The sequence below is a fragment of the Shigella sonnei genome (assembly GCF_002950395.1).
Taxonomy (GTDB): Bacteria; Pseudomonadota; Gammaproteobacteria; order Enterobacterales; family Enterobacteriaceae; genus ECMA0423.
The window spans coordinates 634386-749728 of record NZ_CP026802.1; the positions used below are offsets into that span (position 1 = coordinate 634386).

Consider the following 115343-nt stretch of genomic DNA (forward strand, 5'->3'; position numbering starts at 1 on the left):
GACAAAGGCATTATCGATTTCCTGAATCAGTATGAAGAAGCGGTCAAAGTCGATCCGCGCTCGCCGCAAGAGATGATTGATGAAGCGGTGCAGACGGCGAAACAATCTGATGTGGTGGTGGCTGTGGTCGGTGAAGCACAGGGGATGGCGCACGAGGCCTCCAGCCGTACCGATATCACTATTCCGCAAAGCCAACGTGACTTGATTGCGGCGCTGAAAGCCACCGGTAAACCGCTGGTGCTGGTGCTGATGAACGGGCGTCCGCTGGCGCTGGTGAAAGAAGATCAGCAGGCTGATGCGATTCTGGAAACCTGGTTTGCGGGGACTGAAGGCGGTAATGCAATTGCCGATGTATTGTTTGGCGATTACAACCCGTCCGGCAAGCTGCCAATGTCCTTCCCGCGTTCTGTCGGGCAGATCCCGGTGTACTACAGCCATCTGAATACCGGTCGTCCGTATAATGCCGACAAGCCGAACAAATACACTTCGCGTTATTTTGATGAAGCTAACGGGGCGCTTTATCCGTTCGGCTATGGTCTGAGCTATACCACTTTCACCGTCTCTGATGTGAAACTTTCTGCGCCGACCATGAAGCGTGACGGCAAAGTGACCGCCAGCGTGCAGGTGACGAACACCGGTAAACGCGAAGGGGCCACGGTAGTACAGATGTACTTGCAGGATGTGACGGCTTCCATGAGCCGTCCAGTGAAGCAGCTGAAAGGCTTTGAGAAAATCACCCTGAAACCGGGCGAAACTCAGACTGTCAGCTTCCCGATTGATATCGAGGCGCTGAAGTTCTGGAATCAACAGATGAAATATGACGCCGAACCTGGCAAGTTCAATGTCTTTATCGGCACTGATTCCGCACGCGTTAAGAAAGGCGAGTTTGAGTTGCTGTAATGCTTTAGTAAGGGCGCGACGTTTGCGCCCTTTGCCTGATGTTCATATCTTAACTTGCTGAATTTTCGACCTTTGTAGGCCGGATAAGGCGTTTACGCCGCATCCGGCAAGAAACGCCGGGCAAAATATGCCCTTTAAGTATTTATCTGATTCTGCAACTGAATCCTTCCGCTCAGGCTAACTCTGTCATTATCAACTATGCTTTTCTCTTAATTCGCTGAAAACAACAGTAAAAGAATGAGGAAAGCATCATGCCACTCTCAAAGGTCTGGGCAGGTTCACTGGTTATGTTGGCAGCCGTGAGCCTGCCGCTACAGGCGGCTTCCCCCGTTAAAGTCGGTTCAAAAATCGATACCGAAGGCGCGCTACTCGGCAACATCATCTTGCAGGTGCTGGAAAGCCACGGCGTACCGACGGTGAATAAAGTGCAACTCGGAACGACTCCTGTGGTGCGCGGGGCGATTACTTCCGGTGAACTGGATATCTATCCGGAATATACCGGTAATGGCGCTTTCTTCTTTAAAGATGAAAACGATGCGGCATGGAAAAACGCGCAGCAAGGTTACGAGAAAGTCAAAAAACTCGATGCAGAGCAAAACAAGTTAATCTGGCTGACGCCCGCACCAGCGAATAACACCTGGACCATCGCCGTGCGTCAGGATGTGGCAGAGAAAAACAAACTCACTTCGCTTGCCGACCTGAGTCGTTATCTGAAAGAGGGCGGCACCTTCAAACTGGCAGCCTCGGCAGAGTTTATCGAACGCGCCGATGCGTTACCCGCGTTTGAAAAAGCCTACGACTTTAAACTCGATCAGGATCAGTTACTGTCACTGGCTGGCGGCGACACGGCGGTAACGATTAAAGCCGCTGCCCAGCAAACTTCTGGCGTTAATGCCGCAATGGCTTACGGCACTGACGGTCCGGTCGCGGCGCTGGGGCTGCAAACCTTAAGCGATCCGAAAGGCGTGCAACCTATCTACGCGCCTGCACCAGTGGTGCGTGAGTCGGTGCTGAAAGAGTATCCGCAAATGGCACAGTGGCTACAGCCAGTCTTCGCCAGCCTCGATGCAAAAACATTGCAGCAACTGAATGCCAGCATTGCAGTGGAAGGACTGGATGCCAAAAAAGTGGCTGCCGACTACCTGAAACAAAAAGGGTGGACGAAGTAATTTCCCGTGACTTATCTACGTATTAATCCTGTTCTGGCGCTGCTGCTGTTGCTGACGGCAATCGCAGCGGCGCTGCCGTTTATCAGTTACGCGCCTAATCGTTTAGTCTCGGGTGAAGGGCGTCATCTCTGGCAACTGTGGCCGCAAACGATCTGGATGCTGGTGGGCGTTGGTTGCGCCTGGCTGACAGCCTGTTTTATTCCCGCTAAAAAAGGCAGCATTTTTGCACTCATTCTGGCGCAATTCGTCTTCGTATTGCTGGTGTGGGGAGCAGGAAAGGCGGCGACCCAACTGGCGCAAAATGGCAGTGCGCTGGCGCGTACCAGCCTCGGCAGTGGTTTCTGGCTGGCCGCGGCGCTGGCATTGCTGGCCTGTAGTGATGCCATCCGCCGAATCTCCACGCATCCGCTGTGGCGCTGGTTGTTGCATATGCAGATTGCCATTATTCCGCTGTGGTTGCTGTACTCCGGCACGCTTAACGATCTCTCACTAATGAAAGAATACGCCAACCGTCAGGATGTGTTTGACGACGCGCTGGCACAACATCTGACGTTGCTGTTTGGTGCGGTGCTGCCTGCGTTAGTGATTGGTGTGCCGTTGGGCATCTGGTGCTACTTTTCCACTGCTCGGCAGGGGGCAATTTTTTCTCTGCTCAATGTCATTCAGACCGTGCCTTCGGTGGCGCTCTTTGGCCTGTTGATTGCGCCGCTTGCCGCGCTGGTTACGGCCTTTCCGTGGCTGGGGACGCTCGGCATAGCAGGAACCGGAATGACACCCGCACTGATTGCGCTGGTGCTCTATGCCTTGCTGCCGCTGGTGCGCGGCGTGGTAGTCGGTTTGAACCAGATCCCGCGCGATGTGCTGGAGAGCGCCAGAGCGATGGGCATGAGCGGGGCGCAGCGATTCCTGCATGTTCAGTTACCACTGGCGTTACCGGTATTTCTGCGCAGCCTGCGGGTGGTGATGGTGCAAACTGTAGGTATGGCGGTGATTGCGGCGTTAATCGGCGCAGGCGGTTTTGGTGCGCTGGTTTTCCAGGGGCTGCTAAGCAGCGCCATTGATTTAGTGTTGCTGGGGGTGATCCCGGTAATTGTTCTGGCGGTGCTTACCGACGCGCTGTTCGATTTGCTTATCGCACTGCTGAAGGTGAAACGTAATGATTGAATTTGGCCATGTCAGCAAACTGTTCGGCGCACAAAAAGCCGTTAACGATCTCAATCTCAATTTTCAGGAAGGGAGTTTTTCGGTGCTGATTGGCACATCTGGCTCCGGCAAATCCACCACCCTGAAAATGATTAACCGCCTGGTGGAGCATGACAGCGGAGTGATCCGCTTTGCCGGAGAAGAAATTCGCTCGCTGCCAGTACTGGAGTTGCGCCGCCGGATGGGCTATGCCATTCAATCTATTGGCCTGTTCCCCCACTGGAGCGTGGCGCAAAACATCGCTACCGTGCCGCAATTACAAAAATGGTCGCGGGCGAGGATTGACGATCGTATCGACGAATTAATGGCGCTACTGGGGCTGGAGTCAAATTTACGTGAGCGTTATCCGCATCAGCTTTCCGGTGGTCAGCAGCAACGTGTGGGAGTGGCGCGCGCACTGGCTGCCGATCCGCAAGTCTTACTGATGGATGAACCTTTTGGCGCACTGGACCCGGTAACGCGCGGCGCGTTGCAACAAGAGATGACGCGCATTCACCGTTTGCTGGGGCGTACCATTGTGCTGGTCACTCATGATATTGATGAGGCGCTACGGCTGGCAGAACATCTGGTATTGATGGATCACGGTGAAGTGGTGCAGCAGGGCAATCCGCTGACGATGCTGACTCGTCCGGCAAACGATTTTGTCCGCCAGTTTTTTGGGCGCAGCGAACTGGGTGTGCGCCTGCTTTCGTTACGTAGTGTGGCGGATTACGTGCGTCGCGAAGAACGGGCAGAAGGTGAGGCACTGGCAGAAGAGATGACGCTACGCGATGCGCTCTCCCTGTTTGTCGCGCGGGGATGCGAGGTGCTGCCGGTGGTGAACACGCAGGGCCAGCCTTGCGGCACGCTGCATTTTCAGGATCTGCTGGAGGAGGCGTAAGCGTATGAAGATGTTGCGCGATCCGCTGTTCTGGCTCATTGCTTTGTTTGTGGCACTGATTTTCTGGCTGCCTTACAGCCAGCCGCTGTTTGCTGCCTTGTTCCCACAACTGCCACGACCCGTTTATCAGCAAGAAAGTTTTGCAGCTCTGGCACTGGCTCATTTCTGGCTGGTGGGAATTTCGAGTTTGTTTGCGGTGATCATTGGCACTGGTGCCGGAATTGCTGTCACTCGCCCGTGGGGCGCGGAATTTCGCCCACTGGTGGAAACTATTGCCGCCGTTGGACAGACTTTTCCGCCTGTCGCAGTGCTGGCGATTGCCGTTCCGGTGATCGGCTTTGGTCTGCAACCAGCGATTATCGCCTTGATCCTTTACGGTGTGCTGCCCGTCCTGCAGGCGACACTTGCCGGGCTGGGAGCGATTGATGCCAGCGTGACAGAAGTTGCGAAAGGTATGGGAATGAGTCGTGGTCAGCGACTGCGTAAGGTCGAGCTACCGCTGGCGGCTCCGGTGATTCTGGCGGGCGTGCGAACTTCGGTGATTATCAACATTGGTACGGCGACGATCGCCTCAACGGTAGGGGCCAGCACGCTGGGTACGCCCATCATCATCGGGCTTAGCGGATTTAATACCGCGTATGTGATCCAGGGGGCGTTACTGGTGGCACTGGCGGCGATCATCGCAGACCGCCTGTTTGAAAGGCTGGTGCAGGCGCTTAGCCAGCACGCAAAATAAAGGTATAACCTGCGAGCATGACGCCACCAATTCCGCCTAACGCCATAAACAGGAACAGGGCGATGACCCCAATTTTAGCTATGCGCATATTGCACTCCTTATGTTAACGAAAGGATTGTACAGTAAAGCGCATTTGTTAACGAATCATTAAATGCCGAGTGGGAAAATATCATGGCCTTGTTCTTGCCAACTGGTGAGTTGCTGCTGTTGGGCGGAGGTTCGATTTTCACCGCACCACACCAGCAATGTACGGCCTTCGAATAGTTCAGGGCGTAGTTGATTGAGCGAGTGGGCGAGGACATCAATGCGCCATCCTTGTTGACTGGCAATCCAGCCCTCCAGCCACAGACGGGTGGTATCCTGAATATTCCAGCCAACCACCAGCGCATCTTTACCCTGTTTTTTACGTGCCGAAGCCAGACAAATGGCGATGTAGTTGATCAGTACGCCGTCGAGGATCGCCAGCAGCGCCTGGAGAGTCGGTTGTTGGCACTGAAGCCGTCGGCGCAGAGGAATAAACAGATGTGTGGTGAGTGTCTGGGCGGGGTAATCCTGACCGCGCTCTTTGATCCACGTTCGCAGGCTATGCAGATTGCCGCTTTGCAGGTAGGTCAGTAATGTTTCTTGCTGATCGCGCCAGCCGTTCTGCACATCAACATTTTCATTACTGAGCAGCATTTTAACTTTGCTGACCTGCACGCCGTTGTCGATCCAGCGTTTGATCTCGCGGATCCGGTCAATATCGGCATCGTTGAACAGTCGATGACCGCCGTCTGTCCGTTGCGGTTTCAGCAACCCGTAACGCCTCTGCCACGCGCGTAACGTGACAGGGATTAAGGGTAAACTAACTGATTTTACAAGTTTTTATTTTACCCCACTTTCTTATGGGGCATACATGGGACACTTTCAGATAGTCTTTTGTTAAGGAGTTCTATCTGTTCGTGATTGTTGTCTTTCATCCATGCTCCGTAAACATTGAATACCATTTGTGCGTTTGTGTGGCCCATCTGGCTTGCGATAAAACTAGGATTAGCTCCAGCGGCAAGTGACCAGCATGCATAAGTATGCCTGGATTGGTACGATTTTCTGTGTCTCAGACCTGCGCGTTTTAAGATACTTGTCCATGACTCCCTGATGGAGTCAACCTTATAGTGCGGTCCGGAAAACTGCCGCTGTTTTATTACCTGAGGACTAAAAACAAAAGTGCATTTATGCACAGTACTTCTCCCATATTCCCTCTGCTTTACCTCTACAGAATGCTGTTTTCCAAGCATGGTCATTTCCGCTTGGCTTTTAAGAGCATCAATAGCTGGTTGAACTAGATGAATCGTTCTTCCGGTACCAGCATCAGTTTTTGGTGGAGTGAATTCGCCTAGTTTTGTATAATTCCGGCGGATGGTTATAGTCCTCGCTTTAAGGTCTATATCTTCCCAGGCCAGTGATACCAGCTCCCCGTGACGAATACCCGTGTATACAGCGATAATCCACAGGTTTTTTGTTTGTTGATGACGGCAAGCCTCAATAAAACGAATAAATTCGTCACGGGTGAGGGGATCTGGTTCTATCTTGGACTTTTTTAATGGTGTCAGACCGTTAAATGGATTTCCTGATGTATAACCATTATCTGTTGCAAATTGAAACATTCCAGCTATGGTTGTCATATAGTAGTTTACTGTGACCACTGAGCGTCCTTTTATGGAAGAAATTTTTCCGTTAGAAAGCTTTTGATAACCGGTCAACAGATCTCTCCTTACGAAAAGCAAATCCTCTTTTGTTACAGATGAAACCAGTCTTTTTTCACCTAACATTGGCAACTGAGGTGTACTGGCAATAGCGGACACTACCATTTGTTCTTTTTTTAAGCAGCCATCTGATGATATTTTTCCCCTGAAGGCTGCCGGGGAGATATTCCCCAGACGAGAGTGACGACGCTGACGATTGTAGAAAATCTCAATGTATTCCCGTATTACTGAGATGGCTTCATCCCGGTTATTAAAACGATAGTGGCTCAGGCTCTCATTTTTCAGCGTTCCCCAGAAGCTTTCCATCGGAGCGTTGTCGTAACAGTTACCTTTACGCGACATTGATGTTTTCAGACCAGACTGCTCCTGTATGACCCGGTAATCGTATGCGCAGTACTGTGAACCTCGATCAGAGTGGTGGATTAGCCCGGCAGGTGGGCGCTGGCTCCTGAGCGCCATAAACAGGGCTTTACCTGTCAGCTCTTTTGTCATGCGCTCTCCCATGGCGTAGCCGACAATTTCGCACGTATAAACATCTTTGATGCCAGCGAGGTACAACCATCCCTCCTGTGTGGCAACATACGTCAGGTCCGCCACCCAGACCTGATTTGGTGCTGTAGGAGCGAACGTCTGGTTCAGCAGATTTGGCGCAACTGGCAGATTGTGGTTCGAGTTCGTAGTCGCTCTGAACTTGCGTTTCTGCTTACAGCGTAGCCTTAGCTCCTTACGAAGACGTGCCAGTCGGTCACGACCAACGATGATGCCATTCTCTGCCAGCTCCGTCTGGAGCCGCCGGGTTCCATATGTTTCGCGAGTGCGGATATGTGCCACCTTAATCTCCAGTTTTAGCCGCTCATCACTTTGTTTTCTGTCTGAGGGTTCATGCTGTACCCAGTTGTAATAACCGCTCCTGGATACACCAAATACCTGACACATCGCTTCAATGGGAAATTGTTGTCGCCATTGTTCGATTAACGCGTATTTTTCAGCGACTCCTGTGCAAAATACGCTGTTGCTTTTTTTAATATATCTCGCTCAAGGCGAGCTTCATTTAACGCCTTACGCAGTTGCAGAATTTCAGATTCCAGTTCAGCCACCGTGCGGGAACCAGGAGTACCGAGCCCTTTTCTGGCGGCGGTAACCCATTGTCCTAAAGTGCCTTCAGGAAGAGATAATCGGGAAGCGCCTTCACTGATCGAAAGTTGATTTTCAAGAACCGTTCTGACAGCTTCGGCTTTGAACTCTTTAGAGTAACGTTGGGTTTTTCTGCTCATTATTAGCTCCTTCTGATGCCATTCTATTTCAGGAAGGAGTGTCCGTTAAACTCAGGCTACCTCACAGAGCGACATTTACGACCGGACAAAAGGCCGTCTGGCGATACCCGGCGCATTCGGCTTTGGGTGTGCTTTTCTGCCTGAAGATGTTATCCGTTTTGACACTAAGAGTGATTTCCTGGCCTGGGTAAGGAATGCGCTGCCAGGTGAATATTCCGTTGCTGGCCCCTACGACATCATCATACCCGACACACGGTTTGAAGGGGTGCTCAGCATCCGGTGGACTGATGCACGCCCTGAGACAACAGAACCGAGGTACAGAGCCAAATCCCTTACTTTTTACGGCATTAACGGCCCCATTTATCACACCCGCTACTGCTTGCAAAATGGCATCTGAATCGATCGCAGTTTGGCATTCGAATCGATCATGATTTGGCATCCATCTCCGATCACAGTTTGGCATCACAATCGATCACGATTTGGCATACTTCCGATCATTGATTGGAATTCGCCAGTCACTCCGGGAATTAACTCTTTTCACCACAGTCTCCATTGCCGTGTTTAAACCAGTGGAGACGTCAATGTCCAAAAAGAGAAAATCCAGGAGCACTATGGAAACTTGTTTTAAGATCCTTCAGCTCAAGTTCGATAAGAAGCTGACTAACCGTTGTATCGGACTGACGTTACACATCAGCGCCTCAACCGTTTTTGAGGTTCTTGCCCGCTTCAAAGCCTCTTCTCTGTCATGGCCATTACCTGCGGATATATCCCATGACACGCTGGAGAAACTCATTTTCCCGCCCAAAGACACCTCTGCGTCAGAGCTTGTTATGCCTGACATGCTGTACTTCGATACGGAAATGAGAAAACCTGGCGTGACGCGCCAACTGTTGTGGATGGAATACAAGGCACAGGCGGGTGACAAAGCGATGGGATACTCACACTTCTGCCGTTGCTACCGGAAGTGGAAAAAAACGCGACGCCTCTCCATGCGACAGGAGCATCGTGCTGGCGAAAAGCTCTTTATCGACTTCTGTGGTCCTACGGTCCCTGTTATTAATCCGGACACCGGAGAGATACGCCGCGTGGCAATCTTCGTGGCTGTAATGGGGGCGTCCAACTATACCTATGTTGAAGCGTGCGAAGGTCAGGACATGATGTCATGGTTAAATGCCCACAGCCGTTGCCTGACCTTCCTGGGCGGCGTACCGAAGCTGCTCATCCCCGATAACCTCAGAAGCGCAGTGAAAAAAGCCGATCGCTATGAGCCTGTCATCAACGACAGTTATCAGGCGCTGGCTGAGCACTATGGCACGGTTATTATCCCGGCCCGCCCGCGCAAACCTAAAGATAAACCAAAAGCAGAAAACGGCGTCCTCATCGTCGAGCGATGGCTTCTTGCCCGCATCCGTAATGAAACCTTCCACACGCTCAGGGCGCTGAATGCACGCCTTCGGGAGTTGCTGACGGACATGAATAACCGACCAATGAAGGGATACGGTAATCAAACCCGCGCAGAACGCTTCCGCATGCTGGATGCACCAGCACTCTCTCCGCTGCCTCTGGAGCCTTATGAATACACGGAATACAAAGCCGTGAAGGTTGGCCCTGACTACCACGTTGAATATGCCCGTCACTGGTACTCCGTTCCACACGAACTGGTCGGTCAGCGTCTGTCACTGAAGGTGGGGCAGTCGGTGGTACAGCTCTGGCACAAGGGGCAGTGTGTGGCGCAACATCCGCGCAGCACACATGAATATAAACACACAACCAATCCGCTTCACATGCCAGAACGCCACCGGCGGCATGGGACATGGACACCGGAACGCCTTATCGAGCAGGGAAACCGTACAGGTCCGTCCACAGGCCGGGTGGTTGAATCCATGCTGAAAGCCAAACCCCATCCGGAGCTGGCTTACCGTGCAGTCCTGGGTCTGCTGGCACTTCAGAAAAAATACGGCCCGGAACGGCTGGAAAAGGCCTGTTACGTTGCCCTGCACTATAACGCCCCGGACAGACGCTTTATCGACAATCTGCTGCGTCATCATCGGGATAACGTTGAGCTTCCGTTATCCCGCCAGGGCGAACAACATCCGGCATATGCTTCAGAGCATGAAAACCTGCGTGGTCCTGGCTACTACCACTGACAGAAGGAACAACCGTATGAGTGATAATCTGTTAAACAAACTGACCCAACTGAAACTCCCGGCGATGGCCGGGAGCCTGATACGGCAACGGGAAACGCCTCAGACTTACGACGAACTGTCGTTCGAGGAAAGGCTGACACTGCTGGTTGATGACGAGCTTCTGAGCAGAGAAAACAGTCGTGTGGCACGGTTGAGAAAAAATGCCTGCCTGAAATATCAGGCAACACCGGAAGGGCTGCGTTATCCGGCCTCAAGAGGTCTGCGGGCTGAACAGATGAGGGAACTGCTGAACGGCCACTACATAATCCACAGGAAAAACCTACTGATAACCGGTCCGACAGGATGCGGTAAGAGCTGGATAGCCAATGCGCTGGGCGAACAGGCATGTCGACAGAAATACAGCGTCCGGTACTGTAGAACCGGGCGATTACTGGAACAGTTGGCTCAGGGACGTGTTGATGGCAGTTGGCTGAAATATCTGAAACAGTTGCAAAAAATACAGGTTCTAATCCTGGACGATCTGGGGCTGGAACAGTTAAGTAACGCCCAGTGTAATGACCTTCTGGAGATCACAGAGGATCGTTACGGACAAAGCAGCACGATAGTGGTAAGCCAGTTCCCGGTAGATAAATGGCATGGTCTGATGGAGAACCCAACAACAGCAGATGCCATCCTGGACAGACTGGTACATAACTCACACAGAGTGGTCCTTCAGGGAGAGTCCCTGAGGAAAAATCCCCCTACAGTGGAAAGCAGCGAAAAAACGAGTTAAAAAGCGGTAGAAAAAGTTAAGTTCCCGGTTGATCGAATGGATGCGAATCGCTGATCGAACTTCGATGCCAATCCGTGATCGAATAGAGCGGAATACGCAACTGCTACTGGCCCATATCCAGACTGACTGGCTGGGTGAAAATAAATATAACCACAGAAGATATTATTTACAGAATCGTGGCGAGCTCTGTCTGCAACAGATGGGGAGACCCTGACATTGGCGGGCTGATTATTGCTGCGTACCAGGGAGAAGCTGACGGTGATAAAGTCATCAGACTTGTCAGGGGGCAGTCATACAGAGGCTCACGACTGGGACCGGTGGGGATTTCAGTGCCCAGTACTCCCACCGGAACGTATATAGCATCCCCACAATTTTTCATTACGGGATGTTCAGAGCATTCATTACCGGGGTCATATAGCGCCCTGTCCGGGGTGCCGGATGCTCATGTCTCTGGCGCAATGCCCGGGCTTTTTATTCGCACATCGTGAGGAATGCACCGTGGAAATTAAAAAAATCATTAATCCCCGTTATACCGAAAGTGGCGCAGTAGACTGTGACGTTTTTTTTGACGACAGGGACCAGGCAGTCCCCTACACAGCCACCGCTGATGATGTCGCACCGACGGGTCAGCGAATCTGGCAGGAACTGCAAAGTGGCAAATGGGGTGAGATAGCCCCATTCACTGTGACACCAGAAATGCTGGAAGCGGCCAGAGAGGCCAGACGTCAGGAAATTGAAGCATGGCGCACAGAACAGGAGGCGAAGCCGTTCACGTTTGAATGGAACGGTCGTATCTGGAATGCTGGCCCCAACTCACTGGGCCGCCTGTCCCCGGTAGTCATGCTGGCAAAATCTGTCACAGCACAAACGCATATGGCGTGGGGTGATGCCGATAATCAGTAGGTGAAACTGTCGATGCCGGAACTGGAAGAACTGGCGGCAGCAATGGTGCAGGCTGTTGTTGAACGCAATGACGAGATTTATCGCCGTCAGCGTGAAATGAAAGAGGAGCTGAGCAGTCTGGATGATTTGGCTTCAATTCGGGCGTTTGACGTTAAGTAATGAATAAGCCGCAACTGGCGGAATCACAGAAGACCGCTTTGCTTACCGAGGCGGAGTCTGTCATCCGGCCGCCGGGGTGTGCGGTCAGGCTGAACAGAGAAACGGATGAATCCGGGGAGGCCCGGGGCGGGCCTCTGTTTTTCCGGAGTCAGTCCGGTCTGTGGTTTATGCGATGTGATTATGAATGGTGCAGTTGTGAGCCGTTTTCAGACAATCGCAGGGCCAGTACCTCGTCAGTCAGCTGACGGTAAATCTGCTGTTCAGTCTCACGCATCACCTGTGCACCGGCTTCCCTCTCCGCATCCGCATCACCGCTCAGACCTGATGCTTTCAGCCGGTCAGCCACCCTCTGAGGGTACTCATTCTCCAGCATCTCATATTTCTGCTCTTCTGCCAGCGCCCAGCGGTCAGCTTCCGTACGCTTCAGTACAGCATGCCATGGTCCCCAGAGGGAGAACCAGTCCGTAAATTCATTCTCTTCACGGCTTCTGACCATGGCTTCGGCAGTGCGGAGGTCATTTGCTGTCACTCCCGACACGCCATAGAAACGCATTTCCTTCACGGCAGTGGAGAGCTGAAGTTTCTCTGCGAGCATGGTCTGGAAGGCCAGGTAGACTTCTATCTCATCCACAAAATGGAGAGTTCTGACTTTATCCCGGGCAATGTCCTCCAGAATTTCGAGGCGGAACATTTCCCTGCCCAGGGAGAGCAGAGCGCCGGTATCATTATCGAAAAGGCCTTCAGATGCCTGATGGACCAGGAGGGTTTTCCGGAGATTGTTCCATGTGAGCGCGACACGGTCCTCACAGCTCTCAGTGGCATCAGCAGCAACAGCGAAAGACTGCTGTCGAAGCTCCGCAGAGGCACTGAGTTTTTCCAGCCATGCAGCGACCTGTTCACGGAATCCGGAGGTATTGCGTGCAGAGACGGTATCGGAAAGGCGGTCAAGGAACGCGGAAAAGGTGTTGGCGTGCTCTTCATGTTCAAAAGCATGCCATATCTGTGATACATCAGATTGTTTGTTTTCCGGGAACCATGCTGTCACGGCATCAGCCAGGGGGCGATGGAGTGTATTCTGTTGTCCGTCACTCATGGAGAAGTAAATCCGTGGGCCGTGGTAGTCCGGTTGGGCGGTTTGTTGTAACAAAGTTTGCATTATTCTGGGAGATAGTTGATTTTCTCTAAGATTGACAACGCTATCAGAACTGAGGCCAAGTATGCTTTCCGGAATTGCCGTGATCCGGTTCTGATTAAGCCAGAATATTCTTATAATATGATCATCTCTTTCTGGAAAATCTGGTATTACTTCCAAAGCATTTCTGGCTGCATCAAGTAATTCCAATGACATTGGTAACCTCGGAAGTACAGACAGGTGATTGTCACTTACATTAATATATTCTAGTGACGCAGGTAATTCAGGAAGTGCGAACAAATGGTTATCACTCACATTTATATATTCCAGCGACACTGGTAATTCAGGAAGTGCAGATAATTGATTACTGCTTGCATTCAGCTCTTTCAATGCCCTTGGTAGCTCGGGGAGCATTGATAGTTGGTTATTGCTTACATTAATTTCATCAAGATTGTCAGGCAATCGTGGTAGAGATCTGAGACCTAAACAAGATAAGTCCAACGATGTTTCACTGTTCTCCAGACATAATTGGAGCCGGGTAAAAGCAGTTTCCCTGTTTTCTCCGGAAATGCTGTTTTTAGTCCATTCAACCCATTCGGAGAGATAATTATTGTGAACATTGTCGATTGATGTAGTTCTGTAAAAAGAGACGTTTCCAGTGGATAGGGGGGGATTATTTACAGGAAGCATAATAACCTCGCAGAAGGATATTCTGATAAAATGTGATACTGGGAAATAATAAGCTGAAATAAAATGTTTCAGGATTGAAATTTATTGTTTTCATTTTAAGGAAGAGATGTTGATTTAACTGTAAAAAAACGATACTATTTTCTTAGATGGTAAATGTCTCGCCTGTGCTATATTTTGTTTTTCGGTTAGTTAAATATCGTACGTTCATATTTGAACGTTCTGCCGGAATGCATTATCAATAGAGGTAAAGTCGCAACCCCAAATCGTAAAGGAAACCGTAGCACGTCTTAAGCAAGAACGTGCTGCGGTTGGATGCTATTTTTTCCCTGAAGCGGAAAACATTACTACAGTACCTTGAACCTTGGTTTTAACATTCTCGAAATGCTCTGAGAGTATATGTGTTAAGCCTTCTTCGGAATCTTTTGTGTTTGAAAAGATGCCTTTCTGATTGTAAATGCGCATCAGTTTTTGACCGAAGCTATTGTGCACAACTCCATCGCCAAGAATTGTGGCTCCGTATAGAGTTCCATCATCAGTTAAGGCCTGCGCCGCATTGCGTATTACACAGCTTTTTGTAGATATATTTCCAGGCAGGCAGTGAAGAAGGTAAAACATGGAAATGGAATCAAATTGACCATGTAACGCCGCGGGATAAGGTTCAAAAACATCATGGCTAATTTTATGTTTAATTTTTGATTCCCCAGCCCTTGTAGATGCCGCGTTCAGGCTAGCTTCGTTCAAATCCATTAAAGATATCAGACTACTCTCAGGTACGTGAGTAAGGTAAAACCCAGTTCCAACACCAATATCCAGATGGTTGTTACCTAAATGTTCCAGAAAGTGTGGAAGAAGGTGTTCCTTTGTAGGACATCCCCATGCAAGCCGATTTGATACTCCCAAAACCCACCAGTCATAAAGCTTTAGGGTAAGTGGTGTGTAAATTTTAGCCCCATCATCTGTGTTTTTTTTCATTAATTTCACCATATTATAGTTTTATTTGTGAATTAAATCAATTATGGCGATGAATTACAAGGGGTTAAATGCTGCCGCAGCATAGCGATATTGAAATAGCCTGGTATGCTTCGATACAGCAGGAGCCGAATGGCTGGAAGACCGTCACCACACAGTTCTACATCCAGGAATTCAGTGAGCATATTGCGCCACTTCAGGATGCTGTAGATCTGGAGATCGCAACGGAGGAAGAAAACTCGTTGCTGGAAGCCTGGAAGAAGTATCGGGTGTTGCTGAACCGTGTTGATACATCAACTGCACCTGATATTGAGTGGCCGGAAGAACCAGACACAATGTAAGGCAGTATGACTTTCCGTGAGACAGATGCTGGCCAACGTGGGATATTTAACGCGGGTTAACATCGTTGTCAGAGCCGCATGGGTGAGCTGTTGCTACACCCCGGTATTTCCACCACGGAGGCCAGCATGAACAACAATAACACATTGTACGTCGGGTTAGATGTTCACAAAGAATCGATTACTGTCGCTTATGCTATCAATTCAGAACCTGTTGAACTGATGGGTAAAATTGGCACATCACCTACTGATATTCAGAATCTTTGTAAACGTCTCAGGTCAAAGTCATCGCAGGTCAGTATCGTTTATGAAGCGGGGCCCTGTGGTTATGGACTTTATCGTCGGCTGGTGAAATCCGGTTTTGACTGCATGGTCTGCGCCCCCTCACTTATCCCGAAAAAACCGGGGGAGCGGGTTAAAACCGATCGCCGTGATGCCATCAGACTTGTGCGTTCACTGCGTGCAGGAGATCTTTCTGCTGTCTACGTACCCGGCATTGAAGATGAGGCATTCCGGGATTTGGCCCGGGCATGGGCATCTGCCCGCGATGATTTACGGCATGCAAGGCAACGTCTGAAATCGTTTCTTCTGGTTCATGGGGTCCATTATGTCGGGCGAGCAGATTGGGGCCCTGCACACCGACGCTGGCTCAGCAAATACTCATTCGAAAGTCCCTGGCGACAATTAGCTTTTGACGAACACCGTCGTACAATAGAAGATCGGCAGGCACAATGTGAACGGCTGGAATCCGCCCTGAAGGAGGCCGTTACCGAATGGAGGCTGTATCCGGTAGTAGAGGCGCTGCAAGCCATGCGAGGGATTCAGTTTATTACTGCGGTTGGATTAATTTCTGAACTGGGTGATCTGACCCGTTTTGAACATCCACGACAACTGATGTCATGGTTTGGTATCACGCCATCAGAATATTCATCGGGTGGAAGCAGACATCAGGGCAGCATTACCAAAGCCGGAAACAGCTATGCCAGAAAGCTATTGGTCGAGGCAGCGTGGAGTTACCGTCATCCGGCACGCATCAGTCCGGCAATACAAAAAAGGCAGGAAAATTTACCCCGCCCGTCATTGACAGAGCATGGGATGCTCAACTCAGGCTTTGTAAGAGGTATCGAAAACTTCAGGCCAAAGGAAAGAATGTCAATATTACAATTGTTGCTGTTGCACGTGAGCTGGCGGGTTTTATCTGGGATATGGGCCGAATAGCAATGTCTGTCGCACAACAACCACAATGTCACAAATAAAAAATGAGAATAACCAGTTCCCTGAAGGCGACGTAGCCCGGTACAAGAGTAACGCACGTTAGCGCTTGGCGACGGCGGAACAAAGCTGATTCGCGACGTAAGAAAGTGGCAGGCTCATATGACGGACCTCTGTAATGCGGTATCCAACCCGCGAATATCAGCGTGATTCACCGTCGGATTTACTGCTACGTCGCCCTCAGGGAATTAAACCTAAAAAGAAAATCGTCAAAATTAGAGATTCCGGTTTGACACGGAAAGTCATATCAGCGAAAAAGAAAAACCGCAGACACGACGTATGCAGGACGTGCTGCGGTTGGCTGGTAAACTTTCGATAGTGCGAGTATTGAATGATTTCCAGCCGTTACCGATTTTACGTGTTTATTAGTGAACAAACGGTGATGCTGCCAACTTACTGATTTAGTGTATGATGGTGTTTTTGAGGTGCTCCAGTGGCTTCTGTTTCTATCAGCTGTCCCTCCTGTTCAGCTACTGACGGGGTGGTGCGTAACGGCAAAAGCACTGCCGGACATCAGCGCTATCTCTGCTCTCACTGCCGTAAAACATGGCAACTGCAGTTCACTTACACCGCTTCTCAACCCGGTACGCACCAGAAAATCATTGATATGGCCATGAATGGCGTTGGATGCCGGGCAACTGCACGCATTATGGGCGTTGGCCTCAACACGATTTTACGTCACTTAAAAAACTCAGGCCGCAGTCGGTAACCTCGCGCATACAGCCGGGCAGTGACGTCATCGTCTGCGCGGAAATGGACGAACAGTGGGGCTATGTCGGGGCTAAATCGCGCCAGCGCTGGCTGTTTTACGCGTATGACAGTCTCCGGAAGACGGTTGTTGCGCACGTATTCGGTGAACGCACTATGGCGACGCTGGGGCGTCTTATGAGCCTGCTGTCACCCTTTGACGTGGTGATATGGATGACGGATGGCTGGCCGCTGTATGAATCCCGCCTGAAGGGAAAGCTGCACGTAATCAGCAAGCGATATACGCAGCGAATTGAGCGGCATAACCTGAATCTGAGGCAGCACCTGGCACGGCTGGGACGGAAGTCGCTGTCGTTCTCAAAATCGGTGGAGCTGCATGACAAAGTCATCGGGCATTATCTGAACATAAAACACTATCAATAAGTTGGAGTCATTACCGAACAAACCACTCGTCAGCAGACTCCCAGGTATCTTTCAGAGTCTCCTGAACAAATGTTTTTGCAGAATCCTTATCTGCGGTGCGTGTAACAGAAAGGCCATCGTTGCTGGTGGCTTTTACGATCACCTCTACATCGTCATAACGTTTACTGATGCGTCGGGTTAATTCTTCCTTTAACGCATCCACAGCACCGTTTGGCATTTTAGTGATTTTTTCTTTAGCGATACAGATCTCAACACGCATAACACCCTCCTGTAACTGTGGTTATGTACAGGTGTTATTTTTATCTGTATGGATAACCAGTGTCAATTCCTGATATTGTTTATGGGGCATCAATGGGGCATGTATGGGACACTTTTTATCGGCGAAATTCGTCGAAGTTCGTCGACATGGTAAACGAATCATCTATCCAACCCTTGAAAAACGGCGCTCCTGGACGATCTTCGTCGATTTTTAAAAATGTTGCGTCACGCGCGTAACGTGACAGGGTTAATATCACAAAGCAACGCCACTTCACCAATTGTGTAAAGCGCCATCGTCTCACCCTTGCTCGCGAGGTCCCGGTTTAACTTTAGACGCAGTTTTGCGAACCAGGTAGTTTTGCCCGTTTTTTGTGCATCTATAGGGTGATTTTATTTTTGCCAGGCGATTTTGAGTGATCGTACTCACGAATTCTCATTTTTCTGCAAGAGTTCAAAGAAAGTTAAACGCAGGCAATGTATGTTACGCGTTTTAAAGGGAAGTGTGGTTTGCGGGTATGTACGATTTTAATCTGGTGTTGCTGCTGCTTCAGCAGATGTGCGTTTTTTTAGTCATTGCGTGGTTAATGAGTAAAACGCCATTATTCATACCGTTAATGCAGGTCACGGTTCGTCTGCCGCATAAATTTCTCTGCTACATCGTCTTTTCCATCTTCTGCATCATGGGCACCTGGTTTGGGTTGCACATTGACGATTCTATTGCCAATACCCGTGCGATAGGCGCGGTAATGGGCGGCTTACTCGGCGGTCCGGTCGTCGGTGGGCTGGTTGGTCTGACCGGCGGCTTACATCGATATTCGATGGGGGGCATGACCGCGCTAAGTTGCATGATCTCAACCATCGTTGAAGGATTGCTCGGCGGCCTGGTACACAGCATCCTGATCCGTCGCGGGCGCACTGATAAAGTCTTTAACCCCATTACCGCCGGTGCCGTCACGTTCGTCGCTGAAATGGTGCAAATGCTGATCATCCTGGCGATCGCCCGACCTTATGAAGATGCGGTGCGTCTGGTGAGTAATATTGCTGCGCCAATGATGGTCACCAATACCGTCGGCGCGGCGCTGTTTATGCGTATATTGCTCGATAAACGCGCGATGTTTGAAAAATACACTTCGGCTTTTTCTGCCACTGCGCTGAAAGTGGCAGCCTCGACGGAAGGCATTTTGCGACAGGGGTTTAACGAAGTGAACAGCATGAAAGTGGCTCAGGTGCTGTATCAGGAGCTGGATATTGGTGCAGTCGCGATTACCGATCGAGAGAAATTGCTGGCCTTTACCGGAATTGGTGACGACCACCATTTACCTGGCAAACCGATTTCTTCGCCTTACACCTTAAAAGCGATTGAAACCGGTGAAGTGGTCTACGCTGATGGCAACGAAGTACCTTATCGTTGCTCTTTGCATCCGCAATGCAAACTGGGGTCGACGCTGGTAATTCCGTTGCGTGGCGAAAATCAGCGCGTGATGGGCACCATCAAATTGTATGAAGCCAAAAACCGTTTATTCAGTTCAATAAACCGCACGCTGGGCGAGGGGATTGCGCAACTGCTTTCGGCGCAGATTCTTGCCGGGCAATATGAGCGGCAAAAAGCGATGCTCACCCAGTCAGAAATCAAACTGCTTCACGCCCAGGTGAATCCTCATTTTTTGTTTAATGCGCTTAACACCATTAAAGCGGTGATCCGCCGCGACAGCGAACAGGCCAGCCAGCTGGTGCAGTATCTTTCCACTTTTTTCCGCAAAAACTTAAAGCGGCCTTCGGAGTTTGTTACTCTCGCCGACGAAATTGAACATGTGAACGCTTATCTGCAAATTGAAAAGGCGCGCTTCCAGTCGCGGTTGCAGGTCAACATTGCTATTCCGCAAGAATTATCCCAGCAGCAATTGCCCGCGTTTACCCTGCAACCGATAGTGGAAAACGCCATTAAACATGGGACATCACAACTGCTGGATACAGGGCGAGTGGCAATCAGCGCCCGACGTGAGGGGCAACATTTGATGCTGGAGATCGAAGACAATGCCGGTTTGTATCAACCGGTAACCAATGCCAGTGGGCTGGGGATGAATCTGGTGGATAAGCGTTTACGTGAACGGTTTGGCGATGACTATGGAATAAGCGTCGCCTGTGAGCCTGATAGTTACACCCGAATAACGTTACGACTACCATGGAGGGACGAGGCATGATTAAAGTCTTAATTGTCGATGATGAACCGTTAGCACGGGAGAACCTGCGTGTATTTTTGCAGGAGCAGAGCGATATTGAAATCGTTGGAGAGTGTTCAAACGCCGTGGAAGGGATCGGCGCGGTGCATAAACTGCGCCCGGATGTGCTGTTTCTCGATATCCAGATGCCGCGCATCAGTGGTCTGGAAATGGTGGGGATGCTTGACCCGGAACATCGCCCGTATATTGTTTTTCTCACTGCGTTTGACGAATACGCTATTAAAGCCTTTGAAGAACATGCCTTTGATTATCTGCTGAAGCCAATTGATGAAGCGCGACTGGAGAAAACGCTGGCGCGATTGCGTCAGGAGCGCAGCAAGCAGGATGTTTCGCTGTTACCGGAAAATCAACAGGCGCTGAAATTTATCCCTTGTACGGGGCATAGTCGGATTTATTTGCTGCAAATGAAAGATGTGGCATTTGTCAGCAGTCGGATGAGCGGTGTCTACGTTACCAGCCACGAAGGGAAAGAGGGCTTTACCGAATTGACATTACGTACCCTGGAAAGTCGTACACCACTACTGCGCTGCCATCGTCAGTATCTGGTTAACCTCGCGCATTTACAGGAGATTCGTCTGGAAGATAACGGCCAGGCCGAGTTGATTTTGCGTAATGGCTTAACCGTGCCGGTCAGCCGCCGTTATCTGAAAAGCTTAAAAGAGGCGATTGGCCTGTAAAAGACTGCTAAAATGGCTTTTTGCCTCATCAACACCTGAAGGCCTCATGCTAAGTAACGATATTCTGCGCAGCGTGCGCTACATTTTGAAAGCCAATAATAATGACCTGGTGCGTATTCTGGCGCTGGGTAATGTCGAAGCCACCGCGGAACAGATCGCCGTCTGGCTACGTAAAGAAGACGAAGAGGGTTTTCAGCGTTGTCCGGACATTGTTTTGTCGTCATTCCTCAATGGCCTGATTTATGAAAAACGCGGCAAGGATGAGTCTGCTCCGGCACTGGAGCCGGAACGTCGCATTAATAACAACATCGTGCTGAAAAAATTACGCATCGCGTTTTCGCTGAAAACCGATGACATTCTGGCGATCCTCACCGAACAGCAGTTCCGCGTTTCGATGCCGGAAATTACAGCGATGATGCGCGCACCGGATCATAAAAACTTCCGCGAATGCGGCGATCAATTTTTACGTTATTTTCTGCGTGGACTGGCAGCGCGCCAGCATGTGAAGAAAAGCTAAGACGGGTATGGCGGCCATGCGAAACATGGCCGCCGACAGATTATTTCACTTCTTTAAAACCAGCGGCTTTCATCACCAGTTCCATTTGCGCCATAGTGATACCTTTTTTGGCATCTTCAGCAGAAACGTTGATTCCTGAAATACCCTGCAGGGCTTTAAAATCCACTTTTTCCATATCGATAGTCACGTTTTCCTGCGCGTAGGTATCGGTATAGGTTAATTTTTCTTCAACACCCGCGATGTTTTTGTATTTGGCGCTTAACGGCTCAAGTGTCTTGGCAGCATCTTCTTTGGTGGTTGCACCAATGGAGGCAAATTGAATTTTGGTTTCAGAAGATTGCTTAAGCACCTTGTCACCTTTGTAGACATAGGTAATGGCAATTTCAGTGCCGTTCAGATTGGCGCTGAATTTCTTCGATTCTTCTTTGTCACCGCAGCCAGCAAGAGAGAAAACCAGAACAGATGCAACAACGAGGGAAAACAGCTTATTGAAAGCCTTCATGTAAAACTCCATTTTATTTAATCAAGGAACTGGTGACTCTCACCAGGGGCTATATAGGATATGCCTAATACCGTGGCGTGAGCAGTCCGGAACTGGAGTAGAACTCTTAGTAAAAAGCACTATTTCATCCTTGTTGCTGAAGCATGGGGAATAATTGTTCGCAAAGTAAAACACCGTTATTCATTGCTTCTACCCGTGCCTCGCTTTCTGTATTACGAAATTGTCCCAACACATGTGCCAGCCGATAAAAACCGACCGCGGAGAGGTCATTCGCCAGCAACTCTGCCTGACTAATAGCGCTCTGTTCCTGATAGCGCCAGCCGTTATGGAGCAGTTGAATAAGTAACGCCTGGCAGCGCATCAGCAACTGATGAGCGGTAGACGGCACAGGCAAAACGCTGGCAGAAGGTAGCGGTGCCACAGGCGCAGTTTCTGCGTCCAGCGCCCAGGCGCGGGTTTTTGTCATCATCACCCGTGGTTCCAGTGTCAATTGCCCCTCTACAAAGCTGACAAAGCCAGAAACCAGACTCACGGGGTCGTCTGTTTGTTGCAAAAGCGCCGCCATGCGTTCAACGGCAAAAGGAGAACAGGCAGATGCCGGAAGGGATAACGTCAGGAGATTATCTTCACCTTCGCCGCTGATTACCTGCGCATCCAGCGTCTGGCGGCTGCTATCCCAACCGAGCGAAATACACTCAGCGACCGGCAGAATAAATAAGTTATCGACCTGATTAAGAGGCCGTATGCAGGCGGGGGGACGCTGGCGTAAATATTCCCGCAAAGCCACAATGCCCGGCTGGCGTAACGGCGCGCTCAACATTTGCCAGGCATCAGGCGACAGCGGCACAACGCTGCTTAAGCGGTTGCGGGTAGCTAACAGCAGCTCGCCATCGGCACTGCGTTTTGCTGCTTGTGAAACAATTTGCCCGCCCGCTAGTGCGCCAGCCTGAAAACTAAACAGCCGACGCGTAGCTGCCGGTGAGTTTTCCTGTTCACTTCGCGGCCAACTGCGCGAAAGGTGCAAAATACTGCCGGTGTCGGGATCGGTAAACCAGATGCGTAAACCATAATGCTCAATATCCTGCCAGCAACGCATACCTAAAGACACCAGCCGCAGATGATCAAGCTTTGCTTCTCCGGCAATGCCAGAGCCAACGACCGTGCGCCACGGCACAGGAGGAACTTCACCAATACTGTCGCGCCGGGCCATCTCTTGTGCGCAATTTAATCGACTGTTTAATGCCGCAAGCTGACGTAAGCATTCTCCGGCATGATAGTGGCTGGCGCGGGCGTGGAAGGCATCAACGCTGGCGCGCAGTTGCCGTAGCGATTCACTCACCCATCGCCAGCTGCAGCGTTCCGCTGCTTGCTGCGCGCGGCTGAAAGCGGCCTCGTAGTGAATAAGCGGCTGGCTGATGCCGCTCAGCCATAATGCCTGGCTTAGTTGTTGAACATATTGACGACACGTTTTGCCTTCTTCGCTGGCAAACGGATCGTCAGATGATGTGACGTGTTCGCTGCGCATCTGCCAGATTAAATGAGTCAATTCCGCTTGCTGCGCTTTTGCCTGGACAAAGGCCTGTACTGCCAGTACGACATGTTCGCAAAGTGTGCTTTCAATACAATCACAACGGGCGAAACGAATACTGCTGCGGGAATAAAAACGCATATCGCTCATCGGTAAGCGGGCAGAGGGAATTTCACCCGGCGCACAGAACAACTCAATGGTGATGCCTTTAGCGACCAGCGCCTGTGCGCGTTTGCGGGTAGCATCGGGAAGGGTAGCCAGTTCTTCCAGCCAGATTGCCGGATCCCACTCTTCTTCTTTTTCCGTAGACTGAGTGGTGGCACAAAGTCGTTGATAACTTAACACCAGCATCACGCGATGACGGCACATACCGTTGGCCCCGCAACTGCACTGAGCCTCTTTCAGTGCCTGGCCGTTCGCCAGCTGGGTACGGACACCGTCACTGAAGGTGGCGATTAAAGCGTCGTTCTCATGGCTGATCTCCGGGACGTTGCCATTTTCCAGTTCCTTAAGACTGCGCTTAACAAAACCGGCATTGCTTAACGCCGTCAGGGCCTGCGGTGTCAGTTCTAATAATTCCGGACGTAGTGAATTCATGACTGAAGATTCTCCGCAAGCCATGATGCCAGCTCGCCCGGCGTCATGGCGGCTATTTGTGCGCCGACATTAACCAGCGCCTGGGCCGTATCGCGGTCATAGCAAGGTGTTGCGGTGCTATCGAGCGCAGCCAGTCCCAGCACTTTGATGCCGCTCTGGACACACTTTTTCACCTGATGCGTCAGCAATGATGATGAACCCCCTTCGTAAAAATCGCTCACGAGGATAATGACGCTTTTTGCTGGTTGTTCAATAAGTTGCCGACCATACTCCACGGCACTGGCGATATTGGTCCCGCCGCCCAACTGTACTTTCATTAATAACTCTACCGGATCGGCAACGTCTGCCGTGAGATCAACCACGCTTGTGTCAAACGCCACCAGATGGGTACGAATGCCGGGTAACTGCCACAAACAGGCCGCCATCACCGCAGAGTGGATCACCGAGTCCACCATCGATCCGCTTTGATCAACCAGTAAGACCAGTTGCCATTGTTCGCTTTGGCGTTTAATGCGGCTGTTAAAGCGGGGGGATTCGATATACAACTTGCCGTGTTGCGGGTGCCAGTGTTGCAGGTTAGCGCGCAGAGTACTTTTGAAATCAAAGTTTCGCGCCAGTGGAATAAATGAGCGGCGACGGCGATCGCGGACACCAGAAAAAGCCTGACGAACTTCCTTTGCCAGTCGAGCCATAATTTCTTCAACAACCTGGCGCACTATCCGGCGGGCGGCAGCCAGTACTTCGGGATTCATCAGATGTTTGGTGTGCAAAACGGCGCGTAGCAGGCTTTCAGAAGGCTGCATACGTTCCAGCATGTCGAGATTCGTCACCACATCTTCAATGCCGTAGCGCAGTACGGCATCGCTTTCCAGCCGCTCAATCACCTGTTGCGGAAACAGCGTGTGAATACTGTTGATCCACTCAGGAGTGGTGAGATTTGAGCCACCTAATCCACCGGAGCGTTCACCACGCTGGAGCCGTTCAGGATCGCGCCCATACAGCCATTCCAGCGCGTGGTCTATCTGCCGGGCGTTGTCATCCAGCCCACAAAGCGTCGTTTCTGCCGCTTCGCCAAGAATTAATCGCCAGCGTTGTAGCTCACGGGTGGTCAGAAGATCGTTCAGTTCAGACATGGAAAACTCCCCAGTTTTGCAGCGATGCCAGTGCCTGCTGTTCGAGTTGTTGATGATGTGCAATGGCTTGCGGAGGACAATGCAACGGCATTTGCAGCGCTGAAACAGGAAGCTGCGCAAGCTGGTAATGCTCAAGCACCTGATGCGCCAGTGTCCCGCGTTCTCGTGGCGGTAGCCAGGCCATCGCCGCGCGCAAATCGGGCAGGGCGTTAATAAAATCGTCGTCACTCAGTTGATTTAAATGACTACTGAAACCGGCGATAAATGCTGGTTGGCAGGCCAGTTGATGACGGGCGAGCGCCAGCAAACCGTGCAGCGCCTCGCCGGATTGTGCCGGGGATAACTGCGCCAGCATCGTCAGCGCCGCTTCGGCACTGGCGTTGGGATGTTCCAGACGCATCAGTGCGCCAAGAGCCGCGCCGCGATCCAGCGCCGGGACATGAATCGCCTGACTGCGGCGCTCCAGTAAGGCTACCGCCGCAGAAAGAAAAACGCCGGGTAAATTAACGCCGCTATGTAGATCGCGCAGGATATGGCAAAGCGCCTGCCAGCTATGCAGGTGAGCGTGAAACTCCTTTTCATCTGGTCTGCCGTTAGATTCACACAGCCACAGCGTGCGATCGATAGCCGCGCATAACGTCGTTTGTAATATCTGCGCGCCTTGCATACCGCTAATTTCATCCAGCCGCCATAAGGCATATAGCACTTCCAGCGCCTGGCCCATTTCGGCAAATTGATTTTCCTGGGCGATTAATAATGTGAGTTGCTCCAGTAATTGTTGACTGAAGGACGCCAGACCCGCTAACGCCGCCTGGCTAAGACATGTGGTGATACTGCCGATTCCACCCGCGTCCAGCATATCGGCTTCTAATTTATGGCGTGCGGCTTCCTGGAGTGTGGCACCAAAGCAGGCGGCCTCAATCAATGCCGCATGCTGGCTAAGCGGGCGGGTTAATTTCCAGCGTTCTTCACCGTTGCCTGCAAGTGTCAGTGTGCTTCCCTGCTGGCGTACAATCCCTGGGATCTCCAGTATTGCCAGCCGATGTAACACCTGACTTTGCGCTAGCCCATTGGGGTTAAAGCGATTTAAGGTAAGCTCCGCCGGAAGAGAGATTGCGGTACGTTCCAGTTCGCAGGTGACATCTTTTGGCAGAGGCGGTTGTGGCGTAGAAGGGGCAAGTTTACCGAATCCGTCACCCGCTAATGTGTCTATCAACGTTAGCAGAATCGGATCGGTGTCGGGATGAATAACTCCGCGATAGCTCCACGGCAACGGCGCGTTCAGGGCTTCTTTAATCAGCGAGCCTGCTATGGCATCCAGCCAGTCAGTGCGTAACGGTAGTTTATGTCCGCGCAACTGTGCCAGCGCCATCGCATGCAGATGAGCGGCAGCCATATCCGCGGTCGAAGCAGGCAATTTGTGCTGGCGCAAACGGGTAAGAACCGTTTTTAGCAGTTGTTCTCCCGCCTGCTGTAAGCCCCACTGCCAGTACCAGCTTTGCCAGACCGGGGCAGGCATACCGGAAAGGTATCCTGCCAGCACATCAAGGCGCTTTTCACTGTAGGGGGTGAGATAACAACCTGTAACGGCATCTGCCAGCGAGGGCAATTCCGGCGTGTTAATGTCCTGCGGGCATTCGCGTCACATTTTTGCCAGTGCAGGAGCGTGCCAGCCACCGCAGACGACTAACACGTCGCCATTGTTTTGCTGCATCGCCCATCCAATCCAGCGGGCCATAAAGGCTTCGCGCTGACGATTGAGTGCATCGCCGGGGGAATCGCCCCGCAGTTGGGCAAAATAGTGCGCCAGTGCAGAGGGTAATGCAGTTTGCTGGCTTTCATCTTCGAACAAGTGATCCCACAGGGTGTCGCTGTTATCCATGCGGGTGGCACGCAGCAGCAAGGCCTGGCTTTCCTCTTGCGTATCAGGCGAATCGTCCACTTCTTCACTCTGCGCCCAGCAAGGCAAATCGATGAAGTAAGTTTGTGCCTGAATACGACGTGCGGCTTGTAGCGCCTGCCACTCCGGCGAAAATTCAGCAAATGGCGTCCAGGCACCACGCCCGGGGGCTGCACCGTCCTGATACTGGCAATAACTGTAAATAGCTACCGGAAGCTGGTGGGCTAAAAACAGTTCGTCTACCCGGTCATTAAAATCAGCCGGGCCTTCAATCAATACGTATCGTGGCCGCTGGCGGTGATGCTGCCAACTTACTGATTTAGTGTATGATGGTGTTTTTGAGGTGCTCCAGTGGCTTCTGTTTCTATCAGCTGTCCCTCCTGTTCAGCTACTGACGGGGTGGTGCGTAACGGCAAAAGCACTGCCGGACATCAGCGCTATCTCTGCTCTCACTGCCGTAAAACATGGCAACTGCAGTTCACTTACACCGCTTCTCAACCCGGTACGCACCAGAAAATCATTGATATGGCCATGAATGGCGTTGGATGCCGGGCAACTGCACGCATTATGGGCGTTGGCCTCAACACGATTTTACGTCACTTAAAAAACTCAGGCCGCAGTCGGTAACCTCGCGCATACAGCCGGGCAGTGACGTCATCGTCTGCGCGGAAATGGACGAACAGTGGGGCTATGTCGGGGCTAAATCGCGCCAGCGCTGGCTGTTTTACGCGTATGACAGTCTCCGGAAGACGGTTGTTGCGCACGTATTCGGTGAACGCACTATGGCGACGCTGGGGCGTCTTATGAGCCTGCTGTCACCCTTTGACGTGGTGATATGGATGACGGATGGCTGGCCGCTGTATGAATCCCGCCTGAAGGGAAAGCTGCACGTAATCAGCAAGCGATATACGCAGCGAATTGAGCGGCATAACCTGAATCTGAGGCAGCACCTGGCACGGCTGGGACGGAAGTCGCTGTCGTTCTCAAAATCGGTGGAGCTGCATGACAAAGTCATCGGGCATTATCTGAACATAAAACACTATCAATAAGTTGGAGTCATTACCTTCAATATCAATCTGTTGAAGGTGTATTATTACATCAGTAGCATATTCCAGACCGCCTTCCTGGACGATCTGATCCATAACATCCTCACGCACTTTATATCTTGTGCATTTCATTTCAAGTGCCGTGAGTACAGCCATTACTGGTGATGGTAACTGTGTTGTTTTCAGGCCGTCGATCTGACTGATCGCCTGGGCGACGGTGTTTTGCCATTCTAAAGAACAGGCGCTGAAGTCAAATGTGGCTGTTTTATTATCCCGTTGCGACACACTACAGGCTAAGCGACGTAATTGGGTCAATTTGTCTGCTTGCTGAACAGGAACTCCGGGAAAGCGGCGATGACTTAACGTGGTGTGTACAACTTCGGGCGGAAAAACGACAGCAATATCTTTCGCCAGCCACGGTAAAACAGCATCTGTATTTTTGTCAGGCGCACGGGTTTCTGCTACGAAAGAGGGTTGTTCCTGAATAATGGTGGATAAGTCCGCTACCTTGAGAGAGCCCGTTACCGTTTGGGAAGGTTGCAAAGAATTATCCTTCGCTTGCTCCACATACCCCTTCTTCACCTTCTCCGCAATCAGCTTAAGCTCCGCTTTTGCCGCTGCCGCAGCATCTGAAAAACTTTTTATCTGGCTTTGCCCTTTGGTGCCAACTTTTCCCCAACTGATATGCAACTCGTTTCCCTGTTGCTCAACTGCCCAGAATTTATGTGATTTTTCGTCCTGATAGATAAAGTGTCTCATTCTGCATCCCTGTAATTTTATCCAGTTGAATGCAGATGCTACCAGTATTTATGCGGGTTAGAGAGAGACAAAATCGCAAGAAAACAACTTTAGGAATTTATAAAGAAAAGGCGCTGTCGATGCAGCGCCTTGAAGGGGGATTATTTCACCTGATGGCCTGGTTTAGCACCAGCATCCGGGCTTAACAGGAAGATATCTTTCCCGCCAGGACCAGCAGCCATTACCATGCCTTCGGAGATACCAAAGCGCATTTTACGCGGTGCCAGGTTGGCCACCATAATGGTGTGACGCCCGATCAGTGCCTGCGGATCCGGGTAGGCAGAACGAATACCGGAGAAGACATTGCGTTTTTCACCGCCGAGATCCAGTGTCAGGCGCAGCAGTTTGTCAGAACCTTCAACAAACTCTGCGTTTTCGATCAGCGCCACGCGCAGGTCAACTTTTGCGAAGTCGTCAAAGGTGATGGTTTCCTGAATCGGATCATCTGCCAGTGGGCCAGTAACTGGCGCGGCAGCTGCTTTCACTTCTTCTTTAGACGCTTCCACCAGTGCTTCAACCTGCTTCATATCGATGCGGTTATACAGCGCTTTGAACGGATTCACTTTGTGGCCCAGCAGCGGTTGCTGGATACCATCCCAGGTCAGTTCTGTATTGAGGAATGCTTCTGCGCGCTCGGTCAGTTTCGGCAGTACCGGCTTCAGGTAAGTCATCAGCACGCGGAACAGGTTTATGCCCATTGAGCAAATTGCCTGCAGGTCGGCATCGCGGCCTTCCTGTTTTGCCACCACCCACGGAGCCTGCTCGTCGACATAGCGGTTAGCCAGATCAGCCAGCGCCATGATTTCGCGCACTGCTTTACCAAATTCGCGGCTTTCCCACGCTTCACCAATCACTTCAGCGGCATCAGTGAAGGTTTTGTACAACTGCGGGTCAGCCAGTTCGCTTGCCAGCACGCCGTCAAAACGCTTGTTGATAAAGCCCGCATTACGAGAGGCCAGGTTAACCACTTTGTTCACGATATCGGCATTCACACGCTGAACGAAATCCTCCAGGTTGAGATCGATATCATCAATGCGCGAAGAGAGTTTCGCAGTGTAGTAGTAACGCAGGCTGTCAGCGTCAAAATGATTCAGCCAGGTGCTGGCTTTAATAAAGGTGCCGCGAGACTTGGACATCTTTGCGCCGTTCACCGTCACATAGCCATGAACAAACAGGTTGGTCGGCTTGCGGAAGTTGCTGCCTTCCAGCATGGCAGGCCAGAACAGGCTGTGGAAGTAAACAATATCTTTACCGATGAAGTGGTACAGCTCGGCGGTGGAGTCTTTCTTCCAGTATTCATCGAAGCTTACGCTGTCGCTGCGCTTGTCGCACAGATTCTTGAAAGAACCCATGTAGCCAATCGGTGCGTCCAGCCAGACGTAGAAATATTTGCCCGGCGCGTTCGGAATTTCAAAACCAAAGTATGGCGCGTCGCGGGAGATATCCCACTGTTGCAGGCCGGATTCAAACCACTCCTGCATTTTATTTGCCACCTGCTCCTGCAACGCACCGCTGCGGGTCCATGCCTGCAACATTTCGCTGAAAGAGGGCAGATCAAAGAAGAAGTGTTCAGAATCACGCATTACCGGCGTAGCGCCAGAAACCACCGATTTCGGCTCGATCAATTCAGTCGGGCTGTAGGTCGCGCCGCAGACTTCGCAGTTATCGCCGTATTGATCCGGGGATTTACATTTCGGGCAGGTGCCTTTCACAAAACGGTCCGGCAGGAACATGCCTTTTTCCGGATCGTACAGCTGAGAGATGGTGCGGTTTTTAATAAAACCGTTCTCTTTCAGGCGAGAGTAGATAAGTTCTGACAACTGGCGGTTCTCTTCGCTGTGCGTCGAGTGATAGTTGTCATAGCTGATGTTAAAGCCTGCGAAATCAGTCTGATGCTCCTGACTCATTTCGCCAATCATCTGCTCCGGGGTGATACCAAGCTGCTGAGCTTTCAGCATGATCGGTGTACCGTGGGCATCGTCGGCGCAGATGAAGTTGACCTCGTGGCCGCGCATTCGCTGGTAACGGACCCAGACATCAGCCTGGATGTGCTCCAGCATATGGCCGAGGTGGATTGAGCCGTTAGCGTACGGCAGTGCGCACGTCACCAGAATTTTCTTCGCGACTTGAGTCATAGTAGGCATTACTTCTTAATAGTGAAAAGGGGTTAGATAGTACCAAATGGGAAAATGTTAAGTAAGTACTTCTCTATATTCTTCAGGTAAACTATCAGCTGATGGTTTATCTATACAAAAAAGGAGTCGGGATGAACGAACAATCCCAGGCCAAATCACCAGAAGCCTTGCGCGCAATGGTCGCCGGGACACTGGCCAATTTTCAGCACCCAACCCTGAAGCATAACCTCACCACGCTGAACGCGTTGCACCATGTCGCCTGGATGGACGACACGTTGCATGTGGAACTGGTTATGCCATTCGTCTGGCATAGCGCGTTTGAAGAGTTAAAAGAGCAATGTAGCGCCGAACTGCTGCGTATCACCGGGGCGAAAGCTATCGACTGGAAACTGTCGCACAATATCGCCACCTTAAAACGCGTGAAGAATCAGCCGGGTATTAATGGTGTGAAGAACATCATTGCGGTCAGTTCCGGTAAAGGCGGCGTGGGTAAATCCTCCACGGCGGTAAACCTGGCGCTGGCACTGGCGGCGGAAGGGGCGAAAGTCGGCATTCTGGACGCCGATATCTACGGCCCATCAATTCCCACCATGCTGGGCGCAGAAAATCAGCGTCCAACTTCGCCGGACGGTACCCATATGGCACCGATTATGTCTCATGGCCTGGCAACCAATTCAATTGGTTATCTGGTCACTGACGACAATGCGATGGTGTGGCGTGGACCGATGGCGAGCAAGGCGTTAATGCAGATGTTGCAGGAAACCTTGTGGCCGGATCTCGACTATCTGGTGCTTGATATGCCGCCAGGCACCGGTGACATTCAATTGACGCTGGCGCAAAACATTCCAGTAACTGGTGCAGTCGTGGTCACCACCCCGCAGGACATCGCTTTGATCGATGCGAAAAAAGGCATTGTGATGTTCGAGAAAGTCGAGGTTCCGGTGCTTGGTATTGTCGAGAACATGAGTGTGCATATTTGCAGTAACTGTGGTCACCATGAACCGATTTTCGGTACCGGTGGTGCAGAGAAACTGGCTGAAAAATACCACACACAGCTGCTGGGGCAGATGCCGTTACACATCTCCTTACGTGAGGATCTCGATAAAGGCACGCCAACGGTTATCAGCCGTCCGGAGAGCGAATTTACCGCTATCTACCGCCAGCTGGCTGACCGCGTTGCAGCTCAGCTCTACTGGCAGGGTGAAGTCATTCCAGGCGAGATTTCCTTCCGCGCGGTCTAACGCCTATTAACCATTCTGGTTATTCTTCATACACCGCAGAGATGTTACATTGATGCGGTGTATTAGTTTTTGCCGCATTAATGAACACTTATTTAATACTGCGAATATTCTGCGGACCTTCGTCCGAAACTCTACAAAGTCGATTGATCATACAGGCAATGCTTCATTATCATCCTTCGTGGCTGTGTAGTGGATGTACAGCTATAGTTTGTTATGCACTCATTCTATCCAGGCATAACCTTCAATGAATAAGTATTGGCTGTCAGGAATTATTTTTCTTGCCTATGGATTGGCTTCTCCCGCATTCTCTTCAGAGACTGCCACATTAGCGATTAATGGCAGGATCAGTCCCCCAACATGCAGTATGGCTATGGTTAATGGTCAACCTCAACCGCATTGTGGTCAGTTAACGTATAATGTTGACACCCGTCATCTGTTTTCTTCGCCCGTCAAAGGTGTAACGACAGAAGTGGTTGTTGCAGGTAGCGATAGCAAACGTCGAATCGTGTTAAATCGCTACGATTAATTTGGCAACCTGATTTTAATTGCATTTAGAAAGCCGAAATCATTTATATAAATGATTTCGGCTTTTTTATTGATATCAACAATACCATTTACATAAATCTACATTAATTGATAGATGCGATAAATAGTTAATACTCTTAAATATTTGTTGTATTTATATTGCAATGGTTAATTTGTTTCAAATAAATAAAACAATGTGTTTACATTGCGGTAACTTTTTTGATGTGAGAAATTTGTTTCCAAGAGATACAGACTCTTAACAACCAAAAAAAATTTTATTAAGGAACATATTATGAAACGTTCAATTATTGCTGCCGCTGTCTTTTCTTCTTTTTTTATGAGCGCTGGAGTATTTGCTGCAGACGTTGATACCGGAACATTAACTATTAAGGGGAATATTGCAGAATCTCCGTGTAAATTCGAAGCGGGTGGTGATTCAGTAAGTATTAATATGCCGACTGTACCAACCACTGTCTTTGAAGGTAAAGCTAAATATTCTACCTATGATGATGCAGTCGGTGTAACCAGCAGCATGTTAAAAATTAGCTGCCCGAAAGAAGTTGCTGGTGTAAAACTCTCGTTGATTACCAACGATAAAATAACCGGTAACGATAAGGCGATAGCCAGTAGCAACGATACCGTGGGTTACTATCTCTATTTAGGTGATAACAGCGATGTCCTGGATGTTTCTGCACCTTTTAACATTGAGAGTTATAAAACAGCGGAAGGTCAATATGCTATTCCGTTTAAAGCAAAATACCTGAAACTGACAGATAACTCAGTGCAATCAGGTGATGTGTTATCTTCTCTGGTTATGCGTGTGGCGCAGGATTAATAAATAAAATTGTAAGTTTCTCCAGGTAATAAACATGGCCGCTATCCCATGGCGGCCTTTTAATTTAAGAGGCATTAAAATGAAAGGATTATTATCTTTACTCATTTTTTCTATGGTCCTTCCTGCACATGCCGGAATTGTTATCTACGGGACGCGCATTATTTACCCGGCAGAAAATAAAGAAGTGATGGTGCAGTTGATGAACCAGGGAAACCGTTCTTCGCTGCTGCAGGCGTGGATTGATGATGGCGATACGTCATTACCACCAGAAAAAATTCAGGTTCCTTTCATGTTAACGCCACCAGTGGCAAAAATAGGGGCAAATTCCGGGCAGCAAGTAAAAATCAAAATTATGCCGAATAAACTGCCCACTAATAAAGAAAGCATTTTTTATCTGAATGTTCTGGATATTCCACCAAATAGTCCAGAGCAAGAAGGTAAGAATGCACTGAAGTTTGCGATGCAAAACAGAATTAAGTTGTTTTACCGACCAGCGGGTATTGCTCCGGTAAATAAAGCGACATTTAAAAAATTGCTGGTAAATCGCAGTGGCAATGGTTTGGTGATAAAAAATGACTCAGCTAATTGGGTGACGATTTCGGATGTCAAAGCTAATAATGTCAAAGTCAATTATGAAACTATTATGATTGCCCCCTTAGAAAGTCAGAGTGTTAATGTCAAAAGTAATAATGCAAATAACTGGCATCTGACCATTATCGATGACCATGGCAACTATATTAGTGACAAAATTTAATTGCAGGAGCTGCCTATGTTGAGAATGACCCCACTTGCATCAGCAATCGTAGCGTTATTGCTCGGCATTGAAGCTTATGCAGCTGAAGAAACCTTTGATACCCATTTTATGATAGGTGGAATGAAAGACCAGCAGGTTGCAAATATTCGTCTTGATGATAATCAACCCTTACCGGGGCAGTATGACATCGATATTTATGTCAATAAGCAATGGCGCGGGAAATATGAGATTATTGTTAAAGACAACCCGCAAGAAACATGTTTATCAAGAGAAGTTATCAAGCGGTTAGGCATTAATAGCGATAACTTCGCCAGCGGTAAGCAATGTTTAACATTTGAGCAACTTGTTCAGGGTGGGAGCTATACCTGGGATATCGGGGTTTTTCGTCTCGATTTCAGTGTCCCGCAGGCCTGGGTGGAAGAACTGGAAAGTGGCGGTGATGCTGCCAACTTACTGATTTAGTGTATGATGGTGTTTTTGAGGTGCTCCAGTGGCTTCTGTTTCTATCAGCTGTCCCTCCTGTTCAGCTACTGACGGGGTGGTGCGTAACGGCAAAAGCACTGCCGGACATCAGCGCTATCTCTGCTCTCACTGCCGTAAAACATGGCAACTGCAGTTCACTTACACCGCTTCTCAACCCGGTACGCACCAGAAAATCATTGATATGGCCATGAATGGCGTTGGATGCCGGGCAACTGCACGCATTATGGGCGTTGGCCTCAACACGATTTTACGTCACTTAAAAAACTCAGGCCGCAGTCGGTAACCTCGCGCATACAGCCGGGCAGTGACGTCATCGTCTGCGCGGAAATGGACGAACAGTGGGGCTATGTCGGGGCTAAATCGCGCCAGCGCTGGCTATTTTACGCGTATGACAGTCTCCGGAAGACGGTTGTTGCGCACGTATTCGGTGAACGCACTATGGCGACGCTGGGGCGTCTTATGAGCCTGCTGTCACCCTTTGACGTGGTGATATGGATGACGGATGGCTGGCCGCTGTATGAATCCCGCCTGAAGGGAAAGCTGCACGTAATCAGCAAGCGATATACGCAGCGAATTGAGCGGCATAACCTGAATCTGAGGCAGCACCTGGCACGGCTGGGACGGAAGTCGCTGTCGTTCTCAAAATCGGTGGAGCTGCATGACAAAGTCATCGGGCATTATCTGAACATAAAACACTATCAATAAGTTGGAGTCATTACCGAAAGTGGCTATGTTCCACCGGAAAACTGGGAGCGGGGTATTAATGCGTTTTATACCTCTTATTATGTGAGTCAGTATTACAGTGACTATAAAGCGTCGGGTAATAGTAAGAGTACATATGTACGTTTTAACAGCGGGTTAAATTTACTGGGGTGGCAACTGCATTCTGATGCCAGTTTCAGTAAAACAAATAACAATCCAGGGGTGTGGAAAAGCAATACCCTGTATCTGGAACGTGGATTTGCCCAACTTCTCGGCACGCTTCGCGTGGGTGATATGTACACATCAAGCGATATTTTTGATTCTGTTCGCTTCAGAGGTGTGCGGTTGTTTCGTGATATGCAGATGTTGCCTAACTCGAAACAAAATTTTACGCCACGGGTGCAGGGGATTGCTCAGAGTAACGCGCTGGTAACTATTGAACAGAATGGTTTTGTGGTTTATCAGAAAGAGGTTCCTCCTGGCCCGTTTGCGATTACAGATTTGCAGTTGGCCGGTGGTGGAGCAGATCTTGATGTCAGCGTGAAAGAGGCGGACGGTTCGGTAACCACCTATCTGGTGCCTTATGCAGCGGTGCCAAATATGCTGCAACCCGGCGTGTCGAAATATGATTTTGCGGCGGGTCGTAGCCATATTGAAGGGGCGAGCAAACATAGTGATTTTGTCCAGGCGGGTTATCAGTATGGTTTTAATAACTTATTGACGTTGTATGGTGGCTCGATGGTTGCGAATAATTATTACGCGTTCACTTTGGGGACTGGCTGGAATACACGCATTGGTGCCATTTCCGTCGATGCCACGAAGTCGCATAGTAAACAAGACAACGGCGATGTGTTTGACGGGCAAAGTTATCAAATTGCCTACAACAAATTTGTGAGCCAAACGTCGACGCGTTTTGGTCTGGCGGCCTGGCGTTATTCGTCGCGTGATTACCGGACATTTAACGATCACGTTTGGGCAAACAATAAAGATAATTATCGCCGTGATGAAAACGATGTCTATGACATTGCCGATTATTACCAGAATGATTTTGGTCGCAAAAATAGCTTTTCCGCCAATATGAGCCAGTCATTGCCAGAAGGTTGGGGGTCTGTGTCATTAAGTACGTTATGGCGAGATTACTGGGGGCGTAGCGGCAGTAGTAAGGATTATCAGTTGAGTTATTCCAACAACCTGCGACGGATAAGCTATACCCTCGCGGCAAGCCAGGCTTATGACGAGAATCATCATGAAGAGAAACGTTTTAATATTTTTATATCGATTCCCTTTGATTGGGGTGATGACGTTTCGACGCCTCGTCGGCAAATATATATGTCTAACTCAACGACGTTTGATGATCAGGGGTTTGCCTCAAATAATACGGGATTATCAGGAACAGTAGGGAGTCGGGATCAGTTCAATTATGGTGTCAACCTGAGTCATCAACATCAGGGAAATGAAACGACAGCTGGAGCGAATTTAACCTGGAACGCGCCGGTGGCAACAGTGAATGGCAGTTATAGTCAGTCGAGTACTTATCGACAGGCTGGAGCCAGTGTTTCAGGGGGCATTGTCGCCTGGTCGGGTGGCGTTAATCTGGCGAACCGTCTTTCCGAAACGTTTGCTGTGATGAATGCGCCAGGAATTAAAGATGCTTATGTCAATGGGCAAAAATATCGCACAACAAACCGTAATGGAGTGGTGGTATACGACGGAATGACACCTTATCGGGAAAATCACCTGATGCTGGATGTGTCGCAAAGCGATAGCGAAGCAGAATTACGTGGCAACCGGAAAATTGCCGCACCTTATCGCGGCGCGGTTGTACTGGTTAATTTTGATACCGATCAGCGCAAGCCCTGGTTTATAAAAGCGTTAAGAGCGGATGGGCAACCATTAACGTTTGGTTATGAAGTCAATGATATCCACGGTCATAATATTGGCGTTGTCGGCCAGGGAAGCCAGTTATTTATTCGCACCAATGAAATACCGCCATCGGTTAATGTAGCAATTGATAAGCAACAAGGACTTTCATGCACAATCACCTTCGGTAAAGAGATTGATGAAAGTAGAAATTATATTTGCCAGTAATAGTCAGGTGGTTCTATGGAAATTCGCATAATGCTATTTATATTAATGATGATGGTTATGCCTGTGAGCTATGCGGCATGTTATAGTGAGTTATCTGTTCAGCACAATTTGGTTGTTCAGGGGGATTTTGCACTTACTCAAACACAAATAGCGACATATGAGCATAATTTTAATGATTCGTCATGCGTGAGTACAAATACTATCACCCCTATGAGTTCGTCGGATATTATTGTTGGGCTTTATAACGATACCATAAAATTAAATTTACATTTTGAATGGACCAATAAAAACAACATCACGTTGTCAAATAATCAGACCAGTTTCACCAGTGGTTATTCAGTTACGGTGACACCTGCGGCCAGTAATGCAAAAGTGAATGTTTCTGCGGGGGGCGGCGGTTCAGTGATGATTAATGGTGTTGCGACATTATCCAGTGCTTCATCATCGACACGCGGGAGTGCCGCAGTACAATTTCTACTGTGTTTATTAGGTGGCAAGTCATGGGATGCATGTGTAAATAGCTACAGAAATGCATTGGCACAAAATGCTAATCTGACATTGTCATACAACCCGATAACCACAACCTGCAAACCGGACGATTTATTAATTACTTTAGACAGTATTCCCGTTTCACAATTACCAGCCACAGGTAACAAAGCAACAATAAATAGTAAACAAGGGGATATTATTCTGCGTTGTAAAAATTTATTAGGTCAACAAAATCAAACATCACGGAAAATGCAGGTGTATTTATCAAGTTCTGATTTGTTAGCCGGCAGTAACACGATCCTGAAAGGTGCAGAAAATAATGGAGTCGGATTTATGCTTGAAAGCAATGGTTCTCCAGTCACATTTTTAAATATCACTGATAACAGCAAAGGATACACAAATTTAAAAGAAATTGCGGCAAAGTCAAAACTTACAGATACAACGGTTTCAATTCCGATAACTGCCAGTTACTACGTCTACGATACAAACAAAGTTAAATCTGGCGCACTGGAGGCAACCGCATTAATCAACGTGAAATACGACTAATAACAAGCAAGACGAGCAAGTGGCTAATAATAAAAAATAACAAGGTGTCTGCATTTCCCCCTCATGATGAGGGGGCTTTTTTTAGCGATGATAAAAAATCTCACCGTCGTAGGCTTTAATGATTTTACCGTCGGTGTCGCTGATCAACACGTACGCGCCACCCATATAGGTCCAGTGCGTCCCGGCATCAGGCGCGGGCAGGTTACGTAACTGCCACTGCTTAATGTTGTACTCATCGGTGCGGTACATCTCTGGGACGGTATCACCTGGTTTGAAATGCTTAAAGTCAGCAATGAAACTACTTAACTCATACTTAGAAATTCCCGAGGTATTGGTCGAACCCGCGGTGGCTGGTGCGGCCCAGGCGGCACTGGTAACCAGCAAAAGCACACCCAGCAACATCTTATTTTTAATGGTCATAAACTCTCCACTTTGGGGATCTGTAATATCAGTCGCATATCTTTCCTGCCATACAATATAACTGACAAGCGATATTTTGTTAGTGATCCCATGATTTCGTAAAAAGTGTAAATGAAAGGATGCCCTAAAAGCATCCTTAGCGAGCAGAGAGTCAGCGGAAATAGCTGATTTAAGAATCATCCTGGGCTGAAGATAACATGCAAGCCTAAAGGATTGAGTTATCGCATTATGCCCATGAAGCCATGTACGCCCATATACACACCGACTAAGCCAATCAACAGACTGGAAAAATAGGGGGCGCGTTTAGCGAGAGTGTTAAATCCGCTCCAGCGTTTTGCGACCTGCTGAACGCTGATTGCTGCGCCAACGCCTACGGTGACAAGCGTTAACGCCAGGCCAATGCTGAAACTGACGACCAGTGTTGCGCCCAGTGTCAGGGCTTTCAACTGAATGCATATCAACAGCACGGTAATTGCTGCCGGGCAGGGGATAAGGCCACCGGTTAAGCCAAATAGCAAAATTTGCCAGTTGGTGACCTCTCTACCATCAAAGCGTCGTTTAATGTCATTGGCATGGGCTCGTGCATGGGCATCCTGATACTCGCCATGTTCGTGATGGTGATGATGTCCATGGTCGTGGTGATCTTCGTGATCGTGATGATGATGCTCATAATCATACTCGTGCATATTCTCCAGCCAGTTGCGTTCGCCGCGCCAGGTACGCCAGAACATCCAGAACGCGGTGCCAATAATGATCACTGCGGAAATCAGCTGGAGCCACGGTTCTGCTGATTGAGCAGTAAAGCGCTTGCTGATCACCATCCCGCCAAAGGCAATTAACCAGACCACTGCGGTATGCGAAATAGTTGCTGCCAGTCCGAGCATCACCGCTTGTTTAATGGTGCCTTTGATGGCGATGATAAACGCCGCCATCATCGTTTTTGAGTGCCCTGGTTCTAGGCCATGAAGCGCACCAAGTAAGATGGCGCTGGGGATGAAGAACCAGGCGTTTCCTTGCTGAAGAAGAGTTGTAAATTCGGTCATGATAATAATTCTTAGTATTAATTCGGCAATCTGATTCTACTCCCCCCAGTACCTGATACTACCCCCCAGTAGATTAATAGTGCTATGATATTTTCATATTCTTGTTAACCAGGTGTTGCCATGTCTCATACAATCCGTGATAAACAGAAACTGAAAGCGCGTGCCAGTAAGATTCAGGGCCAGGTCGTGGCGCTCAAGAAAATGCTCGACGAGCCGCATGAATGCGCTGCAGTTTTACAACAGATTGCTGCTATCCGTGGCGCGGTAAACGGTCTGATGCGGGAAGTGATTAAAGGTCATCTGACGGAACACATCGTTCACCAGGGGGATGAGCTAAAACGTGAAGAAGATCTGGATGTCGTTCTGAAGGTGCTGGATTCATATATCAAATAATTTATTAACGCGATTGTAAAACTGCCGTTTTTCCTCGTTTACAACGCGTGCGCTGGACATTACCATCCTCCTCTGCGATTTATCATCGCAACCAAACGACTCGGGGTGCCCTTCTGCGTGAAGGCTGAGAAATACCCGTATCACCTGATCTGGATAATGCCAGCGTAGGGAAGTCACGGACCACCAGGTCATTGCTTCTTCACGTTATGGCAGGAGCAAACTATGCAAGTCGACCTGCTGGGTTCAGCGCAATCTGCGCACGCGTTACACCTTTTTCACCAACATTCCCCTCTTGTGCACTGCATGACCAATGATGTGGTGCAAACCTTTACCGCTAATACCTTGCTGGCGCTCGGTGCATCGCCAGCGATGGTTATCGAAACCGAAGAGGCCAGTCAGTTTGCGGCTATCGCCAGTGCCTTGTTGATTAACGTTGGCACACTGACGCAGCCACGCGCTCAGGCGATGCGTGCTGCCGTTGAGCAAGCAAAAAGCTCTCAAACACCCTGGACGCTTGATCCAGTAGCGGTTGGTGCGCTCGATTATCGCCGCCATTTTTGTCATGAACTTTTATCTTTTAAACCGGCAGCGATACGTGGTAATGCTTCGGAAATCATGGCATTAGCTGGCATTGCTAATGGTGGACGGGGAGTGGATACCACTGACGCCGCAGCTAACGCGATACCCGCTGCACAAACACTGGCACGGGAAACTGGCGCAATCGTCGTGGTCACTGGCGAGGTGGATTATGTTACCGATGGCCATCGCGCCGTTGGCATTCACGGTGGCGATCCGTTAATGACCAAAGTGGTAGGAACTGGCTGTGCATTATCGGCGGTTGTCGCTGCCTGCTGTGCGTTACCAGGCGATACGCTGGAAAATGTCGCATCTGCCTGTCACTGGATGAAACAAGCCGGAGAGCGCGCAGTCGCCAGAAGCGAGGGGCTAGGCAGTTTTGTTCCACATTTCCTTGATGCGCTCTGGCAATTGACGCAGGAGGTGCAGGCATGAAACGAATTAACGCTCTGACGATTGCCGGTACTGATCCGAGTGGTGGTGCGGGGATTCAGGCCGATCTTAAAACCTTCTCGGCACTTGGCGCTTATGGTTGCTCAGTTATTACTGCACTGGTGGCGCAAAATACCCGTGGCGTACAGTCGGTGTATCGCATTGAGCCTGATTTTGTCGCCGCCCAGCTCGATTCGGTGTTCAGCGATGTGCGAATCGATACCACTAAAATCGGTATGTTGGCGGAAACCGATATTGTTGAAGCGGTGGCAGAACGGTTGCAACGTTATCAGATCCAAAACGTGGTACTCGACACCGTTATGCTGGCAAAAAGCGGCGACCCACTGCTTTCACCTTCGGCAGTTGCCACGCTACGCAGTCGATTATTGCCACAGGTTTCATTAATAACGCCAAACTTGCCCGAAGCAGCCGCCTTGCTCGACGCGCCACACGCGCGCACCGAACAGGAAATGCTGGAACAAGGGCGATCGCTGTTGGCGATGGGCTGTGGCGCAGTGCTAATGAAAGGTGGTCATCTGGATGATGAGCAAAGCCCGGACTGGCTGTTTACCCGCGAGGGTGAACAACGGTTTACCGCACCGCGCATTATGACCAAAAACACCCACGGTACTGGTTGTACACTCTCTGCGGCGTTGGCTGCACTACGCCCGCGCCATACAAACTGGGCTGACACCGTACAGGAGGCAAAAAGCTGGCTTTCATCGGCGTTAGCCCAGGCCGACACGCTGGAAGTTGGTCACGGTATTGGTCCGGTTCACCACTTCCACGCCTGGTGGTGAGCACCGTACTATAGCTGCTTTGGTTATTGTCAGCCTTTGGCACTGACATTCAGGGATGAAACCAATGCAGCTAAGAATTACCAGTCGAAAAAAACTCACCGCTCTATTATGCGCTCTTGGGCTAATTTCCATCGTTGCAATTTATCCGCGTCAGACGGTGAATTTTTTCTATTCGACAGCAGTTCAGATTACAGACTACATCCACTTCTACGGTTATCGCCCGGTTAAATCTTTCGCTATTCGTATTCCTGCCAGTTACACCATTCACGGAATAGATGTTTCGCGCTGGCAGGAGCGGATCGACTGGCAGCGTGTGGCAAAAATGCGCGATAACGGTATTCGCTTACAATTTGCCTTTATTAAGGCGACGGAAGGCGAAAAGCTGGTGGACCCCTATTTTTCGCGTAACTGGCAACTAAGCCGCGAAAATGGCTTGCTGCGCGGGGCATATCATTATTTCTCCCCGTCGGTAGCAGCACCGGTTCAGGTGCGATTATTTCTGCAAACGGTAGATTTCTCACAAGGCGATTTCCCTGCGGTACTGGACGTAGAAGAGCGAGGAAAATTATCGGCAAAAGAATTACGCAAGAGGGTAAGTCAGTGGCTAAAAATGGTCGAAAAAAGTACGGGGAAAAAGCCGATTATTTACTCAGGAGCCGTTTTTTATCACACGAATCTGGCGGGCTATTTCAATGAATATCCGTGGTGGGTGGCTCACTACTATCAACGTCGTCCGGACAATGACGGCATGGCCTGGCGCTTCTGGCAGCATTCCGACCGTGGACAGGTAGATGGCATCAATGGTCCGGTGGATTTTAATGTGTTTAATGGCACGGTGGAGGAGTTGCAGGGATTCGTTGATGGGATTAAAGAAACGCCTTAAATAAGAAGCAGTGATATACTCCCACCAGACTCCCTGGCAGGAAAAAGACAAATGGAACAAGCGCATACCCAGCTGATTGCCCAACTGAACGAACGTATTTTAGCGGCGGATAACACGCCGCTTTATATTAAGTTTGCCGAAACGGTAAAAAATGCCGTGCGCAGCGGGGTGCTGGAGCATGGCAATATTTTGCCCGGTGAGCGTGATTTAAGTCAGTTAACCGGCGTTTCGCGCATTACGGTGCGCAAGGCGATGCAGGCGCTGGAAGAAGAGGGCGTGGTGACGCGTTCGCGCGGTTACGGCACGCAGATCAACAACATCTTCGAATACTCGTTGAAAGAAGCGCGAGGTTTTTCTCAGCAGGTGGTGTTGCGCGGGAAAAAGCCCGATACGCTATGGGTTAACAAGCGTGTCGTGAAATGTCCCGAAGAAGTCGCGCAGCAGCTGGCGGTCGAAGCAGGAAGTGATGTCTTTTTGCTTAAGCGTATTCGCTATGTCGATGAAGAAGCGGTATCGATTGAGGAATCGTGGGTTCCGGCGCATTTAATTCATGATGTTGATGCCATCGGGATTTCACTTTATGACTATTTCCGCAGCCAGCACATTTACCCACAACGTACGCGTTCCCGCGTTAGCGCCCGGATGCCGGATGCCGAGTTTCAGTCACATATTCAGTTAGATAGCAAAATACCGGTGCTGGTGATCAAGCAAGTGGCGCTTGACCAACAGCAACGGCCTATTGAGTACAGCATTAGCCACTGTCGCAGCGATCTATACGTTTTTGTGTGCGAGGAGTAGTTCCTCGCGCGTTGGCGCACAATCACCGCCCCGATGCCCGACAACCCACGACGCCACTGCATTGCCCAGTAATACGGCATCCGCCAGTGGCAGACCAGAGGCCAGCCCGGCAAGTACGCCACCTGCATGACTGTCGCCCGCCCCAATGGTGTCTACAACTTGCGTTGGAAATGCCGGAATGCAGCCAGAAGCGTCGTTGCTGAAATACCATGCGCCTTCTTTATCGAGACGAACGATCAACGGCGCGGCAAATTTCTCCTGCCATTGCTCGCCAAGTGTTGTTATCTCTGCGGATAAAGCAAAACGTTCGGCGGCAATCTCAGCCTCTTGACGATTGAGCGACACTAAAGGTCGACAGGCCATGATCCGCGCCAGTAATGCATCCGGGATATCGCCAATACGTGGGCCAAAATCGATAAACGGCGTCACGTCTTGCAGCTCTTCCAGCCATTCCACTAACAATTCGCCGCAGGGCGAGGCCAGTTGATAACCGGAAAAATAGAGCAGGCTGCCAGGCGCAACGGTTAATCGCGCCAGCCACTGGCGATTCCACTGATTTTCCACACCGCTGAATGACATAAAAGTGCGTTCGCCATCCGGCTCAACCAGCGCCAGACACCAGCCGTTATCACCTTCGGCGTTATCGATCAGGCTGATTAAGCCCTCTTTTGCCATCCGGTTGCGAATAATCTCCGCCCACACGCCCTGACCGAGCGGCAAGGCATTACCCGCTTCGATGCCGAGGCGCTTTAACGCCACGGCAATATTCAGTGCGCAGCCGCCAACGTTAACGCTCTGCTGTTTCAGTTCGATATCGCACCCACGCCAGGGGAGGGCATAAGCGTCGGCGATCACGTCAATGACCGCCGCGCCGACGACCATCACCGGCTGACGCGTGGTTAATTCAGGCAGCAGCGTGTGTAATCGAGCGCCGCTCATACCGCCTCCCGTTGTTGACGATATTTCGCCAGCGCTGTGGCATAGCGGTTGAAATCAAGCTGATTTACCGCATCCAGTTCCGCCTTTAACGCAGGATCGATAGCGTTAACGCCATGCAACGCGCCGCAAATTGCCGTCGCCATAGCACCGATGGTGTCTGTGTCGCCGCCAAGGTTAGCGCACAGGACGGCGCAGCGATTCGGGTCGGTTTGTGCTAGTTCAACCAGCGCAATGGCGCACGGAACGGACTCAATAGTGCTGGTACCTGCGCCAACGACCTGGTAAAGCTGTTCGCTGGCGGATTCGGTGCCGTCGGCATTGCGCACAATTTTCAGCGCAATCTCCAGCCGCGCCGCCAGTGAGGCGCTGAACGTAGTGATGCGTTTTTGCTGTGCATGTCGCGCAATTGAAGGCAGGGAATCAACAATCGCTGACCAGCTTTCTCCGTCAATGGCACGAGAAATCGCCCATGCGATGACTACCGCGCCTGCAACCGCCAGATCGGATTTATGGGTCGGGCTGGACGCCAGCGCTACATCATCAATAAAGGAATCAACATCACGCGCCGGAAGCAAACAACCTAATGGCGAGACGCGCATCGCTGCGCCGTTGGTCACGCCGTTGTTTTCCAGTTCAGCAACGGGTTTACCGTCGCGAATGGCGTTAAGCGCAATCTTCGAGGTCGGACCTAGTACGTTTTTGTTAAAGGCGTCGAAACGCAGCGCCCAGTCGAGAATATTACGCCCAATCAGATCCGGATCGATCTTGCCTTCACGTTCCAGTAACGCATCCGCCAGACACAGCGCCATCGAGGTATCGTCGGTGAATTCGGCGCGGTTAAAATAACAGGCCGCGTTATTCTCCTTTGGTCCAGGAAGAAAACGGTCAATCCAGCCAAAGTGTGCTTTAACGCGGCTGCGTGGCCAAAGCTCGGAGGGCATCCCCATCGCATCCCCTAACGCCTGCCCATAAAGAGCACCGAGAATACGTTCTGTTTTCATTTAACTTCCCCTTGTGTCAACGCAATATCGCGATCATCGACCTTGATAGCCGTAATTTCGTTGTCGGATTCGCGGAAAAAAATCATGAACAGCACGGCGATAATGGCAATCATCACCGCGCCGAAAGTCCACATCCCGGACCAGTTGAAAGTCAGTCCGTTTACCGGTTCCTGATAAGCGAACATCTTTTCCATCATCACACCGCCAAGACGATAGCCGAGCAAACTGCCGAAGCCCTGGCAGCAGAGCGTGATCAGCCCCTGCGCAGCGGTACGCATATGCACGGGGGCTTTTTTATCGACATAGATGTAAGCGGTAACGTAGTAAAAATCGTAACTTACGCCGTGAAGCAAAATACCGAGGAACAGTAACGCGTAGGTGAAATATTCATCCGTACTACCGTAAATAAAGAAGCCATAGCGGATCGCAGCGGTGACCAGACCAAGCAATAATACCTTTTTGATACCAAAGCGTTTAGTGAAAAACGGCAATGCCAGCATAAAGAAGATTTCAGAGAACTGGCCGAGCGTCATCCAGCCGGTGGCGTTTTTCATGCCAACTTCGGTCAGATAACCGTTGGCAAAGATGTAATAGAACGCCAGTGGCATCGCAAACAGGAATGAACAGAAGAAAAAGACGAGGAAGTTTTTATCGCGCAGCAGGATCAGCGCATCCAGGCCGAGCATGACTTTAATATCCATTTTGCCGGTGCTTTTTGGTGGCGTGTCGGGCAGGAAAAACGCAAACACACCGAGCAGAGCAGAACTTCCGGCGGTAATCAGCAGCGGGATGTTAGTCGGTGAGATATCGGCATACCCCAGTATTTGCGGCAAGAAACCACATGCCAGACCGGAGGCAATCCAGCCGATAGTGCCCATCACACGAATGCGCGGGAAATCACGCTCCACATCCGGCACGTTGGCAAAAGCGATGCTGTTAGTCAGCGCAATGGTCGGCATATAGGTTAGAGAGTAAGCCAGCAGTAACGGAAAGAACCCGGCAAAAGTGGTCTGTTGCGCAGCGAAATACATCAGCAGCGCGCCTGCGAACATCAATACCGCCAGCACTTTTTGCGCCGAGAAAAAGCGGTCAGTGATGGAGCCAACCAGAATTGGCGACAGGATCGCCGCAATGGCGGTACAGGCATACGACCAGCCAATTTCTCCGGCACTAAAACCGCTTTTACTTAACCACAACCACAATGGCACAAACCACGCGCCCCAGATAAACCATTCAACAAACATCATGAACGACAGCTTTGCTGTTGTTTTCATCTTTTAATTCCTTCATGACAGGTAATGTAAGGTACGCGATGACAATACCACTTAACAATACCTTTTAAATACCTTTGCGGTGAAAACTTGACCGCGCTAACATTTTTTCTGATGAATCGAGCCAACAGAAAACGCTGAAAAAACATCCAAAAGATGGAAAAACTCGCCCGTAACGACCAGGATTATGATTGCCCGCAAAAGGCGGGCCAGGACAATCCATAGCCGATATCCAATCGGAATTTACGGGAGCATAGTAATGACAGATATTGCGCAGTTGCTTGGCAAAGACGCCGACAACCTTTTACAGCACCGTTGTATGACAATTCCTTCTGACCAGCTTTATCTCCCCGGACATGACTACGTAGACCGCGTAATGATTGACAATAATCGCCCGCCAGCGGTGTTACGTAATATGCAGACGTTGTACAACACCGGGCGTCTGGCTGGCACAGGATATCTTTCTATTCTGCCGGTTGACCAGGGCGTTGAGCACTCTGCCGGAGCTTCATTTGCTGCTAACCCGCTCTACTTTGACCCGAAAAACATTGTTGAACTGGCGATCGAAGCGGGCTGTAACTGTGTGGCGTCAACTTACGGCGTGTTGGCGTCGGTATCGCGGCGCTATGCGCATCGCATTCCATTTCTCGTCAAACTTAATCACAACGAGACGCTAAGTTACCCGAATACCTACGATCAAACGCTGTATGCCAGCGTGGAGCAGGCCTTCAACATGGGCGCGGTGGCGGTTGGTACGACTATCTATTTTGGCTCGGAAGAGTCACGTCGCCAGATTGAAGAAATTTCTGCGGCCTTTGAACGCGCGCACGAGCTGGGCATGGTGACCGTGCTGTGGGCCTATTTGCGAAACTCCGCCTTTAAGAAAGATGGCGTTGATTACCATGTTTCCGCCGACCTGACCGGTCAGGCAAACCATCTGGCGGCAACCATCGGTGCAGATATCGTCAAACAAAAAATGGCGGAAAATAACGGCGGCTATAAAGCAATTAATTACGGTTACACCGACGATCGTGTTTATAGCAAATTGACCAGCGAAAACCCGATTGATCTGGTGCGTTATCAGTTAGCTAACTGCTATATGGGCCGGGCTGGGTTGATAAACTCCGGCGGTGCTGCGGGCGGTGAAACTGACCTCAGTGATGCAGTGCGTACTGCGGTTATCAACAAACGCGCTGGCGGAATGGGGCTGATTCTTGGACGTAAAGCGTTCAAGAAATCGATGGCTGACGGCGTGAAACTGATTAACGCCGTGCAGGACGTTTATCTCGATAGCAAAATTACTATTGCCTGATACGCCTCATACGAACAGCACCACCCCGTAGGACGGATAAGGCGTTTACACTGCATCCGGCAACCTATGCCTGATGCGACGCGGAAGCGTCTTATCATGCCTACATAGCACTGCCACGTATGTCGGAAAAGGCGTTTACACCGCATCCGGCATAAAAACACGCGCACTTTGCTACGGCTTCCCTATCGGGAGGCCGTTTTTTTGCCTTTCACTCCTCGAACAGTTTTCATATTGTCGTTTTGTGATCGTTATCTCGACATTTAAAAACAAATCATTTCATTATATTTTGAAATCGAAAACAAGCGACAGGATATGAAAATGTACGTGGTATCGACAAAGCAGATGCTGAACAACGCACAGCGCGGCGGTTATGCGGTTCCGGCATTCAATATTCACAATCTCGAAACGATGCAAGTGGTGGTGGAAACCGCTGCCAACCTGCATGCGCCGGTCATCATCGCCGGAACGCCTGGCACATTCACTTATGCTGGTACAGAAAATCTGTTGGCGCTGGTCAGCGCGATGGCGAAGCAATATCACCATCCACTGGCAATTCATCTCGACCATCACACGAAATTTGACGATATCGCTCAGAAGGTTCGTTCTGGCGTGCGCTCAGTCATGATTGACGCCTCGCATTTGCCTTTTGCGCAAAATATTTCACGGGTCAAAGAGGTGGTGGATTTTTGCCATCGCTTTGATGTCAGCGTCGAAGCGGAGCTGGGGCAACTTGGCGGCCAGGAAGATGATGTGCAAGTCAATGAAGCCGATGTTTTTTATACCAACCCCGCTCAGGCGCGTGAATTTGCCGAGGCAACCGGAATTGATTCCCTGGCGGTCGCCATCGGCACGGCTCATGGGATGTATGCCAGCGCACCGGCGCTTGATTTTTCTCGACTGGAGAACATTCGCCAGTGGGTGAACTTACCGCTGGTGCTGCATGGCGCGTCAGGGTTATCGACTAAGGATATTCAGCAAACCATCAAACTGGGGATATGCAAAATCAACGTTGCAACGGAGCTGAAAAATGCCTTCTCGCAGGCGTTAAAAAATTACCTGACCGAGCACCCTGAAGCGACCGATCCCCGGGATTATTTGCAGTCGGCTAAATCCGCAATGCGCGATGTGGTGAGCAAAGTGATTGCCGATTGTGGCTGCGAGGGCAGGGCATAACGCACCTGCCATTTAACAAGGAAAAAACATGAAAACGTTAATTGCCCGGCATAAAGCTGGTGAACATATCGGCATATGTTCAGTCTGTTCTGCCCATCCGTTGGTTATCGAAGCGGCGCTGGCATTTGATCGCAACAGCACGCGCAAAGTGCTGATTGAAGCAACGTCAAACCAGGTCAATCAATTTGGCGGTTATACCGGAATGACACCGGCAGACTTTCGCGAATTTGTTTTTACGATTGCCGATAAAGTCGGATTTGCACGCGAACGCATTATTCTCGGCGGCGATCATCTGGGGCCAAACTGCTGGCAGCAAGAAAATGCGGATGCGGCGATGGAAAAATCCGTCGAGCTGGTAAAAGCATATGTTCGTGCTGGCTTCAGTAAAATTCATCTTGATGCGTCAATGTCCTGCGCGGGGGATCCCATACCGTTAGCACCAGAAACGGTTGCGGAACGAGCTGCTTTGCTTTGCTGCGGAAAGTGTGGCGACAGATTGCCAGCGTGAGCAACTGAGCTATGTCATTGGCACTGAAGTTCCGGTTCCGGGCGGTGAGGCCAGCGCCATTCAGTCAGTACACATCACCCATGTTGAAGATGCCGCCAATACTTTACGTACGCATCAAAAGGCCTTTATTGCCCGTGGGCTGACAGAGGCGTTAACACGCGTGATTGCCATCGTGGTGCAGCCGGGCGTGGAATTTGATCACAGCAATATTATCCATTATCAGCCGCAGGAAGCGCAGCCGCTGGCGCAATGGATAGAAAACACCCGAATGGTTTATGAAGCACATTCTACCGATTACCAGACCCGGACGGCTTATTGGGAATTAGTCCGCGATCACTTTGCAATATTGAAAGTCGGTCCCGCATTAACCTTTGCTTTACGCGAGGCGATATTTGCACTGGCACAAATTGAGCAGGAACTTATCGCCCCTGAAAATCGCAGCGGTTGCCTGGCGGTAATTGAAGAAGTGATGCTCGACGAACCGCAATACTGGAAAAAAATATTATCGTACGGGTTTTAACGATTCATTACTGGATATTCGTTACAGCCTGTCGGATCGTATTCGTTATTACTGGCCGCATAGTCGGATTAAAAATAGCGTCGAAACGATGATGGTGAATCTTGAAGGCGTGGACATCCCACTGGGCATGATTAGTCAGTATCTTCCCAAACAATTTGAACGCATTCAGTCCGGGGAATTATCAGCAATACCGCATCAGCTGATTATGGATAAAATTTATGATGTTTTGCGCGCCTATCGCTACGGCTGTGCGGAATAAGGACGGTATATGACTAACCTGTTTGTTCGTAGCGGAATTTCTTTTGTCGATCGTAGCGAAGTTTTAACCCATATCGGTAATGAGATGCTCGCCAAAGGTGTGGTTCATGATACCTGGCCACAGGCATTAATTGCCAGAGAAGCAGAATTCCCTACCGGGATAATGCTTGAGCAGCACGCCATTGCAATACCGCATTGTGAGGCGATTCATGCTAAGTCGTCAGCCATTTATCTGTTAAGGCCAACAAATAAAGTTCATTTTCAGCAAGCGGATGATGATAACGACGTGGAGGTATCGTTGGTTATTGCGTTGATTGTGGAGAATCCGCAGCAGCAATTGAAACTTTTACGCTGTTTATTTGGCAAGTTACAACAGCCCGATATCGTCGAGACACTAATCACTCTTCCTGAAACCCAGTTAAAGGAATACTTCACAAAGTATGTTTTAGATTCAGACGAATAAATCCCTCTGTAACAATAAAAAGGACTATTTATGAAACGCAAGATTATTGTCGCTTGCGGAGGCGCGGTTGCGACCTCTACGATGGCGGCGGAAGAAATTAAAGAGTTGTGTCAGAATCATAGTATTCCTGTTGAATTAATCCAGTGTCGGGTTAATGAAATAGAAACCTATATGGATGGTGTGCATTTGATATGCACCACTGCCAAAGTGGATCGTAGTTTTGGCGATATTCCGTTAGTTCACGGCATGCCTTTTATTTCTGGTGTCGGTATCGAAGCATTACAAAATAAAATTCTGACTATCTTACAGGGGTGACCTATGTTTTCAGAAGTCATGCGTTATATTCTCGACCTCGGCCCTACGGTGATGCTTCCGATTGTCATCATTATTTTTTCTAAAATATTAGGCATGAAGGCAGGCGATTGCTTTAAAGCGGGTCTGCATATCGGGATTGGCTTTGTTGGCATTGGCCTTGTGATTGGCTTAATGCTGGATTCCATTGGTCCGGCGGCGAAAGCGATGGCGGAAAATTTCGACCTGAATCTGCATGTGGTCGATGTCGGCTGGCCGGGCTCTTCACCAATGACCTGGGCGTCGCAAATTGCGCTGGTGGCGATTCCGATTGCGATTCTGGTTAACGTGGCGATGTTACTGACCCGTATGACGCGGGTGGTAAATGTTGATATCTGGAATATCTGGCATATGACCTTCACCGGCGCGTTGCTGCATCTGGCAACCGGTTCATGGATGATAGGGATGGCAGGTGTGGTAATTCACGCGGCGTTTGTTTATAAGCTCGGCGACTGGTTTGCCCGCGATACCCGAAATTTCTTTGAGCTGGAAGGTATTGCTATTCCGCACGGTACGTCGGCGTATATGGGGCCGATTGCGGTGCTGGTCGATGCTATCATCGAGAAAATCCCAGGCGTTAACCGAATTAAATTTAGCGCCGACGATATTCAGCGCAAATTTGGTCCATTTGGCGAGCCTGTCACCGTGGGTTTTGTGATGGGGCTGATTATCGGCATCCTCGCGGGTTACGATGTCAAAGGTGTATTGCAGCTGGCGGTAAAAACGGCGGCAGTTATGCTGCTGATGCCACGGGTGATTAAACCCATCATGGATGGTTTAACGCCCATCGCTAAGCAGGCCCGTAGTCGTTTACAGGCGAAGTTCGGCGGTCAGGAGTTCCTGATTGGCCTGGATCCCGCATTACTGCTGGGGCATACGGCGGTGGTATCGGCAAGCCTGATTTTTATCCCGCTCACCATTTTAATTGCTGTTTGTGTTCCGGGTAATCAGGTACTGCCGTTTGGCGATCTTGCCACCATCGGCTTCTTCGTGGCGATGGCGGTCGCGGTGCATCGTGGAAATCTGTTCCGCACCTTAATCTCGGGTGTCATCATTATGAGCATCACCCTGTGGATCGCGACGCAAACTATTGGTTTGCACACCCAACTGGCGGCTAATGCTGGGGCGTTAAAAGCCGGGGGTATGGTGGCTTCAATGGATCAGGGCGGTTCTCCATTACCTGGTTACTGATTCAGGTTTTCTCCACGCAAAATATTCCCGGTTTCATTATTATCGGCGCAATTTATCTTACCGGTATTTTCATGACCTGGCGTAGAGCGCGTGGTTTTATTAAACAAGAGAAAACCGTTCTCGCAGAATAATTTTTACCTGAGGGGGAGGTTATCCCCCTTAACAATCAGGAGTTTTTATGAAATCAATGGTGAATGATACTGATGGTATCGTGCGCGTTGCAGAAAGCGTCATTCCTGAAATTAAACATCAGGATGAGGTGCGGGTAAAAATTGCCAGCTCGGGCTTATGTGGTTCCGATTTACCCAGGATATTTAAAAATGGTGCACATTATTATCCAATAACGTTAGGCCATGAATTTAGCGGCTATATTGATGCGGTGGGATCCGGTGTTGATGATTTACACCCTGGCGATGCGGTTGCCTGTGTGCCGTTATTACCCTGTTTTACTTATCCAGAGTGTTTGAAAGGGTTTTATTCCCAGTGCGCAAAATATGATTTTATTGGCTCGCGGCGTGATGGTGGATTTGCTGAATATATTGTCGTTAAGCGAAAAAATGTCTTTGCTCTACCCACGGATATGCCTATTGAGGATGGGGCTTTTATTGAGCCGATTACCGTTGGCCTGCATGCTTTTCATTTAGCGCAAGGTTGTGAGAATAAAAACGTTATTATTATTGGTGCCGGAACCATTGGCCTGCTGGCTATTCAGTGCGCTGTCGCGCTGGGAGCAAAGAGTGTGACGGCGATCGACATTAGCTCAGAAAAACTGGCATTGGCAAAATCTTTCGGTGCGATGCAAACATTTAACAGTAGCGAAATGAGCGCGCCGCAAATGCAGAGCGTTTTACGCGAACTGCGCTTTAATCAGCTTATCCTCGAGACGGCTGGCGTACCGCAAACTGTCGAACTGGCGGTAGAGATTGCCGGTCCTCATGCCCAACTGGCGCTGGTGGGCACGTTGCATCAGGATCTGCATTTAACATCGGCAACGTTTGGCAAAATATTGCGTAAAGAGCTGACGGTTATCGGCAGTTGGATGAACTATTCCAGCCCTTGGCCGGGGCAGGAGTGGGAAACGGCGAGCCGGTTGCTGACAGAACGTAAGTTAAGCCTGGAGCCATTAATCGCTCACCGTGGAAGCTTTGAAAGCTTCACCCAGGCGGTGCGTGACATCGCTCGTAATGCCATGCCGGGCAAAGTGTTGCTCATTCCATGAAACCGCGGGCCAGCGTGATGCTGGCCCGGTATTGTGCAAAACAGATCATTCACCAATGGTCCCCCTTCGTTTACACTAGCCACAATTGAATATGGGTAAATGACGATGAATTCATTCGAGCGAAGGAATAAGATCATCCAATTAGTGAATGAACAGGGAACCGTGCTTGTTCAGGATCTGGCGGGAGTATTTGCTGCCTCGGAAGCGACAATCCGTGCCGATTTGCGCTTTCTCGAACAAAAAGGCGTGGTTACGCGCTTTCATGGCGGTGCGGCGAAAATAATGTCCGGTAATAGTGAAACCGAGACCCAGGAAGTCGGGTTTAAAGAGCGATTTCAGCTCGCCAGCGCGCCAAAAAACAGAATAGCGCAGGCGGCAGTCAAAATGATCCATGAAGGGATGACCGTTATTCTCGACAGCGGAAGTACGACAATGCTTATCGCCGAAGGATTAATGACCGCTAAAAATATCACGGTGATTACCAACAGTCTCCCGGCAGCGTTTGCCCTTTCCGAAAATAAAGACATTACTCTGGTCGTCTGTGGTGGCACGGTCCGCCATAAAACGCGCTCGATGCATGGTTCCATTGCCGAGCGTTCATTGCAGGATATTAATGCCGATTTAATGTTTGTCGGTGCTGATGGTATTGATGCGGTTAATGGTATTACGACCTTTAATGAAGGTTATTCGATTAGCGGTGCGATGGTCACCGCCGCTAATAAAGTGATTGCCGTTCTCGATTCATCGAAATTTAACCGTCGCGGTTTTAATCAGGTACTGCCAATCGAAAAAATTGACATTATTATTACCGATGATGCTGTATCAGAGGTGGATAAACTGGCATTGCAGAAGACACGGGTAAAATTAATTACGGTGTAGTATTGTTCTGTATGCCGGATAAGGTATTTACACCGCATCCGGCATTTCGGATTCTCCCTGGTTCAAGAGAGAATAGTTTGATTAACGCAATAATAGACAATCTGGTGGTAATCGACAACGCAACGCCGCCGGAAGTATTTCAATATGAAAGTTTTGTCCGCTCAACGGTTCGCCATCAAGATTAAAAGTGATTTCGTGTGGGGCTTGTATATCAAACCACGACGAAGCGCCTTCGATAATATTCGGGTTATCTTCGTCAGATTTTAAGGTTGATACGAGAGCCGGAAGAATTTCATCGCCGGTAAAAATGCGCAGTTGCAGCAAGCCATCGTTAATTAACGCGTTCGGACACAATTGCTGACCGCCACCGGCCTGACGCCCGTTACCAATACCAATGACCAGGGCGTCACCTTGCCAGTGAAAGTTTTCACCGCGGATTTCACAACGGTCCGGTTGCAGAGTATCCATGCGCATTAAGCCATGAATGATGTAAGAGACGCCACCCAGCGCGGCTTTTAATTTTTCCGGCGTTTCTGTGGTAATACGCGTCCCAAATCCGCCTGTCGCCATATTAATAAAACAGGTTTGTTTGTTGACCTGCGCCATATCTATCGCAATGGCGTTACCGGCAATTGCCAGTTTCAGCGCCTTATCCAGTGCCTCAGGAATCCCTACACTGGTGGCAAAATCATTGGCGGTTCCTAATGGCAAAATTCCCAGCGCGGGTATGCCATCCCCCTCACACTGAATCAACGCCGTAGAAACTTCATTAATGGTGCCATCGCCACCACCGGCAATCACCGTTGCGACGCCCAACTTCCGGGCCTCCTCTACATATCGTGCGGCATCGCCTTTCTCCCAGGTGACCCGCACATGGATCGTCATTCCTTCCTCACGCAACAGCATAATTGCTTCGCGCAAGGGTAGATTGTCAGTACTTTTGCCATTAAGAATCAGTAAGCTGGCGGGAAATTCTGCCATGATCGTATGTGCCTTTATGATTGGTCTGTAGATAGTGTAGAGCAGAAAACAAAAGGTGGAGTCAGAACAGGATGAAAGTCGGAGGATAAAAAGTCAGTTCAAGTATGGAGGATTCAGTGGTTACCACCAGGAGCTTGCAATGGGGACAGCGAATACTAACGGCTGCCACCGATAAATTTCAAAAAAGAGCATATACCTAATATTCAACTAAACAGTGGCATCTTCAATATAATATATTAAAGCCCCCATGGAGTTACCCTGAAGGGCCTCAATGTCCGTAATTCCTACTTATGTAGGAAATGTTGTACAGAACATTTATTATAATCCTATTCAATTATAATAATCATGCCATTATTATATTTAAACACTAGAGAGTGTCGTTGGTATTTAATGGGGGAAGGTGAGATGAAAAAGATAGCTGCTATATCATTAATTAGTATTTTTCTTATATCTGGTTGTGCTGTGCATAATGATGAAACAAGTATCGGTAAATTTGGTCTTGCATATAAAAGTAATATTCAGCGTAAACTCGATAACCAATACTACACCGAAGCCGAAGCTTCTTTAGCTAGGGGCAGAATATCTGGTGCAGAAAATATAGTAAAAAATGATGCAGCCCATTTCTGTGTTACTCAGGGCAAAAAAATGCAGATAGTTGACCTGAAGACAGAAGGTGCAGGATTACATGGCGTCGCTCGTCTGACATTCAAATGTGGAGAGTGAGAATATTTTTTGGTAAGCATCAAACATGCGCGTTCTGGTTGTGCTTAGCCGGAACCTGTGCGAGCACGATGCCGTTACGTGAAAGGCATCGTGCTATGAAGGGAGATTCTATCGATGTGGTCAATGGAAGACGGTGACCAGGGATAGGGCTTATGCATAAAAAATAAGCCCGTGTAAGGGAGATTACACAGGCTAAGGAGGTGGTTCCTGGTACAGCTAGCATTTTATGGGTTATGTTTTTCAGCGAAACGGATGATAACCTTAATAAATGCAGCTGTATGTGATCGGTTTCTAAGAATTTTCCATCCGGGAAAAATAATCGAAATTAATCACTTACCGTGTGGGTTACGCGTGGTTTCCCCGGAGAAATTACGCATCAGCAGCGCGTAATTTAGCTCAAGATCCTGCGGGACCGGGAGCCACACAGTATAACCATCGCCTGGTGCGACCGGCATCGCTTCACCTTTGGCGTTTTCCATGTGCTCAAGGGTAAAGTTAATGTTGCCTTGCGGCGTCATCAGCTCAAGGCTGTCGCCAACGGAGAATTTATTTTTCACCGCTACCGCTGCGAGGTCCCCCTTGCGCTCACCGGTAAACTCACCAACAAACTGCTGGCGGTCAGAAACTGAATAACCGTATTCGTAGTTCTGATAATCGTCGTGAGTATGACGACGCAGGAAACCTTCGGTATAGCCACGATGCGCCAGACCTTCCAGAGTTTCCAGCAGGCTGGTATCGAACGGTTTGCCCGCAGCGGCATCATCGATAGCTTTACGATAAACCTGTGCGGTGCGTGCGCAATAGTAGAAAGATTTAGTACGGCCTTCGATTTTCAGCGAATGCACGCCCATTTTGGTCAGGCGTTCTACATGGGCGATGGCGCGCAGATCTTTCGAGTTCATGATGTAAGTGCCGTGCTCATCTTCAAACGCGGTCATATACTCGCCCGGACGCTGGGCTTCTTCGATCATAAACACTTTGTCGGTTGGCGCGCCGATACCTAGCGTCGGCTCAACATTTTGCACCGGAATCGGCTCGTACTTGTGTACGATGTTGCCAACGTCATCTTCTTTCCCATCCTGGACGTTGTACTCCCAGCGGCAGGCGTTGGTGCAGGTACCCTGGTTCGGATCGCGCTTGTTGATATAGCCAGAGAGCAGGCAGCGACCGGAGTAGGCCATGCACAGCGCACCGTGAACGAAGATCTCAATCTCCATATCCGGCACCTGATTGCGGATCTCTTCAATCTCTTCCAGCGACAGCTCGCGAGAGAGGATCACGCGGGTCAGGCCCATTTGCTGCCAGAATTTCACCGTCGCCCAGTTTACGGCGTTAGCCTGCACCGAGAGGTGGATCGGCATTTCAGGGAAGTGCTCACGCACCAGCATAATCAGCCCTGGATCGGACATAATCAGCGCATCCGGCCCATTTCCACCACCGGTTTCAGGTCACGGATAAAGGTTTTCAGCTTGGCGTTGTGCGGTGCAATGTTGACCACGACATAAAACTTTTTCCCCAGCGCGTGGGCTTCATTGATGCCGAGCTGAAGATTTTCGTGGTTGAATTCGTTGTTGCGCACACGCAGGGAGTAACGCGGCTGGCCCGCATAAACAGCATCTGCGCCATAAGCGAAAGCGTAACGCATATTTTTCAGCGTTCCCGCCGGGGAAAGGAGTTCCGGTTTAAACATAATTCTCTCGTTCTGATGACAGGTCAGCTCCGCTTCACCTGATGAAGCGGTTAGGGGAGTGCCCCCACTTTAAGGGCGGGCATTGTAGCGCTGTGGGGGGATCTGGTAAAGCGCCGGACGCCGACAACCCACGCCCGGCATCGTAATTACGTATTGTCTTTCACCGTCTGGCTTGTGCCATTGGCTTTAACGGAGGCAATTCCGGTTTCACGAGATTGCGCGGTGGCGTACATCTGGCTGGAGCCGATAATTTGATGATTGGCGGCTTTCAGATTGAAATAGAATTTGCCGTTACTTGCCGTTTTTTTCTCATAGCGTTCTTCTTGCGGGCTGTTGCTACGCACCGACGCGATGCCCTTTTCCGCAGAGGCTTTTGATGTATACAGCTCGCTGGTGAGGATAGTCTCACCATTGCCCGCTTTTAGCACAAACCGGAACTGATTATCACTGCTCTTACTGAGTTCAAACCAACCAGCCATAATGACTCCTTGATTGAAATTGCGTATCGAAAACAGCATCTAAAGGTGCTGTTTACCGATTAAAGTATGAGCGATTTTCTGATGCCTGCCAGGGCGGAGAGATAATGTCAGTTGGTAATGACTCCAACTTATTGATGGTGTTTTATGTTCAGATAATGCCCGATGACTTTGTCATGCAGCTCCACCGATTTTGAGAACGACAGCGACTTCCGTCCCAGCCGTGCCAGGTGCTGCCTCAGATTCAGGTTATGCCGCTCAATTCGCTGCGTATATCGCTTGCTGATTACGTGCAGCTTTCCCTTCAGGCGGGATTCATACAGCGGCCAGCCATCCGTCATCCATATCACCACGTCAAAGGGTGACAGCAGGCTCATAAGACGCCCCAGCGTCGCCATAGTGCGTTCACCGAATACGTGCGCAACAACCGTCTTCCGGAGACTGTCATACGCGTAAAACAGCCAGCGCTGGCGCGATTTAGCCCGACATAGCCCCACTGTTCGTCCATTTCCGCGCAGACGATGACGTCACTGCCGGCTGTATGCGCGAGGTTACCGACTGCGGCCTGAGTTTTTTAAGTGACGTAAAATCGTGTTGAGGCCAACGCCCATAATGCGTGCAGTTGCCCGGCATCCAACGCCATTCATGGCCATATCAATGATTTTCTGGTGCGTACCGGGTTGAGAAGCGGTGTAAGTGAACTGCAGTTGCCATGTTTTACGGCAGTGAGAGCAGAGATAGCGCTGATGTCCGGCAGTGCTTTTGCCGTTACGCACCACCCGTCAGTAGCTGAACAGGAGGGACAGCTGATAGAAACAGAAGCCACTGGAGCACCTCAAAAACACCATCATACACTAAATCAGTAAGTTGGCAGCATCACCATGTCAGTTTGCTGACCATGCGTGGGATAATGTTGCCGGATCTGGTCTGAACGCCATCTCCGGCTAACAAAGTCATGTCGCTAAAACTAAACGATGCGGCAGGCGTCGGCTTCCCAGCGGTAACCAACGCCGTAAACGGCGCGGATAAATGACTGTTCGGCGTCGAGAGATTCCAGCTTGCGGCGCAGGTTTTTAATGTGGCTGTCAATGGTGCGGTCGGTTACTACGCGGTAGTCGTCATAAAGATGATTGAGCAATTGCTCGCGGAGAACACTTTTCCTGGTTCATGAGAGAGCGTTTTCAACAGACGAAATTCCGCAGGCGTCAGGTCAAGCATTTTACCGCGCCATGAAGCCTGAAAACGACCTTCGTCGATAATCAACGGGCTTTCGGCATCCTGTTGCTGCAATTCGCGCTGCGGTTTGCAACGGCGCAAAATGGTTTTGACGCGCGCTACCACTTCCCGTGGGCTGTACGGCTTGCAGATGTAGTCATCTGCGCCAATCTCCAGTCCGAGCAGGCGGTCGATCTCTTCGATTTTTGCCGTCACCATCACGATAGGAATGTCAGAAAAACGACGAATTTCCCGGCACAGCGTCAAGCCATCGGTGCCAGGGAGCATCAGATCCAACAGGATCAGATCCGGTGGTGTCTGGCGCACATACGGCAGTACCTGATCGCCGTGGCTGATAAGCGTCGGCGCATAGCTCGCAGCACGCAGATAATCAATGAGCAACTGCCCCAGCTTCGGTTCATCTTCCACGATCAAAATACGCGGTGTGTTTTCGTCGATTGGTAACTCGGTCATACTTCTCTCTGTAAATCCCGTTCCAGCGGTAACTCTACTGTAATGCTTACCCCGCCAAAAGGCGAATGGGCAGCAATAATGCGGCCATTATGTGCTTCAACAATGTTCAGGCAAATCGCCAGCCCCAGCCCGGAACCACCGCTGGCGCGGTTGCGGGAACCTTCGGTGCGATAAAAACGTTCAAATAATTTTTGTAGCTGCTCGTCACTGACACCTGGCGCACTGTCGGCAAAGGTCAGGCGCACCGTTTTGTCGTGCTGCTCGGCAGAGATTTTCAGGCTGCCGCCGCTGTCAGTGTAGCGCAGGCTGTTTTCAAGTAAATTATTGAATAACTGCATTAAACGGTCGCGATCGCCAAATACGGTAATACTGTCTGGCAGGGAAAATTGCAGTTTCAGGCCACGGCTGGCGAATCGTTCGCGAAATGCGCCGCCCGCCACTTCCAGCAGTGGGATCAAATCTACCGGTGCTTTTTGATAGGCGAGGGCGCCTTCATCAGACATCGACAACTGATGGAGATCGTCAACCAGTTTGGTCAGTGTACCGACCTCCGCCTGTAAAGACGCCACCGTCTCCGGCGTGAATTTGCGCACGCCATCCTGAATAGCTTCCAGTTCACCGCGCAGCACCGCTAATGGCGTACGCAGTTCGTGAGAAATATCGGCCATAAAATCGCGCCGCATTTGCTGGTTTTTCTCCAGTGTGCTGGCAAGCTGGTTGAAGTCTTGCGCCAGTTTGCCCAGTTCATCTTCACTGGTGGGCGTTACGCGGGTAGTGAAATCGCCCGCCGCCAGTTTGTGCGTGCCATCGACAAGTCGTTTTACCGGTGCCAGTAAACCGCGCGCCAGCAGAAAAGTGGCAAGTGCCGCGAGTAACGTTGCCAGGGCGACAATCAACCAGCTGGTTTGCCGCTGTTGTTTATCGAAATTGATATCAGTATTGCGCGTTAACCGCTCAACGGGGGAGGCGATCACCGCGCCAACTTCCGCACCGTTGACCAGAATGGGTCGCCGTGTACCGTCAGGTGGAATCGGCGCTCGCGGACCAACCAGCACTTTGTTGTTTTGATCAACCACCCAGAACTGGGTACGCCAGCCGTGCGGTGGCATACCCGGGCCGGGTTTATCTTCCGAATTATCGTGTTCAAATGAACGCAGGATCTGAAAGACAAAGCGATCATTGTTGCGCAGGAAGCGCCAGTTGCCATGCTGCGCATACTGCTCGCCAAGCGCATCACTTAACAGTTGTAATCGCTGTTCATTACCATGCTTGATGTAATCAATAAAGCCACGCTCAAAACTGATACGCACCGCCCAGTGCATACTGATCAGCAAAACAATGCAGGTGGCGAAAATCGCCAGAAACAGTTTGCCGGTAATACCAGGTCGCCAGAACTTCATTGCGCGCTCCTTTTTCGCCGCGAAATAGCTACATTTTGATGCGTATCGTTCGGCACTCTGGCAAAGATGAACGCCGGAAGGGCGATGATAAACGCCATGCTAAGCCAGGTGTACATAAAGACGGTTTGTGTGGTGCCGCTGTCGACGCTGACATGCTGCGAACCAAAAAGTCCCAGCAACAGCCCGGCGATGGTGACGCCGATACTCATCGACAATTGCATAATCATCGACAGCAGACTGTTGCCGCTGCTCGCCAGATTGTCCGGGAGATCTTTCAGCGTCAGGGTGTTCATGGAGGAGAAACGGGTCGAGTTGACCATCCCTTGTAAAAACAGGACGAACGGCAAAACGTAGTACCAGCCCAACAGAGCGGTAGTCATAAACAACAGGGTGATCAGCGACAGACCCAGCGTGGTCGCTACCAGTACCCGACGATAACCAAAGCGATTCACCACCTGAACCACAATTCGCTTCATTCCCATGCTGCCAAGTACCATCGGGATCATCATCAGTCCGGCATGAAACGGCGAGAAACCGAGGCCAATTTGCAGGAAAACCGGTGTCATAAAGGGCAACATGCCACTGCCAATACGTCCGGCAAAGCTCCCCGCCAGGCCCAGCGAAAAGGTACGAGTGCGGAACAGTTTCAGACTGAACAGGGCGCGGTTGTTATTTCTGGCGTGCAGCAGATAAAGCACCAGTGCCACCACGCCAACTGCGACCAGGCCAGCAATCGCCAGCGGCGATAAACCTGTACCTTTACTGCCGTCCAGCGCCAGGGTTAATACAGCCATGCCAACCGCCAGCAATAAAAAGCCGGAAAGATCAAAGCGCCGCGTCTGCATGGTGTAGTTCGGCATTAACAGCAATGTGGCGATCGCACCGATAATCCCCACCGGAATGTTGATCAAAAAGATCCAGTGCCACGACGCGTACTCCACCAGCAGACCGCCGAGCGCCGGACCGAGCAGCGGACCGACCTGACCGGGTAACGTGACAAAGGTCATCGCCGCCATATATTGCTCGCGCGGTACGATTTTCATCACCGTCAACCTGCCGACCGGCACCATCATCGCACCGCCAACGCCCTGTAACGCGCGTGCCAGCAACAGTTCGTTCAGCGTGCCGGAAAGCGCGCAAAACAGTGAACCGAGAGTAAACAGCACGATGGCGGTAAAGAAAATATTGCGCACGCCGACTTTGTCCGCCAGCCAGCCGCTGGCGGGCAGCATCACCGCCACGGTCAGCACATAAGAGACAATGACCATGTGCATATGCAACGGACTTTCCCCGAGGCTTTGCGCCATTGAGGGAAGGGCGGTGTTAACGATGGTGGTGTCCAGCGACTGCATAAAGAAGCCGAAAGCCACAATCCACAATTGCCAGCGGGTGCTGTCGGGAAGTTCTGTCATTTACTCGGTTACCGTTTGTTTAGGTTTACGCGAAAAACGCAGCCGCAGACGGTCGAAAAAGAGATACACCACCGGCGTGGTATACAGCGTCAGAAGCTGGCTCATTACCAGTCCACCGACAATGGTGATCCCCAGGGGGTGCCGCAGCTCCGAGCCGTCACCGCCCGACAACACCAGCGGCAGCGCGCCAAACAGCGCCGCCAGGGTAGTCATCATAATCGGGCGAAAACGCAGCAGACAGGCCTGGAAAATAGCTTCCTGCGGCGTCAGGTTACCGTGCCGTTGGGCTTCGAGCGCAAAATCGACCATCATAATGGCGTTTTTCTTTACGATGCCGATTAATAGCATGATCCCTATCAGGGCTATTAGGCTGAACGGGGCATTGAACAGCTCCAGCGCCAGCAGCGCACCAACGCCCGCCGAGGGCAGGGTGGAGAGAATCGTCAGTGGGTGTACGTAACTCTCGTAAAGGATACCCAGCACGATATACACCGTGGCGATGGCGGCGATAATCAGGATCACCTGTGAGTTCATCGTCTCCTGGAACACCTGCGCTGTTCCGGCAAAACTGCCGCGCACCGTCGAAGGCACACCAAGCTGGGTCATTGCGCGATCGATCGCCGCACTGGCGTCCGAGAGCGATTTTCCGGTCGGCAGGTTGAACGAGATGGTCGAGGCCGCCGATAATCCCTGATGATTCACCGACAGCGGAGCGTTCGCCGGTTGCCATTTAGCGAAATACGACAGCGGGATCGCTTTGCCTTCGTTATTGATAACGAACATTTTTTCCAGCGCACTGATGTCCTGGGTATAGCGCGGATCCACTTCCATCACCACTTTATACTGGTTCATCGGCTGGTAAATGGTCGAGATTTGCCGCTGACCGAAGGCGTTATTTAACAGGCTGTTGGCGGCCTGCACGTCGATTCCCAGCCGTGCCATGGTGTCGCGGTCGTAAACCAGATTCATCTCCGCGCCGTTATCCTGCTGATCGGAGTTCACGTCCGCCAGTTCCGGCAACGTCGCCAGTTTTTTGCGGATTTTCGGCTCCCATTCGCGCAGTGCCGCCAGGTCGTCGGATAACAACGTGTACTGGTAGCTGGCGTTCGACTGACGCCCACCAACGCGAATATCCTGTACCGCCATCAGGAACAGATTCGCCCCCGGTTCTTTCGCCAGTTTTACGCGCAGACGGTCGATAATTTGCTGCGCCGTTTCGCTGCGTTCGTCGCGTGGCTTGAGGGTGATAAACATCATCCCGCTGTTCACTCGCGAACCGCCTGTAAAGCCGGTGACATTATCCACTGCCGGATCGTCACGGATAATTTTCATGAAATCCTGCAACTTACCGCGCATCGCCTGAAACGAAATACTCTGATCCGCCTGAATCCCGCCCATCAACACGCCAGTGTCCTGCTCCGGGAAGAAGGTTTTCGGGATCGAGATATACAGCCAGATATTCAGCGCAATGGTGCCAAGCAGCACCACGCCCACCAGACGGGTATGATTGAGCACCCATTTCAGTGACTTGCCGTAGCCTTGTTGCAGGGCTACCAACATGCGACCAAAACCACGCAGTCGCTTTTGCTCGCGCGGCTTGCTGGCTTTCAGCATCCAGCCACACATCATTGGCGTTAATGTCAGAGAAACCAGCAACGAAATACCAATGGCGACAGAAAGCGTCACGGCAAACTCGCGTAACAGTCGGCCCGGCAATCCGCCCATCAACAGCAGCGGCAGGAACACCGCCACCAGTGACAGACTCATCGACAGCACCGTAAAACCGACTTCGCGAGTACCTTGCAGTGCGGCTTGCAACGGTTTCATTCCCGCTTCCAGATGACGTGCAATGTTTTCCAGCACCACGATGGCGTCATCCACCACGAAACCAGTAGCGATGGTGAGCGCCATTAACGAAAGGTTATTGAGACTGAATCCGCACAGGTACATCGCCGCAAACGTACCAATCAGCGAAACCGGCACCGAAACGGCGGAATAATAGTGGCGCGACCCGAGCGCAGGAATAAAAACACCACCAGAATCACCAGCGCCACCGAGATAATCAGCGTTTGCTCGACTTCTTCCAGCGAGGCGCGAATGGTGGGGGAGCGATCCTGGGCAATTTGCAGATCAATCGCCGCCGGAATGGTTTCCTGCAACTCCGGTAATTTTGCCCGGATGCTGTCAACCGTCTGGATAATATTGGCTTCCGGCAGTTTGCGGATCATCAGTAAAATAGCCGGTTTGGCGTTGGTCATCCCGGCGTTGCGCACATCCTGCACTGAGTCGGTCACCGTCGCCACATCGCCCAGACGAACCGCGCCGCCGTTGTTGTAGTGAATAATCAACGGCTGATATTCAGCGGCGGTTTTTAGCTCATCATTGGTCTGGATCTGCCAGCGGTGAGTGCCATCTTCCAGCGCGCCCTGCGGTTTACGCACGTTGGCATTGCTGATGGCGGTGCGTACGTCGTCCAGCGACACGCCCTGATTAAACAGCGCCTGCGGATTCAGCCCGACGCGTACGGCGGGCAGTGAGCTGCCTCCGACATCGACATCACCAACACCGTCGATTTGCGAAATCGTCGGAGCCAGCTGCGTCGAGGCGAAATCGTACAGTTCACCCTGCGAATAAGTATCGGATGTCAGCGTGAGGATCATAATTGGCGCATCCGACGGGTTCGCTTTGCGATAGGTCGGACGGCTGGGCATCCCACTGGGCAGCAAACTTTGTGCAGCGTTGATCGCCGCCTGCACATCACGCGCTGCGCCGTTGATGTCCCGGTCAAAATCAAACTGCAAAATAATACGTGTGCTGCCGAGCGAACTGCTGGAGGTCATTTCGCTGACCCCGGCAATGCGCCCAAGCGAGCGCTCCAGCGGCGTGGCAACGGAAGACGCCATTGTTTCTGGTGACGCACCGGGCAGCGAGGCGCTGACCATAATCACCGGAAAATCGACCTGCGGCAGCGGGGCGACCGGCAGCATACGGAAGCCCAGTATGCCGCACAGGGTAATGGCGACCGACAGTAAAATCGTCGCCACCGGGCGGTAAATGAAGAGGGCAAAAAACTTCACTTACGCCTCCTCTTCATGGCGAGCAAAGCGACTTTTGGTCCACAATGCCAGGCGGTCGAACAGCAGATAAATCACCGGCGTGGTGAACAGCGTCAGCACCTGGCTGACAATCAGACCGCCGACCATGCCGATACCTAACGGACGACGCAGTTCCGCGCCGACCCCGGTACTCAACATCAGCGGCAGCGCGCCAAGCAGAGCCGCCAGGGTGGTCATCAGGATCGGACGAAAACGCAACAGACAAGCCTGGTAGATTGCATCGCGCGGCGACATGCCTTGCTCGCGCTCAGCAGCCAGCGCGAAGTCGATCATCATGATGGCGTTCTTCTTCACAATACCGATCAGCAAAATAATGCCGATAATCGCAATCACATCCAGTTCGCTACCGGCAATCATTAATGCCAGCAGCGCGCCGACCCCTGCGGTGGGTAGCGTCGAGAGAATGGTGATCGGGTGAATAAAGCTCTCGTACAGAATGCCGAGCACGATATACATCGCCACCACCGCCGCGACAATCAGCCAGACAGTGCTGCCCAGCGCCGACTGGAAGGCGAGGGTGCTGCCCTGGAATTGCGTGGTGATATCCACCGGCAGATTCAGCGTCTTTTCGGTGTCCATAATCTCCTGCACCGCATCGCCCAGCGAATAGTTATCCGGCACGTTAAAGGAGATGGTCGTTACCGGGAACTGATCCAGATGGTTGATGGAAAGCGGCGCAAAACGCTGTTCAACTTTGGCAATTGAGCTTAACGGCACCACGCCGCCGTCGCTACTGGTCAGGCGAATGGTATCCAGCGCCGCGAGGCCCGGGGTAATTTCGGTGTTGTGCTCCAGCACTACGCGATACTGGTTAGCCTGAGTATAAATAGTGGAAATCAGTCGCTGACCAAACGCGTTGTACAGGGCGTTATCGACATCCGCCATGCTGATCCCCAGACGGCTGGCGCTGTCGCGATCAACATTGACATACGCCACCAGCCCTTGGTCCTGCCAGTCGCTGGAGACATCAGAAAGCTGTGGCAGTTGCTGGAGTTTTTCCATCAACTGTGGCACCCAGGTACTGAGCGCATCCAGTGAGGTGGCCTGCAAGGTAAACTGGTACTGGGTGCGGCTGACCTGAGTATCAATAGTCAGATCCTGCGTTGGTTGCAGGAAGAGATCGACGCCCGGCACTTTATCTACCGCCGTTTGCAGACGGGCGATGACTTTTTGCACCCGATCATCACGTTCATCCAACGGTTTGAGGTTGATTTGTAAACGTGCACTATTCAGCGACGGGTTAGTGCCATCAACGCCAACAAATGAGGTCAGGCTTTGCACTGCCGGATCCTGCAAAATCACGTCCGCGACCTGGCGTTGTCGCTGGGCCATATTGGTAAAGGAGCTGGATTGCGGTGCCTGCAAAGTGCCCTGAATAATGCCATTGTCCTGTACCGGGAAGAAACCTTTCGGAATGAACACCCACAGCAGCACGCTAAGCAGCAGCGTGCTGAGTGCCACGCTTAAGGTCAGCCACGGATGATTCAGCACTTTCGCCAGTCCACGACCATAGGCGGCGATTATCCTGTCGAACATTTTTTCCGAGGCACGGGAGAAGCGGTTCTGTTTACGCAACGACTCCTGGCTGAGCATCCGCGCGCACATCATCGGTGTCAGGGTCAGCGACACCACCGCTGAGATCAAAATCGCTACCGCCAGGGTAATAGCAAATTCGCGGAACAGTCGCCCGACGATATCGCCCATAAACAGCAGTGGGATCAACACCGCAATCAGTGAGAAGGTCAGCGAGATAATGGTAAAGCCGATTTCACCTGCGCCCTTGAGCGCCGCCGCCAACGGTTTTTCGCCTTTTTCGATATAGCGGGAAATGTTTTCGATCACCACGATGGCGTCATCGACCACGAATCCGGTGGCGATAGTTAACGCCATCAGTGTCAGGTTATTGATTGAAAAATCGAGAAACACCATAACCGCGAAAGTGCCGATTAACGACAGCGGTACAGCAACACCGGGAATGATGGTCGCCGGAATATTGCGCAAAAACAGGTAGATAATCATGACTACCAGCGCGATAGCCATCATCAATTCAAACTGAGTATCATCGACGGATGCGCGGATATTGGTGGTGCGATCGGAAAGCACTGTCACCTTCACCGATTTCGGCAGACTCTCAGTGAGCTGTGGCAGCATCTGCCGAATGCTGTCGGCGGTGGAGATAATGTTAGCACCGGGCTGGCGCTGAACATTCATCACAATGGCCTGTTCTTTGTTCGCCCACGCGCCGAGCCAGCTGTTTTCTGCACCTTGCTCTACAGTTGCGACATCGCCCAGACGAATTGGCGCGCCGTTCTGGTAGGCGATGATTAGCTGGCGATACTCTTCGGCGGATTGCATCTGGTCGTTCGCGGAAAGCGTGACTGCACGGGAAGGGCCGTCGAGGCTACCTTTTGCCGAGTTAACGTTAGCGCCGGTAATGGCGGTGCGCACGGTTTCGCTGGTCAGGCCGAGGGCGGCAATCGCCTGAGCGTTAAGTTTGACGCGAACAGCCGGACGCTGACCGCCGGAAAGCGTCACCAGGCCGACGCCGGAAATCTGCGAGATTTTCTGCGCGACGCGGGTTTCCACCATATCTTCCACTTGCGTCATCGGCATGGCGGTTGAGGTGACGGCGAGCGTCATGATCGGCGGATCTGCCGGGTTCACTTTGCTGTAAACCGGCGGGTTAGGCAGATCGCTCGGCAACAAGTTGGTCGCAGCGTTAATCGCGGCCTGCACTTCCTGCTCGGCGACATCGAGCGGTAATGTTAGCTGGAACTGCAAAGTGATAACTGACGCACCGCCGGAACTTTGCGACGACATCTGTTTCAGGCCAGACATCTGCCCGAACTGGCGTTCGAGCGGCGCGGTAACGGCAGAGGTCATGACATCCGGGCTGGCACCTGGGTAGAGCGTGACCACCTGAATGGTCGGATAGTCCACTTCCGGCAGCGCCGAAACGGGCAGGGCGCGATAACCGATAATCCCGGCGAGTAAGATCGCCACCATCAGCAGCGTGGTGGCGACAGGACGCATAATAAACAGGCGCGACGGGCCGCCTGTGCTGCTCGGGGGTAACACCTGCATCAGGAGCGTGCTCCTTTTTTCGCGTATTCGCGGCTGGTGGCTTTCTCTTCCGGAGTGGTGGCGCTCTGGGCTTCCACCACTTCCACTTTCGCCCCTTCGGTCAGGCGATCAATGCCGTCTGTCACCACGCGATCGCCCGCAGAAATACCTGCACGGATCACCACTTTCTGACTGTCCTGAATGCCCGGCGTCACCAGATGTTTGCTGACCTTGTTTTCGCTATTCAGCACCCAGACAAAATGGCCTTCATTGCCCATTTGCAGGGCGGCTGTTGGGATCACTACGGCGTTTTGTTCGGTGTCGACTAACATGCGCGCGTTAACAAACTGATTGGGAAACAGCGCATCATCCTGATTATTAAAGCGTGCTTTCACTTTAATCGTACCGGTTGTGGCATCGATTTGGTTATCGAGGCTTAACAGCGTGCCTTCACTTAATTTCTTCGAATTGGTGCGATCCCAGGCTTCTACCACCAGCGGTTTTCCGGCTTTTTGCGCCTGCACTACAGTAGCGATATCGCTTTCCGGCAGGGTAAAGACTAAATCGATAGGATGCGTCTGGGTGATCACCACAATTCCGGTGGTATCACCACTGGAGATTTGGTTACCAACATCAACCTGCTTGAGACCAACGCGACCATCGACTGGTGCGGTGATGCGGCTCCAGTCGAGTTGCAACTGCGCGCTGGCGACGCTTGCTTCATCAGCCTTAATGGTGCCTTCGGTTTCACTGACCAGCGCCTGTTGGGCATCCAGCTCCTGACGGGAGACGAGATTGGTTTTTGCCAGTTGCTGATAACGCGCCAGATCACGGCGGGCGTTAGCAAGCGTGGCTTTATCTTTTGCCAGTTGGCCCTGGGTTTGTGCTAATGCAACTTTGAACTGGCTGGGGTCAATTTCTGCCAGTAAATCGCCTGCTTTGACCTGCTGGCCTTCCTGGAAATGTAACGCCATCAGTTGACCGTCCACGCGGCTGCGCACCGTAACAGTATTAGCGGCGATAATGGTGCCAAGCCCGGTGAGGTAACGCGGAACTGCCTGTTCTACGGCGGTCGCCGCCTGAACCGGGGCTAATGGGCCGGAACGCATACCACGGCGACCACCCGCTGGCGATTGCTGCGCTTGTTTCGTCGCCCCTGGGGCTGCACTCTGGGAGTCATTGCGGCCTTGCCAGAACCAGAATGCGGCGATGGCGGCGATAACCACCACGATTACCCAACGGGATTTATAACTGCCTTTCATCGTTAAGAGTTTCTCTTCCTGAAACGTTTCGCGGAATGATACTAGTGTAGCCAGCCAATAAGGGAGAAAAATGGAGGAATTATGAAACACTGTCGGGAATCGTCTGAATGACGGGCACATTTGCGAGCACGCATCCAGTAATAACACAGGAAACTATTTTATCTACGCGTTAGCGATAGACTGCTTGCATGGCGAAAGGAGGTAAGCCGCCGATTTCAGCGGGACGCTGAAACGGGAAAGCCCCTCCCGAGGAAGGGGCCATAAATAAGGAAAGGGTCATGATGAAGCTACTCATCATCGTGGTGCTCTTAGTCATTAGCTGGCCAGCTTACTAAGGCTACCAGGGCGGGGGAAACCCCGCTCTACCCTCACTCCTGAAAGTATGCCTTCACGATAAGATTGTCAATCTGCAGGCTTTGCAGTCTGCGATCCTGCCAGCAAATATTCTTTGCGAGACGTTACGCAATAATCACACTGGAAACTATTTTATCCGCAAGTCAGCGATAGACTGCATACAGGGCGAAAGGAGGTAAGCCGACGATTTCAGCGGGACGCTGAAACGGGAAAGCCCCTCCCGAGGAAGGGGCCTTAATAAGGAAAGGGTCATGATGAAGCTACTCATCATCGTGGTGCTCTTAGTCATAAGCTTCCCCGCTTACTAAGACTACCAGGGCGGGGGAAACCCCGCTCTACCCTCACTCCTGAAATTATGCCTTCACGATAAGATTGTCAATCCGCAGGCTTTGTAGTCTGCGATCCTGCCAGCAAATATTCTTTGCGAGTCGTTACGCAATAATCACAGATGAAACTATTTTGTTCACGCGTTAGCGATAGACTGCATTCAGGGCGAAAGGAGGTAAGCCGACGATTTCAGCGGGACGCTGAAACGGGAAACCCTCTCCCGGAGAAGAGGGCTTTTAATAAGGAAAGGGTTATGATGAAGCACGTCATCATACTGGTGATACTCTTAGTGATTAGCTTCCAGGCTTACTAAGAACACCAGGGGGAGGGGGAAACCTCTCCCTAACCCTCACTCCTGAAATTATGTCACTCCGCCCTTAGTGTCAATCGACGGCTCTCCGTTCTTGCGAGGCGAATAGCAAAATTTTCTGCGCCGACGGGCCTAATTCTGAAAGTTTCTTCGTTTGCTCTTATTTCATTATTGCAATCGGTATGATACCGGACCTCGATAATTCTCTAAGAAAGGATTTCTTATGAGCGAACAAATCACGTTTGCCACCAGCGATTTTGCCAGTAACCCGGAACCACGTTGCCCCTGCATTTTGCTGCTGGATGTTTCTGGCTCGATGAGCGGCAGACCTATTAATGAACTTAACGCCGGATTGGTTACCTTTCGTGATGAACTGCTTGCTGATCCGCTGGCTTTAAAAAGAGTGGAACTCGGCATTGTGACGTTCGGCCCGGTGCATGTGGAACAACCCTTTACCAGCGCCGCTAACTTTTTCCCGCCCATCCTGTTTGCCCAGGGGGATACGCCTATGGGGGCCGCCATTACCAAAGCCCTGGATATGGTTGAAGAGAGGAAACGTGAGTACCGCGCAAATGGTATTTCGTATTATCGCCCGTGGATTTTCCTGATCACCGATGGCGCTCCAACCGATGAGTGGCAGGCTGCCGCCAACAAAGTGTTTCAGGGGAAGAAGATAAGAAGTTTGCCTTCTTTTCCATCGGTGTTCAGGGGGCGGATATGAAGACTCTGGCACAAATCAGCGTTCGTCAGCCTTTGCCACTGCAGGGATTACAATTCCGTGAACTGTTTAGCTGGTTATCCAGTTCGCTGCGTTCGGTTTCCCGCTCCACGCCGGGAACGGAAGTTGTGCTGGAAGCGCCAAAAGGCTGGACGTCAGTGTGAGCTGGCGTCTGGTTTATGCATCCGCTGTTGGAACATCGCACATTAGTGCTGATTTGCCTTGTCAGGATGCCTGCCAGATGCAGGTTGTCTGGTTAAACGACCAGCAACCATTACTGGTGATGTTCCTTGCTGATGGCGCAGGTAGCGTTTCGCAGGGAGGAGAAGGCGCGACGCTCGCCGTCAATGAAGCGATGGCGTTTATGGTGCAAAAAGTACAGGACGGTGAATTGGGGCTTAATGATGTCCTCGCCACAAATATGGTACTGACTATTCGTCAACGACTTTTTGCCGAGGCAGAAGCCAAAGCATTAGCAGTTCGCGATTTTGCCTGCACGTTTCTGGGATTGATTTCATCGCCTGACGGCACCTTGATTATGCAGATTGGCGATGGCGGCGTGGTGGTAGATTTGGGTCACGGTCTGCAATTGCCTCTCACGCCGATGGTGGGTGAATATGCCAACATGACGCACTTCATTACCGACGAAGATGCCGTTTCCAGACTGGAAACTTTCACCAGCACTGGGCGTGCGCATAAAGTTGCAGCATTTACGGATGGTATTCAGCGGCTGGCGTTAAATATGCTGGATAATTCTCCTCATGTGCCTTTCTTTACCCCGTTTTTCAATGGACTGGCGTCAGCAACGCAGGAACAACTCGATTTATTACCTGAATTGTTAAAGCAGTTTTTGTCCAGCCCGGCGGTAAACGAGCGTACGGATGATGATAAAACGTTGGCACTGGCGCTGTGGTTACCATGAAACCCACTTTATATACTGCTACTGGTGAGTGCGTTACGCCAGGCCGTGAACTGGGCAAAGGCGGTGAAGGCGCGGTTTATGATATCAATGAGTTTGTCGATAGCGTCGCCAAGATTTATCACACGCCGCCACCCGCCTTAAAACAGGACAAACTTGCCTTTATGGCTGCGACAGCTGACGCGCAATTGTTGAATTATGTCGCCTGGCCGCAGGCAACGCTTCACGGTGGACGAGGCGGAAAAGTTATCGGTTTTATGATGCCAAAAGTTTCTGGTAAAGAACCGATTCATATGATCTATAGCCCGGCACATCGTCGTCAACGTTACCCTCATTGTGCGTGGGATTTTCTACTCTATGTTGCGCGCAATATTGCTTCATCTTTTGCTACGGTTCACGAGCACGGGCACGTCGTGGGTGACGTAAACCAGAACAGTTTTATGGTAGGTCGCGACAGCAAAGTGGTGTTGATTGATAGCGACTCCTTTCAGATTAACGCCAATGGCACACTGCATTTATGCGAAGTCGGCGTGTCGCATTTTACGCCGCCAGAGCTACAAACCTTGTCGTCATTTGTCGGCTTTGAACGCACAGAAAATCACGATAATTTTGGCCTTGCGTTGCTGATTTTTCACGTCTTGTTTGGTGGCCGGCATCCTTATTCTGGTGTGCCGCTTATCTCTGATGCGGGTAATGCGCTGGAGACGGATATTACCCATTTCCGTTATGCCTACGCGTCAGATAATCAGCGACGTGGTTTAAAACCGCCGCCACGATCGATTCCGCTATCGATGTTACCGAGTGATGTTGAAGCCATGTTTCAGCAGGCGTTTACGGAAAGTGGCGTGGCAACCGGGCGTCCGACGGCTAAAGCGTGGGTATCAGCACTGGATTCTCTACGCCAACAGTTAAAGAAATGTACCGTTTCGGCAATGCATGTTTATCCCGGTCATTTGGCTGACTGCCCATGGTGTGCGCTGGATAATCAAGGTGTTATCTATTTTATTGATCTCGGCGAAGAGGTCATTACCACCGGCGGGGATTTTGTGCTGGCAAAAGTCTGGGCGATGGTGATGGCGTCAGTAGCACCGCCAGCATTGCAACTGCCATTACCCGATCATTTCCAACCGACTGGCAGGCCGCTTCCTTTAGGCCTGTTACGGCGCGAATACATCATTCTGCTTGAGATCGCACTGTCAGCATTATCGCTGCTGCTTTGCGGCCTTCAGGCAGAACCGCGTTATATTATTTTGGTTCCTGTGCTGGCGGCTATCTGGATTATTGGCAGTTTGACAAGCAAAGCGTACAAAGCAGAAGTTCAGCAACGCCGTGAGGCATTTAATCGTGCGAAAATGGACTATGACCATTTAGTCCGCCAGATCCAGCAGGTAGGCGGCCTGGAAGGTTTTATCGCCAAACGGACGATGCTCGAAAAAATGAAGGACGAAATTCTCGGGTTACCGGAAGAAGAGAAACGCGCTCTGGCAGCACTTCATGACACTGCAAGGGAACGGCAGAAGCAGAAGTTTCTGGAGGGATTTTTTATTGATGTTGCCTCTATTCCCGGCGTTGGCCCTGCGCGTAAAGCGGCGTTACGGTCTTTTGGTATTGAAACAGCCGCAGATGTTACCCGTCGTGGCGTTAAGCAAGTGAAAGGGTTTGGCGACCATCTGACCCAGGCGGTTATCGACTGGAAAGCGAACTGTGAACGCCGTTTTGTGTTCAGGCCGAATGAAGCGATAACGCCAGCAGACAGACAAGCGGTAATGGCGAAAATGACCGCCAAACGACATCGGCTGGAATCGGCGTTGACAGTCGGCGCGACAGAGTTGCAGCGATTCCGCCTTCATGCTCCAGCACGGACCATGCCGTTGATGGAACCGTTACGTCAGGCAGCAGAAAAACTGGCTCAGGCGCAGGCAGATTTAAGCCGCTGCTGAGCCATTTTTCAATTAACGAAACACCACTTCCGCCCAGCGTGCCAGCCCGGCGGTGACGGAGCCAAAGTCATCGCCGCCTGCAATCGGAATGCCCGGCAACTGTTCTGCCAGCGCTTTTTTAATCTGCGGAGAACGGGCGCTACCGCCGGTCAGGTAGATAACGTCCGGTTTTTCCTGGGCGTTATCCAGGGCCAGTTGCACCTGTTCCAGAATCCGCGCCAGTGGCTGGCTGAGGGCGCTTTCCAGCCCTCGCTGGCTAATCAGCGTAGCCAGTTCATTGCTGATAAACGGCAGTGAGGCGCGGGTTTCCGCTACGCTTGAAAGAGCAATTTTGCACTCTTCTGCGCTACGCACCAGGCGATAGCTTAAACGCTGACGCCAGACTTTCTGTAACAGGGCCACTTTTTCCGGTTCGCGGGCATCGCGTACCAGATCGTTAAGCAGACGACCGTTGGCACTACTGTAGAAATCACTCTGCGCAGGTACGTCGTTGATGGCAACCGCATTCCACCACGGCAGGATCGGCAGGGCGATGCCTTTTTCGGTTTCGCCACCCATACCCAGCAGTGGCATCAGGTTTTTAAACGCCAGGGCGATATCCAGATCGTTACCGCCAATACGACAACCACTGTGACCCAGCAGACTGGCTTCACGATCGAGACGCGAACGCCACTGCGGCCCCATCAGCAGCAATGAACAGTCAGTCGTACCACCGCCGATATCCACCACCAGCACCCGTTTTTCTTCCTGCAAGGTGGCTTCGTAATCCAGCCCAGCCGCGATCGGCTCGTACTGGAATACCACGTCCCTGAATCCGGCACGCTTCGCCGCGCGTTCCAGAATCTCTTGCGCCTGGGCGTTTGCTTCATCGCCGCCCAGCCCCTGGAAGTTGATCGGGCGACCAATCACCGCCTGAGTAATCGCTTCTGGCAGCTGCGCCTGCGCCTGCTGGCGAATGTGCAACATCATTGCGCAGACCAGATCCTCAAACAGCGCTACCTGCTGCGGTTTTAAGCCGCTGGCACCGAGGAACGATTTTGGTGATTTCACAAACCACACTTCTTCTGGATCATCAATGTACTGTGCCAGTGAGGAAAGACCGAACTGCACGCTTTTCGCCGTAACATCGATATCTTCTTCGCGGTTATAACGAATCGCCCGACGTAACAGCGCCTGCGTTTCATCGTCGTCTGCCGGAACATCATGATGGCGGTACAGCCATTCGCTTACCGATTCACGCGTTGGCGCGCAAAGCATTGAAGGCAGCAGCGTGCTGTCGTTTTCCATTTTCAGTAATTGCGGTTTACCGTCACGCATGACCGCCACTGAACAGTTTGCTGTACCGTAATCAAAACCAATAAACACGAATTAATCCCCATGCCGGTGAAGAAGGGGCGTGACTTTAGCGAAATGTTGCTGTCGCGACAACCGGAATATGAAAGCAAAGCGTAACGTCTGAATAACGTTTATGCTGAAAGCGGATTAACAAGGAGATGCGATGTATACCCTGAACTGGCAGCCGCCGTATGACTGGTCGTGGATGTTGGGATTTCTCGCCGCCCGTGCGGTGAGCGGTGTGGAAACGGTCGCGGACAATTATTATGCCCGTAGTCTGGCGGTGGGCGAATATCGCGGCGTAGTGACTGCTATTCCGGATATAGCCCGCCATACTCTGCACATAAATTTAAGTGCAGGTTTAGAACCTGTTGCCGCAGAGTGTCTGGCGAAAATGAGCCGCCTGCTTGATCTGCAATGTAACCCGCAGATTGTTAACGGTGCGTTGGGAAAGTTAGGCGCGGGGCGGCCCGGATTGCGTTTACCCGGCTGTATTGATGCTTTTGAGCAGGGTGTGCGGGCGATTTTAGGCCAACTGGTGAGCGTGGCGATGGCGGCAAAATTGACTGCCAAAGTGGTACAGCTTTATGGCGAACGGCTGGATGATTTTCCGGAGTATATCTGCTTCCCCACGCCTCAGCGGCTGGCAGCAGCCGACCCGCAGGCATTAAAAGCGTTAGGCATGCCGTTGAAACGGGCAGAGGCACTGATTCATCTGGCAAATGCGGCGCTGGAGGGCAGCTTACCAATGACAATTCCGGGCGATGTGGAGCAGGCGATGAAAACGCTGCAAACTTTTCCGGGTATCGGGCGCTGGACGGCGAATTATTTTGCTTTGCGTGGCTGGCAGGCGAAAGATGTTTTTCTGCCGGATGATTATCTGATTAAACGGCGATTTCCGGGAATGACACCGGCACAAATCCGCCGTTATGCCGAGCGCTGGAAGCCCTGGCGTTCTTATGCGCTGTTGCATATCTGGTATACGGAAGGCTGGCAACCAGACGAAGCATGACGTTGGTCGCCGGATGCGGTGCGAGCGCCTTATCCGGTCTGGGGAATGAGCGATTTGTAGGCATGATAAGACGCGTTAGCGTCGCATCAGGCAATGGGCAAACGCTCTCTCAGTTAATCGCGAAATAACTGCTATTCACCAGCAAATCCAGCGGTTGGGCATCGGCAATCACATCACCATAAATCAGATCGACGCCGATGCCAGAAAGCGTATCCATCACTAAGGGTAAAACGACTGGCCCGGCGATGGTTTTCATCCCGAGTCGCTGAGCGTGCCCCTGAATAATCGTAATCAGCATCTCATCCATCAAATTACCCTGCACGTTGGCGCATAACTCACCATCAAGTAGCAGGTAATCTGCCATATTCGCTTTCAGCGAGTTGAAGATTTGCAGATCGCGGCCCACCTGGCTGAGCACTATCCGACATCCCGCCAGCTGCAGTTTTTGCACGCTTTCTGCGTGATCTAAAATCGCTTCAGCCGGAATAATCAGATGTAATAACCGTGGTGGTAGAGGGCTATTTTCCAGCTGCTCAAGCAGATCATTCACCAGCGTGGCGCTACTCAAACCGGCAACGGAAAGGGGGAGGGCGATGCTTATGCCTTTACTGGCAACCGCTTTGGCGGCCTGCTGGAAAAATTCGTGGAATACCCGTCGGTCAAGAGCATGGCTAAGTGCCGGATCGCTGAAGCTACGACGAAATGTTTGTTCATCAATAATTTCGCCTTCGCAACTCCAGAGCTTAAGCGAAATCAGCCACAAATTACGCGCTTCCGGGATCCGCGGCGAAGCGACACCGTGGGCGATCATCATCAACTGATTCTCTTTAATCATCCGCCACTGTTCATCAAGCGACATCGCCGCCCGTTCGCTATGTGCGGCAGCTTGCTGTGGTTCGTAAACCGTCACCCGGCCCCGTCCACCATTTTTGGAGGCATAACAGGCGATATCAGCCTGCGACATCACTTCTGCCGCCTGATGATTGTTGTCATCGATCAAGGTAATCCCGGCGCTGGCACCTACCCGATGTACCCGGCCTTCCCATATAAAGTGATAGTCATTCACAGCACTGATAATACGTGTAGCGATAAAACGAGCGCTTTCAACATTGCAGTCTGGCAGCAGCAGACCAAATTCATCACCGCCGAGCCGCGCCAGCACGTCACTGGAGCGCAGCATACTCAGCATCAACGACGCCAGTTCGCGCAGCAAAGCGTCGCCCGCCGCATGCCCGGCGCTGTCATTCACCGCTTTAAAGCGATCAAGATCGATAAACACCAGGGCATGTCGCTGATGCGTACTGTTTACCGTTTGCAGCAGGATACGCAGTTGTTTCTCAAAACTGGCGCGGTTGGCGAGATGCGTCAGTGCATCATGGGAGGCGCTGTAGCTCAGCTGGCGCAGCATTTTGCGTGATTCGGTGACGTCCTGAATCACCAGAACCGAACCAATATTGCTGCCGTCCAGAGTACTTAACGGCGTAATACTGTAATGCACGTCGTAACTGCCGCCGCTCCGACAGTGCAACACCACATCTTGTTCGATTGCGGAACGTGAGGTGTCGGCACTGTAAATGTTCTCCATTAATGGTCCGTTGTCGCCAAAAGTAATATGCAACACCGTCAGGAGCGGAACACCTAACGCTTCTTCCTGCGTCCAGCCGCTCATCTTCTCCGCCACTGGATTCATAAAGGTAATTTTCATCGCCATATCAATACAGACCACGGCTTCACCGATGGAATCAAGCGTAATGTGCAGGCGCTCTTTTTCCTGAAACAATGCCTCGTTAAGCTGTTTCACTTCGGTCATATCCATATTGATGCCGAGGAGACGTTCGACTTCGCCTTCTTTATTCAGTACCCGGTTGGCGAGGGCGCGGATATGGCGAATACCGTCTTTTACGGTAATGCGAAATTCCAGTTTAAAGGGCGAGCGTGATTGCAACGAATCACGAATCACTTTTTCGGCATGCTGGCGATCTTCCGGCAGCACGCACTCGTACCACACCTGCCAGTTCGGTTTGATATGTGGAGGAATTTCATACAGCTCGAACATCCGCTTATCCCAGCTAAAAACATTCGGCTTCAACTCCCACTCCCAGATGCCAATCCCGCCCGCTTCGTTAGCCAGCGTGATGCGCTCCATCAGTTGCTGATTGACCTGTTCGGTGCGTTTTAGCTCGTTAATGTCTTCAATCTGAGCGATAAAATAGAGCGGCGTGCCATCCGTGTGGCGCACCAGTGAGACGGCAAGCAACGCCCAGACAACATCGCCATTGCGGTTGTAGTAGCGTTTTTCCATTGAATAGGTGTTTATTTCACCGCTTATCAGCTTTTCAACCTGTTGGAGATCTTTATTGAGATCCTCCGGCCAGGTCAGTTGCTGAAAGGTGAGTCCGCGCAGCTCTTCCTGACTGTACCCGAGAAACTGGCAGAGCGCTTTGTTGGTTTGCAGCCATTGTCCCTCGGTGCCCACTAACGCCATACCGATAGCGGAATATTCCATCGCGTTCCGAAAGCGGGTTTCGCTTTCGGAAATGTGTTTGCGTTCCGCACGAAAGGCATACATCACCATGGTCATGATGTTGGCGGGCAGCAGGATCAGCAAAAACGGTAGCCACGGCATATGGCTCATCAGGTACGTACGCGGCGTAGCAAGCAGGGAGGGATCCGCGGCCATCATCAGCGACACCATCATCACCGTGGTAAGGAAGATCAAAAAGGCTTCCATTCGTGGCAGGCGCACGGCGCTCCACATCAACAGCACAATAATGAAAGTAAAAGGCCACGGCAGATACAGCATCGAAAGCCAGCTTAACGTCAGTGTGATGGCTAACGTGAGCAGCGACTCAAAAAGCAACCGTGGGTTGCGATGGCGCAGCAGATAGTGTGGTTTAAATAACAATCCCAGCGGCACCAGTGCCAGAGCGCCGATGGATTCTGACAGTACCCATATCAAAAATGCCCTGAGAGGATCGTCTCCGGGCGTCAGCAGGACAACCAGAACACCCCCCAACAGAGGCGGAACAATGGCGCTGCCGAGTGCCAGACGCAGCCAGTCAGCCAGATTTTGCAAGGGGTTATACCACGGCAGCAATTTACGTAGCAGCACTGCCCCGACCACGGCTTCAACAATATTGATGGTCGTCCAGGTCATGTTCAGCGAGCTGGTGGAAAAAAGCAGGATGGATGCGGCGATATTTCCCAGCGAACAGCTCAGCGCAATTCCCGGCCACATGCGCCCGGCATGGCGATAAAACGCCACCATCATGATGGACGTCGGGAACCACAGTGGGGCGAGTTGGGTGCCAAACTGCGAAAGCTCAAGCGAGAAAAGGGTAAAGATAAACGAGACTAAACCTAAACTGACCAGGTGAAGCAGCGGGTGGGGCAGGGCAATTAATACATGCTGTGATTGTTTGCTCATTACCGCTTTATCCGCAAGACCAGGTCGCCAGTATTCGTTTCTGTGTTTATGCTAGTACAAAAGTTTTACATTTTATATGCGAATTGCTCATAAAGTGACGTAAAGGCGGATAATTTGCGCAACTGCGTATAACATTTTTTACCTTACATAAAACTGATCAACGTAATTTGCCACCGGGAATTCTTTGTCAACAATTAACTCTGAGCGCGCGGCAACGCTATTCGACTGGTATCAGACGGATGAAATCCCTATAATTGCCGCGTTTGGCGCTTCGTCGCCCCCTTCCTAACATCCAGGTTAATCAGGTCGCTAAATATATGACTGATCAGTCTCATCAGTGCGTCATTATCGGTATCGCTGGCGCATCGGCTTCCGGCAAGAGTCTTATTGCCAGTACCCTTTATCGTGAATTACGTGAGCAAGTCGGTGATGAACACATCGGCGTAATTCCCGAAGACTGCTATTACAAAGATCAAAGCCATCTGTCGATGGAAGAACGCGTTAAGACCAACTACGACCATCCCAGCGCGATGGATCACAGCCTGCTGCTTGAGCATTTACAAGCGTTGAAACGCGGCTCGGCAATTGACCTGCCGGTTTACAGCTATGTTGAACATACGCGTATGAAAGAAACGGTGACGGTTGAGCCGAAGAAGGTCATCATTCTCGAAGGCATTTTGTTGCTGACGGATGCGCGTTTGCGTGACGAACTTAACTTCTCCATTTTCGTTGATACCCCGCTGGATATCTGCCTGATGCGCCGCATCAAGCGTGACGTTAACGAGCGTGGGCGTTCAATGGATTCCGTGATGGCGCAATATCAAAAAACCGTGCGCCCGATGTTCCTGCAATTCATTGAGCCTTCTAAACAATATGCGGACATTATCGTGCCGCGCGGCGGGAAAAACCGCATCGCGATCGATATATTGAAAGCGAAAATAAGTCAGTTCTTTGAATAAGCTTGATAAATTGTGTACCGTTCAGTGATAACCTGGTATGCCCTTGACGTAATTGGCGTTAAGGGAGTGATGCGCGAAAGGAGAAAATGCCATGCGTCTGTGTGACCGAGATATTGAAGCCTGGCTTGATGAAGGCCGTTTGTCGATCAACCCACGTCCGCCAGTGGAGCGTATTAACGGCGCGACGGTGGATGTACGCCTGGGCAATAAATTTCGTACCTTCCGTGGTCACACGGCAGCGTTTATCGATCTGAGCGGTCCCAAAGATGAAGTGAGCGCCGCGCTTGACCGCGTGATGAGCGATGAGATCGTTCTCGACGAGGGCGAGGCGTTCTATCTTCACCCAGGAGAGCTGGCGCTGGCGGTGACGCTGGAGTCGGTGACGCTGCCAGCCGATCTGGTGGGCTGGCTGGACGGGCGTTCCTCTTTGGCGCGTCTGGGGCTGATGGTGCACGTCACCGCGCACCGTATCGATCCGGGCTGGTCTGGTTGCATTGTGCTGGAGTTCTACAACTCCGGTAAGCTGCCGCTGGCGCTGCGTCCGGGCATGTTAATTGGTGCGCTGAGCTTTGAGCCGCTTTCCGGCCCGGCGGCGCGACCTTACAACCGCCGTGAAGATGCGAAATATCGCAACCAGCAGGGCGCGGTAGCCAGCCGAATCGATAAAGACTAATTCAGGCCCATTGAGGATACCATGAGACGATTTCTGACGACGCTGATGATACTCCTGGTCGTGCTGGTGGCCGGGTTATCTGCGTTAGTGTTGCTGGTGAATCCGAATGATTTCCGCGACTATATGGTCAAGCAAGTTGCTGCACGTAGCGGTTATCAATTGCAGCTCGACGGGCCACTGCGTTGGCACGTCTGGCCGCAGCTTAGTATCCTCTCCGGGCGAATGTCTCTCACCGCCCAGGGCGCAAGCCAGCCACTGGTTCGCGCCGACAACATGCGTCTGGACGTGGCGCTTTTACCACTACTGAGTCATCAACTGAGCGTTAAGCAGGTGATGCTAAAAGGGGCAGTGATCCAACTGACGCCGCAGACGGAAGCGGTGCGCAGTGAAGACGCTCCGGTTGCACCGCGCGACAATACCTTGCCGGATCTGTCAGACGATCGCGGATGGTCGTTTGATATATCCAGTCTTAAGGTGGCGGACAGCGTGCTGGTGTTCCAGCATGAAGATGACGAGCAGGTGACAATCCGCAATATCCGCCTGCAAATGGAACAAGATCCCCAACATCGTGGCTCATTTGAGTTCTCCGGGCGGGTTAATCGCGATCAGCGCGATCTCACAATATCCCTTAACGGTACGGTGGATGCTTCTGATTATCCGCATGATTTAACGGCGGCTATTGAACAAATTAACTGGCAGTTGCAGGGTGCCGATTTACCAAAACAAGGTATTCAGGGGCAGGGGAGTTTCCAGGCCCAGTGGCAGGAGTCACATAAACGCCTTTCATTTAACCAAATCAGCTTGACCGCCAATGACAGTACGCTGAGCGGGCAAGCACAGGTCACGCTGACAGAGAAACCGGAATGGCAGCTGAGACTGCAATTCCCGCAACTGAATCTTGACAACCTCATCCCGCTTAATGAAACCGCGAATGGTGAAAACGGTGCCGCGCAGCAGGGGCAGAGCCAATCAACGTTGCCGCGCCCGGTCATTTCTTCGCGTATTGATGAACCGGCCTATCAGGGACTGCAAGGCTTTACGGCTGATATTTTGTTGCAGGCCAGTAACGTGCGCTGGCGCGGAATGAATTTTACAGATGTTGCCACGCAAATGACCAACAAGTCGGGTTTGCTGGAAATTACTCAACTGCAGGGCAAACTTAACGGTGGACAGGTTTCACTGCCGGGCACGCTGGACGCGACATCAATAAATCCGCGGATAAACTTCCAGCCACGGCTGGAAAACGTTGAGATTGGTACCATTCTGAAGGCGTTTAACTATCCGATTTCGTTGACCGGAAAAATGTCACTGGCTGGTGATTTCTCCGGTGCTGACATAGATGCCGACGCATTCCGCCACAACTGGCAAGGACAGGCACATGTCGAAATGACCGACACGCGCATGGAAGGGATGAACTTCCAGCAGATGATTCAGCAAGCGGTAGAGCGTAATGGCGGTGATGTGAAGGCCGCTGAAAACTTTGATAACGTGACGCGGCTTGACCGCTTTACCACCGATTTGACGTTGAAGGATGGCGTCGTGACGTTAAACGACATGCAAGGTCAATCGCCTGTGCTGGCGCTGACAGGGGAAGGCATGTTGAATCTGGCAGATCAAACCTGCGATACCCAGTTTGATATTCGGGTCGTGGGTGGCTGGAACGGGGAAAGTAAACTGATTGATTTCCTGAAAGAAACGCCAGTACCGCTGCGGGTTTATGGCAACTGGCAGCAACTCAATTACAGCCTGCAAGTGGATCAGTTACTGCGCAAACATCTACAGGACGAAGCGAAACGTCGCCTGAATGACTGGGCCGAGCGGAATAAAGATTCCCGCAATGGCAAGGATGTGAAGAAGTTGCTGGAGAAGATGTAGGTTACCAGGTGACCAGTCCTGTAGGCCTGATAAGACGCGTAAAGCGTCGCATCAGGCGTTCGTGGCGGCATCATTATATTCTGAATATGTAAGATCGAAGGCTGTTCCGTTCACTTGATGTTCCTCGCTACTATGGAACGCTCAAGCCGGTGAACGTGCCAGGGTGGCTCAATCGCCACCACCCTGGCAACCCGGGCTCCCGGCGGTAAATCGCCGCTGGCGCGGTTCCCTCATCTTATTCCTTTCGGCTATTGGGTAAAATGACCGATACCATCACACCTCGTACTCCAACTCGCCATCCTTATGCAGCGGAATAATCTGCACCTTCTGCACGCGATGGCTTTCCACCTGCAACGTTTTAAGCAAATAATCCCCCACCTGAACTTCTTCGCCAGGTTTTGGAATACGCTGTAAATATTCCATCAACAGCCCGGCAATGGTGTGATATTCACGTTTTTCATCCAGCGGCAGCGGCACATATTGCACCAGATCTTCCAGCGGCATATGACCATTCGCCGTCCAGGAACCGTCCGCATTCTTCTGAATATCATGGCGGGCGTCGATCTCTTCCACTTCGTTCGGTAAGTTACCGACAATGGTTTCAGTGACGTCACTTAATGTCACAATCCCTTCCACCGAGCCAAACTCATCCACCACAAAAGCAAAGTGCGTGCGGGCATTACGGAACTGCTCCAGGGCAGGTAACAACGGCAAGGTTTCCGGGAACACCAGCGGCTGGCGAATCAACACCCGCAGGTTGAGCGGTTCGCCGCGCAGAGACTGTTGTAGCAGGTCGATAACGTGAACAACACCGAGCAAATCTTCTGCGTCATCACCGTCGGTAACCACCAGCCGCGTATGCTGATTTCGCTCCAGCAACTGGCGGATTTCTTCTTCCGGCGCGTTGAGATCGATATGCTCAATATCGTGGCGCGACGTCATAATGCTGCTGACGGTACGCTGGTTAAGATTAAGTACCCGCTCAATCATCCGCCGTTCCTGCGGATTAAAGATCTGCTGGTTACCATGATCCACCAGCATGGACGCGGTTTCGGCGTCCAGTTCCGCATCTTCTTTTTGCCCGCTAAGCAGGCGCATTACCGCTTCGGTAGTCCGCTGGCGCAGCGTCTGGTTAGCGGAAAGAAAACGTCGCCGGTTAAAGATAGCCAACTGATTGAGCGCCTCGATCATCACCGAGAAACCAATGGCAGCGTACAGGTAGCCTTTCGGAATGACGAAGCCGAAACCTTCTGCCACCAGGCTAAAGCCAATCATCAACAGGAAGCTTAAGCAGAGAATAACGATCGTCGGGTGACTGTTAACAAATTGCGTTAACGGCTTGCTGGCCATCAACATCAGGCTGATAGCGATAACCACGGCGGCCATCATGACCAGTAAATGGTCGACCATCCCGACGGCGGTAATCACTGAGTCGAGTGAGAAAATGGCGTCCAGTACCACAATTTGCGTCACCACGCCCCAGAACTTCGCACCTTTGCGTTGTGTGGGATTATTGCTGTCTTTCCCTTCCAGCCGTTCGTTCAGCTCCATCGTGGCTTTGAACAACAGGAAGAAACCACCAAACAGCATGATTAAGTCGCGGGCGCTAAAGGTAAACGAGCGGAAGCTGAACAGCGGTTGAGTCAGGGTGACCAGCCAGGAGATTGACGCCAGCAGTAACAGGCGCATTAACATCGCCAGCAGCAGCCCGGTAACCCGTGCGCGGTCGCGCTGCCTCGGCGGTAGTTTTTCGGCGAGGATGGCAATAAAGACCAGGTTATCAATGCCGAGGACCAGTTCGATCACAATCAGCGTGATTAACCCGGCCCAGATAGACGGATCGGCAATCCATTCCATAGTAAGTACAAAACCTATTCGTTGTATGACAAATGTCACAATTCGATCATGGATAAATCGGGGCAAAAATGCAATGTTGCAGCACTATTTATCTCATATTATTTGAGGGTAATAACCTCACATTATCCCTGAATTAAAAGTGGTAATAATAAAACATTATTTAAGAAATATCGCATGTGGAGGCGCAATATTAAATATTGTCAACCTAAAGAAACTCCTAAAAACCATATTGAATGACACTTAATATAATTCTTAAAAATAGCCAATTGCCGAATTGTTACCTTGCCTGCTATTCCGTTAGCTGTAACACTTCCTCCTGCATTATTGGAGAGCCAATATTCAATTACCATAATGTCACCTTATATTCGGAAGTTAATTTCCGCAATAACCCTTTCTCATCAACGATTGTATGCAGAGAGGGTTTGAAAAATTAAGCTAAATCAGTGTATTGGTGGCTAAAAAGCCAGGGGCGGTAGCGTGTCTGGATGCCTGAAAGACCAGTCTGAATTATTCTGTCAATAGCCTGCGGATGAAATCAATTTTTTTAGGACTGATGCCAGTTAAATTTTTATTCAATTAACTGCAAGGTAAATGTGCATGGCGATATTGCTATTAATAGTGCACAGGATAATTACTCTGCCAAAGTGATAAATAAACAATGATGAAATCCAAAATGAAATTGATGCCATTATTGGTGTCAGTAACCTTGATAAGCGGTTGCACAGTACTTCCGGGCAGCAATATGTCGACGATGGGCAAAGACGTCATCAAACAGCAGGACGCTGATTTCGATCTCGACAAAATGGTGAATGTTTATCCGCTGACCCCGCGCCTGATTGACCAATTACGCCCACGCCCGAATGTAGCGCGCCCCAATATGACGCTGGAAAGCGAGATCGCGAATTACCAGTATCGCGTCGGGCCGGGCGACGTTCTGAATGTCACCGTCTGGGATCACCCGGAACTCACCACGCCAGCCGGTCAGTACCGCAGCTCCAGCGACACCGGCAACTGGGTACAGCCTGACGGCACTATGTTTTACCCGTATATCGGCAAGGTTCACGTAGTCGGGAAAACGCTCGCTGAAATCCGCAGTGATATTACCGGGCGCTTAGCGACGTACATCGCTGACCCGCAGGTGGACGTTAATATCGCCGCCTTCCGCTCACAAAAGGCCTATATCTCCGGTCAGGTGAATAAATCCGGTCAACAGGCGATCACCAACGTGCCACTGACTATTCTCGACGCCATCAACGCCGCAGGTGGCCTGACCGACACCGCTGACTGGCGCAACGTAGTGCTAACACACAATGGTCGTGAAGAACGCATTTCTTTGCAGGCGCTGATGCAAAACGGCGACCTCAATCAGAACCGACTGCTTTATCCCGGCGATATTCTCTACGTGCCGCGTAATGATGATCTGAAAGTATTTGTGATGGGTGAAGTGAAGAAACAGAGCACCCTGAAAATGGACTTTAGCGGCATGACCCTGACTGAAGCCCTGGGTAATGCTGAAGGTATCGACATGACCACCTCCAACGCCAGCGGCATCTTTGTCATTCGTCCGCTGAAAGGCGAGGGCGGGCGTAATGGCAAGATTGCCAATATCTACCAGCTGGATATGTCCGATGCCACGTCGCTGGTGATGGCGACAGAATTCCGCCTGCAACCTTATGACGTGGTGTATGTCACCACCGCCCCGGTTTCCCGCTGGAACCGTCTGATCAATCAGTTGTTGCCAACTATTAGCGGTGTCCGTTACATGACGGATACAGCCAGCGACATTCATAACTGGTAATCGTCATGTTTAACAACATATTAGTTGTCTGTGTCGGCAATATTTGCCGTTCCCCGACGGCGGAACGCTTACTGCAACGTTATCACCCGGAACTGAAAGTGGAGTCCGCTGGACTCGGCGCGCTGGTCGGTAAGGGCGCTGATCCTACCGCTATCAGCGTCGCCGCAGAACATCAACTGTCTCTGGAAGGCCACTGTGCACGACAAATCAGCCGCCGCCTGTGTCGCAACTATGACCTGATTTTGACCATGGAAAAGCGCCATATCGAACGCTTATGCGAGATGGCACCTGAGATGCGCGGCAAAGTGATGCTGTTTGGTCACTGGGATAACGAATGTGAAATCCCCGATCCGTATCGCAAAAGCCGGGAAACGTTTGCAGCGGTGTACACATTACTTGAACGGTCTGCCCGCCAGTGGGCGCAGGCATTGAACGCAGAGCAGGTATAAGAATGACAGAAAAAGTAAAACAACATGCCGCTCCGGTAACGGGCAGTGATGAAATCGATATTGGTCGCCTGGTCGGCACCGTCATTGAAGCGCGCTGGTGGGTGATTGGCATCACCGCTGTATTTGCCCTCTGTGCCGTGGTTTACACCTTCTTCGCAACGCCGATTTATAGTGCCGACGCACTGGTACAAATCGAGCAAAACAGCGGCAATTCGTTAGTGCAGGACATTGGTTCGGCATTAGCCAACAAACCGCCTGCATCGGACGCCGAGATCCAGTTGATTCGTTCGCGTCTGGTGCTTGGTAAAACGGTGGACGATCTCGACCTCGATATTGCAGTGAGCAAAAACACGTTCCCGATTTTCGGGGCGGGCTGGGAGCGACTGATGGGACGCCAGAACGAGACGGTGAAAGTGACTACCTTTAACCGCCCGAAAGAGATGGCGGGCCAGGTGTTTACGCTTAATGTGCTGGACAATAAAAACTACACCCTGAGCAGTGATGGCGGCTTTAGCGCCCGTGGGCAAGCGGGCCAGATGCTGAAAAAAGAAGGCGTCACGCTGATGGTTGAAGCCATTCACGCCCGCCCGGGCAGTGAGTTTACCGTCACCAAATACTCCACGTTGGGGATGATCAACCAACTGCAAAACAGCCTGACGGTAACGGAGAACGGCAAAGACGCAGGCGTACTGAGCCTGACTTATACCGGTGAAGATCGCGAACAGATCCGCGACATTCTTAACAGCATCGCCCGTAACTATCAGGAACAAAATATTGAGCGCAAATCGGCGGAAGCGTCGAAAAGCCTCGCTTTCCTCGCGCAACAGTTACCGGAAGTACGTAGCCGCCTCGATGTTGCCGAAAACAAACTGAATGCCTTCCGTCAGGATAAAGATTCTGTTGATCTGCCGCTGGAAGCGAAAGCGGTGCTCGATTCGATGGTGAACATCGACGCGCAGTTGAACGAACTGACCTTTAAAGAGGCGGAAATCTCCAAGCTGTACACCAAAGTTCACCCGGCGTACCGCACGCTGCTGGAGAAACGTCAGGCGCTGGAAGAAGAGAAAGCCAAACTTAACGGTCGCGTAACGGCGATGCCGAAAACCCAGCAGGAGATTGTGCGCCTGACCCGCGATGTCGAGTCTGGTCAGCAGGTCTATATGCAACTGCTGAATAAAGAGCAGGAGCTGAAAATCACCGAAGCCAGCACCGTCGGCGATGTGCGCATTGTTGACCCGGCAATCACCCAGCCTGGCGTGCTGAAACCGAAGAAAGGACTGATTATCCTCGGCGCAATTATCCTCGGCCTGATGCTCTCTATCGTGGGTGTGCTGCTGCGCTCGTTGTTTAATCGCGGCATCGAAAGCCCGCAGGTGCTGGAAGAACATGGTATCAGCGTCTATGCCAGCATCCCGCTGTCGGAATGGCAGAAAGCGCGCGATAGCGTCAAAACCATCAAAGGGATTAAACGCTATAAACAGAGCCAGCTACTGGCGGTGGGGAATCCAACCGATCTGGCGATTGAAGCCATCCGCAGTCTGCGTACCAGTCTGCACTTCGCGATGATGCAGGCGCAGAACAATGTGTTGATGATGACAGGGGTGAGCCCGTCAATCGGTAAAACCTTTGTCTGCGCCAACCTGGCGGCGGTGATCAGTCAGACCAATAAACGGGTGTTGTTGATCGACTGCGATATGCGCAAAGGCTACACCCACGAGCTGTTGGGTACCAATAACGTCAATGGCCTGTCGGAAATTCTGATTGGCCAGGGCGATATTACTACCGCAGCTAAACCGACCTCTATTGCCAAATTTGACCTGATCCCGCGCGGTCAGGTGCCGCCAAATCCTTCTGAACTGTTGATGAGCGAACGCTTTGCCGAATTGGTGAGCTGGGCGAGTAAAAACTACGACCTGGTGTTGATTGATACGCCGCCGATTCTGGCAGTGACCGATGCAGCAATTGTCGGGCGTCACGCTGGAACCACGTTAATGGTGGCGCGCTATGCGGTCAACACATTGAAAGAAGTGGAAACCAGTCTGAGCCGCTTTGAGCAAAACGGTATTCCGGTGAAAGGGGTGATTCTGAACTCCATCTTCCGCCGCGCCAGCGCGTATCAGGATTATGGCTATTACGAATACGAATATAAGTCGGATGCGAAATAACGACGCCTGCATTCGCACCGCCCCGTAGGCCGGATAAGGCGCTCACGCCGCATCCGGCAAGCAAACCAGCTCATAAGCCGGGAGAACAACCTATGAAAGAGAATCCGCTGATTTCAATCTATATGCCGACCTGGAACCGCCAACAACTGGCGATTCGGGCGATAAAATCGGTCCTGCGCCAGGACTACAGCAACTGGGAGATGATCATCGTGGATGATTGCTCCACCTCCTGGGAACAACTGCAACAGTACGTCACTGCCCTCAACGATCCGCGTATCACCTACATTCACAACGACATTAACAGCGGGGCGTGCGCGGTACGTAACCAGGCGATTATGCTGGCGCAAGGGGAATACATTACCGGGATCGATGACGATGACGAATGGACACCCAACCGTCTGAGCGTCTTCCTCGCCCATAAACAGCAACTGGTCACTCACGCCTTTTTGTACGCTAACGACTACGTATGCCAGGGAGAAGTTTATTCCCAACCGGCAAGCTTACCACTGTATCCCAAATCGCCGTACTCACGCCGCCTGTTCTATAAACGCAATATCATTGGCAATCAGGTCTTTACTTGGGCATGGCGTTTCAAAGAGTGTTTGTTCGATACCGAACTGAAAGCAGCACAGGATTACGACATCTTCCTGCGGATGGTGGTGGAGTACGGCGAACCGTGGAAAGTGGAAGAAGCGACGCAGATCCTGCATATCAATCACGGTGAAATGCAGATCACCTCGTCACCGAAAAAATTCTCCGGGTACTTCCACTTTTACCGAAAGCACAAAGATAAATTTGACCGTGCAAGCAAAAAATATCAGCTGTTTACCCTCTACCAGATCCGCAATAAACGTATGACCTGGCGCACTTTGCTGACGCTGCTGTCGGTGCGTAACGGCAAACGTCTGGCTGATGGTATTCGGGGGCGCTAAAGATGCTGGAAGATCTGCGTGCCAACAGCTGGAGTTTACGCCCGTGCTGCATGGTTCTTGCCTATCGTGTTGCTCATTTTTGTTCGGTGTGGCGCAAAAAGAACGTCCTCAACAATCTGTGGGCGGCCCCGCTGCTGGTGCTGTATCGCATTATCACCGAATGCTTTTTCGGTTATGAAATCCAGGCCGCCGCGACCATTGGCCGCCGCTTTACTATCCATCACGGTTACGCCGTAGTGATCAATAAAAACGTGGTAGCGGGGGATGATTTCACCATTCGCCACGGCGTCACTATCGGCAATCGTGGTGCCGATAACATGGCATGTCCACACATTGGCAACGGCGTCGAACTCGGTGCCAACGTCATTATTCTTGGTGATATCACGCTTGGTAACAACGTCACCGTGGGTGCGGGCAGCGTGGTGCTCGACTCTGTCCCGGACAACGCGCTGGTGGTGGGAGAAAAAGCGCGAGTGAAGGTAATTAAATGAATATTCTGCAATTTAATGTGCGACTGGCGGAAGGCGGGGCAGCAGGTGTGGCGTTAGATCTCCACCAGCGTGCGCTGCAACAGGGGCTGGCGTCACATTTTGTCTACGGTTACGGCAAAGGCGGCAAAGAGAGCGTCAGCCATCAGAACTATCCGCAGGTCATCAAACATACGCCGCGGATGACCGCGATGGCGAATATTGCCCTGTTTCGTCTGTTTAATCGCGATCTGTTTGGCAATTTCAATGAGTTATATCGCACCATTACTCGCACACCGGGTCCGGTGGTCCTGCATTTTCATGTGCTGCACAGCTACTGGCTAAATCTTAAGAGCGTGGTGCGCTTTTGCGAAAAAGTGAAAAACCATAAACCGGACGTCACTCTGGTCTGGACGCTGCACGACCACTGGAGTGTTACCGGACGCTGCGCCTTTACCGACGGTTGCGAAGGCTGGAAAACGGGCTGCCAGAAATGCCCGACCTTAAATAACTATCCGCCGGTGAAGATTGATCGCGCACACCAGCTGGTGGCGGGCAAACGCCAGTTATTCCGTGAGATGCTGGCGCTGGGCTGTCAGTTTATTTCCCCCAGCCAGCATGTGGCTGACGCTTTCAATAGCCTGTACGGTCCAGGGCGTTGCCGGATTATCAATAATGGTATTGATATGGCAACCGAAGCGATTCTGGCGGACTTGCCTCCGGTGCGCGAAACCCAGGGCAAGCCGAAAATCGCGGTGGTGGCGCATGACTTGCGTTACGACGGCAAGACTAACCAGCAACTGGTGCGTGAGATGATGGCGCTGGGCGACAAAATCGAACTGCATACCTTTGGTAAGTTCTCGCCGTTCACCGCTGGCAACGTGGTTAATCACGGCTTTGAAACTGACAAGCGCAAGTTGATGAGCGCGCTCAATCAGATGGATGCGCTGGTATTCAGTTCTCGCGTCGATAACTACCCGCTGATTTTGTGTGAGGCGTTATCAATTGGCGTGCCGGTGATTGCCACCCATAGCGACGCGGCACGGGAAGTGTTGCAAAAATCCGGCGGTAAAACCGTCGACGAAGAAGACGTGCTGCAACTGGTGCAGTTAAGCAAACCGGAAATCGCGCAGGCGATATTTGGTACCACGCTGGCTGAGTTCAGCCAACGCAGCCGCGCCACCTACAGTGGACAACAGATGCTGGAGGAGTATGTCAACTTCTATCAGAATCTGTAGCTACCTGCTGCTGCCGCTGATCTACCTGCTGGTTAACGTCAAAATCGCCCAGCTTGGCGAAAGTTTCCCCATCACCATCGTCACTTTTTTACCTGTCTTGTTACTGCTGTTTTTAGAACGCATCAGCGTTAAAAAATTGATGATTGCCTTAGGGATTGGTGCGGGACTCACGGCGTTTAACTATCTGTTTGGTCAGTCGCTGGATGCCAGTAAATACGTCACTTCAACCATGCTGTTTGTCTATATTGTGATCATTATTGGCATGGTGTGGAGTATTCGCTTTAAAACGATTTCGCCACACAACCATCGCAAGATATTACGTTTCTTTTATCTGGTGATCGGGCTGGTGGTGGCGCTGGCGGCGGTGGAGATGGCGCAAATTATCCTCACCGGTGGCAGCAGTATTATGGAGTCGATTTCGAAATATCTGATTTACAGCAACAGCTATGTACTGAATTTCATTAAATTCGGCGGCAAGCGCACGACAGCACTTTATTTCGAACCGGCATTTTTCGCTCTGGCATTAATCTCAATTTGGCTCAGCATCAAACAGTTTGGTATCAAAACGCCTAAAACCGATGCTATGATTCTCGCAGGGATAATATTATCCGGATCGTTTTCAGGGGTTATGACTTTTATCCTGTTTTATTTGCTGGAGTGGGCATTTCAATATCTGAATAAAGAGGCGATTAAGAAAAAGTTACCGTTGGCATTGATTTCTCTGGCTGTATTCCTGGTTGGTGTGGTAATCGCGTTTCCTTATATTTCCACCCGTCTGGGCGATTTAGGTACGGAAGGATCGTCATCGTATTATCGTATTGTCGGTCCGCTGGTGATGGTCGGTTATTCTTTGACCCATATTGACGGTGTAGTCAGATTTGGCTCACTTTATGAATACGTCGCATCATTCGGAATATTTAACGGTGCGGATGTCGGAAAAACCATAGACAATGGTTTGTATCTGCTGATTATTTATTTTTCCTGGTTCGCAGTGTTTTTATCGCTGTGGTACATGGGGAAAGTGATAAAAATGATGATCAACGCTTTTGGTGATAACCGCAATTTTCGCGTGCAATTATATCTTTTTACTCCGGTATCGCTGTTTTTTACCGGTTCGATATTTAGCCCGGAATATGCATTTTTAATCGTCTGTCCATTTATTTTGCGAAAAGCGTTAAATATTACGAGGTAAGAATAAGAACATGTTGCTTAGCATAATCACTGTCGCGTTTCGTAACCTCGAAGGGATAGTCAAAACACATGCCTCGCTGGCGCATCTGGCGCAGGCGGAAGATATCAGCTTCGAATGGATTGTTGTCGATGGCGGTTCCAATGACGGCACCCGTGAGTATCTGGAAAATCTCAATGGTATCTATAACCTACGCTTTGTCAGCGAGCCAGATAACGGTATCTACGACGCCATGAACAAAGGCATTACGATGGCACAAGGCAAGTTCGCGTTGTTTCTCAATTCGGGCGATATTTTTCATCAGGATGCCGCAAATTTTGTCCGTAAGTTAAAAATGCAAAAAGATAACATGATGATCACCGGCGATGCGCTGCTGGATTTTGGCGACGGGCATAAAATTAAACGTAGCGCCAAACCGGGCTGGTATATTTATCACAGCCTGCCCGCCAGTCATCAGGCGATATTTTTCCCTGTATCCGGCTTGAAAAAATGGCGTTATGACCTGGAATATAAAGTTTCTTCCGACTACGCGCTGGCAGCCAAAATGTATAAAGCCGGTTATGCATTTAAAAAACTCAATGGCCTGGTGTCTGAATTTTCCATGGGTGGGGTATCTACCACCAATAATATGGAATTGTGTGCTGACGCGAAAAAAGTCCAACGACAAATATTACATGTGCCTGGCTTTTGGGCTGAATTATCCTGGCATTTACGCCAACGTACTACCTCAAAGACGAAAGCCTTATATAACAAAGTCTGAATATAAGGAAAACCAATGCAAGATTTAAGCGGTTTCTCGGTGCCGAAAGGGTTCCGGGGCGGCAACGCTATTAAAGTGCAATTATGGTGGGCAGTACAGGCAACAATATTTGCCTGGTCGCCACAAGTATTGTATCGCTGGCGGGCTTTTTTATTACGTTTATTCGGAGCAAAAATAGGAAAAAACGTAGTTATTCGTCCGTCAGTAAAAATTACCTATCCGTGGAAATTAACCTTAGGTGATTACGCGTGGGTCGGCGATGACGTCAATTTATATACCCTCGGTGAAATAACCATTGGCGCACATTCGGTGATATCGCAAAAAAGTTATTTATGCACCGGTAGCCACGACCATGCAAGTCAACATTTCACCATTAACGCCACGCCTATTGTGATTGGCGAGAAATGCTGGCTGGCAACCGATGTCTTTGTTGCCCCAGGCGTCACAATCGGCGACGGCACCGTCGTGGGTGCACGAAGCAGTGTTTTTAAATCGCTTCCGGCAAATGTGGTTTGCCGGGGGAATCCCGCAGTGGTGATACGCGAACGCGTTGAAACTGAATAAATTCAAAAATACAGAGGAATAAGACATGTCAAAAGTCGCTCTCATCACCGGTGTAACCGGACAAGACGGTTCTTACCTGGCAGAGTTTCTGCTGGAAAAAGGTTACGAGGTGCATGGTATTAAGCGTCGCGCATCGTCATTCAACACCGAGCGCGTGGATCACATTTATCAGGATCCGCACACCTGCAACCCGAAATTCCATCTGCATTATGGCGACCTGAGTGATACCTCTAACCTGACGCGCATTTTGCGTGAAGTACAGCCGGATGAAGTGTACAACCTGGGCGCAATGAGCCACGTTGCGGTCTCTTTTGAGTCACCAGAATATACCGCTGACGTCGACGCGATGGGTACGCTGCGCCTGCTGGAGGCGATCCGCTTCCTCGGTCTGGAAAAGAAAACTCGTTTCTATCAGGCTTCCACCTCTGAACTGTATGGTCTGGTGCAGGAAATTCCGCAGAAAGAAACCACGCCGTTCTACCCGCGATCTCCGTATGCGGTCGCCAAACTGTACGCCTACTGGATCACCGTTAACTACCGCGAATCCTACGGCATGTACGCTTGTAACGGAATTCTCTTCAACCATGAATCCCCGCGCCGCGGCGAAACCTTCGTTACCCGCAAAATCACCCGCGCAATCGCCAACATCGCCCAGGGGCTGGAGTCGTGCCTGTACCTCGGCAATATGGATTCCCTGCGTGACTGGGGCCACGCCAAAGACTACGTAAAAATGCAGTGGATGATGCTGCAACAGGAACAGCCGGAAGATTTCGTTATCGCGACCGGCGTTCAGTACTCCGTGCGTCAGTTCGTGGAAATGGCAGCGGCACAGCTGGGCATCAAACTGCGCTTTGAAGGCACGGGTGTTGAAGAGAAGGGCATTGTGGTTTCCGTCACCGGGCATGACGCGCCGGGCGTTAAACCGGGTGATGTGATTATCGCCGTTGATCCGCGTTACTTCCGTCCGGCTGAAGTTGAAACGCTGCTCGGCGACCCGACCAAAGCGCACGAAAAACTGGGCTGGAAACCGGAAATCACCCTCAGAGAGATGGTGTCTGAAATGGTGGCTAATGACCTCGAAGCGGCGAAAAAACACTCTCTGCTGAAATCTCACGGCTACGACGTGGCGATCGCGCTGGAGTCATAAGCATGAGTAAACAACGCATTTTTATCGCTGGCCATCGTGGGATGGTCGGTTCTGCCATCAGGCGGCAGCTCGAACAGCGCGGTGATGTGGAACTGGTATTACGCACCCGCGACGAGCTGAACCTGCTGGACAGCCGCGCGGTGCATGATTTCTTTGCCAGCGAACGCATTGACCAGGTCTATCTGGCGGCGGCGAAAGTGGGCGGCATTGTTGCCAACAACACCTATCCGGCGGATTTCATCTACCAGAACATGATGATTGAGAGCAACATCATTCACGCCGCGCATCAGAACGACGTGAACAAACTGCTGTTTCTTGGATCGTCCTGTATCTACCCGAAACTGGCAAAACAGCCGATGGCAGAAAGCGAGTTATTGCAGGGCACGCTGGAGCCGACCAACGAGCCTTACGCCATTGCCAAAATCGCCGGGATCAAACTGTGCGAATCATACAACCGCCAGTACGGACGCGATTACCGCTCAGTCATGCCGACCAACCTGTATGGCCCGCATGACAACTTCCACCCGAGTAATTCGCATGTGATCCCTGCATTGCTGCGTCGCTTCCACGAGGCGACGGCACAGAATGCACCGGACGTGGTGGTATGGGGCAGCGGTACACCGATGCGTGAATTCCTGCACGTCGATGATATGGCGGCGGCGAGCATTCATGTCATGGAGCTGGCGCACGAAGTCTGGCTGGAGAACACCCAGCCGATGCTGTCGCACATTAACGTCGGCACGGGCGTTGACTGCACTATCCGCGAGCTGGCGCAAACCATCGCCAAAGTGGTGGGTTACAAAGGTCGGGTGGTTTTTGATGCCAGCAAACCGGATGGTACGCCGCGCAAACTGCTGGATGTGACGCGCCTGCATCAGCTTGGCTGGTATCACGAAATCTCACTGGAAGCGGGGCTTGCCAGCACTTACCAGTGGTTCCTTGAGAATCAAGACCGCTTTCGGGGGTAATGATGTTTTTACGTCAGGAAGACTTTGCCACGGTAGTGCGCTCCACCCCGCTTGTCTCTCTCGACTTTATTGTCGAGAACAGTCGCGGTGAGTTTCTGCTTGGCAAAAGAACCAACCGCCCGGCGCAGGGTTACTGGTTTGTGCCGGGAGGGCGCGTGCAGAAAGACGAAACGCTGGAAGCCGCATTCGAGCGGCTGACGATGGCGGAACTGGGGCTGCGTCTGCCGATAACAGCAGGCCAGTTTTACGGTGTCTGGCAGCACTTTTATGACGATAACTTCTCCGGCACGGATTTCACCACTCACTATGTGGTGCTCGGTTTTCGCTTCAGAGTCGCTGAAGAAGAGCTGATACTGCCGGATGAGCAGCATGACGATTACCGCTGGCTGACGCCGGACGCGCTGCTCGCCAGTAACGATGTTCACGCTAACAGCCGCGCCTATTTTCTCGCTGAGAAGCGTGCCGGAGTACCCGGATTATGAAAATACTGGTCTACGGCATTAACTACTCGCCGGAGTTAACCGGTATCGGCAAATACACCGGCGAGATGGTGGAATGGCTGGCGGCACAAGGTCATGAGGTGCGGGTTATTACCGCACCGCCTTACTACCCGCAGTGGCAGGTGGGCGAGAACTATTCCGCCTGGCGGTACAAACGAGAAGAGGGGGCCGCCACGGTGTGGCGCTGCCCGCTGTACGTGCCAAAACAGCCGAGCACCCTGAAACGCCTGTTACATCTCGGCAGTTTTGCCGTCAGCAGTTTCTTTCCTCTGATGGCGCAACGTCGCTGGAAGCCGGATCGCATTATCGGCGTGGTGCCAACGCTGTTTTGCACGCCGGGAATGCGCCTGCTGGCGAAACTTTCTGGTGCGCGTACCGTGCTGCATATTCAGGATTACGAAGTGGACGCCATGCTGGGGCTGGGCCTTGCCGGAAAAGGCAAAGGCAGCAAAGTGGCACAGCTGGCAACGGCGTTCGAACGTAGCGGACTGCATAACGTCGATAACGTCTCCACGATTTCGCGTTCGATGATGAATAAAGCCATCGAAAAAGGCGTGGCGGCGGAAAACGTCATCTTCTTCCCCAACTGGTCGGAAATTGCCCGTTTTCAGCATGTTGCAGATGCCGATGTTGACGCCCTTCGTAACCAGCTTGACCTGCCGGATAACAAAAAAATCATTCTTTACTCCGGCAATATTGGTGAAAAGCAGGGGCTGGAAAACGTTATTGAAGCTGCCGATCGTCTGCGCGATGAACCGCTGATTTTTGCCATTGTCGGGCAGGGCGGCGGCAAAGCGCGGCTGGAAAAAATGGCGCAGCAGCGTGGACTGCGCAACATGCAATTTTTCCCGCTGCAATCGTATGACGCTTTACCCGCACTGCTGAAGATGGGCGATTGCCATCTGGTGGTGCAAAAACGCGGCGCGGCAGATGCCGTATTGCCGTCGAAACTGACCAATATTCTGGCGGTAGGCGGTAACGCGGTGATTACCGCAGAGGCCCACACAGAACTGGGGCAGCTTTGCGAAACCTTTCCGGGCATTGCGGTTTGCGTAGAACCGGAATCGGTCGAGGCGCTGGTGGCGGGGATCCGTCAGGCGCTCCTGCTGCCCAAACACAACACGGTGGCACGTGAATATGCCGAACGCACACTCGATAAAGAGAACGTGTTACGTCAATTTATAAATGATATTCGGGGATAATTATGGCGCAGTCGAAACTCTATCCAGTTGTGATGGCAGGTGGCTCCGGTAGCCGCTTATGGCCGCTTTCCCGCGTACTTTACCCCAAGCAGTTTTTATGCCTGAAAGGCGATCTCACCATGCTGCAAACCACCATCTGCCGCCTGAACGGCGTGGAGTGCGAAAGCCCGGTGGTGATTTGCAATGAGCAGCACCGCTTTATTGTCGCGGAACAGCTGCGTCAACTGAACAAACTTACCGAGAACATTATTCTCGAACCGGCAGGGCGAAACACGGCACCTGCCATTGCGCTGGCGGCGCTGGCGGCAAAACGTCATAGCCCGGAGAGCGACCCGTTAATGCTGGTATTGGCGGCGGATCATGTGATTGCCGATGAAGACGCGTTCCGTGCCGCCGTGCGTAATGCCATGCCATATGCCGAAGCGGGCAAGCTGGTGACCTTCGGCATTGTGCCGGATCTACCAGAAACCGGTTATGGCTATATTCGTCGCGGTGAAGTGTCTGCGGGTGAGCAGGATACGGTGGCCTTTGAAGTGGCGCAGTTTGTCGAAAAACCGAATCTGGAAACCGCCCAGGCCTATGTGGCAAGCGGCGAATATTACTGGAACAGCGGCATGTTCCTGTTCCGCGCCGGACGCTATCTCGAAGAACTGAAAAAATATCGTCCGGATATTCTCGATGCCTGTGAAAAAGCGATGAGCGCCGTCGATCCGGATCTCGATTTTATTCGTGTGGATGAAGAAGCGTTTCTCGCCTGCCCGGAAGAGTCGGTGGATTACGCGGTCATGGAACGTACGGCAGATGCCGTTGTGGTGCCGATGGATGCGGGCTGGAGCGATGTCGGCTCCTGGTCCTCATTATGGGAAATTAGCGCCCACACCGCCGAGGGCAACGTTTGCCACGGCGATGTGATTAATCACAAAACTGAAAACAGCTATGTGTACGCCGAATCTGGCCTCGTAACCACCGTCGGGGTGAAAGATCTGGTAGTGGTGCAGACCAAAGATGCGGTGCTGATTGCCGACCGTAACGCGGTGCAGGATGTGAAAAAAGTGGTCGAGCAGATCAAAGCCGATGGTCGCCATGAGCATCGGGTGCATCGCGAAGTCTATCGCCCGTGGGGCAAATATGACTCTATCGACGCGGGCGACCGCTACCAGGTGAAACGCATCACCGTGAAACCGGGCGAGGGCTTGTCGGTACAGATGCACCATCACCGCGCGGAACACTGGGTGGTTGTCGCGGGAACGGCAAAAGTCACCATTGATGGTGATATCAAACTGCTTGGTGAAAACGAGTCCATTTATATTCCGCTGGGGGCGATGCATTGCCTGGAAAACCCGGGGAAAATTCCGCTCGATTTAATTGAAGTGCGCTCCGGCTCTTATCTCGAAGAGGATGATGTGGTGCGTTTCGCGGATCGCTACGGACGGGTGTAAACGTCGCATCAGGCAATGAATGCGAAACCGAGATGTAAATAACGACAAAAACAAAATTGGCCGTTTCGGTCAGGGCCAACTATTGCCTGAAAAAGGGTAACGACATGAAAAAATTAACCTGCTTTAAAGCCTATGATATTCGCGGGAAATTAGGCGAAGAACTGAATGAAGATATCGCCTGGCGCATTGGTCGCGCCTATGGCGAATTTCTCAAACCGAAAACCATTGTGTTAGGCGGTGATGTCCGCCTCACCAGCGAAACCTTAAAACTGGCGCTGGCGAGAGGTTTACAGGATGCGGGCGTCGATGTGCTGGATATTGGCATGTCCGGCACCGAAGAGATCTATTTCGCCACGTTCCATCTCGGCGTGGATGGCGGCATTGAAGTTACCGCCAGCCATAACCCGATGGATTACAACGGCATGAAACTGGTGCGCGAAGGGGCTCGCCCGATCAGCGGTGATACCGGACTGCGCGATGTCCAGCGTCTGGCAGAAGCCAACGACTTTCCTCCCGTTGATGAAACCAAACGCGGTCGCTATCAGCAAATCAATCTGCGTGACGCTTACGTTGATCACCTGTTCGGTTATATCAATGTCAAAAACCTCACGCCGCTCAAGCTGGTGATTAACTCCGGGAATGGCGCAGCGGGTCCGGTGGTGGACGCCATCGAAGCCCGCTTTAAAGCCCTTGGCGCACCCGTGGAATTAATCAAAGTGCACAACACGCCGGACGGCAATTTCCCCAACGGTATTCCTAACCCGCTACTGCCGGAATGCCGCGACGACACCCGCAATGCGGTCATCAAACACGGTGCGGATATGGGCATTGCTTTTGATGGCGATTTTGACCGCTGCTTCCTGTTTGACGAAAAAGGGCAGTTTATTGAGGGCTACTACATTGTCGGCCTGCTGGCAGAAGCATTCCTCGAAAAAAATCCCGGCGCGAAGATCATCCACGATCCGCGTCTCTCCTGGAACACCGTTGATGTGGTGACTGCCGCAGGCGGCACGCCGGTGATGTCGAAAACCGGACACGCCTTTATTAAAGAACGGATGCGCAAGGAAGACGCCATCTACGGTGGTGAAATGAGCGCCCACCATTACTTCCGTGATTTCGCTTACTGCGACAGCGGCATGATCCCGTGGCTGCTGGTCGCCGAACTGGTGTGCCTGAAAGGAAAAACGCTGGGCGAACTGGTGCGCGACCGGATGGCAGCGTTTCCGGCAAGCGGTGAGATCAACAGCAAACTGGCGCAACCCGTTGAGGCGATTAACCGCGTGGAACAGCATTTTAGCCGCGAGGCGCTGGCGGTGGATCGCACCGATGGCATCAGCATGACCTTTGCCGACTGGCGCTTTAACCTGCGCACCTCCAACACCGAACCGGTGGTGCGGTTGAATGTGGAATCTCGCGGTGATGTGCCGCTGATGGAAGAAAAGACAAAACTTATTCTTGAGTTACTGAACAAGTAATTCAGTAATTTCATATAAATAAGTTTTAAAAGACGGAAAAGGTGAGATATTCAGTGTGGTATAGCAAAGGTAATGCTATTCACCATCTCTATGAGTGAGTTAACATCTATACCACATTTAAGCCGCACACTCGGCGGTGACCACCCCCTGACAGGAGTAAACAATGTCAAAGCAACAGATCGGCGTAGTCGGTATGGCAGTGATGGGGCGCAACCTTGCGCTCAACATCGAAAGCCGTGGTTATACCGTCTCTATTTTCAACCGTTCCCGTGAAAAGACGGAAGAAGTGATTGCCGAAAATCCAGGCAAGAAACTGGTTCCTTACTATACGGTGAAAGAGTTTGTTGAATCTCTGGAAACGCCTCGTCGCATCCTGTTAATGGTGAAAGCAGGTGCAGGCACGGATGCTGCTATTGATTCGCTCAAACCATATCTCGATAAAGGCGACATCATCATCGATGGTGGTAACACCTTCTTCCAGGACACCATTCGTCGTAACCGTGAGCTTTCTGCCGAAGGCTTTAACTTCATCGGTACCGGTGTTTCCGGCGGAGAAGAGGGGGCGCTGAAAGGGCCGTCCATCATGCCTGGTGGCCAGAAAGAAGCCTATGAACTGGTTGCGCCGATCCTGACCAAAATCGCCGCCGTTGCTGAAGATGGCGAACCGTGCGTTACCTATATCGGTGCTGATGGCGCAGGCCATTATGTGAAGATGGTTCACAACGGTATTGAATACGGTGATATGCAACTGATTGCTGAAGCCTATTCTCTCCTGAAAGGCGGCCTGAATCTCTCTAACGAAGAACTGGCACAGACCTTTACCGAGTGGAATAACGGTGAACTGAGCAGCTACCTGATCGACATCACCAAAGATATCTTCACTAAAAAAGATGAAGACGGTAACTACCTGGTTGATGTGATCCTGGATGAAGCGGCTAACAAAGGTACCGGTAAATGGACCAGCCAGAGCGCGCTGGATCTCGGAGAACCGCTGTCGCTGATTACCGAGTCTGTGTTTGCACGTTATATCTCTTCTCTGAAAGATCAGCGCGTTGCCGCATCTAAAGTTCTCTCTGGTCCGCAAGCTCAGTCAGCAGGCGACAAGGCTGAGTTCATCGAAAAAGTTCGCCGTGCGCTGTATCTGGGCAAAATCGTTTCTTACGCTCAGGGCTTCTCTCAGCTGCGTGCTGCGTCTGAAGAATACAACTGGGATCTGAACTACGGCGAAATCGCGAAGATTTTCCGTGCTGGCTGCATCATCCGTGCGCAGTTCCTGCAGAAAATCACCGATGCATATGCCGAAAATCCGCAGATCGCTAACCTGCTGCTGGCTCCGTACTTCAAGCAAATTGCCGATGACTACCAGCAGGCGCTGCGTGATGTCGTTGCTTATGCAGTACAGAACGGTATCCCGGTTCCGACCTTCGCCGCTGCGGTTGCCTATTACGATAGCTACCGTGCCGCTGTTCTGCCTGCGAACCTGATCCAGGCACAGCGTGACTATTTCGGTGCACATACTTATAAGCGCATTGATAAAGAAGGTGTGTTCCATACTGAATGGCTGGATTAATCTGATTTAACCAACAGTAAAATTGAGGCCCGGCGTATATTGCACCGGGCTTTTTTTTTGCCATTTATCTTATAGACTAAATTTCACTGCTTAATATTAACTTAATAAATATCAGCTATTCTTATAAAGAAAATCTGAATTGTTTTTCGTAGCGTTGACCAGCTAATAACGTAGCGTTAAAACATTTAGCTCTTATCAGGATGCTAAAAACATCATGATTCACAGTTAAGTTAATTCTGAGAGCATGAAATGAAAATCACCATTTCCGGTACTGGCTATGTAGGCTTGTCAAACGGGCTTCTAATCGCACAAAATCATGAGGTTGTGGCATTAGATATTTTACCGTCACGCGTTGCTATGCTGAATGATCGGATATCTCCTATTGTTGATAAGGAAATTCAGCAGTTTTTGCAATCAGATAAAATACACTTTAATGCCACATTAGATAAAAATGAAGCCTACCGGGATGCTGATTATGTCATCATCGCCACTCCAACCGACTATGATCCTAAAACTAATTATTTCAATACATCCAGTGTAGAATCAGTAATTAAAGACGTAGTTGAGATAAATCCTTATGCGGTTATGGTCATCAAATCAACGGTTCCCGTTGGTTTTACCGAAGCGATGCATAAGAAATATCGTACTGAAAATATTATTTTCTCTCCGGAATTTCTCCGTGAAGGTAAAGCCCTTTACGATAATCTCCATCCTTCACGTATTGTCATCGGTGAGCGTTCAGAACGCGCAGAACGTTTTGCTGCGTTGTTACAGGAAGGCGCGATTAAGCAAAATATCCCGACCCTGTTCACCGATTCGACCGAAGCAGAAGCGATTAAACTTTTTGCAAACACCTACCTAGCGATGCGCGTGGCATACTTTAACGAACTGGATAGCTACGCAGAAAGTTTAGGTCTGAATACTCGCCAGATTATCGAAGGCGTTTGTCTCGATCCGCGTATTGGCAACCATTACAACAACCCGTCGTTTGGTTATGGTGGTTATTGCTTGCCGAAAGATACCAAGCAGTTACTGGCGAACTATCAGTCTGTGCCGAATAACCTGATCTCGGCAATTGTCGATGCAAACCGCACGCGTAAGGATTTTATTGCCGATGCCATTTTGTCACGCAAACCGCAAGTGGTGGGTATTTATCGTCTGATTATGAAGAGCGGTTCAGATAACTTCCGTGCGTCTTCTATTCAGGGGATTATGAAGCGTATCAAGGCGAAAGGCGTTGAAGTGATCATCTACGAGCCAGTGATGAAAGAAGACTCATTCTTCAACTCTCGGCTGGAACGTGATCTCGCCATCTTCAAACAACAAGCCGACGTCATTATCTCTAACCGAATGGCAGAAGAGCTTAAAGATGTGGCAGATAAGGTATACACCCGCGATCTCTTTGGCAGCGACTAACATCTTGTTATCAGGGCTATTTACGCCCTGATTGTCTTTTGTTACCTCCCCAATAATTCATTATTTTTATCACTTATCCTATAGCATTCACTAGGATTATCGCTAAACTATGCGGACTTGGAAATTTCCGTCAGTTAGGGTAATGATGAGAGTAGAAAATAATAATGTTTCTGGGCAAAACCATGACCCGGAACAGATTGATTTGATTGATTTACTAGTGCAGTTGTGGCGTGGCAAGATGACAATCATCATTTCCGTCATTGTGGCTATTGCCCTGGCTATTGGATATTTGGCAGTAGCGAAGGAGAAATGGACGTCAACAGCAATTATCACTCAGCCCGACGTGGGGCAAATTGCTGGCTATAACAATGCCATGAATGTTATCTATGGTCAGGCTGCACCGAAAGTATCGGATTTACAGGAGACGTTAATTGGTCGCTTCAGTTCTGCCTTCTCTGCATTAGCAGAAACGCTGGATAATCAGGAAGAACCAGAAAAACTTACCATCGAACCTTCTGTTAAGAACCAGCAATTACCATTGACTGTTTCTTATGTTGGGCAAACTGCAGAGGGAGCACAAATGAAGTTGGCCCAATACATTCAGCAAGTTGATGATAAAGTGAATCAAGAGCTAGAAAAGGATCTCAAAGACAACATTGCTCTGGGACGGAAAAACTTGCAGGACTCTTTAAGAACGCAGGAAGTAGTCGCGCAGGAGCAGAAAGATCTGCGTATCCGTCAGATTCAGGAAGCGTTGCAGTATGCGAATCAGGCGCAGGTGGCAAAGCCACAGGTTCAGCAGACTGAAGATGTGACACAAGATACGTTGTTCCTTTTGGGGAGCGAAGCGCTGGAGTCGATGATTAAGCATGAGGCGACCCGTCCGTTGGTGTTCTCACCAAACTACTATCAGACACGTCAAAACCTGTTGGATATTGAAAACTTAAAGGTTGATGATCTTGATATTCATGCTTACCGTTATGTGATGAAACCGACGTTACCTATTCGTCGCGATAGCCCGAAAAAGGCAATTACCTTGATTCTGGCGGTGCTGCTGGGCGGCATGGTTGGCGCGGGGATTGTGCTGGGGCGTAACGCTCTGCGTAATTATAACGCGAAGTAATCTTTGCAGCTTTAAAGAAAACGGGCAGGGTGGTGACACCTTGCCCTTTTTTTTTGCCGGATGCGACAACAACATCGCATCCGCTTACCCTGCAACTCACTGATGCCGTTTACGCAGGTTCTCAATTACCGTCGTTAAATCCAGATCCTGATCCTGCAACAGCACCAGCAGGTGATACATCAAGTCCGATGCCTCGTTGGTCAGCTCAAAGCGGTCATGTACCGTCGCTGCCAGTGCGGTTTCTACGCCTTCTTCGCCCACTTTCTGCGCAATGCGTTTGGTGCCGCTGGCATACAGTTTGGCGGTATAGGAGGTTTCCGGGTCGGCAGATTTGCGTTCGGCGAGCAGTTGTTCCAGTTGATACAGGAACAGCCATTGGTGAGCGGTGTCGCCGAAGCAGCTGCTGGTGCCTTTGTGGCAGGTTGGTCCGATAGGATTCGCCAGTACCAGTAGCGTGTCGTTGTCGCAGTCCGGCGCAATATTTACTACGTTGAGGAAATTGCCCGACGTTTCGCCTTTGGTCCACAGTCGCTGTTTAGTGCGCGAGAAGAAGGTGACTTTGCCGCTTTCGATGGTTTTGTCTAAGGCTTCCGGGTTCATATAGCCCAGCATTAACACTTCGCCGGATACCGCGTGTTGCACAATTACCGGCATTAGTCCGTCGGTTTTTTCCCAGTCCAGTTCGCGGCGTTGTTGTTCTGTTAACATATCCTGATCTCCACGCCCTGTGTTGCCAGGTACGCTTTTAATTCACCAATATTGATTATTTGTTTGTGGAATACGGAAGCAGCCAGCGCGCCGTCAACGTCGGCATCGCGGAAGGCTTCGAGGAAGTGTTCCATGGTGCCCGCGCCACCGGAGGCAATTAGCGGGACGTGGCAAACTTCACGCACTTTTTTCAGTTGTTCGAGATCGTAACCGTTACGCACGCCGTCCTGATTCATCATGTTGAGGACGATTTCTCCGGCTCCACGTTTTTGCACTTCCTGTACCCAGTCGAGTGTTTCCCACTGAGTGACGCGGGTGCGGCTTTCATCGCCGGTATATTGATTCACATGATATTTACCGGTTTCGCCGTCGTACCAGGTATCAATGCCGACCACAATGCATTGCACGCCAAAGCGATCCGCCAGGCGAGTAATTAAGGTTGGGTCTGCCAGCGCAGGGGAGTTGATGGAAATTTTATCCGCGCCAAAGGAAAGAATTTTCGCGGCATCTTCCAGAGACTTAATCCCACCCGCCACGCAGAACGGAATGTCGATCACTTCCGCCACGCGAGATACCCAGCTTTTATCTACCACACGGCCATCGCTGGAAGCGGTGATATCGTAGAACACCAGTTCGTCTGCACCTTCTTCGGCGTAGCGTTTTGCCAGCGGTACAATATCGCCAATAATTTCATGGTTGCGAAACTGTACGCCTTTCACCACCTGACCATCACGAACGTCGAGACATGGGATTATGCGTTTTGCCAGCATGCGATGGCCTCCTTCACGGTGAATTTACCTTCCAGTAATGCACGACCAACTATTACGCCGCGCACGCCAGTGCCTCGCAGGGCAGCAACATCGTTAATGTCGCCAATACCGCCGGAGGACTGAAATGCCACCTGCGGGTATCTGGCGCACACTTCTTCATATAAAGAGACGTTAGAGCCTGCCAGCGTGCCGTCGCGCGAGATATCGGTACACAGCACATGTTTCAGGCCGACAGGCAGATAGGTTTCCACCAGTTGTTCCAGTGAAACGCCCGAGTTCTCTTGCCAGCCGCTGACCGCCACCTGCTTGTTGCCTTGCTCGTCAATACGGACATCCAGCGCCAGCACTAAGGCATCGGCACCGAAACGTTCAAACCAGCCTTTCACCCTTTCTGGTGATTTCACCGCGGTGGAGCCAACCACCACGCGCGCAACGCCCGCTTCCAGTAACGCCGCCACGTCTTCTTCGCTACGCACACCGCCGCCAACCTGCACCGGAACGTTAACGCCCGCGACCAGGGTTTTAATCAGCGGGATTTGACGTTTTGCCGGATCTTTTGCCCCGGTCAGATCCACCAGATGCAGCACTTCGGCACCCTGCGCGGCGTAATCCTGTAAGCGCGGCAGCGGGTCGTTACCGTAATCGCGTTGTTTGCCGTAATCGCCCTGATGGAGACGCACCACGGTGCCGTCGATTAAATCTAATGCCGGAATAATCATCACATCTCCAGGAAGTTTTTCAGCAACTTAGCGCCAGCGGCACCAGAACGCTCCGGGTGGAACTGCACGCCGTAGAAGTTATCTTTTTGTACCGCCGCGGTGAACGGTTCGCCGTAATTACATTGGGCAATGGTCCACGGATTGACCGGCATTGCGTAACTGTGAACAAAGTAAAAGTACGCGCCGTCTTCAATCCCCTGAAACAGGCGGTTGCCTGCCTGCGGGTAAACGCGATTCCAGCCCATATGCGGCAGCGGCAGACCAAAGTCGGTCATTTTCGGCACGTCTTCGTCAATGATGCCCAGCAAGTCGACGCCGTTGCTCTCTTCGCTGCGCCGACCCAGCAGTTGCATCCCTAAGCAGATGCCCAGTACCGGTTGGGTACAGGCTTTGATGAGATCAAACAGCTCGCGCTCACGCACCTGATCCATCGCTGCTTGCGCAGTGCCAACGCCGGGTAAAAATAGTTTATCGGCCAGCAACACCACGTCCGGGTCACGGCTGACTTTTGGTTCATAACCGTGGCGCGCAATGGCTGACTTCACCGAGTTCAGATTGGCGCAGCCGGTATCAAGGATCACCACGTTCATTACAGCACTCCTTTCGACGAGGGCAGGGTGTCGCCTTCCACGCGGATGGCTTGGCGCAGGGTGCGACCAAAGGCTTTGAACAGGCTCTCTACACGGTGGTGATCGTTTTTACCTTTGGTTTTCAGGTGTAGCGTCACGCCCATGGTGTATGAGAGCGAACGGAAGAAGTGCTCGATCATCTCGGTGCTGAGATCGCCCACGCGCTGGTAGGTAAACTCGGCTTTGTATTCCAGGTGCGGGCGACCAGAGATATCCAGCGCGCAGCGGGCAAGGCATTCGTCCATCGGTAGCACAAAACCAAAGCGGCAAATACCGCGTTTGTCGCCAAGAGCCATTTTTAACGCTTCGCCCAGCGCCAGGCCGGTATCTTCGACGGTGTGGTGATCGTCGATATAGAGGTCGCCTTTGACGTTGATTTCCATACGGAAACCACCGTGGGTGGCGATCTGATCCAGCATGTGATCAAAGAAGCCAACACCGGTGTTAATCTTGCTGCCACCTTCGCGATCCAGCCACACCTGAACGTCAATCTGTGTCTCTTTGGTGTTGCGCACTACGTGAGCGTAACGGTCTCGTTTAGTGAGCTGCTCGCCAATCATTGGCCAGTTCAGGATTTCGCGGTCGTAGCGTAAACCATTAATGCCCATGTTTTCCGCCAGTTGAATGTCGGTCGCGCGATCGCCAATCACATAACTGTTAGCGCGATCCATCGCTTGCTCAGCCAGATAACGTTCCACCAGTTTTACTTTCGGCTTACGGCAGTCGCACTCATCGGCGGGCAGGTGCGGACAAATCAGCACTTCATCAAACTGTACGCCTTGCGAGGTGAAGATCTGCATCATCAGGTTGTGCGGGCCATCGAAATCCGCCTGCGGGAAACTTTGTGTTCCCAGACCATCCTGATTGGTGATCATTACCAGTTTGTAGCCCGCTTTTTGCAGCTTCAGCAGTTCCGGGATCACGCCTGGTTCAAAGGCGAGTTTGTCAAAACGGTCCACCTGAAAATCACTCGGCGGTTCGCTAATCAGGGTTCCATCGCGATCGATAAAAAGATACTTCTGACTCATCAAACTTGCTCCGCACGTAAGGCGTCAATGACGCGCTGGCTTTCTTCACGGGTTCCGACGGTAATTCGCAGGCAGCCGCTTAAAGAGGGTTGTTTATTCTGATCACGTAAGATAATGCCCTGATCCCACAAAGATTTAAACACTGCGCTGGAGGCTTTAAAGCGCGCCAGAATGTAGTTGGTTGCGGAGTCGAAAACCTGCTCTACGCAGGGGATCTCTTTCAGTGCGGCAATCAGGTATTCGCGTTCTGCAATAATTTGCGTCACTCGTTCGCGCATAGCGACGATTCCCTGCGGGCTTAACGCCTGGGCCGCAATGTCGGCAACCGGCGTCGAGAGCGGGTAGGGGGCGATCACTTTCATCAGCAGGTTGATGACTTCTTCGTTTGCCAGCGTAAATCCGCAACGAAGGCCCGCCAGAGCAAAAGCTTTCGACAGTGTGCGCAAAATAGCCAGGTGCGGATATTCCGTCAGCCAGCCAGCCAGCGATGCCTGCGGGCAAAACTCGATATAGGCTTCATCGGCAACCACAATGGCTTTTCCGCGGGTTAGCTCCAGCAGAGTGCGAAAATCCTGCGGATTGATCAGTTGCCCTGTCGGGTTGTTGGGGCTGCAAACATAGACCACTTTTACGCCGTCCAGCTTGTCGGAAATGCCCTGTAAGTCCAGTTGCCAGTTGTCCTGCGTCGGCACTGTGCGGCACTCGACGCCAATCGTTTCGGCGCTGACGCTGTACATGCCGTACGTTGGCGGGCAGTAGAGGATGGCGTCTTTACCCGGTTCGCAAAAAGCGCGAATCAGCAGTTCAATACCTTCGTCCGCGCCACGACTGACCAGCACCTGTTCCGGTTTTACGCCTGCATATTGCGCGTAATTTTCAATCACCGCTTTCGGCTGACATTCCGGGTAGCGGTTGAGCGTTTGCTGAGTAAGCTGAAACTCCACGGCAGTGGGGTATTCGTTGGCGTTCAGCCAGACGTCGCCATTACCGCCCAGACGACGCGCCGACTGATACGGCGTCAGGTTGCGGACGTTTTCACGCGCTAAATCGGTAATAGTCACGGTGCTCATGCTTGCTCCTTAAGGGCGTTAACACGCAAAGTAACGGCATTTTTATGGGCGGTCAGGCGCTCGGCGGCGGCCAATGTTTCAATGGTCGAAGCCAGCGCGGAGAAACCTTCTTTCGACAGTTCCTGCACGGTCATACGCTTCTGGAAATCTGCCAGCCCGAGGCTGGAACAGGTGGCGGTGTAACCGTAAGTCGGCAGAACGTGGTTGGTGCCGGAGGCGTAATCACCTGCCGATTCCGGTGACCAGTCACCAAGAAATACCGAACCGGCGCTGGTGATGCCATCGACCAGATCGCGGGCGTTGCGGGTCTGGATGATCAGGTGCTCCGGGCCGTACTGGTTGGAGATCTCTACGCACTGCGCTAAATCTTTAGTCACGATCAGGCGGCTGGCGTTCAGTGCCTGGCGGGCGGTTTCGGCACGCGGCAGTTCTGCTAACTGGCGTTCGACGGCTTCGGCAACTTGATGCGCCATATCAGCGTCAGGCGTCAGTAAAATCACCTGTGAGTCCGGGCCGTGTTCAGCCTGAGAAAGCAAATCAGAAGCCACGAAATCCGGCGTTGCGCCGCTGTCGGCAATGACCAACACTTCCGACGGGCCTGCGGGCATATCGATAGCCGCACCGTCCAGACGCTGGCTCACCTGACGTTTCGCTTCGGTGACAAAGGCGTTACCCGGCCCGAAGATTTTGTCCACTTTCGGCACAGATTCCGTACCAAACGCCAGCGCGGCAATGGCCTGTGCGCCGCCGACGTTAAACACGTCCTTCACACCGCACAGCTGCGCCGCATAAAGGATCTCATCGGCAATCGGCGGCGGTGAGCACAGCACCACTTTTTTACAGCCCGCAATACGCGCCGGAGTCGCCAGCATTAATACCGTTGAGAAGAGCGGGGCGGAGCCGCCAGGAATATACAACCCAACTGAAGCGACCGGGCGCGTGACCTGCTGGCAACGCACGCCTGGCTGCGTTTCTACATCTACCGGCGGCAGTTTTTGCGCAGTGTGGAAGGTTTCAATATTTTTTACTGCCACCGCCATCGCCTGTTTTAGCTCGTCGCTCAGGCGTTCGCTAGCGGCGGCAATCTCCTCAGCAGACACCTTCAGCGCGTTAACCGTGGTTTTATCAAACTTCGCGCTGTATTCCCGCAGGGCGTCATCACCGCGTGCTTTCACGTTATCGAGAATATCGTTAACAGTGCGGGTAATGCTTTCAGAAGCGGAGATCGCCGGGCGCATTAACAGCTGGCGTTGTTGCTCCGCAGTACAGCTATTCCAGTCAATGATTGTGTTAAAGCTCATGGCGATCACTCCATCATCTTCTCAATCGGCAGGACCAGAATTGAACTGGCACCCAGCGCTTTCAGTTTTTCCATCGTTTCCCAGAACAGGGTTTCGCTACTGACCATGTGCATCGCTACGCGTTGTTGGTCACCCGCCAGCGGCAGAATGGTTGGGCGTTCGGCACCTGGCAGCAGGGCGATGACTTCATCCAGACGTTCGGTCGGTGCGTGCATCATGATGTATTTTGATTCGCGCGCCTGGATCACACCCTGAATACGGGTCAGCAGTTTGTCGATCAGCTGCTGTTTGGATTCTTCCATTTCACCATCGCGCTGGATAAGGCAGGCTTTCGAGCGGTAGATAACTTCGACTTCGCGCAGGCCGTTTGCTTCCAGCGTGGCACCGGTGGAAACCAGATCGCAAATCGCATCCGCCAGTCCGGCACGCGGGGCGACTTCAACAGAACCGTTCAGTAAGCAGGATTTAAAAGAGATGCCTTTCTGGTCGAGATAACGCTTGAGCAGGTGAGGATAAGAGGTGGCGATACGTTTACCGTTTAAGGAGAGCGGGCCGTCCCAGGCTTCATCAACCGGCGTTGCCAGCGAAAGGCGGCAGCCGCCGAAATCCAGACGACGCAAGGTAAAGTAGCGCGGATCTTCACCCTGGGCGCGGCGGTTAAGCAGCTCTTCTTCCAGCACGTTTTCGCCGATAATCCCAAGGTCTACCACGCCATCCATTACCAGACCGGGAATGTCGTCGTCACGCACGCGCAGAATATCAATCGGCATGTTTTCTGCCATCGCGATCAGGCGCTGGGTGTGAAGATTAATTTTAATGCCACAGCGCGCCAGTAATTCGCGTGAGTCATCACTTAAACGGCCGGATTTCTGCATAGCTATGCGTAAACGAGTGTTGTCTGTCATTTTGTTATTCCTCTTTAAACCTGTCTGAACCGTTATCAACCGCGCAATAAAAAAGCCCCCGGAAGGTGATCTTCCGGGGGCTTTCTCATGCGTTCATGCACCACTGGAAGATCTGAATGTCTTCCAGCACACATCGCCTGAAAGACTAGTCAGGATGATGGTGATGATGGTGGTGTTTAAATTGAACGCGTGTCATAAAAGTCTCTGTGAATGTTTATTCAACTGATGTCTTTTAACCTAAACCACTTTCACGTTAGAAAGCAAGGGCTTTTTTATATATTTTATGGCAATGGATTTGTTTAATGAATGAGCGGGGAAAGGAGGGGGCTAAGAGGACTGTCCTCTAAGCTGACGGCACCAAAAATAGCGAAGCCTGGATTTTCGTCTCACTGACAATACCTTGATCTACAAACTAATTAATAAATAGTTAATTAACGCCCATCATTGTACAATAAACTGTACAAAAGAGGAGATTGACATGCGTACAATTAGCTACAGCGAAGCGCGTCAGAATTTGTCGGCAACAATGATGAAAGCCGTTGAAGATCATGCCCCGATCCTTATTACTCGTCAGAATGGAGAGGCTTGTGTTCTGATGTCACTCGAAGAATACAACTCGCTGGAAGAGACGGCTTATCTACTGCGCTCCCCCGCTAACGCCCGGAGATTGATGGACTCAATCGATAGCCTGAAATCAGGCAAAGGAACAGAAAAGGACATTATTGAGTGAAACTAATCTGGTCTGAGGAATCATGGGATGATTATCTGTACTGGCAGGAAACAGATAAGCGAATTGTTAAAAAGATCAATGAACTTATCAAAGATACCCGCAGAACGCCATTTGAAGGTAAGGGGAAGCCAGAACCCCTGAAACATAATTTGTCAGGTTTCTGGTCCCGACGCATTACAGAGGAGCACCGTCTGGTATACGCGGTTACCGACGATTCACTGCTCATTGCAGCATGTCGTTATCATTATTGAACAGATTCATTCATAGAATGAATTGTCAGTTTTGATACGCTAGCGTAGCCTTATAGATCTAAGGTGTATCAGGAGATAACGGATGAAAAAGGTCGCAATTGTCGGGTTAGGGTGGTTAGGCATGCCGCTGGCGATGTCACTTTCAGCGCGAGGCTGGCAAGTCACCGGGAGTAAAACCACACAAGATGGTGTCGAAGCGGCCCGAATGAGTGGCATTGATAGCTATCTGCTTCGCATGGAGCCTGAGTTAGTTTGCGATTCTGACGATCTGGATGCCCTGATGGATGCCGATGCGCTGGTCATTACGCTTCCGGCACGTCGTAGCGGCCCCGGCGATGAGTTCTATTTACAAGCGGTACAAGAGTTAGTGGATAGCGCGCTGGCCCATCGTATTCCTCGCATTATTTTTACCAGCTCAACGTCTGTCTATGGCGACGCGCAAGGCACGGTGAAAGAAACCACCCCGCGTAA

At 51.2% G+C, this 115343-nt stretch carries 94 protein-coding genes, 18 pseudogenes, 1 riboswitch and 1 other annotated feature (2 of these 114 cut by a window edge); of the genes and pseudogenes, 70 read left to right on the forward strand and 42 right to left on the reverse strand.

Translation table 11 applies throughout. The features are described from left to right. The 5 genes from bglX to yehW form a co-directional block, all read left to right on the forward strand. Positions 1-900, forward strand: partial view of a beta-glucosidase BglX gene (gene bglX, locus C1P89_RS03280; protein ID WP_000871512.1) — the 3' portion only. Its footprint begins 1398 nt before the window's first position; only the last 900 of its 2298 coding nucleotides appear in the window; the start codon falls outside the window, past its left edge; its stop codon occupies positions 898-900. A gap of 251 nt (positions 901-1151) precedes the next feature. After that, positions 1152-2069, forward strand: coding sequence for a glycine betaine ABC transporter substrate-binding protein OsmF (osmF, locus tag C1P89_RS03285; protein WP_001131273.1), 918 nt, complete (start codon positions 1152-1154; stop codon positions 2067-2069). A 6-nt stretch (positions 2070-2075) separates the two neighbouring features. Further along, a complete protein-coding gene (yehY, locus tag C1P89_RS03290) occupies positions 2076-3233 on the forward strand; it encodes a glycine betaine ABC transporter permease YehY (protein WP_000221786.1) in 1158 nt (385 codons plus the stop codon). Then, complete coding sequence (yehX, locus tag C1P89_RS03295) at positions 3226-4152, forward strand: glycine betaine ABC transporter ATP binding protein YehX (RefSeq protein WP_000569018.1); 927 nt, start codon at positions 3226-3228, stop codon at positions 4150-4152. The genes yehY and yehX overlap by 8 nt, the downstream gene beginning before the upstream one ends. 4 nt (positions 4153-4156) lie before the next feature. Further along, positions 4157-4888 carry a glycine betaine ABC transporter permease YehW gene (gene yehW / locus C1P89_RS03300; RefSeq protein ID WP_000783120.1) on the forward strand — a complete coding sequence of 244 codons (732 nt, stop codon included), beginning with the start codon at positions 4157-4159 and terminating at the stop codon, positions 4886-4888. Here yehW and C1P89_RS03305 read toward each other — a convergent pair. The 4 genes and pseudogenes from C1P89_RS03305 to C1P89_RS03320 all read right to left on the reverse strand — a co-directional run bounded on the left by C1P89_RS03305 (position 4869) and on the right by C1P89_RS03320 (position 7904). Further along, a complete protein-coding gene (locus tag C1P89_RS03305) occupies positions 4869-4976 on the reverse strand; it encodes a protein YohO (RefSeq protein WP_001216963.1) in 108 nt (35 codons plus the stop codon). The two genes, yehW and C1P89_RS03305, sit on opposite strands and share 20 nt — an antisense overlap. A 59-nt stretch (positions 4977-5035) precedes the next feature. Then, positions 5036-5722, reverse strand: coding sequence for an HTH-type transcriptional regulator MlrA (gene mlrA / locus C1P89_RS03310; RefSeq protein ID WP_042101647.1), 687 nt, complete (start codon positions 5720-5722; stop codon positions 5036-5038). 35 nt (positions 5723-5757) lie between these two features. Further along, positions 5758-6702 (reverse strand): annotated as a pseudogene (locus C1P89_RS03315) (tyrosine-type recombinase/integrase); the annotation flags it as partial. 44 nt (positions 6703-6746) lie between these two features. After that, positions 6747-7904, reverse strand: a pseudogene (locus C1P89_RS03320) (IS3-like element IS600 family transposase). 61 nt (positions 7905-7965) lie between these two features. On the opposite strand from C1P89_RS03320, the pseudogene C1P89_RS03325 reads away from it, so the two are divergent. The 5 genes and pseudogenes from C1P89_RS03325 to C1P89_RS03350 all read left to right on the forward strand — a co-directional run. Then, positions 7966-8283: pseudogene (locus C1P89_RS03325) on the forward strand (hypothetical protein); the annotation flags it as partial. Positions 8284-8515: 232 nt separating this feature from the next. Beyond that, the gene (istA, locus tag C1P89_RS03330; RefSeq protein WP_000447022.1) at positions 8516-10051 is read left to right on the forward strand and encodes an IS21-like element ISSso4 family transposase; all 1536 of its coding nucleotides are present in this window, start codon (positions 8516-8518) and stop codon (positions 10049-10051) included. A 16-nt stretch (positions 10052-10067) separates the two neighbouring features. Continuing rightward, positions 10068-10823: an IS21-like element ISSso4 family helper ATPase IstB gene (gene istB / locus C1P89_RS03335; RefSeq protein WP_001282649.1), complete on the forward strand. Its 756-nt coding sequence runs from the start codon at positions 10068-10070 to the stop codon at positions 10821-10823. A gap of 95 nt (positions 10824-10918) precedes the next feature. Then, positions 10919-11311: pseudogene (locus C1P89_RS03345) on the forward strand (phage tail protein); the annotation flags it as partial. Continuing rightward, positions 11262-11885 (forward strand): annotated as a pseudogene (locus tag C1P89_RS03350) (DUF4376 domain-containing protein). The pseudogenes C1P89_RS03345 and C1P89_RS03350, both read left to right, overlap by 50 nt. Before the next feature lie 178 nt (positions 11886-12063). Here C1P89_RS03350 and ipaHe read toward each other — a convergent pair. Together ipaHe and C1P89_RS03365 are read right to left on the reverse strand one after the other, a co-directional pair. Continuing rightward, on the reverse strand, positions 12064-13707 hold the full coding sequence (gene ipaHe, locus C1P89_RS03360; RefSeq protein WP_005136793.1) for a T3SS effector E3 ubiquitin-protein ligase IpaHe: 1644 nt from the start codon (positions 13705-13707) through the stop codon (positions 12064-12066). A 315-nt stretch (positions 13708-14022) separates the two neighbouring features. After that, positions 14023-14691, reverse strand: coding sequence for a class I SAM-dependent methyltransferase (locus C1P89_RS03365; RefSeq protein WP_000239881.1), 669 nt, complete (start codon positions 14689-14691; stop codon positions 14023-14025). Between the two features lie 56 nt (positions 14692-14747). On the opposite strand from C1P89_RS03365, the gene C1P89_RS03370 reads away from it, so the two are divergent. The 3 genes and pseudogenes from C1P89_RS03370 (at position 14748) to C1P89_RS03385 (ending at position 17417) form a co-directional block, all read left to right on the forward strand. Further along, positions 14748-15017 carry a tail fiber assembly protein gene (locus tag C1P89_RS03370; RefSeq protein ID WP_000937487.1) on the forward strand — a complete coding sequence of 90 codons (270 nt, stop codon included), beginning with the start codon at positions 14748-14750 and terminating at the stop codon, positions 15015-15017. 126 nt (positions 15018-15143) lie between these two features. Further along, positions 15144-16270: pseudogene (locus C1P89_RS03375) on the forward strand (IS110-like element ISSso6 family transposase). A 449-nt stretch (positions 16271-16719) separates the two neighbouring features. Continuing rightward, positions 16720-17417 (forward strand): IS1-like element IS1A family transposase gene (locus C1P89_RS03385; protein ID WP_094096600.1). Its coding sequence is split into 2 segments (ribosomal slippage): positions 16720-16969 and positions 16969-17417, totalling 699 coding nucleotides; the frame shifts between segments, so codons are not numbered across the junction. A gap of 10 nt (positions 17418-17427) precedes the next feature. Here the strand turns inward: C1P89_RS03385 and C1P89_RS03390 are convergent. Beyond that, the gene (locus tag C1P89_RS03390) at positions 17428-17676 is read right to left on the reverse strand and encodes a DinI-like family protein (RefSeq protein ID WP_001261937.1); all 249 of its coding nucleotides are present in this window, start codon (positions 17674-17676) and stop codon (positions 17428-17430) included. Between the two features lie 227 nt (positions 17677-17903). Continuing rightward, positions 17904-17969: pseudogene (locus C1P89_RS26390) on the reverse strand (hypothetical protein); the annotation flags it as partial. A gap of 221 nt (positions 17970-18190) precedes the next feature. Between C1P89_RS26390 and btsS the strand changes: the two are divergent. From btsS to C1P89_RS03410, 3 genes are read left to right on the forward strand one after another with little or no spacing between them, the layout of a single operon-like run. After that, positions 18191-19876 carry a two-component regulatory system sensor histidine kinase BtsS gene (btsS, locus tag C1P89_RS03400; RefSeq protein ID WP_005136804.1) on the forward strand — a complete coding sequence of 562 codons (1686 nt, stop codon included), beginning with the start codon at positions 18191-18193 and terminating at the stop codon, positions 19874-19876. After that, on the forward strand, positions 19873-20592 hold the full coding sequence (gene btsR, locus C1P89_RS03405) for a two-component system response regulator BtsR (RefSeq protein WP_000598641.1): 720 nt from the start codon (positions 19873-19875) through the stop codon (positions 20590-20592). Before btsS ends, btsR begins: the two co-directional genes overlap by 4 nt. Before the next feature lie 46 nt (positions 20593-20638). After that, on the forward strand, positions 20639-21109 hold the full coding sequence (locus C1P89_RS03410; RefSeq protein WP_001295430.1) for a YehS family protein: 471 nt from the start codon (positions 20639-20641) through the stop codon (positions 21107-21109). A 40-nt stretch (positions 21110-21149) separates the two neighbouring features. On the opposite strand, the gene C1P89_RS03415 is transcribed toward C1P89_RS03410, so the two are convergent. The 4 genes and pseudogenes from C1P89_RS03415 to C1P89_RS03430 all read right to left on the reverse strand — a co-directional run. Then, on the reverse strand, positions 21150-21611 hold the full coding sequence (locus tag C1P89_RS03415; protein ID WP_001295429.1) for a YehR family lipoprotein: 462 nt from the start codon (positions 21609-21611) through the stop codon (positions 21150-21152). 124 nt (positions 21612-21735) lie between these two features. Further along, a complete protein-coding gene (yehQ, locus tag C1P89_RS03420; RefSeq protein ID WP_005136807.1) occupies positions 21736-23736 on the reverse strand; it encodes a zinc finger protein YehQ in 2001 nt (666 codons plus the stop codon). Beyond that, the gene (locus C1P89_RS03425; protein ID WP_001292764.1) at positions 23733-24869 is read right to left on the reverse strand and encodes a VWA domain-containing protein; all 1137 of its coding nucleotides are present in this window, start codon (positions 24867-24869) and stop codon (positions 23733-23735) included. Before C1P89_RS03425 ends, yehQ begins: the two co-directional genes overlap by 4 nt. Continuing rightward, positions 24862-27066 (reverse strand): annotated as a pseudogene (locus tag C1P89_RS03430) (DUF5682 family protein); the annotation flags it as partial. The pseudogene C1P89_RS03430 and the gene C1P89_RS03425, both read right to left, overlap by 8 nt. Positions 27067-27120: 54 nt before the next feature. Between C1P89_RS03430 and C1P89_RS03435 the strand changes: the two are divergent. Next, a protein-coding gene (locus C1P89_RS03435; RefSeq protein WP_094096600.1) for an IS1-like element IS1A family transposase occupies positions 27121-27818 on the forward strand; the annotation gives its coding sequence in 2 pieces (ribosomal slippage) (positions 27121-27370 and positions 27370-27818; 699 coding nt in all). Between the two features lie 8 nt (positions 27819-27826). Here the strand turns inward: C1P89_RS03435 and C1P89_RS03440 are convergent. Together C1P89_RS03440 and metG are read right to left on the reverse strand one after the other, a co-directional pair. Then, positions 27827-28574 (reverse strand): annotated as a pseudogene (locus tag C1P89_RS03440) (WGR domain-containing protein); the annotation flags it as partial. 140 nt (positions 28575-28714) lie between these two features. Further along, positions 28715-30748 carry a methionine--tRNA ligase gene (gene metG, locus C1P89_RS03445; protein WP_005136810.1) on the reverse strand — a complete coding sequence of 678 codons (2034 nt, stop codon included), beginning with the start codon at positions 30746-30748 and terminating at the stop codon, positions 28715-28717. Positions 30749-30879: 131 nt separating this feature from the next. On the opposite strand from metG, the gene apbC reads away from it, so the two are divergent. From apbC to C1P89_RS03485, 8 genes and pseudogenes are all read left to right on the forward strand, one after another. Next, positions 30880-31989, forward strand: coding sequence for an iron-sulfur cluster carrier protein ApbC (gene apbC, locus C1P89_RS03450; RefSeq protein ID WP_001005463.1), 1110 nt, complete (start codon positions 30880-30882; stop codon positions 31987-31989). 244 nt (positions 31990-32233) lie between these two features. Continuing rightward, the gene (locus C1P89_RS03455) at positions 32234-32515 is read left to right on the forward strand and encodes a YehE family protein (protein WP_011310237.1); all 282 of its coding nucleotides are present in this window, start codon (positions 32234-32236) and stop codon (positions 32513-32515) included. A 291-nt stretch (positions 32516-32806) separates the two neighbouring features. Further along, complete coding sequence (locus C1P89_RS03460; RefSeq protein WP_000830468.1) at positions 32807-33349, forward strand: fimbrial protein; 543 nt, start codon at positions 32807-32809, stop codon at positions 33347-33349. Positions 33350-33428: 79 nt separating this feature from the next. Next, a complete protein-coding gene (locus tag C1P89_RS03465) occupies positions 33429-34103 on the forward strand; it encodes a fimbria/pilus periplasmic chaperone (RefSeq protein ID WP_000677393.1) in 675 nt (224 codons plus the stop codon). A 15-nt stretch (positions 34104-34118) separates the two neighbouring features. After that, positions 34119-34538, forward strand: a pseudogene (locus C1P89_RS03470) (FimD/PapC N-terminal domain-containing protein); the annotation flags it as partial. Positions 34539-34593: 55 nt separating this feature from the next. Beyond that, a protein-coding gene (locus tag C1P89_RS03475) for an IS1-like element IS1A family transposase (RefSeq protein WP_094096600.1) occupies positions 34594-35291 on the forward strand; the annotation gives its coding sequence in 2 pieces (ribosomal slippage) (positions 34594-34843 and positions 34843-35291; 699 coding nt in all). 15 nt (positions 35292-35306) lie between these two features. Then, positions 35307-37376 (forward strand): annotated as a pseudogene (locus tag C1P89_RS03480) (fimbrial biogenesis outer membrane usher protein); the annotation flags it as partial. A gap of 15 nt (positions 37377-37391) precedes the next feature. Continuing rightward, complete coding sequence (locus C1P89_RS03485; protein ID WP_000405690.1) at positions 37392-38411, forward strand: putative fimbrial-like adhesin protein; 1020 nt, start codon at positions 37392-37394, stop codon at positions 38409-38411. An 81-nt stretch (positions 38412-38492) separates the two neighbouring features. Here the strand turns inward: C1P89_RS03485 and rcnB are convergent, their stop codons facing one another. Beyond that, positions 38493-38831, reverse strand: coding sequence for a Ni(II)/Co(II) efflux transporter accessory subunit RcnB (gene rcnB, locus C1P89_RS03490; RefSeq protein ID WP_000153074.1), 339 nt, complete (start codon positions 38829-38831; stop codon positions 38493-38495). Between the two features lie 218 nt (positions 38832-39049). Further along, positions 39050-39874, reverse strand: coding sequence for a nickel/cobalt efflux protein RcnA (gene rcnA / locus C1P89_RS03495; protein WP_000134582.1), 825 nt, complete (start codon positions 39872-39874; stop codon positions 39050-39052). Between the two features lie 120 nt (positions 39875-39994). On the opposite strand from rcnA, the gene rcnR reads away from it, so the two are divergent. The 5 genes from rcnR to C1P89_RS03520 all read left to right on the forward strand — a co-directional run bounded on the left by rcnR (position 39995) and on the right by C1P89_RS03520 (position 43756). Further along, a complete protein-coding gene (rcnR, locus tag C1P89_RS03500) occupies positions 39995-40267 on the forward strand; it encodes a Ni(II)/Co(II)-binding transcriptional repressor RcnR (protein WP_000019944.1) in 273 nt (90 codons plus the stop codon). A 91-nt stretch (positions 40268-40358) separates the two neighbouring features. After that, positions 40359-40455, forward strand: a riboswitch (TPP riboswitch). A 34-nt stretch (positions 40456-40489) separates the two neighbouring features. After that, positions 40490-41278: a hydroxyethylthiazole kinase gene (thiM, locus tag C1P89_RS03505; RefSeq protein WP_001195565.1), complete on the forward strand. Its 789-nt coding sequence runs from the start codon at positions 40490-40492 to the stop codon at positions 41276-41278. Beyond that, complete coding sequence (gene thiD / locus C1P89_RS03510) at positions 41275-42075, forward strand: bifunctional hydroxymethylpyrimidine kinase/phosphomethylpyrimidine kinase (RefSeq protein WP_000822274.1); 801 nt, start codon at positions 41275-41277, stop codon at positions 42073-42075. The genes thiM and thiD overlap by 4 nt, the downstream gene beginning before the upstream one ends. 64 nt (positions 42076-42139) lie before the next feature. Continuing rightward, positions 42140-42958, forward strand: coding sequence for a glycoside hydrolase family 25 protein (locus C1P89_RS03515; RefSeq protein ID WP_005031483.1), 819 nt, complete (start codon positions 42140-42142; stop codon positions 42956-42958). A gap of 51 nt (positions 42959-43009) precedes the next feature. Then, positions 43010-43756 (forward strand): GntR family transcriptional regulator, encoded by a 747-nt coding sequence (locus C1P89_RS03520; RefSeq protein WP_000434038.1) that lies wholly within the window; start codon positions 43010-43012, stop codon positions 43754-43756. On the opposite strand, the gene C1P89_RS03525 is transcribed toward C1P89_RS03520, so the two are convergent. From C1P89_RS03525 to C1P89_RS03535, 3 genes are read right to left on the reverse strand one after another with little or no spacing between them, the layout of a single operon-like run. Then, complete coding sequence (locus C1P89_RS03525) at positions 43730-44695, reverse strand: carbohydrate kinase family protein (RefSeq protein WP_000011973.1); 966 nt, start codon at positions 44693-44695, stop codon at positions 43730-43732. The genes C1P89_RS03520 and C1P89_RS03525 overlap by 27 nt on opposite strands. Continuing rightward, a complete protein-coding gene (locus tag C1P89_RS03530; protein ID WP_000846217.1) occupies positions 44692-45696 on the reverse strand; it encodes an ADP-ribosylglycohydrolase family protein in 1005 nt (334 codons plus the stop codon). Before C1P89_RS03530 ends, C1P89_RS03525 begins: the two co-directional genes overlap by 4 nt. Continuing rightward, positions 45693-46970 (reverse strand): nucleoside permease, encoded by a 1278-nt coding sequence (locus C1P89_RS03535; RefSeq protein ID WP_000858488.1) that lies wholly within the window; start codon positions 46968-46970, stop codon positions 45693-45695. Before C1P89_RS03535 ends, C1P89_RS03530 begins: the two co-directional genes overlap by 4 nt. 256 nt (positions 46971-47226) lie before the next feature. On the opposite strand from C1P89_RS03535, the gene fbaB reads away from it, so the two are divergent. The 8 genes and pseudogenes from fbaB to C1P89_RS03580 all read left to right on the forward strand — a co-directional run bounded on the left by fbaB (position 47227) and on the right by C1P89_RS03580 (position 54841). Further along, on the forward strand, positions 47227-48279 hold the full coding sequence (gene fbaB, locus C1P89_RS03540; protein ID WP_000129566.1) for a class I fructose-bisphosphate aldolase: 1053 nt from the start codon (positions 47227-47229) through the stop codon (positions 48277-48279). A gap of 318 nt (positions 48280-48597) precedes the next feature. Continuing rightward, positions 48598-49452, forward strand: a complete 855-nt coding sequence (gene gatY / locus C1P89_RS03550; RefSeq protein WP_000289795.1) for a tagatose-bisphosphate aldolase subunit GatY — start codon at positions 48598-48600, stop codon at positions 49450-49452. 28 nt (positions 49453-49480) lie between these two features. Further along, positions 49481-50739: pseudogene (gatZ, locus tag C1P89_RS03555) on the forward strand (tagatose-bisphosphate aldolase subunit GatZ). Between the two features lie 9 nt (positions 50740-50748). Further along, positions 50749-51201, forward strand: coding sequence for a PTS galactitol transporter subunit IIA (gatA, locus tag C1P89_RS03560; protein ID WP_000182904.1), 453 nt, complete (start codon positions 50749-50751; stop codon positions 51199-51201). Positions 51202-51231: 30 nt separating this feature from the next. Next, a complete protein-coding gene (gene gatB, locus C1P89_RS03565) occupies positions 51232-51516 on the forward strand; it encodes a PTS galactitol transporter subunit IIB (protein ID WP_000823277.1) in 285 nt (94 codons plus the stop codon). A 3-nt stretch (positions 51517-51519) separates the two neighbouring features. Next, a pseudogene (locus tag C1P89_RS03570) lies at positions 51520-52874 on the forward strand (PTS galactitol transporter subunit IIC). 47 nt (positions 52875-52921) lie between these two features. After that, complete coding sequence (gene gatD, locus C1P89_RS03575; protein ID WP_000839934.1) at positions 52922-53962, forward strand: galactitol-1-phosphate 5-dehydrogenase; 1041 nt, start codon at positions 52922-52924, stop codon at positions 53960-53962. A 105-nt stretch (positions 53963-54067) separates the two neighbouring features. Further along, on the forward strand, positions 54068-54841 hold the full coding sequence (locus C1P89_RS03580; RefSeq protein WP_001295426.1) for a DeoR/GlpR family DNA-binding transcription regulator: 774 nt from the start codon (positions 54068-54070) through the stop codon (positions 54839-54841). Between the two features lie 81 nt (positions 54842-54922). Here the strand turns inward: C1P89_RS03580 and yegS are convergent, their stop codons facing one another. Next, complete coding sequence (yegS, locus tag C1P89_RS03585) at positions 54923-55822, reverse strand: lipid kinase YegS (protein ID WP_000807372.1); 900 nt, start codon at positions 55820-55822, stop codon at positions 54923-54925. Positions 55823-56227: 405 nt separating this feature from the next. On the opposite strand from yegS, the gene yegR reads away from it, so the two are divergent. Further along, positions 56228-56545 carry a protein YegR gene (gene yegR / locus C1P89_RS03590; protein ID WP_001295425.1) on the forward strand — a complete coding sequence of 106 codons (318 nt, stop codon included), beginning with the start codon at positions 56228-56230 and terminating at the stop codon, positions 56543-56545. A 329-nt stretch (positions 56546-56874) separates the two neighbouring features. Here the strand turns inward: yegR and trhP are convergent. The 9 genes and pseudogenes from trhP to mdtA form a co-directional block, all read right to left on the reverse strand. Further along, positions 56875-58235 (reverse strand): annotated as a pseudogene (gene trhP, locus C1P89_RS03595) (prephenate-dependent tRNA uridine(34) hydroxylase TrhP). A gap of 146 nt (positions 58236-58381) precedes the next feature. Then, positions 58382-58714: a YegP family protein gene (locus C1P89_RS03600; RefSeq protein WP_000929408.1), complete on the reverse strand. Its 333-nt coding sequence runs from the start codon at positions 58712-58714 to the stop codon at positions 58382-58384. A 128-nt stretch (positions 58715-58842) separates the two neighbouring features. Beyond that, positions 58843-59537: pseudogene (locus C1P89_RS03605) on the reverse strand (IS1 family transposase). Between the two features lie 141 nt (positions 59538-59678). Then, positions 59679-60400: pseudogene (baeR, locus tag C1P89_RS03610) on the reverse strand (envelope stress response regulator BaeR). Beyond that, a complete protein-coding gene (gene baeS / locus C1P89_RS03615) occupies positions 60397-61800 on the reverse strand; it encodes an envelope stress sensor histidine kinase BaeS (protein ID WP_000675146.1) in 1404 nt (467 codons plus the stop codon). Before baeS ends, baeR begins: the two are co-directional and overlap by 4 nt. Then, positions 61797-63212, reverse strand: coding sequence for an MFS transporter (locus C1P89_RS03620; protein ID WP_000137839.1), 1416 nt, complete (start codon positions 63210-63212; stop codon positions 61797-61799). Before C1P89_RS03620 ends, baeS begins: the two co-directional genes overlap by 4 nt. After that, a pseudogene (mdtC, locus tag C1P89_RS03625) lies at positions 63213-66289 on the reverse strand (multidrug efflux RND transporter permease subunit MdtC). Then, positions 66290-69412, reverse strand: a complete 3123-nt coding sequence (mdtB, locus tag C1P89_RS03630; protein WP_001197890.1) for a multidrug efflux RND transporter permease subunit MdtB — start codon at positions 69410-69412, stop codon at positions 66290-66292. Beyond that, complete coding sequence (gene mdtA, locus C1P89_RS03635) at positions 69412-70653, reverse strand: multidrug efflux RND transporter subunit MdtA (RefSeq protein ID WP_000679025.1); 1242 nt, start codon at positions 70651-70653, stop codon at positions 69412-69414. Before mdtA ends, mdtB begins: the two co-directional genes overlap by 1 nt. 278 nt (positions 70654-70931) lie before the next feature. On the opposite strand from mdtA, the gene C1P89_RS03640 reads away from it, so the two are divergent. From C1P89_RS03640 to yegI, 6 genes and pseudogenes are all read left to right on the forward strand, one after another. Next, entirely contained in the window at positions 70932-70988 is a 57-nt protein-coding gene (locus tag C1P89_RS03640; RefSeq protein WP_100249772.1) for a type I toxin-antitoxin system Ibs family toxin, read from the forward strand. A 270-nt stretch (positions 70989-71258) separates the two neighbouring features. Next, positions 71259-71315, forward strand: coding sequence for a type I toxin-antitoxin system Ibs family toxin (locus C1P89_RS03645; protein ID WP_001386899.1), 57 nt, complete (start codon positions 71259-71261; stop codon positions 71313-71315). A gap of 272 nt (positions 71316-71587) precedes the next feature. Then, positions 71588-71647: a type I toxin-antitoxin system toxin IbsA gene (gene ibsA / locus C1P89_RS03650; RefSeq protein WP_010723109.1), complete on the forward strand. Its 60-nt coding sequence runs from the start codon at positions 71588-71590 to the stop codon at positions 71645-71647. A gap of 220 nt (positions 71648-71867) precedes the next feature. Further along, positions 71868-72526 (forward strand): annotated as a pseudogene (locus C1P89_RS03655) (vWA domain-containing protein). Next, positions 72523-73284 carry a protein-serine/threonine phosphatase PphC gene (pphC, locus tag C1P89_RS03660; protein WP_000119079.1) on the forward strand — a complete coding sequence of 254 codons (762 nt, stop codon included), beginning with the start codon at positions 72523-72525 and terminating at the stop codon, positions 73282-73284. The pseudogene C1P89_RS03655 and the gene pphC overlap by 4 nt, the downstream one beginning before the upstream one ends. Then, positions 73281-75221, forward strand: a complete 1941-nt coding sequence (gene yegI / locus C1P89_RS03665) for a protein kinase YegI (protein WP_005136826.1) — start codon at positions 73281-73283, stop codon at positions 75219-75221. The genes pphC and yegI overlap by 4 nt, the downstream gene beginning before the upstream one ends. A 12-nt stretch (positions 75222-75233) precedes the next feature. Here the strand turns inward: yegI and yegD are convergent, their stop codons facing one another. Then, positions 75234-76586, reverse strand: coding sequence for a molecular chaperone (gene yegD, locus C1P89_RS03670; protein WP_000469756.1), 1353 nt, complete (start codon positions 76584-76586; stop codon positions 75234-75236). Between the two features lie 133 nt (positions 76587-76719). Here yegD and alkA point away from each other — a divergent pair, with 133 nt between their 5' ends. Next, a complete protein-coding gene (gene alkA, locus C1P89_RS03675; protein ID WP_000288382.1) occupies positions 76720-77568 on the forward strand; it encodes a DNA-3-methyladenine glycosylase 2 in 849 nt (282 codons plus the stop codon). 109 nt (positions 77569-77677) lie between these two features. Here alkA and C1P89_RS03680 read toward each other — a convergent pair whose 3' ends face one another. Then, positions 77678-80995, reverse strand: coding sequence for a diguanylate cyclase (locus C1P89_RS03680; RefSeq protein ID WP_000043779.1), 3318 nt, complete (start codon positions 80993-80995; stop codon positions 77678-77680). Between the two features lie 317 nt (positions 80996-81312). On the opposite strand from C1P89_RS03680, the gene udk reads away from it, so the two are divergent. From udk to asmA, 3 genes are all read left to right on the forward strand, one after another. Then, positions 81313-81954: a uridine kinase gene (gene udk, locus C1P89_RS03685; protein WP_001295424.1), complete on the forward strand. Its 642-nt coding sequence runs from the start codon at positions 81313-81315 to the stop codon at positions 81952-81954. Positions 81955-82045: 91 nt separating this feature from the next. Further along, positions 82046-82627, forward strand: coding sequence for a dCTP deaminase (dcd, locus tag C1P89_RS03690; RefSeq protein ID WP_001234767.1), 582 nt, complete (start codon positions 82046-82048; stop codon positions 82625-82627). A 21-nt stretch (positions 82628-82648) separates the two neighbouring features. Next, positions 82649-84502 carry an outer membrane assembly protein AsmA gene (asmA, locus tag C1P89_RS03695; RefSeq protein WP_001252331.1) on the forward strand — a complete coding sequence of 618 codons (1854 nt, stop codon included), beginning with the start codon at positions 82649-82651 and terminating at the stop codon, positions 84500-84502. Between the two features lie 273 nt (positions 84503-84775). On the opposite strand, the gene C1P89_RS03700 is transcribed toward asmA, so the two are convergent. Beyond that, positions 84776-86359 carry a TerC family protein gene (locus C1P89_RS03700; RefSeq protein WP_005136829.1) on the reverse strand — a complete coding sequence of 528 codons (1584 nt, stop codon included), beginning with the start codon at positions 86357-86359 and terminating at the stop codon, positions 84776-84778. 200 nt (positions 86360-86559) lie between these two features. Beyond that, positions 86560-86709 (reverse strand): hypothetical protein, encoded by a 150-nt coding sequence (locus C1P89_RS25760; protein WP_162829205.1) that lies wholly within the window; start codon positions 86707-86709, stop codon positions 86560-86562. A 308-nt stretch (positions 86710-87017) separates the two neighbouring features. Here C1P89_RS25760 and wza point away from each other — a divergent pair, with 308 nt between their 5' ends. The 18 genes from wza to wzzB all read left to right on the forward strand — a co-directional run bounded on the left by wza (position 87018) and on the right by wzzB (position 106761). Beyond that, positions 87018-88157 carry a polysaccharide export protein Wza gene (gene wza / locus C1P89_RS03705; RefSeq protein WP_000978094.1) on the forward strand — a complete coding sequence of 380 codons (1140 nt, stop codon included), beginning with the start codon at positions 87018-87020 and terminating at the stop codon, positions 88155-88157. Positions 88158-88162: 5 nt separating this feature from the next. Beyond that, on the forward strand, positions 88163-88606 hold the full coding sequence (gene wzb, locus C1P89_RS03710; RefSeq protein ID WP_000482901.1) for a low molecular weight protein-tyrosine-phosphatase Wzb: 444 nt from the start codon (positions 88163-88165) through the stop codon (positions 88604-88606). A gap of 2 nt (positions 88607-88608) precedes the next feature. Then, positions 88609-90771, forward strand: a complete 2163-nt coding sequence (gene wzc, locus C1P89_RS03715) for a tyrosine-protein kinase Wzc (protein WP_000137147.1) — start codon at positions 88609-88611, stop codon at positions 90769-90771. Between the two features lie 92 nt (positions 90772-90863). Further along, positions 90864-91703 (forward strand): colanic acid biosynthesis glycosyltransferase WcaA, encoded by an 840-nt coding sequence (gene wcaA / locus C1P89_RS03720; protein ID WP_000662438.1) that lies wholly within the window; start codon positions 90864-90866, stop codon positions 91701-91703. Positions 91704-91705: 2 nt separating this feature from the next. Beyond that, positions 91706-92194: a colanic acid biosynthesis acetyltransferase WcaB gene (wcaB, locus tag C1P89_RS03725; RefSeq protein WP_000888740.1), complete on the forward strand. Its 489-nt coding sequence runs from the start codon at positions 91706-91708 to the stop codon at positions 92192-92194. Then, positions 92191-93408 (forward strand): colanic acid biosynthesis glycosyltransferase WcaC, encoded by a 1218-nt coding sequence (gene wcaC, locus C1P89_RS03730; protein ID WP_001023908.1) that lies wholly within the window; start codon positions 92191-92193, stop codon positions 93406-93408. The genes wcaB and wcaC overlap by 4 nt, the downstream gene beginning before the upstream one ends. Beyond that, positions 93383-94600: a colanic acid polymerase WcaD gene (gene wcaD / locus C1P89_RS03735; RefSeq protein ID WP_000107797.1), complete on the forward strand. Its 1218-nt coding sequence runs from the start codon at positions 93383-93385 to the stop codon at positions 94598-94600. The genes wcaC and wcaD overlap by 26 nt, the downstream gene beginning before the upstream one ends. A gap of 10 nt (positions 94601-94610) precedes the next feature. Beyond that, positions 94611-95357, forward strand: coding sequence for a colanic acid biosynthesis glycosyltransferase WcaE (gene wcaE, locus C1P89_RS03740; protein WP_000927072.1), 747 nt, complete (start codon positions 94611-94613; stop codon positions 95355-95357). A gap of 15 nt (positions 95358-95372) precedes the next feature. Next, the gene (gene wcaF, locus C1P89_RS03745; RefSeq protein ID WP_001153547.1) at positions 95373-95921 is read left to right on the forward strand and encodes a colanic acid biosynthesis acetyltransferase WcaF; all 549 of its coding nucleotides are present in this window, start codon (positions 95373-95375) and stop codon (positions 95919-95921) included. 25 nt (positions 95922-95946) lie between these two features. After that, a complete protein-coding gene (gene gmd, locus C1P89_RS03750) occupies positions 95947-97068 on the forward strand; it encodes a GDP-mannose 4,6-dehydratase (protein ID WP_000048190.1) in 1122 nt (373 codons plus the stop codon). Between the two features lie 2 nt (positions 97069-97070). Then, positions 97071-98036: a GDP-L-fucose synthase gene (gene fcl / locus C1P89_RS03755; protein WP_000043606.1), complete on the forward strand. Its 966-nt coding sequence runs from the start codon at positions 97071-97073 to the stop codon at positions 98034-98036. A 2-nt stretch (positions 98037-98038) separates the two neighbouring features. After that, on the forward strand, positions 98039-98518 hold the full coding sequence (gene gmm / locus C1P89_RS03760; protein WP_000479834.1) for a GDP-mannose mannosyl hydrolase: 480 nt from the start codon (positions 98039-98041) through the stop codon (positions 98516-98518). After that, positions 98515-99738 (forward strand): colanic acid biosynthesis fucosyltransferase WcaI, encoded by a 1224-nt coding sequence (gene wcaI / locus C1P89_RS03765; RefSeq protein WP_000699750.1) that lies wholly within the window; start codon positions 98515-98517, stop codon positions 99736-99738. Before gmm ends, wcaI begins: the two co-directional genes overlap by 4 nt. Before the next feature lie 2 nt (positions 99739-99740). Further along, a complete protein-coding gene (gene cpsB / locus C1P89_RS03770; RefSeq protein ID WP_000079284.1) occupies positions 99741-101177 on the forward strand; it encodes a mannose-1-phosphate guanyltransferase in 1437 nt (478 codons plus the stop codon). 104 nt (positions 101178-101281) lie between these two features. Next, complete coding sequence (gene cpsG, locus C1P89_RS03775; protein WP_005142907.1) at positions 101282-102652, forward strand: colanic acid biosynthesis phosphomannomutase CpsG; 1371 nt, start codon at positions 101282-101284, stop codon at positions 102650-102652. Between the two features lie 163 nt (positions 102653-102815). Continuing rightward, on the forward strand, positions 102816-104222 hold the full coding sequence (gnd, locus tag C1P89_RS03780; RefSeq protein WP_000043466.1) for an NADP-dependent phosphogluconate dehydrogenase: 1407 nt from the start codon (positions 102816-102818) through the stop codon (positions 104220-104222). A 249-nt stretch (positions 104223-104471) separates the two neighbouring features. Next, positions 104472-105638, forward strand: a complete 1167-nt coding sequence (ugd, locus tag C1P89_RS03785; RefSeq protein WP_000704873.1) for a UDP-glucose 6-dehydrogenase — start codon at positions 104472-104474, stop codon at positions 105636-105638. 145 nt (positions 105639-105783) lie between these two features. Then, positions 105784-106761, forward strand: coding sequence for an LPS O-antigen chain length determinant protein WzzB (gene wzzB / locus C1P89_RS03790; protein WP_005136853.1), 978 nt, complete (start codon positions 105784-105786; stop codon positions 106759-106761). Positions 106762-106857: 96 nt separating this feature from the next. Here the strand turns inward: wzzB and hisIE are convergent, their stop codons facing one another. From hisIE to hisL, 9 genes are all read right to left on the reverse strand, one after another. Beyond that, positions 106858-107469 (reverse strand): bifunctional phosphoribosyl-AMP cyclohydrolase/phosphoribosyl-ATP diphosphatase HisIE, encoded by a 612-nt coding sequence (gene hisIE, locus C1P89_RS03800; protein ID WP_000954872.1) that lies wholly within the window; start codon positions 107467-107469, stop codon positions 106858-106860. After that, complete coding sequence (hisF, locus tag C1P89_RS03805; protein WP_000880193.1) at positions 107463-108239, reverse strand: imidazole glycerol phosphate synthase subunit HisF; 777 nt, start codon at positions 108237-108239, stop codon at positions 107463-107465. Before hisF ends, hisIE begins: the two co-directional genes overlap by 7 nt. Then, entirely contained in the window at positions 108221-108958 is a 738-nt protein-coding gene (gene hisA / locus C1P89_RS03810) for a 1-(5-phosphoribosyl)-5-[(5-phosphoribosylamino)methylideneamino]imidazole-4-carboxamide isomerase (protein WP_000586459.1), read from the reverse strand. The genes hisF and hisA overlap by 19 nt, the downstream gene beginning before the upstream one ends. Beyond that, entirely contained in the window at positions 108958-109548 is a 591-nt protein-coding gene (gene hisH, locus C1P89_RS03815) for an imidazole glycerol phosphate synthase subunit HisH (protein ID WP_001103560.1), read from the reverse strand. Before hisH ends, hisA begins: the two co-directional genes overlap by 1 nt. Next, a complete protein-coding gene (gene hisB, locus C1P89_RS03820; RefSeq protein WP_000080086.1) occupies positions 109548-110615 on the reverse strand; it encodes a bifunctional histidinol-phosphatase/imidazoleglycerol-phosphate dehydratase HisB in 1068 nt (355 codons plus the stop codon). The genes hisH and hisB overlap by 1 nt, the downstream gene beginning before the upstream one ends. Beyond that, positions 110615-111685 (reverse strand): histidinol-phosphate transaminase, encoded by a 1071-nt coding sequence (gene hisC, locus C1P89_RS03825; protein WP_000108977.1) that lies wholly within the window; start codon positions 111683-111685, stop codon positions 110615-110617. Before hisC ends, hisB begins: the two co-directional genes overlap by 1 nt. Then, positions 111682-112986, reverse strand: a complete 1305-nt coding sequence (gene hisD, locus C1P89_RS03830) for a histidinol dehydrogenase (protein WP_001462576.1) — start codon at positions 112984-112986, stop codon at positions 111682-111684. The genes hisC and hisD overlap by 4 nt, the downstream gene beginning before the upstream one ends. 5 nt (positions 112987-112991) lie before the next feature. Beyond that, entirely contained in the window at positions 112992-113891 is a 900-nt protein-coding gene (gene hisG / locus C1P89_RS03835) for an ATP phosphoribosyltransferase (RefSeq protein WP_000131782.1), read from the reverse strand. 46 nt (positions 113892-113937) lie between these two features. Continuing rightward, positions 113938-114061 (reverse strand) — a sequence feature (His leader region). Next, the gene (gene hisL / locus C1P89_RS03840) at positions 114037-114087 is read right to left on the reverse strand and encodes a his operon leader peptide (protein ID WP_001364200.1); all 51 of its coding nucleotides are present in this window, start codon (positions 114085-114087) and stop codon (positions 114037-114039) included. (Overlaps the previous feature by 25 nt.) Positions 114088-114369: 282 nt before the next feature. On the opposite strand from hisL, the gene yefM reads away from it, so the two are divergent. The 3 genes from yefM to C1P89_RS03855 all read left to right on the forward strand — a co-directional run. Then, positions 114370-114621 carry a YoeB-YefM toxin-antitoxin system antitoxin YefM gene (yefM, locus tag C1P89_RS03845; protein ID WP_001259255.1) on the forward strand — a complete coding sequence of 84 codons (252 nt, stop codon included), beginning with the start codon at positions 114370-114372 and terminating at the stop codon, positions 114619-114621. Continuing rightward, the gene (gene yoeB / locus C1P89_RS03850) at positions 114618-114872 is read left to right on the forward strand and encodes a type II toxin-antitoxin system mRNA interferase toxin YoeB (protein WP_000767829.1); all 255 of its coding nucleotides are present in this window, start codon (positions 114618-114620) and stop codon (positions 114870-114872) included. The genes yefM and yoeB overlap by 4 nt, the downstream gene beginning before the upstream one ends. An 82-nt stretch (positions 114873-114954) precedes the next feature. After that, positions 114955-115343: the start of an SDR family oxidoreductase gene (locus C1P89_RS03855; protein WP_000754737.1), read on the forward strand. 436 nt of this gene lie beyond the right edge of the window; 389 of the gene's 825 nt are visible here — the first part of the coding sequence; the start codon lies at positions 114955-114957; its stop codon lies beyond the right edge, outside the window.

Coding starts and splice junctions, on each gene's coding strand:
- wzc (WP_000137147.1), top strand. CDS start 88,609: ATGACAGAAAAAGTAAAACAACATGCCGCTCCGGTAACGGGCAGTGAT.
- C1P89_RS03415 (WP_001295429.1), bottom strand. CDS start 21,611: ATGAAGGCTTTCAATAAGCTGTTTTCCCTCGTTGTTGCATCTGTTCTG.
- C1P89_RS03680 (WP_000043779.1), bottom strand. CDS start 80,995: ATGAGCAAACAATCACAGCATGTATTAATTGCCCTGCCCCACCCGCTG.
- asmA (WP_001252331.1), top strand. CDS start 82,649: ATGAGACGATTTCTGACGACGCTGATGATACTCCTGGTCGTGCTGGTG.
- C1P89_RS03460 (WP_000830468.1), top strand. CDS start 32,807: ATGAAACGTTCAATTATTGCTGCCGCTGTCTTTTCTTCTTTTTTTATG.
- istA (WP_000447022.1), top strand. CDS start 8,516: ATGGAAACTTGTTTTAAGATCCTTCAGCTCAAGTTCGATAAGAAGCTG.
- hisH (WP_001103560.1), bottom strand. CDS start 109,548: ATGAACGTGGTGATCCTTGATACCGGCTGCGCCAATCTGAACTCGGTG.
- C1P89_RS03580 (WP_001295426.1), top strand. CDS start 54,068: ATGAATTCATTCGAGCGAAGGAATAAGATCATCCAATTAGTGAATGAA.
- C1P89_RS03600 (WP_000929408.1), bottom strand. CDS start 58,714: ATGGCTGGTTGGTTTGAACTCAGTAAGAGCAGTGATAATCAGTTCCGG.
- istB (WP_001282649.1), top strand. CDS start 10,068: ATGAGTGATAATCTGTTAAACAAACTGACCCAACTGAAACTCCCGGCG.
- C1P89_RS03515 (WP_005031483.1), top strand. CDS start 42,140: ATGCAGCTAAGAATTACCAGTCGAAAAAAACTCACCGCTCTATTATGC.
- gatY (WP_000289795.1), top strand. CDS start 48,598: ATGTACGTGGTATCGACAAAGCAGATGCTGAACAACGCACAGCGCGGC.
- C1P89_RS03305 (WP_001216963.1), bottom strand. CDS start 4,976: ATGCGCATAGCTAAAATTGGGGTCATCGCCCTGTTCCTGTTTATGGCG.
- gnd (WP_000043466.1), top strand. CDS start 102,816: ATGTCAAAGCAACAGATCGGCGTAGTCGGTATGGCAGTGATGGGGCGC.
- hisG (WP_000131782.1), bottom strand. CDS start 113,891: ATGACAGACAACACTCGTTTACGCATAGCTATGCAGAAATCCGGCCGT.
- yehQ (WP_005136807.1), bottom strand. CDS start 23,736: ATGAATTCACTACGTCCGGAATTATTAGAACTGACACCGCAGGCCCTG.
- mdtB (WP_001197890.1), bottom strand. CDS start 69,412: ATGCAGGTGTTACCCCCGAGCAGCACAGGCGGCCCGTCGCGCCTGTTT.
- C1P89_RS03530 (WP_000846217.1), bottom strand. CDS start 45,696: ATGAAAACAGAACGTATTCTCGGTGCTCTTTATGGGCAGGCGTTAGGG.
- hisB (WP_000080086.1), bottom strand. CDS start 110,615: ATGAGTCAGAAGTATCTTTTTATCGATCGCGATGGAACCCTGATTAGC.
- apbC (WP_001005463.1), top strand. CDS start 30,880: ATGAACGAACAATCCCAGGCCAAATCACCAGAAGCCTTGCGCGCAATG.
- fbaB (WP_000129566.1), top strand. CDS start 47,227: ATGACAGATATTGCGCAGTTGCTTGGCAAAGACGCCGACAACCTTTTA.
- gatB (WP_000823277.1), top strand. CDS start 51,232: ATGAAACGCAAGATTATTGTCGCTTGCGGAGGCGCGGTTGCGACCTCT.
- alkA (WP_000288382.1), top strand. CDS start 76,720: ATGTATACCCTGAACTGGCAGCCGCCGTATGACTGGTCGTGGATGTTG.
- wzzB (WP_005136853.1), top strand. CDS start 105,784: ATGAGAGTAGAAAATAATAATGTTTCTGGGCAAAACCATGACCCGGAA.
- cpsG (WP_005142907.1), top strand. CDS start 101,282: ATGAAAAAATTAACCTGCTTTAAAGCCTATGATATTCGCGGGAAATTA.
- wcaF (WP_001153547.1), top strand. CDS start 95,373: ATGCAAGATTTAAGCGGTTTCTCGGTGCCGAAAGGGTTCCGGGGCGGC.
- ugd (WP_000704873.1), top strand. CDS start 104,472: ATGAAAATCACCATTTCCGGTACTGGCTATGTAGGCTTGTCAAACGGG.
- osmF (WP_001131273.1), top strand. CDS start 1,152: ATGCCACTCTCAAAGGTCTGGGCAGGTTCACTGGTTATGTTGGCAGCC.
- wcaA (WP_000662438.1), top strand. CDS start 90,864: ATGAAAGAGAATCCGCTGATTTCAATCTATATGCCGACCTGGAACCGC.
- hisD (WP_001462576.1), bottom strand. CDS start 112,986: ATGAGCTTTAACACAATCATTGACTGGAATAGCTGTACTGCGGAGCAA.
- C1P89_RS03520 (WP_000434038.1), top strand. CDS start 43,010: ATGGAACAAGCGCATACCCAGCTGATTGCCCAACTGAACGAACGTATT.
- C1P89_RS25760 (WP_162829205.1), bottom strand. CDS start 86,709: ATGGTAATTGAATATTGGCTCTCCAATAATGCAGGAGGAAGTGTTACA.
- yehW (WP_000783120.1), top strand. CDS start 4,157: ATGAAGATGTTGCGCGATCCGCTGTTCTGGCTCATTGCTTTGTTTGTG.
- gatA (WP_000182904.1), top strand. CDS start 50,749: ATGACTAACCTGTTTGTTCGTAGCGGAATTTCTTTTGTCGATCGTAGC.
- yefM (WP_001259255.1), top strand. CDS start 114,370: ATGCGTACAATTAGCTACAGCGAAGCGCGTCAGAATTTGTCGGCAACA.
- hisA (WP_000586459.1), bottom strand. CDS start 108,958: ATGATTATTCCGGCATTAGATTTAATCGACGGCACCGTGGTGCGTCTC.
- thiD (WP_000822274.1), top strand. CDS start 41,275: ATGAAACGAATTAACGCTCTGACGATTGCCGGTACTGATCCGAGTGGT.
- rcnB (WP_000153074.1), bottom strand. CDS start 38,831: ATGACCATTAAAAATAAGATGTTGCTGGGTGTGCTTTTGCTGGTTACC.
- C1P89_RS03465 (WP_000677393.1), top strand. CDS start 33,429: ATGAAAGGATTATTATCTTTACTCATTTTTTCTATGGTCCTTCCTGCA.
- mdtA (WP_000679025.1), bottom strand. CDS start 70,653: ATGAAAGGCAGTTATAAATCCCGTTGGGTAATCGTGGTGGTTATCGCC.
- yegR (WP_001295425.1), top strand. CDS start 56,228: ATGAAAAAGATAGCTGCTATATCATTAATTAGTATTTTTCTTATATCT.
- btsR (WP_000598641.1), top strand. CDS start 19,873: ATGATTAAAGTCTTAATTGTCGATGATGAACCGTTAGCACGGGAGAAC.
- wcaC (WP_001023908.1), top strand. CDS start 92,191: ATGAATATTCTGCAATTTAATGTGCGACTGGCGGAAGGCGGGGCAGCA.
- metG (WP_005136810.1), bottom strand. CDS start 30,748: ATGACTCAAGTCGCGAAGAAAATTCTGGTGACGTGCGCACTGCCGTAC.
- rcnA (WP_000134582.1), bottom strand. CDS start 39,874: ATGACCGAATTTACAACTCTTCTTCAGCAAGGAAACGCCTGGTTCTTC.
- C1P89_RS03390 (WP_001261937.1), bottom strand. CDS start 17,676: ATGCGTGTTGAGATCTGTATCGCTAAAGAAAAAATCACTAAAATGCCA.
- rcnR (WP_000019944.1), top strand. CDS start 39,995: ATGTCTCATACAATCCGTGATAAACAGAAACTGAAAGCGCGTGCCAGT.
- gmm (WP_000479834.1), top strand. CDS start 98,039: ATGTTTTTACGTCAGGAAGACTTTGCCACGGTAGTGCGCTCCACCCCG.
- wcaB (WP_000888740.1), top strand. CDS start 91,706: ATGCTGGAAGATCTGCGTGCCAACAGCTGGAGTTTACGCCCGTGCTGC.
- yehX (WP_000569018.1), top strand. CDS start 3,226: ATGATTGAATTTGGCCATGTCAGCAAACTGTTCGGCGCACAAAAAGCC.
- cpsB (WP_000079284.1), top strand. CDS start 99,741: ATGGCGCAGTCGAAACTCTATCCAGTTGTGATGGCAGGTGGCTCCGGT.
- C1P89_RS03455 (WP_011310237.1), top strand. CDS start 32,234: ATGAATAAGTATTGGCTGTCAGGAATTATTTTTCTTGCCTATGGATTG.
- udk (WP_001295424.1), top strand. CDS start 81,313: ATGACTGATCAGTCTCATCAGTGCGTCATTATCGGTATCGCTGGCGCA.
- baeS (WP_000675146.1), bottom strand. CDS start 61,800: ATGAAGTTCTGGCGACCTGGTATTACCGGCAAACTGTTTCTGGCGATT.
- wza (WP_000978094.1), top strand. CDS start 87,018: ATGATGAAATCCAAAATGAAATTGATGCCATTATTGGTGTCAGTAACC.
- gatD (WP_000839934.1), top strand. CDS start 52,922: ATGAAATCAATGGTGAATGATACTGATGGTATCGTGCGCGTTGCAGAA.
- yegI (WP_005136826.1), top strand. CDS start 73,281: ATGAAACCCACTTTATATACTGCTACTGGTGAGTGCGTTACGCCAGGC.
- wcaD (WP_000107797.1), top strand. CDS start 93,383: ATGTCAACTTCTATCAGAATCTGTAGCTACCTGCTGCTGCCGCTGATC.
- btsS (WP_005136804.1), top strand. CDS start 18,191: ATGTACGATTTTAATCTGGTGTTGCTGCTGCTTCAGCAGATGTGCGTT.
- dcd (WP_001234767.1), top strand. CDS start 82,046: ATGCGTCTGTGTGACCGAGATATTGAAGCCTGGCTTGATGAAGGCCGT.
- C1P89_RS03365 (WP_000239881.1), bottom strand. CDS start 14,691: ATGGTGAAATTAATGAAAAAAAACACAGATGATGGGGCTAAAATTTAC.
- wcaE (WP_000927072.1), top strand. CDS start 94,611: ATGTTGCTTAGCATAATCACTGTCGCGTTTCGTAACCTCGAAGGGATA.
- hisC (WP_000108977.1), bottom strand. CDS start 111,685: ATGAGCACCGTGACTATTACCGATTTAGCGCGTGAAAACGTCCGCAAC.
- C1P89_RS03485 (WP_000405690.1), top strand. CDS start 37,392: ATGGAAATTCGCATAATGCTATTTATATTAATGATGATGGTTATGCCT.
- C1P89_RS03425 (WP_001292764.1), bottom strand. CDS start 24,869: ATGTCTGAACTGAACGATCTTCTGACCACCCGTGAGCTACAACGCTGG.
- yegS (WP_000807372.1), bottom strand. CDS start 55,822: ATGGCAGAATTTCCCGCCAGCTTACTGATTCTTAATGGCAAAAGTACT.
- C1P89_RS03525 (WP_000011973.1), bottom strand. CDS start 44,695: ATGAGCGGCGCTCGATTACACACGCTGCTGCCTGAATTAACCACGCGT.
- C1P89_RS03370 (WP_000937487.1), top strand. CDS start 14,748: ATGCTGCCGCAGCATAGCGATATTGAAATAGCCTGGTATGCTTCGATA.
- C1P89_RS03700 (WP_005136829.1), bottom strand. CDS start 86,359: ATGGAATGGATTGCCGATCCGTCTATCTGGGCCGGGTTAATCACGCTG.
- hisF (WP_000880193.1), bottom strand. CDS start 108,239: ATGCTGGCAAAACGCATAATCCCATGTCTCGACGTTCGTGATGGTCAG.
- wcaI (WP_000699750.1), top strand. CDS start 98,515: ATGAAAATACTGGTCTACGGCATTAACTACTCGCCGGAGTTAACCGGT.
- C1P89_RS03620 (WP_000137839.1), bottom strand. CDS start 63,212: ATGACAGAACTTCCCGACAGCACCCGCTGGCAATTGTGGATTGTGGCT.
- thiM (WP_001195565.1), top strand. CDS start 40,490: ATGCAAGTCGACCTGCTGGGTTCAGCGCAATCTGCGCACGCGTTACAC.
- fcl (WP_000043606.1), top strand. CDS start 97,071: ATGAGTAAACAACGCATTTTTATCGCTGGCCATCGTGGGATGGTCGGT.
- C1P89_RS03410 (WP_001295430.1), top strand. CDS start 20,639: ATGCTAAGTAACGATATTCTGCGCAGCGTGCGCTACATTTTGAAAGCC.
- hisIE (WP_000954872.1), bottom strand. CDS start 107,469: ATGTTAACAGAACAACAACGCCGCGAACTGGACTGGGAAAAAACCGAC.
- gmd (WP_000048190.1), top strand. CDS start 95,947: ATGTCAAAAGTCGCTCTCATCACCGGTGTAACCGGACAAGACGGTTCT.
- wzb (WP_000482901.1), top strand. CDS start 88,163: ATGTTTAACAACATATTAGTTGTCTGTGTCGGCAATATTTGCCGTTCC.
- C1P89_RS03535 (WP_000858488.1), bottom strand. CDS start 46,970: ATGAAAACAACAGCAAAGCTGTCGTTCATGATGTTTGTTGAATGGTTT.
- ipaHe (WP_005136793.1), bottom strand. CDS start 13,707: ATGCTTCCTGTAAATAATCCCCCCCTATCCACTGGAAACGTCTCTTTT.